Here is a 115,343-nt window from a genome sequence, read left to right as displayed (position 1 = left end):
TCTACCGGTTTCCCCAGGTGGTTAACCAGTGACAGGGTCACATCCAGGGGGTTTCTTACAAAATAAATACCCTGCCGGCTGCAGTTTTCCGGGATCAGCGGCTGGCCGTCGGTCTCCGAAAAGGTAAAGGCGTCATGAATCTTGATAAAGAGTGGCCGCTTACTGGTTTCTGCCAGGTGCGTAAAAGCGATCCGCTGAAAACGCTCGATCTGTCTGAAGTCCAGGTAGTCGGCATTCATATCCAGCACTGCTTCCAAGTGGTTTTTCCCCGAAAAAATACCATCGGTATCCATGCTGTTGATATCCGGCTCTCCCCCGCTGGTCAACGCCGTTAAAAAGGCCCGAAACCAGGTATTTCCTGATTTGGGATAAGACGCCAGCCATACTATCCCGTTCCGGTCTTCTTTATTCATACGCATTTCCGGAGAATTCAGAATGAAGCATCCCGGTGATTATCCCGCTTTCTATGGCATCGGCAAAGGGCCTGAAAGTCGCCACTCCCTTAGGCCGCGAGGCTTTCCAGGCCGGAAGGGTATTGACGATACCGCTCAGTGTTTTGAATTGCAGCACCTGCTTTTTCATGCCCAAAAGCCATTGGGGCCGGTAGATATTGTTTCCGAAGAGCTGCATAAAAAGGGTGGGCCTGATCCGGTCAATCACTACTTCAGTACCCTGCTCTTCCAAGAATACGACCCCGGCTACCTCCACCCGTTCAACAGTAAAACGGTTATGAAAATGAAACCCGTATTTATTCAGCTCAATATCGCTCCGCAGCCGGCGTTTCTCCTGCTCATTCCAAACCGTTTGCTGCTCAATGGTGCTCTCCCATAAGCGCATCATAGGATACGACGCACAGGCATAGCACTTCCCGTTTTCCAGGGTCAAAACGGCGGTATCGTCTGTAAAAACCGGGTAACCCTTCTGTTCCAGCATTACGGCTGTGGTAGATTTCCCGGTGCGTGAAGGGGCTGCAAACAGCAATACCCTGCCCGGCTCAATAAATACCCCTGAAACATGAAAAGGAATGATATCCCGCTGGAACAAGACGGCGGCCATGGCATTGGAGTAGAAAAACAGCAGGACGGTATTCCAGTCCCGGCTAACCGGCTGAATGATAACGGTTTCGCCGTCACGTACATAGTAACGGCCCACTTCAGGTACGGAATAGAGGAATTCACGCTCATTAAATACCGTAAACGGCTTTACTTCCAAAGGCGGATTTTCAAGCTCCCCGGGAACTTCACCTACATGAACCCTTACAGGCCGCAGGGTTTCATCCCAGTGCGTAACAGGCATTAATGCAACCAGTTCCAGGTCAGAGAGCACCGGCAATCCGAATGCCATATACGAGTAGTTCATAGGTTTTCAGGCTTGAGATCCGGAGTGGGTTTTATCTGCCGGATTTCTGCAAAAATAGTTTCCTGCACGAAATAATCCAAACAAAAAAGGGAGCAACCTGTGCTCCCTTTTCTTATTGTTCGTTACTTCTTATTTCAGAATAAATTCGGTTCTTGAACCTGACTTGATACCTGCCGCGTTTACGTAGGCATTGTTAGGATCTTCATCGGCGGCTCCTTCGTAAGAAAGTCTTGACTTGTCAATACATTTTTTGCTCAGGAAGTAGTTGTATACCGCTGCTGATCTTGAAGTAGCCAGCTTCAGGTTTTTAGCATCTGCAGGACCGTCGTTGTAAGTACGGATGGTCAGCTTCGCATCTTTACATCTTTTGATCACGTCACAGATTTTCTGAAGCTGCGCGTTGGAAGCGGCTTTGATCCGGCTGGTTCCGGGATGGAACTCGATGCTTTGTGCAGCATAGCTGAGGATATCCAGCTCATCTTTGGTAATTGAGCAACCGCTGGCTGATTTAAATCCTTTAAGCAGAGGCACACCGTCTCTGTAATCTTCAGGACATCCGCCGTTTGATGCCAGACCTGCCAGGTTAGGACATTTGTCTGCTACATCAGGCACTCCGTCACCGTCTGCGTCAGGGCAACCCGCTGCTGCTGCAGAACCTACTTTGTTCAGGCAGTTATCAGCATTGTCAGCCACACCGTCACCATCAGCATCAGGACAACCGTTCAGTTCGGCTGTTCCGGCAGAGTAAGGACAGGCATCGTCTTTATCGGCAATACCGTCACCGTCAGAGTCAGGACAACCGTTGGCTGTTCCGGCCTGATCAGGACATGCATCATCTTTATCGGCTACACCGTCACCGTCTCTGTCGGCACATCCCTGCAAAGAAGCCAGACCGGCCACATCAGGGCAAAGGTCATCTTTGTCAGCAATACCGTCACCGTCAGAGTCCGGACATCCCTGAAGACCGTGTGAACCGGCTACATCAGGACAAAGGTCAAATTTGTCTATAATACCGTCGCCGTCTCTGTCAGGACATCCCTGGAACTTGGGAAGGCCGATCTCATCGGGACACATATCGCATTTATCTACTACACCGTCACCGTCGCTGTCTTTATCTCCGAACCGGTAAGATGCCAGCACGTTACCCAGGAAATAACCGTCTTTACGGTCCGGGTTAGCAGCCAACGAAAGGCCGTCAAGATAATCGGAAGTAGAGAACCGGTAACCGGCTTCCAGTCCCAGGGTCCAGCGGTTAGACATATTGTATTTTACACCCACACCCACCGGGAAAACCACGCCCAGGCGATTCCCGAATTTATCCATGTGCTCGCGGTCCTGTGCCAGCAGGGAAGCATTTACAGGGAAAGCGGCGCCCCCTTCCTGTGTGATGGTGGGGTTTGAATAAGTTACACCCACTCCGGCAAACAGGTACGGTGACAGGCCGTTTTTAAGGAATCCGTCACAGGTAAACCGCCGCTCTCTGAAAGGATAATATTCTCCTAACAAGGCTGCCTCTACAAAAGGGGATGATTTGAAACGTAATCTTCTGTAATCCCATTGGTCGATCGGGCTGTCTAAATCTCTACCCGCTAAACGGCCAACCAAGATCTGAGGTCTCAAAGAAAAGAAGTCATTCAGGTGTCTTCTGACAAATACTCCTCCCATGAAACTGTTTTGCGAAGCGTATGGCCTGCTGCAGTGCATATCACCGAAGTACTGGTTGATGCCTGCTGTAAGACCAATTTCCCAGGGATATGGCTTACATACCTGACAAGAGTCCTGTGCATTTACGGCGAATGTACCGAAAGCAAAGAAAGCTAGAATTAAAACTCTTAACTTGTTCATTTTGTTAGTAAGTGATATAAATATTGTGAATTAAAATTAATTTAAAATATCGACTTTTCTGCTTTATCCTCTCCTAAGCTCTGCACAAAAGTAGAACAAAAATAGTTTTTATTAAAATTATTTACGCAATTATTGTTCAAATTTATATTTTATTATTTCGCTAAATCGAGTAAAAAGGCATATTCCAGCGCTGTTATTTTCAAAGCGGCAAACCTTCCCGAGGCTCCGCCATGGCCCGAGGTCATGTCGGTATGAAGCAGCAAAAGATGATCATCTTTCTTCAGCTCCCGCAGCCTGGCCACCCATTTGGCCGGCTCCCAATATTGCACCTGGCTGTCGTGCAGACCGGTGGTCACCAGGGTATTCGGGTAGGCTTTGGCCTCCACGTTATCGTAGGGAGAATACGACAGCATGTATTCATAAGACGCCCGGTCTTTCGGGTTGCCCCACTCTTCAAACTCTCCGGTGGTCAGCGGGATAGACTCGTCCAGCATGGTGGTAACCACATCTACAAACGGTACAGCCGCTACCACACCCCGGTACAGCTCGGGTGAATCGTTCATGATTGCCCCCATCAGCAGCCCGCCGGCACTTCCGCCCATTGCAAAAAGCTTGTCTTTTGCTGCATATTGTAATGCTATAAGGGCTTTAGAACAGTCAATAAAGTCATTAAAGGTATTCTTTTTCCGGAACATCCGGCCCTCTTCGTACCAGTATCTTCCCATTTCCAGTCCGCCGCGGATATGCGCAATAGCGTACACAAAACCGCGGTCCAGCAGGCTTAAGCGCCCCGAACTGAAGGCCGCATCCATGGTAGCTCCGTACGATCCGTAGGCGTATTGCAGCAGGGGGGCCGTTCCGTTAAGCGGGGTATCTTTGCGGTACACCAGCGAAACAGGTATACGGGCGCCGTCACGGGCGGTAACAAACAGCCGCTCTGACCGGTAGTTGCTTTTGTCAAAATCGCCCAGCACCTCCTGTTCTTTGAGCAGGATTTTTTCGCGGGTCTGCATATTGTAATCAAAAACAGACCGCGGAGTGGTCAGCGAGGTATACCCGAAACGAAGCAGGTGAGTATCAAACTCAGGGTTTACACTGATAAAAGCCGTATAGGCCGCTTCACCGAAATCCAGGTAATGCTCATCGCCCGTTTCCTGGTGGATGATGCGGAGATGAATCAGGCCTTCTTTCCGTTCCTGTACCACCAGGAAATCTTTAAAGATCTCCAGCCCTTCCAGGAAGACCTCCTCCCGGTGCGGTATAACTACTTTCCATTGGGAAGGGTCATGCGCATCTTCTTCCCTGACTTCCATCAGCTGGAAGTTTTCGGCGCCATCGCGATTGGTACGGATGTAAAAGCGGTCTTCGTAATGCTCTATTGCATATTCATGCCGGTCTCCTCTTTTCAGAAAAGTAACGGGCCGGGCCCGGTTATCGGCGGCATCGATCAGCTGAAATTCACTGGCCACCCCGATGTGCTCAGAGGCTATGGCAACGTATTTCTTCGACTTCATCCGGAAAATGCCCATATAATACTGGTTATCGGTCTCTTCATAGACCAATTCATCTTCCGTGGCAGCCGTACCCAGGCTATGCCGGTATACCTTATTGCCCAGCAGGGTCTGCTGATCACGCAAAACGTAGTAAAACGTGCGGTTATCCGCTGCCCAGGCGTAATTTCCGCCTTCTGTATGCCGGATCTCCTCTCCCAGGATCTCCCCGGTGACCAGGTCTTTGACCCGGAGCGTATAATTTCGCCGGCCTACGGTATCTGTAGCAAAGATCAGCAGCTGGTCGTTATCAGACACCTCCAGTCCGCCTACATGAAAATAATCGGAACCCACGGCCATTTCGTTGCCGTCCAGCAGAATTTCTTCCGTTTCGCTTCCTGTTTTTTTCCGGCAATACACCGGGTATTCTCCGCCGGTAATGAACCGGGTATAGTACAGGTAATTTCCTTCTTTATAAGGAACCGACTCGTCATCTTCCCTGATCCGGCCTTTCATTTCCGAGAATAGCTCCTCGCGCAGGCCTTTTAAGGGAGCCATGACCTTTTCGAGATATGCATTTTCAGCGTTCAGGTAATCGATCACCTCGGGGTTGTCGCGGTCTTTCAGCCAGTAATATTTATCGGTACGGGTATGGCCGTGTGTAGTGATCTCGTGTGGTCGCTGCGCAGCCTTCGGGGCCTGCAGCCCTTTGCCTGAAATGATTTCCGCCATATAGGTTTGTTTAGTTTTTCCGCCAAAGAAATACTTGTACAAAAAACAAAATTCTTATCTTTAGGCACAATTTTTATACAAAGATACAAATTCTAAACCATCGGTATAACATGAAGTTTCCTGTTATCATTCTACTGGCTGCGATCTGCGCATTTACTGTAAAAAATGACGACCTCCGTCTTGTCTTCGAACGTATCAACAGCGATGTTATGCAAAACGGACGCGCCTATGCGTCGCTCGGGGAGGCCACAGAAAGCATCGGGCACCGCCTGACGGGCAGCCCCGGCGGTAAAAAAGCCGAAGAATATGCGCTGAACCTGCTTAAAAGCTACGGTTATACCGATGCCCGCTTCCAGGAGTTTAACGTAGAGGCTTGGGCAAGAGATACCGTGAGCCTCTCCCTGGTACCCGAAAACAGCGACAATTTCGTGGACTATGAGGTTGTGGCGCTGGCCCATTCACCCGTTTCATCGCATATTACCGCTAAGATAGTAGATGTGGGTGACGGGCTGGAAAGCGACTTTGAAGCTGTGAAAGCCGAGGTGAAAGACAAAATAGCCCTTTTCAATATTAATATCCAGGACGAAAAAAACAAGGGGAAAAAGAATCTCCACCGTTCTGAAAAAACAGCGCTTGCCATTCGTTACGGTGCCAAAGGCGTGATCATTGCCAATGCCGTACAGGGCGGTGTTTTACTGACCGGTACCGCCTCTGTTACCGGCGAGCTGATCCCGATCCCTGCCGTTTGCGTATCCGTAGAATCGGGTAAAAGCATGCGCAAATGGATAAAAGACGAGAAAAACATCCTGGCTGTTATTGATATGATGAACTTCAGCCGGCCTATCCGGGCCCGTAACGTGATCGCTTCATTGCCCGGTACTTCCAAAAAATACAGGAATGAAAAAATAATCATCGGCGGGCACCTCGATTCGTGGGACCTGGCTACCGGTGCTATGGATAACGGAGTGGGTTCTTTTTCTATTATGGATATTGCCCGGGTGTTCAAAAGCCTGGATCTGAAAACCAAGCGCCCCATAGAATTTGTCCTTTTTATGGGTGAGGAACAGGGGCTCCTGGGTTCAAAATACATGGTGAAAGAGCTGGAGAGAACCAAAGAGATCCAGAAAGTAGGGCTGATGATGAACCTCGATATGGTGAATAACGTAAGAGGCTTCAGTGCCGGGGGAAATGACCTTCTTAAAAAGCGTATGGAGGAGATCGGGCGGATTATTCAACAGGTAGACAGCAGCTATGCCAATGCAGTCAGCAACGGTGCCGGCCTGCACAGCGACCACCAGCCGTTTATGCTGAACGGTGTTCCTATCTGCTCACCGTCGGGCTCCTTCCCGGTGAAAGCCTACGGCTGCTACCATGCCAACTGCGACCGCTTTGACCTTATCGACAAAGACCAGATCAATAACAACGTGCGTTTTACCGCTATGATGCTGTACGCGCTGGCCAACGGCGATGACCTCCCTGCGAAAAGACGTAACAGCACGGAGACGCGTGATTTCCTGATCAAACATAACCTGAAAAACGAGCTCATTATCGGTAAAGAATGGAAATGGGAGCAATAGTCTTCTGAAAGGGCATCCCTGCGGGGCAATTGATGAAGAGGCTATCCAAAAGTACCCCTGCAGAGAAGGGGCAGATGAATATGGATGGACTTGAAGCTGCTTAAAAAGTAAGCAAAATGCGAAGCGTTGGAACGGAAGATCATACGGTACAGGTGACCGGAGGCGGCTTCCGGAAACGATGCAGCAATTTGTATACTTTTTAAGCAGCTTTTTTTAATTTATGATCCCAACTCTTTTATCCGGAATGTAGACCGGTAATCAAAGCTTTACATAATTTGTCAACATTTTTTTATGATTAAAATCATAACTTATTTATTTTAAATAAAGTAAAAAAATATTTTGACAACTTTTTGAATCTCTATGCTCTTCCTATCGTTATATTTCTGTAACTTCACAAACCTTAAATCACTTACCAATGGATACACCGATACAGGAAACGTATACACAGAAATATACTTCCGAAGAGGCATTTGCTGAAGCATTGAGCTACTTTAAAGGAGATGACCTGGCTGCACGCGTCTGGCTGACCAAGTATGCGCTCAAAGACTCGGAAGGCAATATCTATGAGAAATCTCCGGCCGACATGCACCACCGGATCGCCGGTGAAATAGCCCGGATAGAGGCCCGCTACCCCAACCCGATGCCCTACGAGGAAATATACGACCTGATCAAAGATTTCCGGTACATCATTCCCCAGGGCAGCCCCATGACCGGTATCGGTAATCCCTTCCAGATCGCCTCGCTTTCCAATTGTTTTGTGATTGGAAACGACGGTGACGGCGGTGATTCGTATGGCGGTATCATGAAGATAGACCAGGAGCAGGTACAGCTCATGAAAAGGCGCGGTGGCGTGGGGCACGATCTCTCGCATATCCGGCCGAAGGGCTCCCCGGTAAAAAATTCGGCACTGACCTCTACAGGACTCGTTCCTTTTATGGAACGGTACTCCAATTCTACCCGCGAGGTGGCCCAGGACGGTCGCCGCGGAGCGCTTATGCTATCGGTTTCGATCAACCACCCCGACGCGGAAGATTTTATAGACGCCAAGCTGGAAGCCGGGAAAATCACCGGTGCCAATGTTTCGGTACGTATCGACGACGAGTTTATGCGTGCCGTTAAAAATAACGGCAGGTATATCCAGAAATATCCTACATTCAGTGCCAAACCCCTCAGCTGGAAAGAAATTGAGGCCGGCAGGCTCTGGCGAAAAATTATTCATAACGCCTGGAAATCGGCCGAGCCCGGCATTCTTTTCTGGGATACCATCATCCGGGAATCGCTGCCCGACTGCTATGCCGACTCGGGGTACAGAACGGTTTCTACCAATCCGTGCGGGGAAATCCCCCTGTGCCCTTACGACTCCTGCCGTTTGCTGGCCATCAACCTCTACGCTTACGTAACCGCCCCGTTCACCCCTGAGGCCCGGTTCGATTTCGACCTGTTTAAAAAGCACGTGAACGCGGCCCAACGGATGATGGACGATATCATTGACCTGGAGCTGGAGAAGATTGATGCTATCCTCGACAAAATAGACCAGGATCCGGAAGACAAGGAAATCAAAAGAATAGAAAAAAACCTGTGGCTGAAAATCCGCGACAAAGCCCGGGAGGGCAGAAGAACCGGGGTAGGCATCACCGCTGAAGGCGACATGCTGGCTGCTCTGGGCATCCGCTACGGAAGTGAAGAAGGTATCGCGTTTTCTGTCCGGGTGCAGCAGACGCTGGCGCTTTCGGCCTACCGGGCATCTGTGGAAATGGCTAAAGAACGGGGGGCTTTCCTGATCTTTCGTGCAGACAAAGAAAAGAACAACCCCTTCCTGCTGCGGATAAAAGAGGCTGACCCTGCCCTGTACAATGACCTGCAGGAGTATGGCCGCCGAAATATCGCCCTACTGACCATTGCCCCCACCGGCAGTACGTCAATCATGACCCAGACCACCTCAGGCATTGAGCCGGTCTTTATGCCGGTATACAAAAGACGGAGGAAAGTAAACCCCAACGATAAGAATGTGCGGGTAGATTTTGTAGATGAAGTGGGCGACTCCTGGGAAGAATACGTGGTGTTCCATCATAAGTTCAAAACCTGGATGGAGGTAAACGGCATAGATACTGCAAAAAACTTTTCTGACCGGGAGATCAACGAGCTGATTGAGCAGTCGCCGTACTATAAGGCCACTTCTAACGATGTGGACTGGGTAAACAAGGTAAAAATGCAGGGACAGATCCAGAAATGGGTGGATCACTCTATCTCGGTGACCATTAACATTCCCAATGAAGCCAGCGAAGACCTGGTCAATGAACTGTACGTTACGGCCTGGGAGGCCGGCTGCAAAGGGGTTACGGTGTACCGCGACGGCTCCCGTTCGGGTGTGCTGGTCAGTGCTACTGAAACCAAAAAAGAAGGCAATATGCCCTTCCCTCTCAAGCGCCCGCAGGTGCTGGAGGCCGATGTGGTACGGTTCCAGAACAAAAAAGAAAAGTGGATCGCCTTTATTGGTAAGATCGACGACCGGCCCTATGAAATTTTCACCGGGCTCGCCGATGACGAAGACGGTATCCTGCTTCCCCGCTGGGTCAATGAGGGCTCGATCATTAAGAATCGCGACGAAGAGGGAAATTCCCGTTACGACTTCCGGTTCACCAATCAACGGGGGTACAAAACCACCATTGAGGGGTTATCCCATAAATTTGACCCGGTATTCTGGAATTACGCCAAGCTGATCTCGGGAGTTCTGCGCCACGGAATGCCTACTGAAAAGGTAGTAGAGCTGATCAACTCCCTCCAGCTGGACAGCGAGTCGATCAACACCTGGAAAAACGGGGTGGTACGGGCCCTTAAGAAGTTTATTCCCGACGAGACAGAGGTGAAAGGACAGAAATGCCTGAACTGCAACTCGACCAACCTGATGTACCAGGAAGGCTGCCTGACCTGCAAGGACTGCGGCAGCTCAAAATGCGGGTGAGATCAGCTATTGAACATGAAGAAAAACCCCATGCTTACCTGAACTTTGCAGAGCTTGTTTTTGTTTTATTGTAACACTACAATACCTATAAAATTATGTTATCCACAACTAACGGGGCCGCTGTGTACGGCGTCAGCGCCACACTCATAACGGTTGAAATCAGTGTACTGAAAGGCGGATTCGGGCTGAGCGTAGTAGGCCTGCCTGACAATGCCGTACGTGAAAGCCTTCAGCGTATAGATGCCGCCCTTAAAAACGGCGGTTATGATCAGTCGAGGTACAAAACCATCATCAACCTCGCCCCTGCCGATATCCGTAAAGAAGGCTCTGCTTATGATCTTCCTATTGCCATCTGCCTCCTGTCTTCAGGGGGAAACATGGTTTATGAAAAAGACCTGAAAGAGTATATTATCCTGGGGGAGCTTTCGCTCGACGGAAAACTCCGGCCTATCCGGGGCGTTTTGCCTATAGCTATAGAAGCACGGGCCAAAAAGCTGAAAGGTTTTATCCTACCCAAAGAAAACGCCCTGGAGGCCTCTATTGTTAACAACCTGGACGTTATCGGCGTGGAAACCCTTAGAGAAGCGGTAGAATTTCTTACTGGCGAAAAAGATATTCCTCCAACCGTCACCGATACCCGCGACCTCTTCTTTCATACGGTAAACGACTACGAAGCAGATTTCTCGCATGTACAGGGGCAGGAAAATATCAAACGCGCACTGGAGATAGCGGCCGCCGGAGGGCACAATGCCATCATGATCGGTCCGCCGGGGGCAGGAAAAACCATGCTTGCCAAACGTTTGCCGGGCATTTTACCCCCGCTTACCCTCACCGAAGCTCTCGAGACCACTAAAATTCACTCGGTAGCCGGTAAGCTCGACAAAGTTTCTTCTTTAATTTCAAGGCGCCCTTTCCGGAACCCCCACCATACCATTTCAGATGCAGCGCTGGTAGGCGGCGGGAGCTTCCCCCAGCCCGGAGAAATCTCACTGGCCCATAACGGGGTATTGTTTCTGGATGAGCTGCCGGAATTTAAACGGACCGTTCTGGAGGTCATGCGCCAACCGCTGGAAGAAAGAAAAGTGGTTATTTCGCGAACCCGCCTGGCGGTAGAATACCCGGCCAGCTTCATGTTGATCGCCAGCATGAATCCCTGAGGTTGTGTTGACTATTTTGTGTATTTGAAGAAGGAGGGAGATATGCCAGTGATATTGTAATATCCTCTTTGCCTATCGTAATGAATTCGGTGATTGTCTCAACGATTCCTCTCTTTTGGTCAAAACTCATAATCTCCCACTGATTAAACAGAGTCTTTGCTTCACTTAAAACCGCATCAGATATAGTCAGTTGAATACGCCAATAATCAACTTCAGCTTCAAGCTCTGGAATAGATACATCTAGTTGGTGTACCTGTTCTTCTAAGGGTTTATACAACTCTGCAAAGTGCTCTTTATCTAATTCCCCTTCTAACCGAAGCGGAATCAATGCGTCCATTTGCTTACGAAGTTTTTTACGTTTCTCTTGGGTAGTCTCCAAAAGCTGCTCTTTTTCTTGTAACAACGCCATTCCTTCATTAAGATAGGTCACTGGTTCTACATCATGTAGATAACCTCTGAGATACTCTTGATAGATTTCATCTAAGTCATCTACTGATATGCGATTCTTGCACTTCGTACAGGTATAGTTCCGAGCGCTGCTAATAACATACATTGTTTTGCCACATGAACATTTGACTAATCCAGCAAGCAGGTATCGCGTTTTTTTGCCCGAACGCCTATTTCTCGCGGCTTGCTCATCCAAAATCTGATTGCATTTATCCCATGTTTCGGCATCAATAATTGCCGGACATGATACTGTTATCCAATCCTCTTTTGGCTTTAAAATCCACTGCTTATTATCCCCCAAACTCTTTGTATAGTTCGCCCGTCGCTCTCCTTTGGCTGTTGGGTCTCGAAGCAGTCTATCTACAGTGGTATCAGAGAATTGAGAGCCATTACGGGTACGATGACCCAGGTCATTTAGGATTGTTGAAACTCTTTTCTTTCGTTGATGCTGTATGAATAATTCATACACTAGCTTTCTGATAGGTGCCTCTGTGGGGTCAATTTCCAATCTCCACTTATTCCATTTATAGCCAAAGCTCGCCTGTCCTCCTAACGGTTTACCCGCCTCAGCTCTACCTGGTACTGAATCGGCTACACGACCTGAGATTTCTTCTCTCTCCCATTCTGCCATAGCAGACATGAGGACAAAGAACATTCTTCCCACCGCAGAACTCGTATCAATGCTCTCTGACAAAGAAATTAAATCTGCACCTTCTTCTCTAAAAATTTCGGAAAACTGAAGTAACTCCTTAACATTTCTTGCAAGACGTGCCAGTTTAGAAAAGACTAATCCCGTGATTTTTCCACTACGAATATCTTTTATCATACGCTGGGCCTCCGGGTGTGGCATTACCTCTTTGCCACTTACGGCATCAAGACGGTAAACCGTTACGACCTCCCACCCCCGTGACTGTATATAGAACCGTGCCCTCTGTTCATGGTGTTCTGGGCTTTCACCTTGTACTTGCATATCTGTAGAGACACGTATCCATATCCCTACTTGTTTAACTGTTTCCATACGTAGTATTTAGTTTTGTATTAAAGAATATTTCTATTCTTATCGTACAAAGTATGTGGGGGTGTCCGATAGAGACAAGAAGACAAAGTTTGCTTTACATTCTTATCCCTAAGACAAAAATACATAACTTTATGGTACTCAAACCTATACCCCTTATAGCCATGAAAACTTTTTTACGATACGGAGAATATGCCGTTTTTTATTTTGTTGCCGGAGTACTGCTTTGGGTACCGTATCGATTAGTAACCTGGGGCTTTCTGGAATACGTCAGTGGTATCATCCAATCAGGCACAATTCGTCTTATACTCCTAGCTTTAGTATGCAGTATTATTGTATCTACCATTCTTTGTTTCCTAGCGTTGATAATTAGTACGCTTAATCAATTTCATTCTAAAGGACGTACGTATCTTATCCCGCTTATACTTCTAATCGTTACAATATATGGATATAAGCTGTCGGAGTTTTTTATGGCTTTAAAAGGCAATATTACACCTTCAAAGCTATATACCATTTTTTGTTTAATTATCTGTTCACTCCTCTTTGTTACTCTACGAACATATCGGTTCTTGGACTTTCATGACAACTACATTGATACAAGACTGTGGAGAACACAAAAACGCAGTGATTGAGCTAGCTTCCAACTAAGTTAGTTATCAACAATATAGTTGACAAAGGAGATAAGGTTGTATACACTCATATATGTAAACAAATCCTTATAGGTACTTCGGTGCTTATAAGTAACAAGCCCCCATTTGGGGGTTTTGTTTTTTATGATACAATACCCGACATGACAAATCGTGTCGCTATATTTATAGACAATAGCAATGTTTTGCAATCCATAAAAAAATTGCAAAAGACGGGTCAATACTGGTGGAATTCTTTGTACAGCCCAGAGCACCTTGCGAAAAAACTGGCTGGAAATAGAAACATTGTCTACATTGGATTCTATTGTGCTCCACCACCAGCATATCTTATGACCGGAGATGAAGCAGACAAAAACAGGTACAAATTCGCAATGAAGTACTACAGTTTAATTGAAAAAACTCAGGGGGTTACTGTTCACTATGCAACCGTAAATGGAACAAAAGGAAACCTACAAGAGAAAAATCTTGATACAAAACTAACTGCTGACCTAGTTGGTATGGCTGCGTTAAATAAGTTTGATACGGCAATTTTAGTGTCTAATGATGCTGATTTTGTGAGTGGCATGAAAGTAGTACAAGAACTTAATAAGAAAGTTGAAATTGTCTATTTTAAAGATATGGGTTCTATGGACCTTCGTAAGAATGCTGATGTACCACGAAAAGCAAAGCCGAGTTTCTTTAAAAAAATTGATGGTTTTGACGATTTAGATACGTATATATCCAGAGATTAACTTATACCATTGCACAAAAAGTGTCATCTTTTGCAAGATATAGTTGCAATACAAAACGCAGCGACTAAGCTGCGTTTTTTGTTACTCACTATTAAATTGTAATTGCAGAGAGAAAATATATGCACTCATCACAGCTTCATATATTTTCCGATAGTATTTATGATTGTTATGCTCCCCTTTGCGAAACGTCTGTTGCAGTACCGGAAATTTCTTCACAGTACACTCAATCAACTCATCAGTATTGCGAATTAAGAACTTATTTTTTATTTCAACCTGTGTGATAAGGTCATACTTTGTGATACCATACTTTCGGACAATCTCCTCTAATTTCTGTAAAATCAGAGTGATTTCCTCATTATGATACCTAAGTGGCGGTACCTTAACCATGACGGCATTTATGCGGTTGTTCTTGAAATACTCTCTATACTGGTTAACGATAGCTTGCAATTTTTCATCAGACCATTTGGTCTGATATTTATGAGCTTGCCAATCTATCAGTTTCCCCCGTTGCATAATGCAAACCCCCGTGAGCGTTGTCCCTACACTAATCCCAAGTATAGTCATTTGTGTTATAAATTGATTTAGTGATAATGCTCGTGAAGAGCCTTGCTCTGGTCGTTTTGATGGAATGGCTCGGCAAGGAAGAAACGTGAGCTAATGTCACCAGTAAGTATTCGTGAGGGTATTTTTTCGCACAATGTAAATAGAAATTGAGTGATTTTTCATCATCGAGTGCTTGTGCTAATTCGTGTGCAAGTTGTATTTCGTTTGGTGTGAACAGATAGCTTTTAATTGCTTTCATATCACGTAATTGGTTAACTGATAAATAAAAAATAAACGTTCGTTAGACGTTTATTTTTTTATAGATTTACGAACGAACGTTCCGGAATTTCAAAAAAAGCAAGTACGGTTAAAAAGCATACCCCTTTAAATGAGTATTGAAGCAAACCGTATTAAATCAGTTCACAAAACACTGGATTCCGGATTATAGTGTTTTAGGTACAATTGTCTGTTTTATTTTTTCATACAAGTCTGGATAGAGTTCTGAAGGAGTGGTATTGTACAGAATACAGAGTTTAATCAAGTGCATACCATTTGGCATTTGTTTTCCATGCTCCCACGCTGAGAGCGACGGGTGATTATTGAGACCTAATAGTTTTGCTACGTACTGTTGTTGAAATCCCGCTGTTTTACGGAATGTTCGTAACCTATTTGGAAACGGTCGACTCCCATGTTCCATGTGTATAGGATAGCAACTATAGAAATGAGAAAAAAGAGACAAGATTGTAAAGGAAACTTTATGTTATGGCTACTGTTTCGGAGCCCACTTCTACGTACTAAATAAAAAAGTACCCTAAAGGTACTTTAGTGAAAAATATACATCATAGCCTTTGCAATTAGCCCTGAACAAATAAAAATCACAGCCGCTGTTACAAAATAAAACAAAATCAGTTGAACAATTTGTTTTATATAATAACAGCTACGATACTTACTTTTTATTATTATTTTCATCATGATAAAGATTTACCACAATTTCTTCATGTAAATCTAAGAACCTGTAGTAAACCTTTATCTAGTACATTGTACCCTCATAATATATTGTTGTCAAGAATTTGGCTTAAAACGTATTACTCCACCAGCCCTCACTTTTGTCAAAAAAGCCATTGTGATTATAGATTGCGTACCAGGAGGCACTTCTTTGAAGTTGAATTTTATACTTGTAATAGTTACATCTTCATCATTAATTAATTGAGGAATACCTCCGACAAATTGATGAATTTGAGCAGAATTTTTAATATAACTAAGTTCCAGAGCTCTTATTACATCAATGTCCTCATCAAGCACCTTATACACAATTCTATCTGATGCTCTAATATAACCACCTATTAACAACTTAGATTCTATTTCGCCCCCCTGACCTCTGTAACTACTCATATTTGTATGTATAGCTACGTTCTTAAAGGTAAAATCGTTCATATTTTCTAATAGTACGTGTAGCCATAAAGTATCTCCTTGCCATACTGTTACGGCTTTCTGCTCACAGTCAAATATATAGCAAGGGTGCTTACTGCTAGAAACTGTAACGAATGGCAGTGTTGTGCCGATTTTTAATGATGGTAATTTATATGAAGTTGCTGCAAGCCTCCTAATCAAACTATCCTCATCTTCAATAATTTTAGCATCAATTAAAAATTCTATTCTCTTTTTGATGTGTAATGAATCTCTATTATTCCATATATCTACCAAAAGCTGGCCTTTTAATCTATTTTTCTCTAATTCCAAAGTCGCTTCATGTTGTTTATCTATTTGAAACATAGTAAACAAAAATGCTATGGTTGCACCTACTGCAGAAAGAATTAGAGTGCTATTTTTATTAAGCCATTTTAGAACATGCTTGTAATTAGGCTTTATATCTCCCTTAAAAACTTTCATGATATGGTTCATTTTTCCGAAAGATATATTATTTCACGCTAATTCGTTAAGAATCAGACGTTTTTATAATTTTGACTTACAACAAAACTAAATTATACTGCCATATAAAAATATAATATGGCAAAATGGATACGGAAAGCGCAGGAGTGTGAAGGTACATACCTGTTTAAGGGCAAAATGCTTGTTAGTCGAGAAGTACATGAAACTATTCCTCTGGAAGAAATCTTACAAATATTCTCTGACACTCGAAAAGCCGTTACAGAATTAGGAGGACTTGATTATTTACAAGTTTTTGAAAATGAGAACGGTACCAAATTGTACTTTATTGATTCAGTAAATAAAGAAACGCTTGAATCCGGAGAGTTTGACCCTGATGACTTCAACTATAACAATTGTGTCTTGTGCTATCCGCACGAACGGTAATGTTAGAACTGGCTTAATGCCAGTTTTTATTTTTTACAATTTCCCGCAGACAAATTTCACGAAAAAAAAGAATATAATTTACTCAATATAAGCCACTTGACTTTTTGGCACATCGTGATACAACATAAGCAGATTAATGTTCAATCAAAAATCAATAACGATGAAAAAAATACTGCTTATTATTCTGTCCTTTTCTGTATTTCAGTCGCTTGGGCAATCTGCTGCTGCCAATTTGCAAAGGTACTGCTATGTAGAACACTTAGAGGATGGTACTGGCTCATCTGCCTCATACATTGTAAAACACTCTAAGGGAATTAGAGTAGACCAGTTTGCATCTTATACTTTTCAAAATGATGACTATTCATACCACAAAAAGTATATCCCTTCTTTATATGCAGAGGGAGGACACTTCCCCTTGGAGAATATGGCAAACAATCTCTGGTCACTTATTTCAAGACAGTTGAATGGAGAAGCCGGTGCCTTGCCCGTTAGTCCAAAACTTCAGATGACTGATAGTTTTGGTAACCTCCAGGCGGTGGTAAGTCCGGTAAGTATCTTTCCTACGTATGATGAATACGGAAATAAAAGTTTGATTATGGCTTATTTCGACTTCCGCAAACAAAAGTGGTTTATCTCAAATACTCCCATACAATGGGTATACGAACTCGGAATGATGTATAAGCACACCAAAGTTTTCAGCCGGAGAGCGTAAGTTCTTGCCCCTTAACAATTTAGTTAAGGGGCTTTTTATAGTCGTATGTTAACATTCGTATCCTCACAGGTCTTTATTCTAAACTGACCGCCTATGCTATAGGGGATTGCATTTCTATTATAGTTAGCCGCGTACTCATAAATGTCAGACTTCAAATTATACAATTCTTTAGATTCTCCCGGAGCCAATGACAAATGTTTCTCTGGACGAATATAGCCGGGTAATCCCACCCAGTCGCTTGGCACATATGCAGAAACAACAACAACTGCCATTCTCATGTTAGTTTTATTATGAATCTTTGCATTACCTGTTCTAGCCTCCGCGCAATCATATTCATCGGTACGAGTATATTCCTTGATAGGAGAATCATTAAAAGGTTGTATTACACTACCTCCTATTCCACCTTCTACCTCTCTAAGAGGGCTAATGGCTGACGCAGCTACAAAACCTCTTACCTCTTTGCCATCTTTAGTATGCTTAACTATATGCCACTGTTCACCTTTCTCGAGCATAACAACCATTCCTCCCTTTTCTACATTAGAAACAACTGAGGCATTCGAAGCAGGATAGGACCTGACACCAATATATCTGTGAGCGAAATATACATCCGAAGGGATATCTATAGATTCCCCTGTTTCTAAACTGATGATTTTGCCATTTTTTATCTCCAGTTCAGCAAGCGAAACATTACTTTGTACTTCATACAATACAGGTCTCTTGCCTGGCACTTGACGGATAGACAGTTGTCCAAGCATCATATTTAATGCTTCTGGGTCTGTAACTACTATTTCTTGACCGCTTGCATCTAAAGCCATAGCTGTCAATCCTCCTACTAAAATATTACTACTTGTACCCCTTGCTGCAGCCCCTCTGGCTATACGAGCAGTACTAGAAATAAAAGACCTTGCCGTAGTTTGCACTACTACTCTACCTACTGATACGCGAAGCAGCCCTGCTACGCAGCTACTCAATAAAATGCTAACTGATAAAAACAGGCAATACCTAAAAAGAGTATTCAATTTAATCATAATGGTAAAAATTAAGGTCAATAGTTACGTTTAATCAAATGATACTGTGAATCTTAATCTAAAGTTAGAAATTTTCTTTAGTCAATGCAAAAGTAATTTGATTACACATCATCTTGGATGAGTAAAAAAGCTTTAAACAGCGTAGAACAATTAGCTTTTTTCTTCTTTTACACAAAAAAGCTTTATCACTTCATTAAATGAATCTTGCAACTCTGTTGGTAAAACATCTTTCCACTGATAGAGAAAATGTTCCAATGTGGTTTCATCAGAAACGGTAACCTGATTCAAATACTGCACCGCAGTCCAAAGACTTGTTTGATTGATGAACAAAGGAAAAAGGTGAGCTGCAACTATTACGTTCTTATGCCGTAAGTACCTGCTTTTAGAGAGTTCTGGAAGGTTATCACCTATCCACTTACTAAAGGGCTTCTGAGAGTCAAATTCTTGCAATGGGAATGTGTTATCAGCATACTCCTTTAGAGATTGAGCAAACTCTTGTGTTTCATCATTCGGAGGGAATATTTGCCATCCTATATTCATTTCATGAATGACAAACCATGATGCCAGCTCACAGAGACATTCTTCTACCCATGCAAATGGATGCTGTTTGTTATAACTGTCTGAATCTATTATTAAGTGACATAACTGGTGTGCTAGTTCATAAACATACAGGCTCCAATTCCTATCTTTTGCAGTTAGGTATATGAATGCAAATGCTTTTGTATTGAATATGTCCGGGAAGTCTGTAGGAGGTGTTTTTGAAAAAGAGCTTGTAATATGGACTTGCTTACTTGGTATTTTGGCTCTGTCTAAATGAACATAGAATTCTGAGAGGATACCGTCCAAAATTGCAACAATATCCGAAGCACCTGCACTTCCCCACAAATTAGATTGAACTTTGAAATTACTGTGAGATTGCACAGTTTGCATAAAATACTAATTCTTTAGCGTTAAGTAGTGAAATAAAATCCGTAGGCTACTCGTCAATAACCTCTTCTGTATCCAAATAGGCATTTGCTGCCGCAGATAATTTTTCCTCTGCTTTTTCTATTACAGGTATCGCCTCTTCAATAATCTTATTTGTAAACGTTTTCTGAGAAAAGTCTCTTTCTGAAATGCCTTTCTTTAAATTCTCTAAAAACAGCAACTCTTCAACTAAACCGGTTATATCACTTGATTTCAAATACCTATCTGAAACAAATGCTTTGAGTTCTTTAGCCTCTTTAGGGGTTAGGCTCAACATTTTAGACTTTACCTTTTCCGTTTCCAGAAGTTGTAACTCTGCACGACTTGGGGTATCTATTATACGGTCTATAGATAACTCATCTACGAAAGACAAAAAATCACTATCAAATAACTGTTTGAATTCACTCACTCTTTCTTTCTCTTTTTCTAAATCTATTGCACGCAATTTTTCATTTATATATTCAATAACAGGTTTATGTTCAGCTCTATCAAAACTACCTAATACTGTATTTATGTGATATTTATTATAATTAGAAAACTTTATTCTTTCAAAGAAGATATCTAACCCCTTTTTTGCACGTGTAACTATATCAACATCATTAACTCCAATAATATCCTTAAAAATAGTAAAATACAGTGTAGCGTTTAGGTATGATGGAATATCTTCTAAAACCCCTTCTTCATAATATTTTAGTAATTCATTAAGATTTGTCTTTAATTCAGTATCGCCAAACTCCCATATATCCCTCATCAATGAAGAAAGAATTTCATGCGCTGGATTTATCTGACCCTCAGAAATTTTAAAACTCTCCTCTAAGTTCTTATTAAAGACTTCTTTGTTAATTGTCTTTCCAGCAGTAATTAAAGAGTATAATTCATCATAATATATATATTGCTCAGAAAATCTCTTGTAATACTTATCTCTAAAACCATTAGAAAATGTCATATCAACTTCTTCATGAGCATTTTCCGAAATATCTTTTATCTCTGTAGCTATCCCCTGACTGAAATCAAAGTCTATAACCTCTGAAGTGGGAGTATCCAACCCCTGCTTATCTTCATAAGAAATATTCTTAGGTTTTCTAAACTCTATGGAAATAGATAAAATAAAAATCCAAATATTCTTTAGCTGTTTTCCTTGTAATTCTGTAACTTCTCCACCAGTGATAAGTATTTCAAAAACTATCCTAAAATGGTCAAGTGCAAATTTTAGTGTTCTAATATTTGATAAACTTTCTTTTAAGTCTTTACCTGTCTTTTTGCCGGGATGATTATTAACTGTAAGCGTTTCTAGTAAAAAAATCTTATTTTTATCCAAATAGCGGCTAAAGTCATTTTGGGGATATTCTTTTATTATTTCGTTGAGGATTTCACTAAGGTCTGGTGAAAAATGGATAGTTCGCTCAATAGTTTTTTCTTTGTACTCTATTGCTATCCCTATTTTAGTTTCATTAGTCACTACTAGCACCTTACACCCCTTATTCTCAACTAAGTCATTTATTAACCCCAAAAAATCATCTGGTTTAATCTTCTCACTCATTCTCTCAAAATCATCGAAGCATATAAGCAACTTATTAGAAGGCAAAAATCTAAATAAATTTTCTTCCGCTCCTGCAATCAATTTATTTATATCAACATATTTCTTAAAAAGAGGAATAGCTTCAGCAATGTTTTTACCCACCTTAACCCACGAGGCTGTATTAAATTTCACATTCCCTCCTATTGTATTTGCATACTCAAAGAACACTTTTCGTGCGATACCACTCTTATCTGTTTCCCCATATAAAGAAACCATAATAGGCAGAAAATCAGTTTTACTTTTAATTAAGGGAAACACATATTTTTTCAAATGGTATGTCTTACCACTTCCCCAATTACCGGTAACTAACAGAGCTCCGGATGTTCTCATATTGAGATAATTTATAACTGGCTCTTCTATAGGGCTTTTGATTTTAGTCGAATCTTCTGTTACACTCATATCTTGTCTTGTTTAGGCTGAAAAATCTCATGTGTGAGTTATTTTTAGATTATTCTATCTTATCCCGCTTACCTCCGTTACATCTATTACAAAGGGTTCTAAGATTTTCCAGAGTAGTTTTACCACCATTTGACCAAGGGATTATATGGTCTATTTCAAGCGTAATATTGTGATATTTTGGGATAGAACCACAAATTACACAACTAAATTTATCCCGCTTCAAAATGTCATACCTAAGCCCAAGAGGGATATCCCTTCTATCCTCTGCTTTTATTCCTTTTTTATCATTGCACTTTAATGATTCCTGTATTTCTTCTGATACAGCTATACTTGTATTTTGTACTTCCTCTATGTCCGAATTAACCTTCTGAACAAATGCAATAAGTGCGTTTTTCCAAGACTTCCAACGAATAACATATGATTTAGGCCCAACCACAGAGGGTTTAGTTTTCATCTCTGAAAAAGTTGGTTGTCTTCCATAATATGTCCAAACATTTAAAAGATTCTCAAATCGCTCTTGGTCTGTATATTTTCGACTTGATAAAGGGATTTCTAACCCCGCTTGCTTCATGAGAATATTAAAGCTATTTCTCCCCTTAAAAACAAAACGGGTCATCTCACTATTTGCCTCAAAATCATTTCTCGTAAAAGACTTTGATTTTAGTTTTTTAGAAACCTCTTTCAGTTCTTGAATAATCTCTTCAGGCGAAATCTTCCTATTATCAGTGTGAATGTATTCCTCCTTTATGCCTGCTTTTTTAAGTGCACTAAGCCAGCCTCCAAACCTCCTTCTAATCGTTGATGAGTGGTATTTTGAAACCTCATCAAACTTATTTACAGACAACGGAGGTTCAACGAGTTGGACAACCCTTTTAATTTCTGCCAGCATTGCTTCATCACTGTAGTCTGTAGGTTTGCTGAGTTCAAATTTCATAAGAGTAAGAAGAAGTAAATTCTCTTTATACCAAAATTAAAATAGTATTGTTACACCCGTAGTTTAACACCTTAAAGAAAAACAGTCTCTCCAAAAACTAAGATACCACTTTTCTCTTTTTTATGTATCGGGAATTTATTGCCGGTTCATTTTGATTACTCTTTTTAATTGGTTCCTCAATATAATCGCTTGGTGGATTTTTTAAAATTTGTGAAAACTCTCCACTTGTTATCTTCCTTCTCATGCTAGTAGAAGTATTTAGGGTTAAGTAAATTTATGTTACTATTCTGAGCTAACCACGTTCTTATGATTCAAATAATAGTTACAATTTTGATATATTGTAGATAAATACCTAACTTTTCATCAGTAATTATTAAAGAATAAGCAACTAATTATAAATATCTTATGAAATCAAATACTCAGCAAAATATTGAAAGTGAAATTACTGCCCTGTACGCCACAGTAAATATGATTAATGGTATGGTCAGTAATAGCATTTTAGAAATTCCATATGCAGATAAGGATGTTGTCGTTCGGCCACATGCTGAAGTCCATCAAAAGTTTTTCAATATATTACTAGTCGAGCTTTTATCTGGTCCCCAAAGACCAGTTTTAGGGTTAAATCAACTAAAAGACGAGGATAAAGACCTCGGTTATCTTGCTTATATTCGTGAGGTTTACCACGCTCCACAAATTTATAATATTAATGGTCAAAAACAGCTACAAAAAGCCACTGAGGCTTTTATTTCATGGCTAAATGGAATCAGTGTTGTCGATAATGTTTGGCTTCCTTCTATAGATACAGAGCTAACCTTGGAAATTCGTAGAATTTCCTTTATCAAAATCTGTGGTGATATTTCCAAACATGGGTTTATACGGTTAGATAGAAGAATTAGGGACTTAATAGCCATTTTGGCTAACCATTCTATTACCATATCAGAAGAACAAGCATATTTAATGCTTCCGGAATTCTATGAATGGTTTCATGATGACATCTTTAATTATCACATAAGCAACATTACTGAGTTTTTAAACAACATCACCTGGGCAATTTATGAATACATTGAACCTATACGTGACGGTTCTTTCACTTTGGATGAAAATGCAAACCTGTTAATTATGAATATGTTTGGAGAACTGAAGAGATTTGAACCTCATATTCCTAAATTTACAACTACTCGCTTCCTTAAAATGCGATACTAAGAACCTATTTCATAAAGTCATCTTTGTTTTTGTTATTTAGTAAGTTTTCTATGTTATTAATAGCGGCTGTGATATCATTTTCGTTATTAATCAATTCAGGAATCCAATCTTCCTGAGAGCATGATAGGACGACTCGCCTTTTTAAGCACTCAAATTCTGATTTGAGCTTAATTTTCAAGGCATTTCCGGAAAAAGAAAGTTCGGAAAACAGATTTCTGACAATCTCCTCTTTTTGCTCGGTTTTTACAAATCCGTAAAGCTCTGTAAGGCTTTTTAGGAGTTCGGAAAGTTTTTTGACTTGGTTCAGATTTTCAATCTGTTCAGCCTCTGAAAGCACTCTTTTTGTCTGAAGAGAGAGCAGTTCGTCTTTCAGTCGAGCAACTTCTTCAATGAAAGATTCCGGAGAATATACACCACCTTTCAAAAGAGCAAGCTTGTTGCTTTCTAAATATGAAAGGTCTTCCTGAATCTTTCGTTTCTTTCGGTCTAATTGGTCAGTTTCCTTTTGCTGCTTCTCTTTTGGTTTGGTCAGAGTGCTGTCAACTTGGATATCAATTCTTTTGATTTCTGTTTCAGTGAAATAGAGGGTTTGTAGCTTTTCTTGTATTTTCTCTAGCATAAAAGGTAAATTAAAACTCCTAAATGTGTTTAGGCAGCTAGAATCGCATTTTGAGCGATAATATACAGTACCCTTCTTAAGATAAGGGGTATACACTCTTCTACATTCAGAACATCGAATTACACCCCGAAACGGATAATCGAGTTTTTGGGTGTAGTGTATGCTTGTTTTCTTTGTGGTCAGTTGCTCTTGAACTTTCTCAAATAATTTCTCCGATATTAGGGGTTTGTGACTAATACTCTGAATATATTCTCCTTGTGAATTGAGTATCTTTCCAATATAAAAAGGATTAGATAAAATTCTTCCTACATGACTTTTTTGAAGTGGACTGGAAACCATAGGCATGTCCTTGGGGTCTACAGTCTCATCTAATATTTCAGCCCTTGTCCTTTTTTTGCGAGTAGGTATCGTTGTGAGTGCTTGGTCAGCCGCATAGCGAGCAATATCTGCTATGCTCCATGTACCGGTAGCATATAGCTCAAACATTCTTTTAATGACGGGTGCGCGAACTGGGTCAAATGGTTTATTATCCATAGTACCTGTATTTAAATACCCTATTGGTGCAAGAAAGGTACATATACCTTTATCTCTATTATTCCACGTTGCCAACTTCACCTTTTCGCTTGTTACCCTCGAATGATGCTGAGAGAACATACCATCTATATCCATGTGTAATGCTCCGGAACTGGAGTTATCATACGTAGCATAGACAAAACGGAAATCAACACCTTTGTTCATCAGTTTGCGAATGATGGTATCATCACCTTTATTACGACTGATTCTATCCCAACAAAGACAAATAACTCCTTTGATTAATCCTTGGCTGGCAAACCGTAAAACCTTTTGAAATTTGGGTCTATCAATCCGATACTGCACTACACCATCATCACTCACAATCACATCAAAATCTTCCTTAAACCCGGAGTGCTTTTCTGAGATAATTCCATTGGTGCAAAAGCCAGTAATCGTTAAAGGAGCTATTGCTAAATATTCGCGAGTAGCATACCGTACATTTTCTGCTATCTGATATTCAATTGAATTCTTTTGGTTTTCCGCTTCATCTGTACTTTTCCGGTTATAAATTAAATAGGCATTTCGATATTGTCCGGAAGAGATTTTCGCAAGTATCTCTTTTTCAATTTTATTCTTCTCTTTCATTAGTCTGTTGTGGATTTATCTTACAAATACGACCATCAATTAAATCATATCCTTGCTTGAGCAAATCCTTATATGCACCCCGAAGAACTTGCCCAAGTCCATTTATTAGCATAGTGATTGCTTCGTCTGAAAGCTCATCTTCATTTGAGCTCAATGAGGGACAACACAATGACGGCTCTTTGTTGCTACACAAAGACGTTTGTTGCCCCTCGTTAGGCTCAAACAGAATTACGTCATTTTCATCTTTGTGTAGCTTTGTTACCATACCATATTGAGTATTTAAAAAACAATAGCCTGCTAAGAATGGCGGCGTATTGTCAAACCTTTAATACTCTTTATGGTCTCATCTGTGTTGGTGTTTCGTAAGTCCCATTTTTGTAAAGAAAACCGTGCATTCTTGTCTCTATAAAAACAACTAAAGAGTTCATACACTGAATAGGTGTATGAATTAAAACCCTTCACCCCCATTGCCTATACCAACTGGAGAAACCGAAATCAACTATTCGGTATTAAACCTCAAGACAGATTACAGCACATATACTGTATTGGGAAAACTGGTACCGGAAAGAGTACATTGCTTTGCAATATGGCTCTCGATGACATTCATAAAGGAAATGGTATCTGTGTTATTGACCCTCATGCAGACACTATCGAAAGAATTATGCAAAGTATTCCGGAATACCGGAAACAAGATGTTGTTTTATTTGATGTCAGCAATATAGAATCTCTTCCGGCTTTTAACCCTCTGTTTAATGTACCGCCACATCAAAAACAGCTTGTTGCCTCTGAAATAGTTCTCATTTTTAAAAAGATGTTTGAGGAGAATTGGGGAAATAAATTGGAATACATTTTACGATTTGTCATACTTACGCTCCTTGATTATCCTAATGCTACCCTGCTTGATATTCATGCTCTATTGGTTGATAAAGACTTCCGGAAGAAGGTTCTTCAGCATACTCAAAATCACTATATGCTTTCATTCTGGAATACAGAGTATGCACTCTATACACCCAGTGTCCAAGCAAGCACAATCCTCCCTATCCTAAACAAGATTGGAGTATTCTTGGCAAATGATACCCTTAGAGGTATTTTCGGACAAAGAGAAAGTATCTCTATTGAATACTGTATTAATGAACAAAAGATTTTGCTTTGCAACCTAGCCAAAGGAGTTGTTGGTGAAGACATAGCAAGCATTATCGGAAGTTTCCTCACAACTACTATCCAGGTTACAGCTATGCGAAGGGCTTCACTTCCTCCGGAACAACGTACTCCATTCTATTTCTATCTTGATGAAGCACATTCATTCCTTTCCTCTTCTTTCTCTACTATGCTATCCGAAATCAGGAAGTTTGGCGTTGGCTTGTTCCTCACTCATCAGTTTATGGAGCAATTGGCTCCAGATATTCGAAGCGCCATATTAGGGAATGTTGGTACTATTATTTGTTTTCGACTAGGACTTGATGATGCAAAAGTGATGGAGAAAGAGTTCCACCCTGTCTTTACCTATGATGATTTTATGAATCTACCGAGATTTCATATCTACATAAAACTCCTTATTGATGGGGCTAGTTCGAGGGGGTTTAGTGCCTTTATTCCAAAATAATCTATAAAAATTTAAAACCGAAGCTGGACTTCGGAAGAATTTTCGCTTAATATAAAACTTTTTAGAATTTTCCAAATTATTTTTTATTTAAGAGACGTTATCAGCTTGATGGTTTGATTATTTTCTATAACTTTGCTGTTAGATAAATTTTAATCCTCCCGTTTTTTATTTTCTGTTTTTTTAGGGAGACTATCGTGAAGCGGAAAATCCGCTCTCTGATTTGAAATCTAATCGATTAATTAAGTTTTAATCGATTAATTAAATGTATGAAAGACAAACAGAAAATGCCAGGCTCTTCGAGTAAGAAACCTGGCAAAAAAAGACGATTTGAGCTACGCATATCTGTTGTAGCAGATACTGCTGGCATCCAAATCTTGATTAGCCCGCTTTACTACTTGTTGTTAAGCTCACTTTGGTAAAGCAAACGTTCATGGAGACTCCCACAAAGGGGGTCTCTTTCTTTAAAAGGACATTTCAAAGAATTATAAAGAAAAAGAGCAAATATATTTATTGATTTTCTTATCTGTGATAATACTATAGACGAGTTGTGTTTGTCAATTTTAAATACTCTAAGTATCCACAATACAGTATTTGCTATATTGACTCTCATCGTTCTTTTTATTAATTACCTTTTAACAACCAGAATTAGCTACGAAGCCATCTCAACTATCAGAATTTATATAAAATCTAAATAGCCGGAGGGCTTTATATCCTACAAAATTAATGGTTTATATTAATTTTCAAAAATCTTTTGCAAAAATCTTTTATATTACAACTACATTTTCTTCAACTACATTTACTAGAATTCTTAATTTCTAGTACTAAAATAATATCTCTAACTCTAAAAACTCCAATTAATTTAACCACCACAATCTTGTATAACGTTTCTATAACAATTTATTGTGTAAAACAAATTAAATCATTACATCTTTGTCTCTGTAATTAGAATATTCATTAATTTCTCCTTCTATTTAATCTGCTATTACTTGCTATTCCCATTTCATTAGTGCAATTTTATAAAGAACTTTATAAAAGCCACTTATGAAATCTATCAGCCCTATACTTGCTCATTCATCTTTTTTCTTTGATGACTTGCAGCTCTCAGCCCGCGAGTTCTATGCCAAATTAGAACAAGCAGTACAGTCCTTTGAATATCCTAACCTCTCTTTATACCGAGTACTATTTACAGAAGGCGGCGCATTTTCAGCCCAAAGAGAATACCTCTGTATTCAAAGCAAAGGGTACCTATTCTATATCTGTGCCGCCCCATACGGACGAAGTTTCTTTGTCTCATGGTGGCTTAAAGAACAAACCAATATTCTTTTTATCATCCTCTTAACTATCCCCTTCTTAGGGAGATTGATAGCTCAAAGGACTAGCCAAAAAACGTTTTATCAATTCGATACTGAACTACTATTCAGAGAAAGTATTGAACGAATTATCAAAGCCACCATTGAAGAGCTAAAACACTCAAAAGGACTCCGTAAAAAGTCATTAGATGCTAACAAAAACCATGACTGATAATGGGACTTTCGCAATCACAGGCATTAACAACTCAGTTCTATGACTGGGAAATACGAGGTCGGGGATGGATGGTTACTAAAGAGCCAATTGACCTTGAACCTCCTTTTCATCCGTTCTTTGGGCATAGTGTTGAAACCCCATATATTGATGATGGCAAACATGAGACATTCTTCAGTCGAGCTATACAAAAACTTTTCCCAACAGAGAAACCCAAAGGATATTCATATACCCCACCGGAATACATAGCATTCCCGGCTTTAGAAGACTCTAAGCTAGTTGCATATCGCATTCTCTATTCTAAGCATACGAATATCCGGATAGAGCAAATGGAGCAGTTGTATAAGGTATGCGTACACTGCTCATACCCTATCAGTTTTGAACTGGTGGGAACGGAAAAAGACATCACTTCATACCTCATCTGTGGCAAATCAGATGCTCCATATCTATATAGCCAACTTAAAGCATTCTTTCCTTCATTAGGCATACAACAAGATACGGACTATATTACCCAAATCATTGACTTTACTTCCCTTATCCAAATAACTGATTTTGGACTGGCAGAGGAATTTATGAGACCGCTCGCTATGTCTTCCGGTGGCAATACAGACAGTTATACAAGTCTCTTTGGAGTATTTGAGCAACTGCAAGCCGGGCAACGTATCACGCTACAAATACTTTTCAAGCATGCAGTAAATGACTGGACGGAAAGCATCATAACTTCCGTCTCTGACGAAAACTCTTCAAGCTCATTCTTTATTGATGCTCCGGAAATGCCTCGACTGGCATCCGAAAAGGTCTCCTCTCCCATATTGGGCGTTTGTGTTCGTTTGATTGCTCAGGCAACAAGTGAAGCCGAAGCAAGAGCAATACTGAGTATGGCAGCAGCCTCATATGTCACTGCCTCTCAGTCCCCACATAACCATCTGTTAGAGTTAATCCCGGAGTTGTACCCCCTTGAAAATAGAATGTACGATGTGCTGTATAGAACAACGCATCGTTTTGGCATGCTGTTAAACATAAAGGAGCTTTGTACACTCGCACATTTCCCCACCAGCTCTACAGGAACAAGCAAGCTCATACAGAGCTTGCAGACAACAAAAGCAGCTCCAAGCAGTGTACAAGGACATACGTATGTACTGGGCAAAAATATCCATCATGGGCAAGAAATAACTGTTTCGCTATCACTCGAACAACGCCTCCGGCACACTCATATTATTGGCGTTTCCGGCTCTCGCAAATCCTCATTCATGCTCTCTCTCATCACCCAAGACATTGCTGCCGGTCATGGGTTTGCCGTCTTTGACCCGCACGGAGATTTGATTGAATCTATTTTGCCTTTTGTACCAAAAGAGAGAATTAAAGATGTGGTACTGATTGACCCTAATGACCCGTTTCCTGTTGGGTTAAATATTCTCTCCGCCCACTCAGATATTGAAAGAGAGGTATTAGCAAGTGATTTGGTGGCGGCATTCAAACGGTTTAGTACAAGCTGGGGAGACCAGATGAACAGCATATTCGCAAATACTATCATTGCGTTCTTAGAGAATACTCGTACCGGTACAATTGCTGATGTCAGGCGATTCTTGATTGAAAAAGACTTCCGAGAACAAATACTCCGCACTGTCACCGACCCCGCTATTGTCTATTACTGGCAAAAAGAATTCCCTCTCCTCAAAGGAACCTCCATTGCTTCTATCCTCACCCGTCTTGATACATTCCTCCGTCCAAAGTTGATTCGTCAAATGGTTTCTCAAAAAGAAGGGTTGAATTTTCAAGCCCTGATGGATGAGAATAAAATCATTTTAATGAAGCTATCAGAAGGTATCATTGGAGCGGAAAACAGCTATCTGTTAGGAACATTCATTGTCTCTAAACTGCAGCAAGCCGCAATGGCAAGGCAAGCAATTGCAGAGGATAAACGAAAGCCGTTTTTCATGTACCTGGACGAATTTCAACACTTCATTACACCCTCGCTCTCCTCAATGTTAACTGGGGTTCGCAAGTATAGTGTTGGGTTAGTACTGGCACACCAAAATATGGAACAAATAGCTGGTGTTGATTCAACTCTGGCTGCTGCCACAGCCTCGGCATATACCCGAATTTGTTTCCGATTGGGTGACAATGATGCCAAACGATTAGCCGGGTCGTTTCACTCCTTCGCTCCGGAAGACTTTCTTAACCTCCCAGCAGGTCAAGCTATTGTTAGAGCAGGAAAACGTGAAGATGACTTTTCACTAATTGCTACAACCCTGCTTCCTTCCAAAGAGGCAGGATTTATTTCCGAAATCATACAGTACTCACGTAATACGTATAGCAAAATACTGCCGGTTGAAGTGGTAGCGGTAGAGTCACCAGCCCTCCCGATACAAGAGATTCCTTCTCCCCCACCAACTACCTCAAAACGACCCACTCCACCACCAAAAGCTCCAACGCAGCATAGATATTATCAGCTACTGATTAAAAAGGTTGCCGAAAGCCAAGGGTACAAGGCTTCGCTTGAAATGCCGACTCCTGACGGGAAAGGCAGGGTTGATATTCTGCTTGAAAGAAATGGAGAAAGTATTGCGGTGGAAATTTCTGAAACAACAGATGCTCAGTGGGAAATACATAATATCCAAAAGTGTATCGCAGCAAATTACACAAAAGTCTTTGCGTGTGTAGAAGATATTGGTACCCGTCAAAGATTGAGGCAATTGGTACAAGAAATGCAGCTACGCTCTGATATAGTATCTATTGGCTCTGTTCAGGAACTTATCACCCAATTACAACAAAAGACACCGGATACCGTCATTGAGGAGCGAAAGAAGGGGTATAGGGTCAAAGTGCAGCATAAAGCTATCACACCGGAAGAGGCTCAGATTAAACGAGCAATTATAGAGAGTATCGCAAAGAACACAAAGCCATGATTACTTATCGCCCAAGAGCTTTTCTATAATCTTTTGCAGGCGTTCAATCTCTATATTTTTTGAGGCAATCGTCTCATCCTTTGCGGTGAGGAGTGCTTCATATAGTTCTTTCACTTTCTGAGAAGCATCCTGAGAATCAGAATTATACTCATTTATATATCCTACCTTTGTCCCCCTATTATTTGGTATATGAAACACAACTGGCTGCTGATTCACCAAGTCAGCGGGATTTACATCAAGAACCTTGGCAATTTTATCGAGCATATCAGTTGTAACAGCGATTTTGTTACTTTCATAGAGAGAGTATGTACTTTGAGAAATATTAAGGCTATCGGCGACATTCTCCTGAGAAAGTCCCCTCATTTCACGTATCATTCTAATTTTTGCTCCGTACATGGTATCAAAGGTATAAAGAAAAATTGTATCAGTAATATTTTATTAAACTGGTTAATAGGGATTTTTTCTAACCCCTTACATCTTTGGGTCGAAATTAATTTTTCATAGACACCATCATAGTAATATGATGAATAATGAATACTATACCCAAAAGCTTTTTGTTTTTGGGTATTTTTATTTTCATACAATAACGTAAAATTAGATACACTTATACAAACGTAAATGCATATAAAAAATAAGAAACAGTTTGTATACTTCTCTCTTTCTTTTATTTTTGTCGTAACAACGTTGATTTGAAGTAATTTAAGATACGGATTAGTAGAAACGATGTATTCATAGATATATCTATGAATACCAGCCCAAAGCCACTATGGTTTTGGGCTTTTTTGTTTCCTTATTCTTTATTTTGACCATTATTGCCTAACTATTTTCACTCATATTAATGTGCTTAATAAAGTATTAATTCTACTCATAACACTTTCTCTCTCTTCCATAGATATTTGTTTTCCTAACCATTATCCCTTTATGAAAACAACTATTCTTCTATTTTTCATTATCATCTGTAGCAATTTTGTGTACGCCCAACAATGTAAAACCAAAGTAGAAATTGATGATTTTTCCGGAGAAACTAAACTATACTCTCAGCCTATTGAGATAGTTGCGCGAAATAAATTTGCAGTTATTAAAGGAGAACACCAATCAACTGGATGGTTTTTGCGAATATCATTCGAGAAAGAAAATGGTATTCAGATGCATGTGAGACACGAATCTACACATACCTATAACCCTTCATTAGTAACCGCATTCGACATAAAATTCAATGATGGTTCTGTCATTCGGTTGAGTAACCCCAAAGATATGGGTGTACAAGTGGGTAAGCTGATTGGAAAAAGAGCAAAAGTATACTCTTCCCTGTTCTCTTTAACTGAAGAACAACTCGATGCCTTTGTACTTAATAAGATTGTTAAGTGTCGAGCGGTATTTGCTGATAACTACCTAGACCCTACGTATGAAAAAGAAGTAAAGGATAGCCAAGCAACTCTAGTACAGAAAGAGGCTAAGTGCTTTTTGGAAACCATGGTAAACCAAGAATAATACTACTATGAGAACTCTATTTTATCTATGTTTAGTTGTTACTGCTTCCTCTTGTAATGTATTCTCAGAACCTGCTACTACTGGACTCTCAAAGGACATCACAAATGCCATACCTGAGTGGCTCATTGAACAACTGCAATCAGAGAACATGATTCATGAAGGAAAACGCCCGCCTAATATTGAGGGTAGTTATCTTCTATCCCCTCATACCTTAGTTAAAACATATAATGATGACACTAAAGATATTCGTCCAGGCAATATATTTAATGCGCTCTCATATACATTTCACGGCCAATCCTCAAAAAATCAAAAGATTTCCCTAACATATTATGATGAGGCAGCAGACGAAACAGGGGAAGCAAAAAATGGGTATGTTTCCGGAAATGGCAATTACTTTACCGTTTTTGCAAATAGTACTGGAAAATCTGAAGGTATAAGCTATGGGGCAATATTCATTGTCTCAGGAGAAATCACCCCCACTGGTATTAAAAATTTACGAGAATCCATAACCATCACATATAAACTTCTAGATTTTAATAATAAACTTATGTCTAAAGGAGCCACTAGAATTTTTAAGGATGGTGACGGGTTCTCTGAAAAATATAGCGGCAGATTCAGAATAAATGCTGACAAAGAAAAGATGAATGCCTCTCTCCTGTGTACTATCTGTACAAACAATTCAAATAACTGATATATATCCCTATTCCCATGAAAAAAATACTAGCTCTTTTTATATTCCTCTGCTTTGTTATTTCCTCTATCAACGCTCAAACTATTCGAGCAAAAGGAGGACTGAATGTGAATACCATATCTCTTCGTTCCCCATACGGGAATGAAAGCATAACTGCCCATATCGGCTTCCACTTAGGAGGAACTATAGACATTCCCATATACGAAAAACTTTCCATTGAAAGCGGACTACTCGTATCACAAAAAGGGTTTAGAGAAGTTTATTCTGAAGAAGAATTCCGCTATAGTCCAGTCTATTTAGATATTCCGACAGTCGGTAAATACAAATATGAGTTGAATAATACCTTTTCTGTCTATGGTACATTGGGTATTTATTTAGGATTTGGTATTGGAGGTTTTACTCGAAAAATTGATACTTTCCAGGGAATAAATTCATATAAAAAGCCTATTATTTGGGGAAGTCATTACAACGCTGATTTCAAAGCAGCGGACGCAGGTATTATACTAGGAGGTGGAATTGAATTTAATGTATTTCAAGTTGGTATTTCTCATACTATTGGCGTAGCAAATATCTCACCGTACAGTATGGCTGGATATAACTTAGCTAACAGAGTTTTTTCACTTTCGCTTGGCTATAAACTATCTGAATCTAATTAAAGAACCTTCACTTGTATGAAAAAATCATTCCTCCTCCTCTGTTATCTGTTCTTATCCATCAATATAGTAGCACAATCTGTAAAAGCTGATGTGATTATTAAAAAAGACAACATGAAAATCGAAGCTATTATTCAGGAAATAAACAGCACTACTATTAAATACAAGCGTTTCTCTAATCAAACAGGACCTATTTTTACGATAGAGAAATCCAAAGTAGCCTCAGTTCTCTATGCAAATGGTGAGGTAGAAAGTTTTGAAAACACTTCACCAAATAGAGATATTCAAGTTGCCGAATCCGTTGTACCTGGAAATTCTTTTGAGAAGAGGATACGTCGGGAGAATGATATAGAATTGAAAAAAATGTATGCTCTTGAAAAAAATTACGTTAAAAACAGAAGAGTTCAGGGAAGTATTTGCCTGGGATTAAGTGGAGTCGGACTCATTACGGCTATGATAGCCAATCAAAGCGGTCCTAGTACTAACCCATACTCAGCTATTACTTCTGAAGACGTTTTTCAGCTAGGGGTAATAGGAGCAATTGGCTTTGGAGTAAGCGGTGCATTAACATTTATAAATATGGGGAAACATAAATCCAGAGTGAAGGCAATCGAGCAGGAATTTTTGAGACGAAATATAAAATCCGACTCTTTCTCTTTTAAAATTCAGCCAAGCTATAACCCTTTATTACATGCTCCAACTATAGCATTGCGTGCAAGTTTTTAACGTAACAGTTTGTTAGAAAATGAGGCTCCCTTTTTAGGTAGCCTCATTGTGTAGAACCATATTTACTTTTTCTAACAGTATTCTATTAGGAACCGTTATTCCATTTTCCCACGAACAAATAGTTGAACCATCAACAGAAATCAGCTTTCCCATTTTCTTTTGACTTAACCCATGTGTTAGCCGATATGCTTTGATTCTTGTTCCGATAGTCTCCTTTGAAGTCTCGAAAGGGTTATACCCGAGAAAATCTATTATTCTCGGATAAAAATGAATTTGCGGCTCGCTCCTACCATTTTCCCAACCGGTGATTGAGTCTATACAAATATTGAGTATCTCGGCAACATCACTTTGTAATAGATGTAAATCCATTCTCCGTTTACGAATATGCTCACCCATGGTCTCGGGTTCTTCCGGATACCAGTATGTCCGTGGTTTAGCCACTGTTTTTTCGTATCGCAAAAAAGGCAACGCAACCATGCCCCTGCGGTTATTATAACCACCCGGACAAGCAATGCACCTGTCCGCCGGGAGCCGTTGAAAAATACCTCAATAAAGTATCAGGCCCCCTGCTCGACCGGATCGACCTGCACGTGGAGGTAACTCCCGTCAACTTTGAACAGATCTCCAGCACCCGGAAAAATGAAACCTCTGCCGTGATCCGCGAACGGGTAGTGAACGCCCGGCAGATCCAGGTTGAACGCTACAAAGACCTCCCCTGCGTCCATTGCAACGCTATGATGCCGGCCGAGATGGTCAAAAATATCTGTGAGATAGGTGATGCAGGAAGGCTGCTACTGAAAAGGGCCATGGAAAAGGTAGGGCTATCGGCCCGTGCCTATGACCGTATCCTGAAGGTCTCCCGCACCATTGCCGACCTGGCCGCATCAGAGGAAATCAGGATTGAGCACCTGGCTGAGGCTATTCAGTACAGGAGCCTGGATCGGGAGAACTGGGCAGGATGATTTAACCACATAGATACATAGATCATGGTAACTAAAAAATACCTGGACAGCCTTACCTATGAAATAATCGGTGGAGCTAGGGACAAAAAACCTTTGTCAATGAATATTTCAGGACTCTACCTAGTCAATAAGACTATGTATCTATGTGGTTAAAACAATTCTACATGGTACCGGTAAAACATTTGAATGCAATAATTTAACCACATAGATACATAGATTATGATCACTAAAAAATACCTTGACGACCTCACATATCAAATAATCGGTGGTGCTATTGAAGTTCACAAATTTATGGGAAGAGGTTTGCTGGAGAGCATTTATCATCAATGTTTAAAAGAAGAACTTATGCATAGAAAAATAAATTTTCTCACAGAAATGAACGTCCCGGTGGTGTATAAAGAGAAAACACTTGATATGAATTTCAGGTGCGATTTATTGGTAGAACACAGTATCGTAGTGGAATTGAAATCTGTACACGAAATAGTACCGGCACATGAAGCTCAGCTACTCAGCTATATGAAACTACTGCGATGTCCAAAGGGCATACTTATCAACTTCAACTGCTTTAACCTATTTAAAGAAGGGCAGAGAACCTTTGTCAATGAATATTTCAGAACTCTGCCCGGTCAATAATACTATGTATCTATGTGGTTAAAGAAATTATAACTTTCAGAGATTGACTAAACCCAGAAGGAGGCGACTCAGTAACAAAGCCCGGATCGGGAGAACTGTGCGGGATGATTTAACCACATAGATACATAGATCATGGTAACTAAAAAATACCTGGACAACCTCACCTATGAAATAATCGGTGGAGCTAGGGACAAAAACCTTTGTCAATGAATATTTCAGGACTCTACATGGTCAATAAAACTATGTATCTATGTGGTAAAAACAAGTCTACATGGTGCCGGTAAAACATTTAAATACAATAATTTAACCACATAGATACATAGATTATGATCACTAAAAAATACCTGGACAACCTCACCTATGAAATAATCGGTGGAGCTAGGGACAAAAAACCTTTGTCAATGAATATTTCAGGACTCTACCTGGTCAATAAAACTATGTATCTATGTGGTAAAAACAATTCTACATGGTGCCGGTAGAACATTTAAATGCAATAATTTAACCACATAGATACATAGATTATGATCACTAAAAAATACCTGGACGACCTCACCTATGAAATAATCGGTGGAGCTAGGGACAAAAAACCTTTGTCAATGAATATTTCAGGATTCTACCTAGTCAATAAAACTATTTATCTATGTGGTAAAAACAATTCTACATGGTACCGGTAGAACATTCGAATGCAATAATTTAACCACATAAATACATAGATTATGATCACTAAAAAATACCTGGACAACCTCACCTATGAAATAATCGGTGGAGCTAGGGACAAAAACCTTTGTCAATGAATATTTCAGGACTCTACCTGGTCAATAAAACTATGTATCTATGTGGTTAAACCAAATATAACTTTCCGAAATTAACTGACCTCAAAAGGGAATAAGTCGGTTACAAATTGTAACCAACTAAAAATGCAGTCAGCTGACGGTAAATTTTACAATACCTATGTTGCCGATACCGAATAGCGTATTCCTGCCAAATGGATTCTCCATCACTTATTAAAAAAAAACCGCAAATGCAGGAGCCACCAAAACCCCACAAATTTTTTCATCACCTCACACATTCCACCCCTCACCTTGCCTCCATCCATTTTTTAACTATCTTTGAGAACCCGCTCAAAAAACTGTAACGGTGCAGGAGCGACGGGAAAACAGCTGAATACAAATTGCGTGCAGCATTGGCGCGTTAGGATATAAAAAGCAACAGAAAATGGGTACAAGCACAGGTTTACGGTCTCCCGGCCTACGGTTCCGGCAGGCTATGCAGGAAGAAAATCCCCTCCAGATTGTCGGAGCCATCAATGCCAACCACGCCTTGCTGGCGCAACAGGCCGGCTTTAACGCCATTTATTTGTCGGGAGGCGGTGTGGCGGCCGGCTCACTGGGAATTCCTGACCTGGGGATCACTACCCTGGAAGATGTGCTGATCGATATTCAACGCATTACCAACGTATGCGACCTGCCTTTGCTGGTGGATGTAGACACCGGCTTCGGCCCTTCTGCATTCAACGTGGCTCGTACCGTAAAGTCACTGATCAAGGCAGGTGCTGCGGCCCTGCACATCGAAGACCAGGTGGGTGCAAAACGGTGCGGACACCGCCCGGGAAAGGAAGTGGTGAGCCTGGAAGAAATGACCGACCGGCTGAAGGCCGCTACCGATGCCCGCACGGATGAAAATTTTGTTATCGGGGCCAGAACCGATGCCTTTGCCGGTGAAGGCCTTGAAAAAACGCTGGAAAGGGCCGCTGCCTATAAAGAGGCCGGGGCCGACTTCATTTTTGCCGAGGCCGTGAATGACCTGAGCCTTTACCCGAAATTTGTGGAGGCAACGGGCATCCCCGTACTGGCCAATATTACCGAATTCGGGATGATTAAAATGTATACGGTAGACGAGCTGAAAGCGGCCGGCGTAGGATTGGTCCTGTACCCGCTCTCGGCATTCCGTGCAGCCAACAAAGCGGCGTATACCGTTTACGAGCATATCCGGAAAGACGGTACACAGGCCCATGTAGTAGATATCATGCAAACACGTGAGGAGCTCTATAAAAGCATCGGCTACCACGACTACGAACAAAAACTGGATAACCTCTTTAAAAAGAATAAAGATGTCGGATAACGAAGTAACATTCAAACCCAAGAAAAGCGTAGCGCTTTCAGGGGTGACCGCAGGCAATACGGCGCTTTGCAGTGTCGGCAAAAGCGGCAATGACCTCCATTACCGGGGGTATAACATCCTGGATCTGGCCGAAAAAGCCCGGTTTGAAGAAACGGCTTATCTACTGATCCACGGCGCTCTGCCCACAGCGGCTCAGCTGAGAAGCTATACCGCCAGGCTGAAAGGATTGAGAGGTTTACCGCTGGCCTTAAAAAATGTTTTGAAAAACCTGCCGGCCGCCGCTCACCCCATGGACGTGCTGCGAACGGCCGCTTCGGTGCTCGGCACTTTACTGCCGGAAAAAGACGACCATAGCGCCGCAGGAGCCCGGGATATAGCCGACAAGCTGCTGGCCTCATTCAGCTCGGCCCTGCTGTATTGGTATCATTATTCGCATAACGGGAAAGAAATAGAGGTGGAAACCGACGATGATACCATAGGCGGGCATTTTCTGCACCTCTTGCACGGCCAAAAACCTTCTGACGAGTGGGTAAAAGCCATGCAGATCTCCCTGAACCTGTATGCGGAGCACGAATTCAATGCTTCCACGTTTACAAGCCGGGTCATTGCGGGCACGGGTTCTGATATATATTCATCTGTCACCGGGGCTATTGGTGCCTTGAGAGGCCCCAAGCACGGCGGCGCCAATGAGGTGGCCTTCGATATCCAGAGCCGTTATCATTCGCCCGATGAGGCAGAGCAGGATATCCGCAGACGCCTGGAAAACAAAGAGGTGATCATCGGTTTCGGGCATCCTGTTTATACCATTTCCGACCCGCGGAACGTGGTCATTAAAAAAGTGGCCCGGGAGCTGTCGGAAGAGGCCGGTGATATGCTTCTGTACGATATTGCCGAAAGACTGGAAACCGTTATGTGGGCAGAAAAGAAAATGTTCCCGAACCTCGATTGGTTCTCGGCCGTATCCTATCATCTGATGGGTGTACCTACCCTGATGTTCACGCCGTTATTTGTTGTTTCCAGGGTTACAGGCTGGAGCGCGCATATCATTGAGCAAAGACAGGATGGTAAGATCATCCGTCCCAGCGCTAATTATACCGGGCCGGAAAACAGGGAATTTGTACCTGTAGAAAAGCGATGAATAAATTGACAATGGACAATTGACAATGAAGGAGAATGCTATCAGAGAGAAATCATTTGAATTTGCGTTGAGAATAGTAAAACTCTCCAAGCATCTGATGGATGAAAAAAGAGAATTTGTAATAAGTAAACAGCTGATTCGTTGTGGTACCGCTATCGGTGCATTAGTAAGAGAAGCTGAACAGGCTGAAAGCAAAAAAGACTTTATTCATAAGCTCTCTATCAGCTTAAAAGAAGCAAATGAAGCAGAATATTGGTTGGAACTTTTACACATGTCTGCTTATTTGAGTGAAAAAGAATTCGCTTCAGTCTCATCTGACCTCAAACAACTATTACGATTATTAACTGCCATAATTAAAACTTCAAAAGTCAAATCATAACCCAAATTGTCAATTGTCAACTGTCAATTGTCAATTAAAAAATATCTATAAATGAGTTATATTTCAAATCAACGGCCGCAGCCGGACCAGGTATTAACGGATATTGCCGATTATGTATTAAAGTATGAAATTACGAACGATTTAGCCTGGAAAACGGCTCACTACTGTCTCCTGGATACAATCGGTTGCGGACTGGAGGCATTGACCTATCCTGCCTGCACCAAGCTGCTGGGGCCTGTGGTAAAAGGTACGATTGTTCCCAACGGCGCCAAAGTGCCGGGCACACCCTACCAGCTCGACCCCGTACAGGCCGCCTTCAATATCGGGGCAATCATTCGCTGGCTGGATTTTAATGATACCTGGCTGGCCGCCGAATGGGGTCACCCCTCGGATAACCTGGGCGGTATCCTGGCCACGGCCGACTGGCTTTCGAGAACACACATTGCCGAAGGGAAAGCCCCTTTAAAAATGAAGCAGGTGCTGGAGGCCATGATCATGGCGCACGAGATCCAGGGAGTTATTGCCCTGGAAAATTCGTTTAACAAAGTCGGTCTTGACCACGTATTGCTGGTAAAGCTGGCGTCTACCGCCGTAGTGGGCAAGCTGATCGGCCTGAGCCGCGACGAGCTGGTGAATGCCATTTCATTGGCCTTTGTAGACGGGCAATCGTTACGAACGTATCGTCACGCTCCGAATACCGGCAGCCGTAAGTCGTGGGCAGCCGGTGATGCCACCTCGCGGGCCGTTCGCCTGGCATTGATCGCCCAAACCGGCGAAATGGGTTACCCTTCCGTGCTGACCGCCAGAACCTGGGGCTTTTACGATGTCTCTTTCAAGGGAAATGAATTCCGGTTCCAGCGGGATTACGGCTCTTATGTCATGGAAAACGTGCTGTTCAAGATTTCTTTCCCTGCGGAGTTCCACTCCCAGACCGCCGTAGAAGCCGCCATGACCTTACACCACCGGTTGAAAGAATCGGGAAAAACCGCAGAAGATATCCGGAAAATCACCATCCGTACCCATGAAGCGGCTATCCGTATCATTGACAAGAAAGGCCCGCTGAATAACCCGGCCGACCGCGATCACTGCATCCAGTATATGGTGGCCGTACCGTTGATTTACGGAAGACTGACCGCAGCCGATTACGAAGACAGGATAGCGGCCGATCCCCGGATCGATATCCTTCGCGATACAATGGAATGCGTGGAAGATCCCCGGTTTACAAAAGATTATCATGATCCGGAAAAACGCTCCATTGCCAATGCGCTCACTGTAACGTTAAATGACGGAACGGTTTTAGATGAGGTGATCGTGGAATACCCTATCGGCCATAAGCGGAGAAGAGAAGAGGGCATCCCGGAATTGATAAAGAAATACAAAATCAACCTGGCCCGTATTTTCTCTGAAAAGCAACAGAGAACCGTGCTGGAAAATACCCTGGAATACGACCGGCTGATCCAGCTGGATGTCAACCGGTTTGTAGATATGCTGGCGCTTTGAGCCTTTGCCCTGCAGGAACCGTCTCAAGGCGTGTTCCTGCAGGGCCGGTCCTTATAAGCCCATGGCCATTTCGGGCTCATCGGTGGTCAGGTAATCGATTCCCTGCTTTAACAGGCTTTCCATCACCTCCTGCTTGTTCACCGTCCAGGCATTGGTGCTTAATCCCAGTGATTTCGCTTTTTTCAGCCAGTCGGGGTTTTTCTCAAAAACAGAAAAATGGTAATCCAGGCCGGGTATGCCGGCAGCTTTCAGCACATCCGGTGATTTGTCGCCGGTTAGGTATTGTACCCTGGCTTTTTTATCCAGTGCCACCAGCTTCAGGCTTGCTTCGTAGCTGAAGCTGATGAAAACCGTGTGTTTCAGCAATTTATATTTCTTTACCATTTTCCAGGTCTCCTCTGCTGCTTTCTCTGAGGCTGCAGCGCCTGAAGGGGCCACTTTTATTTCCGCAAAAAGCAACGTGTTGGGGTATTTCTTTGCCAGCTTCAGAAAGCTCTCCAGCAGGGGCAGGTCTTCTCCGTTTTTCAGCTTGGTCTTGTTCAGGTCGGCATAGGTGTGCTCTTCAATGCGCAAGCCGGCGTAATCTGCATCGTGATTGATGACCAGCTTGCCGTCGAGCGTCCTGTTGATATCAAATTCTGATCCGCCACACTTCATTTCAAAAGCATGCTTCAGCGATTCCAGCGAATTCTGAGGGGCGCCCGTGTTTTTCCAGGCTCCGCGGTGGGCCACTACTTTACTCTGAGCCATAGATAAATGGGCAATCATTGCCAGTAAAACTACAGAAATAATACGCATATATTCTTTTTTTAGAGCCTAAAGATAGATTATTGAAACCGGATTATTACCCGTTTTCGTGTAAAATCTATATCAAAAATGCCTGTCTTTCCTACCGGCGCTGCTCCTTTCTGACAGGAGAAGCCGGAAGCAATTCATCACCGGCCCGCACAGAGGGGAGAATTCTCCATCCCGCAATAATTATGAATACCAAGACATACAAAATCAAAGGATTTTACTATTTTTGCTGATTCTCTTTCAAGATCACATTATCATCTAAGAAAATGAAGTTTATTGTTTCAAGTACAGAACTCTTAAGAAACCTTTCCTATATAAGCGGGGTAATTGCGCCCAATCCTATCGTTCCTATTTTAGAGAATTTCCTTTTTGAACTTGACAAAAGTAAGCTCACGGTAACGGCTTCTGATATGCAGACGGTGATGGTAGCTGAACTGGAAGTGACCTCTACCGATTCCGCATCCATTGCCATACCGGCCCGGCTTTTTATGGATACGCTCAAAAGCCTGCCCGAGCAACCCATTACGGTCAATATTAACACCGATACGTTCGGCCTTGAGATCGTTACTTCCACAGGCCGTTTCAAAATTGCCGGAGAAAACCCGCTGGATTTTCCGAAACCTCCCCAGGTTAACCGGAACTTCAATATTGAGCTGAACTCAGATGTGCTGGCTGCAGCCATTAACAATACCATTTTTGCCACCAGCACCGACGACCTGCGCCCGGCCATGACCGGCGTATTTATCGATATTCAGACCGACGGTGCCACATTTGTCGCTACTGACGGTCATCGCCTGATCCGGTACAAAAGATCGGATATCCAGTCGACCACCGAAAACCGCCTGATCCTTCCCCGGAAGGCGCTTAACCTTATCAAGAGCTCATTACCCTCTGAGGTGGTGCCGGTTGTAACGGAGTTCAGCAGCTCCAATGCGTTTTTCAGCTTCGGGAATATCCGGCTGATCTGCCGCCTGATCGATGAGCGTTACCCGGATTACGACAATGTAATACCGAAAGCCAACCCGTATAAGCTGATCGTGGAGCGGGCTACTTTCCTGGCTACCCTGAAAAGGATCTCTATTTTCTCCAACAAGACCACTCACCAGATTCGTCTGAAAATAGAGCCTGCCGAGCTGACCATTTCAGCAGAAGACCTGGACTACTCCAACGAAGCGGTGGAGAAGATCGCCTGTGAGTTTGACGGAGAATTGCTGGAAATCGGGTTTAATGCCAAATTCCTTTCCGAAATGCTCAGCAACCTGTCGTCATCTACTGTAATGATGGAGCTTTCACAACCTAACCGCGCCGGACTGATCGTTCCTACCTCCAAGCAGGAGCACGAAGACATCCTGATGCTGGTAATGCCAGTGATGCTGAATTCGTATTCGTAAGCATCTTCTTACAATAAAGATACTCCAATGCTACGGTTCTCCGTAGCATTTTTTTTGCGATCAATTGCCAATTAATTTACAGCTGTCTTTGTTTCATCATATTATTTATATAAAAAACACTATTTATAAGCTAAAACATTTAACTTTGTTCATATCAATGAAATGTTTATGGCAAATTATTTGAAACCCACAGGAGACGATAAGCACATGCCCGCAGGTTTTTTCCTGCTGCTGATTTTCTCCCTGCTCTGCCTTTTTCTGCCTGCTCAGGCCCAGCATAGCCGGCTGGTGGCCGGGGAAGGAAACGTTTATTTTGAAAACGGGCAACCGGCCCGGCTCAGGGGCATCAGCTTTTCGTGGAGCATCTGGGGCGGGGCAAAGTACTATAACCCGGCCATCGTAGACGAGCTGGCAGATGCCTTTAAATGCAATGTTATCCGGGTGTCTATGGCCGTTGAACCTGCAGACGGTTACCTCCGCGATCCGGAGCTTCAGTGGAACCGGATCACGCCCGTTATAGACCGGGCCCTGGAACGTGGCATTTACGTGATTATGGACTGGCACGATCATCATGCCGACAAAAACGTAAAAGAGGCAATGACTTTTTTTGACCGTTTTTCAGCCAGGTATGCTTCTTCTCCGCTCATCATTTATGAAATATGGAACGAGCCCGAACGCATAGACTGGAAAATCGTTAAAGCCTATGCGGAGCGTCTCATCCCGGTAATCCGGAAAAATGATCCCGGGAACCTCATTGTGGTGGGATCATCTTCCTGGGATCAGGATATTGATATCGTAGCCAAAGACCGGCTGACCGGCTTTGATAACATAGCCTACTCTTTCCATTTCTATGCCAGTGAGCCACATCACCAGGAAAACCTCAGGAACCGGGCCACCACAGCCATTGAAGCAGGCCTGCCCGTATTTGTCACCGAATGGGGTGTAGGTGAAGCCAACGGTGACGGTGCATTTGACCCGGAGAAAAACAAAGCATGGATGACCTGGATGGAAAAGCACCAGCTGAGCTGGGTTAACTGGAACCTGACGGATAAAAAGGAAACTACGGCCCTGCTTAAGCCGGGGGCCCCGGTAAACGGGAGCTGGAAGAAAAGCAATCTCAGCCCCTCAGGCCTCTATGTCAGGCAACACCTCCGGCGGCTTAACCGGTAAGTTACACCCGAAGAGGAAAACATACCCTGGTTTATGGCCGGCATATATTTGTTATTCAGCAAAAAAGTTCTTACTTTACTGTAGAAAATCAATACTATGAAACGTTTACTGACAACTGTACTGGCTTTGGGTATGTCTGTAGCCCAGGCCCAAACGCTCTCTAAGCTATGGCAAACGGATAGCACACTGGCTACCCCGGAAAGTGTACTCTTTGCCGGTAAGCAACTTTACGTCAGCCTGATAGACGGCGGTCCCTGGGAAGCAGACGGAAAAGGCGGCGTAGCCTTGCTCAATACCGATGGCAAGATTACCAATGCCCGGTGGGTAACAGGGTTGAATGCCCCCAAAGGCATGGCCCTGGTGGGGAGTACCCTGTATGTGGCCGATATTAACGAATTGGTATCGGTGGATGCCCGAAGCGGCAAGGTGCTGAAAAAAGACAGGCTGGACGGTGCCGAAGGCCTGAATGATGTAACGGCAGACCCCCAGGGCACCGTTTATGTGTCAGACTCCCGTACCGGGAAAGTGCTGAAGTATAAAAACGGGAAGTCGGAAGTTTACCTGGAAAACCTGGCCGGAGTAAACGGGGTGAAATGGCATAACAACAAGCTGTATGTTACCGGGAATAATGCATTTATCGAATACTCGCCCGAAACCGGAGCCCAAAGAATAATCTGTCAGCTGGAAAACGGGGGCGACGGGGTAGAACCGTACAAAGACGGTTTTTTTGTGACTGCCTGGTCAGGATATGTCTACCATATCGATGCCCGGAATAACCGGAATACCCTGCGCGAAACGCACCAGACCAATAAATTCAGAACGGCAGATATCGGTATTGATCCTGTTAAAGGCATTCTGTACATTCCTACTTTCTTCGGAAATACGGTGGAAGCGTGGAAGATAGGACAATAAAAAAAGGGCTTTCGCCCCTTTTTTATGGATCATTTTATGTCTTACTGAAATCTTGCCCAGGTACCTTGTGCTACCCAGTTATTCCCGGTTTCCACAGCACCTTTGAAGTTTCCGCCGGTGAAGAATGCACCCAGGGTAGACGGGTTAACCGCGCCGGTGGTATTGGTACCGATATACCCGTTCATATACGAAGGCTTATCATCTGCGCTTACAGTAACTGCCGTCTTGAAGAACGCGCTCTGAACCAGGGTACCCAGGGAAGATTTAAACGGATTTGGCCCGTATAGATCTGAGTTGGCAAAGATCAGCTTTCCGTCCAGCGCATTGCTTATGGTTATATCGTGCTCTACGTTCACTCCGTTGTTAAAACCGTAAACCACAAAATTATACAGCTTACCACCGGTACCGGCACGAAGCTTCAGCCCGAGGGTCTTCCCTTTATCTGCATCTGTGGCGGCATCCGGGTTATCATTGGTTTTAGCTTCTCTTGAACCTACCAGGGTAACGTTAGAGATAGTAGGTGATGAAAGCGGCGATAAGCTGTTATTGTCACCGTTGTTATCGGCTTCCATACCCCTGTCGGCTACGTCATTTCCCTGGATACCTACCAAGTACTGGGCATTGCCTGACCATCCGTAGGTCCAGTCGAACAGGTCATCCTGCGCACCGTTCACAAAAGCATATTTCAGGTTAACGGTACCTCCGAAAAACTCGATTCCGTCATCTGCACCCTTGTATACCGCCAGGTATTCAAGCGTGGTGCCGCTGCCTACTCCTTCAAATGTAAAGCCGTTATGCTCTTTGGAGTCGCTTTGCTTTTTACCGGTATACTCCACCCGTATATACTTTAACGTTCCGGAGTTATCATTGGCCACGGTGCCGCCATACACCACACCGGTACCCATTTCTGAAGGGGCTGTACCTCCCTGCGGGTTAATAGGTGCCTTACCGCAAACGATGATCCCGCCCCAGTCTTGCGGAGCCGGGCTGGCCGCATTGGATGTAAACACGATAGGTGCAGTAGCCGTACCTACAGCCTGTATTTTTGAACCCGGTTCTACCAGCAGGTAGGCCGTGTTGGTGTAGTCGGTTTTGGTGTTGGTCACTGCTTTTACGGTAACTCCTTCTTCAATGGTTAATGTGGCGCCGTTGCTCACGTGAACCCCGCCGCGAAGCGTATACGTGTTGCCTTTGGCAAGGATGGTGTTTTTCGTAATATCGCCCACTATTTCTGTACCGTTGGGTAACTCACCTTCTCTGCCCACTGTGTTTTCACCGTTATCATCTTTCTCACAGGCCATGAATGAGATCATTGCCAAAACAGATAATGTCAGTCCTCTCAGATTCTTACGTTTCATAAAATTTAGTTTTAATTAATTCCCGATTAAAATGAATAAGTTAATGTTGCATTCACCGAAACACCCTTCCGGATATTCATGTACTCCAGGTCATTGGTGTCAAATTCCTGGTTGTACACCATTGCGGGGTTCAGCAGGTTATTTAAGCCCAGCTTAAACTCCACACTCCGCGAAAGGGTATGATTGATATTGAAATTCAGGGTATTTACCGGCATTTCGTAGATATCGCCGGTACCCTGAGCCCCGGCAATAAACAGGCGCTTCCCGAAAACATTATAGGTTAAGCTGAAGCTGGTAGCGCTTTTTTCTGACCAGGCGGCCCGGTACATAAGATCAGCATTAACCAGGTAGGGCGAAGCACCGAAGAGCGGTCTCTTGAAGTGAGTAGGGTAAAAAGGTACTCCTTTTTTATCCAGCTTGTCGGGGTCAAAGGTTACCTGCGAATAGAGGTATGAGCCGTTCAGACCCACCGAGAAGTCCCGCAACGCCGTTGTACCCAGCAGGCTGCCGAGGTTCTTGTTCACTTCGGCCTCGATACCGGCTACCACAGCCCGGTCTGAGTTCACATACGAGAACATGGGCTCAGAGCCGTTCAGGCGCACCAGTTCAATAGGGTCTTTCAGGCGTTTGCCGAACAGCGAGAAGGAAATGATCTCGCCCGCGTTCGGGAAGAGGTCATACCGCAGGTCAACGTTATAGTTCGAGCCGTTTTTCAGGTATTGGTTACCCTGGCGCTGGGCCGTACCGGCCGACTCGTTGTACCGGAAAGGCGCCGCTTCGGTAAACAACGGGCGGGAAATGGTCTTACTTCCGGCCAGGATCAGGTTGGAATTGGGGGTAACGGCATATTTTAAGGTTACACTGGGCAGCAGGTCGTTCCCCGTAATGGTGTTATTCCGGTAAGGTGCCGTCACCACGTCGCGGTCCAGCTTGTAGTCGGTGCTCTGGACAGATTTTTCAAAGCGAAGACCGGCAGTCAGGTTCCATTTTTCACTCCACACCAGGTTAGCGCTGACATACGGAGCATAGATCTGCATTTCCGAACGGTAACGGTTCTGCTCATTCGGCACTTCCTTGTACCTCCAGGTAGAGGCATTGCCCTGACCCAGCTTTGACGGAGACAGCACCTCATCAAGCTCGTCAAGGGTGAAGACCGTACGGATGCTTTTCACGTCGGCATCAATCTGGCGGGCATCAAATTTCCGCTTTTTGTACCGCGCGTCAAACCCGAAATGAATCTCGTTAAAGAGGCCGCCCGGCTTTACAAGGGAGTTGAGATGGGTGGCCATATCGTGATCGTTAAGATCAGCAAAAAAACGGTTGATATCGGTAATGCCGTTAGGTGAGAACTGGTAATGGGGCACTTCTCCACCGGCTGATTCCACCATGATCTGGGCCCTGTCCGGAATGCTCCCGTCTGTTTTGGTATACCCGGCTGACCCCGAGAAGGTCCAGATGTCACTCAGCCGGTGATTAACACTCACCTGACCGGTAGCAAGCGTATTCTGGATCAGCGTGTTTCTGCGGCCGTAAATGGGTCCCAGGTCCCAGTTTTCACCGTAGTTATCCTGCACGCCGTCGCGCGAGTCGTTTACATAAAGCCCGGTAACCGACATGTTGGTCCTGGGGCTTGCCTTCAGGTACAGGCTCAAAAGGGCCGAAGTATTGGTCTTGTAGAAGTAATCTTCCGTGGTAAAATCATAAATGGCATCCTGCTGGGCGTTGAACCAGGCCGATTTCCCCGGTTGATAGGTGTATTCGTTGCTGTTGTTCACCGTAAGCAAGTAGCCGAAAGTACGGTTATTGTTCAGCAGGTAGCGGTTTCCCGACGAGAACGAAATCCCCGTATTCACCGGGGCCGTATAAGCATGGGGTGCAAACGGTGCTTTAAAGCCCGGATCCTGGTTTTCGTTGTAGTACGAATCATAGGCTCCGCTATTGGCCACCAGCTCAGGCATGCTGCGCCCGTTCCTGGAGAAGCCCAGCAGGTCTGAAAACCCTCTTTTCCGGCCCAGGAATTCTTTGCCAGTGGAAAGGGAGTTGTAGCCGGCCGACAGGGAAAGCCGGTTAAAGCCTTTTTCAGGGTAATCGCGGGTGACAATGTCAATGGTTCCGCCTGAAAAATCGCCGTAATATACCGGGTTATACGATTTGAGCACTTCTATGTTCTTGACTATAGAAGTAGGGAATATATCCAGCGGGATTAGTTTCACATCCGGGTTGGTAGACGGAATGGGCAGGCCGTTTAATGTAGCATTGTTGTAACGGTCACCCAACCCCCGTACAAAAAGCGATTTATCGCCCACCATAGCCACACCTACCACTTTTTTCAGGCCTTCACCCACGTTGCCGATCCCTTTCAGGTTCAGCTCTTCCGCACCTACTTTCTGAAGCACCAGCGAGGTGAGCTTGCGGTCGTTGATCAGGGCCAGGCTGCTGCCTTTGTCCACACGGGCCGTTACCACCACCTCTTCCAGCAGGCCGAAGTTAGCCTGCAGCGCAATGCTCAGCTCGGTGGTTTTCCCGGTCTCTATTTTTACATCTTCAACTTTCAGTGATTTGTACCCTACGTAAGAAACGGTTAAGGTATGGGTACCGGCGGCCAGCTCGCTCAGCCTGAATTTCCCCTCCACGTCCGTGGCGGCTCCTTTACCGGCGCCTTCTACCCGTATGGTTACGCCGATGAGGGTTTCCTGCGACTGCGCATCAGTAATAATACCCGTGACCGAGCCCGTCTGGGCCTGTGCACAAAGTGCTGTAAGTAAAATAAATAAACAGCATGAAATGTTCTTATACATATTTGATATTCTGAAATTCTCCGCAAAACTAGTCCCGGTGTGTTAACTGAATTTTAAGCGGATCGTTCTGAATATTTTGTTTATGTTAAGAATGAAAGGAATAATTTAACATTGGCTTAATGCATGGAATCTCAGATGCCGTTTATTCTCCGGGAGTGGTTTCCATATGAGCTGCTTTCAGCTGTTTTCGAGCCTGTTTTTTTCAAAAGCCGGCGGATAAAGCTTTGGGATAGCTCCACCTGGAGGATTCGTACCGTCTACATAACAAGGCATATTCATTTTCGAAGGAAAAATACCGCCCGGACGGTATTTCGAGGGTCATCGAATGACCTTAAGTTTGCAGAAAATAAACCCTTAGCCCCTGAAATAAACTATGACTCCCCTGATTCTGCCCCGAATACGGCACCCGGCCCGCATGAAAAATTTGCGTAAAGCCAGCCTGGCCTTCCCCTGAAAGATTATACACGTACTTAAAAAAAACCATTTGTATGAAAATCAGAATTCTATTTATTTTTTTAATGCTGGGGAGCCTGCCTGCGCTCCGGGCGCAGGACAGCCTGGCCGTACCGGGCAGGTTCGGCTTAAGCCTGAACCTGGGCACCCTCCCTGGCCTGGAGCTGAATTATGCATTTAAACCCCGCTTAACTGCCCGGCTGAGCTATAGCTATCTTCAGTATAAGCCCGACTTCCTGCTCACCGTGTCTGAACAAAAGCTGAATATGAACGGCGCTGTGAAAATGTCTGTGCCGGCGCTGTCGCTGGTGTTTACACCTTCCGGCATTTTTAAAATAGTGGGAGGAGCGGCCTATATCACCCGGGGCAAAGCGGATTTGCTTTTCCGTGCCACCGAAAACTATGAAGTAAACGGAGAAATCTATACCCCGGATGAAGTGGGAGAAATCAATTACATCATGGATTATTCAGGTACGGTTGCTCCTTTTGCAGCCCTGGGATTAGGCCGTACGGTGCCCAAAAGGCGCATAGGGGTAGGCGTGGAACTGGGTTCCTTTTTTATGGCCTCACCCAAAATCACCCTTACCGGCACCGAACGCCTGGTGAGCATGTCGGAAGAAGCTTCCACCATAGAAAACAATACCAAAGACTGGAAATACTGGCCCATTGTAAACCTTAAGATCAATGTACGACTGGATTAAACTTTTTATATCAATGAAAAACATTACCATTTATATCGCATCACTGGTTCTTGTGCTGATCACTGGTAGGTGCAAAGAGATCAATCCTTTTGAGGGAGTGAACCTGGTGGTGAGCGAAAGAGAGGTTAGCTCCCCGGTTTTCTTTCAGTTTACAGATGCTAACCCCGAAAGTACAACGATGCCCGAAGGTCTTACCGTAAAGATTACAAGCGATAAGGCAGCGTACATATTAAACAATACCGGTGGAAAAGACTATAAGGTGACCGGCAATACCCTGATCTTAAAACTGGCCAAAGAGCTGGTTCCAACGCAATCAGCCCCGGTGAAGTTTACGGTGGAGGCCACGGCCTCCGGTTATCTTACTGCCCGCGAGACCTATACGCTTATGAGCCCGGGCCCTGTCCGGATAGTGATACCCATGGTGAATATCAAAGAACCACCCCAGGGAATAATTACAGCAGAAGCCAGTGTTCCCGTCTCCGGAGGTAAGATCAGCCTTTTAAACGGAAGCCCTGCCAGGGGCGCAAGGTGGTATGATTCAAACCTCACCCGGGCCGATGCAGAAAGGGGATCGGTAGCATTTAAGCCGGGTACCCAGGTAATGGATGCCAATGGCAATACCATAGCCACCTCCAATGTAAATACACAGATAGGAGTATATGAATACGGCGAGCTTTATGGAGTGGATGCACTGTTAAAATCCGGGAAAACATATGATATAATACGCTTTATACCGGCGGGTGCTATATCCGTAGAAATGTGGGCTCAGGGAAAGGAGGTAAAAAAAATCTCGAAACCCCTGGAAGTAATCATGACGGTATCGCCTGATTTACGGAATCCTTTGACCGGCGAGGCTTTAAAAGAGGGTAACACCCTGCCTGTCTGGAGTCAGGAGCCCTATCCTTCGTATAAATGGAAAGAGGAAGGTACAGCAACCGTGTCTAAAAACAGCCAGGGCGATTGGGTAGCCCGGTTTGAGATTTCTCAGTTAGGGTATTGGCAATGCAGTTACTATATTCCTTATGATGAAAGATGCGAGCTAAATGTGGCCTTAAGAGTGAAGTCAAATTCACTATTCAATACCGGAAATTATGATGCCGAACTATATGATTCGAAAGGTTTGATCTCCAGGAGTAGAAATTTTGAAATTTCAGATGGCGTACATAACTACATAGATGCATGGACACCACCGGGAGAGAAGATAAAGGTGGTGATAAGAGATCTGAAGTCCGGGAAGCCGGTAGGCGAAGCCACTTTTGACGCATGTACTAAAATTACCAGTAACAAACCCCATGAGATCAATATTACAATCCCAGACCCCATAAAACCCTTATACGTAAATTTTGACATGACGGCCATATGCAAAAACAAGAATCTTAAATTGAAACCCAATGTAGATATAACGGTGCAACATACTGAGGGCCAGCATTGGATACATTGGACTGGTTTTTCTTTATTTAATGGGAAATTTGATAGCCTGGCCGTTATGGAAGGTAAGGATTATAACGTTACGGTCTATGCTGACGGAAAATACTATTGGGGGAAATTTAATTTCAAACGAAATGGCCTCACTCAGGTAACTACCACCGAAGAAGGTGCAGATTTCAGTAGCCTGAAAGCATCTGCCAAATATGACGCCGCCAGGGATTTGATTATCTATACCGCAGAATACGCTATTGCCAATTGTAAATAATTCCATCTCCACTCTCTTTATTAAACGAAAGGAGAGCGGCATTTAATTATCTATAGCCATGGAATCTTCATTTTTGTACAATTCTAAAAATACCGCCCAGGCGGTATTTTTTCACCCGTTTCCCCTGCTCATATTTGTACTGTCAATGTCTGGAAGAAATAATGTACATTTATAATTGAATATGAGCAAAATTCGAATCCTGATCGCCGATGACCACCCCCTGGTAGCTGACAGCCTATCACTGCTGATGGGCTCAGTGAGTACTGTGGAAGTGGTGGGCATAGTACGAAACGGTGTTCAGGTGCTGGATTTCCTGGAGAAATACGAAGCCGATGTGGTGCTGGTTGATTACCACATGCCGGTGATGAACGGAGTAGAGCTGCTGGCCCGGCTCAGGGAAAAATACCCCCGGGTAAAGGCCATTATGCTCACCATGAACGAGGAAGCCACCTTTATTAAAGAAAGCATCCAGGCCGGTGTAGACGGTTTCGTGATGAAGAGCGCCGAAAAAGCAGAGCTGATAAAGGCTATCCAGGTAGTGGCCTCCGGTAAAAAATTCTTCGGGGAAAAGGTGATTCGCAAGCTGGTAGAAGTACTTGATAATAATTCGACTACCGGCAGAACCCGTGTGCAGGACATCCAGTCGCTGACCAAACGCGAAATAGAGATCATCCGCCTGATAGCCGAAGACCTGGAAAGTACAGCAATAGCCGCCCGCCTGAACATCAGCCCGGCCACAGTAGATACCCACCGCCGTAACCTGATGAAGAAAATAGGGGTAAGCTCGGCGGTAGGACTGGTGAGGTGGGGACTGAAGAACGGGGTGGTGGATGAGATATAAATGATTTTTGAATGTTTAACCTTAAAATAGAAAAAATGAAAAGTGAAATTTTGGAGCTCTTAAAAAAGTACCCGGGATGCCAGGTTTGGGTAACTCACTTATTGGAAGAACGTGCAAACGGCGATTTAGAGGTATCAGTGGGTAGACACAATTATGTGGTAAAGAAGGGCACGTTTGTAGCCTATGAAAAACTGGAGGTAACGTCCCCCCTTTCAAAAATAGAAAATGATGTTACCTATACCGCGGCTCAAAGAACCTGTCTTATCGTTTTTAGAAAGGCCGCACCAGCAACCGCAAATGCCTGGGATGTGGCTATAACTCAGAAACCATGCCCGGCTACCCAACCCATATTTTCCGGTGATGACACTGATTTAGACTTCACAGTCATATGACGCCGGATCCGAAGAATATTTTAGAGGAAAATAACAGGTTGAAAATAGAAGAACTAATTAAGGAGGATGAAAAGAGGCTCCCCGTAATGAGTAAAGGCGTTCTTGATGAAATATTAGAAGTGATTCAAGAACGCCTTGATATAAAAAGGATAACCCCGGAAAAACCATCTGCCAGTTGTTATGACGTGGCCCAAAAGGTTTCCGAAATAATCAATGACCCACGTTCAAACAAAAGCGGGATGTCTTTTCGGTGTACCAAGATTTTTGCCTACGGACGAAGGGTCATGAAGCCGGACAGAGGACTTGAGTGGGATAATCACGAAGCGGTTTTGGTCAAGGTAAGTCAAAACAAAAAGTGGAATTACGGGAATTACATTGTAACAAAAGTAATTGACCCCTTAATTACAGAGAAGGCCATTTGCATGGATGAGTGGATATGTCGACTCGCATCTTTACACAATGATAGCAAGCCTGATAATACCTACAATGAGCTGGCGCTGTCATTCATGATTTTCCCTTCATTTTTTGCGAGACCAATACACCTGGCCTACTCTGAGCTGTATTCCAACCTGCTATTGTCTGCAAATGCGACTCCAGAGGATATGACTAACCCTTCACCATTTCTGAGAAATGTTAATAAGTAAGGCTAATCTGCCTGATTATCTGCAGTCAGCGGGAATTTACACCCCGGTAAAAACCATACGTGAAATTAAGAGCTTTAGAAATAAGATTTTTTGTATCAATGAGGAATTGCTTATCAAAAATTTTAAATTTAATGACCGGCAGAACCTGTCAGGGTTTAAAAATGAAACCCGGCTCTTAAAAAAACTATCCGGATCACTTATAAGCCCAAAGTTTATTTATGCTGACCGCTACTTCCCCATAGTAATTATGGAGTATGTAAAGGACTACGATAAGGCGTTTACAAGCAGTAACCTGGAGCGTTTCTTACCCTTATGGCAAGCGTCTATAGGAGCCTACCCCCTGGAAAACCCGGGGAAAATCTACCCCTGGATATTTGAGTCGGAAATGCATTCCGGTCAGTTCCCTGATGAGATAGACAGAGATCTTGTTGCAAGAATTAAGACGCTCAAAAGACAATACAGATTCAGTACCTTAGTTCATGGCGATTTAAAATATGATAACATTCTGACTAACGGTGCTTCATTTAAAGTGATTGACTGGGAGTTCAGTACATGGGGTGACGAAGTTTGGGATACGGTTTACTTATCTGCAAGTTTAATTTTAAGTAACTCCGCCCTGACTATTTTTCAGGACACGGTAGAATTTAAAAGTACATCGTGGTTTTTTATACTCAATGAAGAACAGCTCGCTTTTCTGAAGTTTGCTTATGCTTTATTTGAGGAAGGGAAAACCGGCGTATCCCGGTTTATCAGCTTTCTGGGGCTGGCCATTTTACAGCGTCTCCTGGAGAGTAAAATGGGCCGTTCAAAATACGATCATTATGATTACTATCGGGGTATTGCCCGTGACCTTATTCTACGGCCCCGGATATATAAAAAGTTCTTTGTGTGAATACAGTTACAGATTTTCTGAAGACCTATAAGACCACCACCTTCCGGATGCCTGAGGTGGTAAATGCATTTGAGAATGCGTATTCCTTATATTGCAGGCTTAAAAGGACAGAAGAAAAAAGGCCAAACCAACTCATACAGATATTACCTCATTTTAAAGATTATGAAAAGTATGAGATAGGGTATTTCCTGGAGCACAGAAATAAAGATGGATCTGTGATTGCCAGTAAAAATGACTTCAGGAGATTTCTGAAAGCAGGAGACTACCTCCTTACCGCGGAACCAGGAGAGAATAATATGTGCAGCCAGAACGTAACCTTTAAAAGCCTTTCCTATACTTTTGACACCCAATTTTTCCATTTTTGGGGGAATTATTTTTCAGAGCACTTCCCGCAGGAACTGGTGAGGTTTTATTTTAATGTTAAACCTCACTTTGCTGTAAACTGGGTGAATTTTTTCAGAATTCACCTGGGCGAAAATTCATTCTTTTTCCAGGCAAAAATCCATCACTTATCTTCTCAGACTTCCAGGGCTGATAATGCTGTAATTTATATTAACCGAAAAGATATACCCGATTTCCTGGTTATTCTGAAGAAACTGGTTTTGAAGTTTCCGCATTATATGGAGGATATGACCCCCTTTTTTTTGTTGAAGATCGGCCCCGGAATAGGGTTTGGAGAAAACCCGCAAGACCCGTCAGAGAGTTTTGGTTCCTACAGATGTCGCCAGATAATCCACTTAATGGAAGCTAAGCCTGCCTGTCGTGTCTCTGAGATCCTGCTAAGCCTTAAACATAACGGTTTTGATATAGAAAAATTCTATCTGAATCCTTTTTCTCCGCATAGTTACGATTTTTCAGGCCTGGATTGAGAATGCGACACCTACCGTTTTTAACCTTTTTGAAATATTCTGAAGGCCCATCCCTTTCGTGCTTGTTGTAGCTGGAAATGAAGAGCCGTTATCCTCATAATACAGGACAGGCCGCCTCCCTTTTTTCTCAAGATGAATTTTTATCCGGTTTCCATCAGAATGTTTAATGGCATTAGTGCAGAGCTCCATAATGACCAGGTAGATTTCATATTCCGAATTTTTAGGAAAGCGGAATACCGGGTCAATCTGAATCTGAAAATCTATTTTTTCATTCAGGTTAAGCGTTTCTTCCAGCTTTTTGCAGGCATCAATAAGGCTGTTTTCAAGAATTACGTTTGGTAACAGATCGTGTGAAATATTTCTTACTTCAGAGTACCCGTTTTCAATCCCCCCCTTTACTTTTAGCAGGATTTCCTTGTTCCGGCCCTCTATACGCTCAAAGTCCAATGCCATGAAATTCCATCGCAATGCCGTAAAAATACCTCCGAGATTATCGTGTAATACAGAGGCTAACCGTGTACGCTCAATAGTTTTACCTTTTAAAATGGAATCTGCCAGCTCATCGTTCAGCTGCGATAGCTGAATATTAGCGCTGTTAAGTGCATACGTTCTTTCCTGTACCTTCGTTTCCAGGTCGCTGTTTAATACCTCCAGCCTGGTGTTTATATCCTGAATCTCCTCTTTCTGTCTGGTAATCAGTGTATTTTTATGAATAATTTTTCGGTAGAGATAAAAGAGTCCCGAGATAAACAGGAGTAAAAGTGAAACCCCGATAAACAGAAAGATATTTTTCTTCCTTTCAATTTGTAATTTTAGTTCCTGCAGCTGGTTAGCAGCGACCTGTTGTTCAAATTCATACCCGTATTTCGCCGATTGCAGCTTTAGTTCCAGATCCTGCTCATTCAATAACCTCTCCAGCTTCAACAGTTCAGACTGGCTTTGGAAAGCCGCTTCCGTATCATTTAAGGCCAGGTTAGCAGAGGTCAGTAAAGATTGAATTTCGTGCTGAAGTTTTTTATTTTCTATTTTGAGCGCGTGCCTGAGCGATTTTAATAAATAAGTGTGGGCCATCTCCCAGTCTTCCTTATGAATGTAAACTTTGGCATAATTCAGGTCTATCTGGGCATTAATACCTGCATTATTGTAAGCGTATAATACCTCATTGCATTTGTTCAGTTCCTGCAATGCCTGGTCAGGGAGGTCTCTGGCCAGTGAAATTTCGGCCATATTCCCATGAAAATACGCTATTCCTGTTTTCACTCCAAGATCGGAATACAACCTGTAGGACTTATTAAAATAGGTTTCGGCAGAGTCGAGATCATGATTGTAAAAAAACGCAAGGCCCAGGTTATTGTATAAAAGCGCCAGGTCTTGCGGGCGATTTACCTTTTGTATATACACCGCAGCTTTTTTATAGTTTTCGATGGCCTTATCAACCTTGTTCTGTTGTCTGAAATTAATAGCCAGGTTATGATAAATCTCAAACAGGAAGTAATTTGACCTTACTTTTTCTGCATATTTTAAAGCTTCATAAAAGTAAAAGTTACTGTTAAAGTAATTCGATTTAAACGATTCAATCTGAGCCTTTACACAGTTTTTGACAAGTAAGTTCAAATTATCTTCTTCATAGGCAAAACTATTATGGAGCTCTTCCGCCCGCGGAATATTATTCTCTTCGGAAAGAATATGGAGAACTTTTCTGTACATGGCTAATAAAGCCTGCATTTCTCGCTTATCCACACTTTCACCGGGAGCAAGTATTACTAATAAAAAGAAAATACCGTTAACGAAAGGCATCATTGTTACACAGTCAGGACGGTTTAAGGTTCTCCGGTATAAATATAATTCACAAATAGAATAGATTATTCCGAAAAAGTGGTTGAATACGGAGAGTAGGGATTATATATTAATGATTATAATTATGAAACATTTTTTCTCTTTTATGACATTCTTTTTTTTGTCTCTTAATCTTTTAGCTCAATACGGAGGTACTGCCTCCGTGCGAATTGAGAATTCAGATGGGGAGGAAGAGTACATTAATGTAGTACACGACATTCCAAACACATTAGGAATAAGGGGAGAGAGCCGTTCAAAAGTAGAAGAGAGCTTAGAACGCGAAATCAAATCAAAGGTGGGATATAGCGGAAAGATGAAGAGCTCCATTAGTTTTAATGTTTTTGAGGTTGGAGAACGTTCAGGCCGGGCATCTGTAAAAGTAATTAACAAAGATGGGAAAACCCAGTATATCAATGTATCAGAAGCTGGCCGCCCTTTTGGTAAGAATAGAAATGATTTAGCGAAAACCCTATTTGACAACATAAAGTATGAAATGGAGTGCGGTGAGCGATTTTACGGATCTATACAGTACACCCTGAATTGAAAAACGCTAATCTGAAAAACGCTATGAAAAAATCAATATTTCTATTCGCATTTCTGGGGGTACTGTTTGCTAATGATGCAAAGGCACAACTTAAAATGTATAGTTTAACCAAAGTTTGCTATAAAAACTACGATAGAGAAATGAGTGCTTGGACAGATTGGTCTGAATGGTATGAGGCCGGTTATTGGAAAGACTATGCATATAATGTGGTAGCTTTTGACTCCCACGATTGGACATTATCTGTATCTCCCTCAGCGCTTAGAATTACAAAACTAAACCAAGCTTTTTTTAATGATTCTCATTATGGAGAATATTCAGTTGAAATAATATCGGTAGGAGCTTCACAAGAATCTGTATAGAAGTTTTGGAAAGTATGCACTATTACTAAAAAATGGGATCTGCTAAGGCAGCGATTAAATATTGATTCAAAAAATCTAAGTGAATCTATAAGCGGAACCGCCATTGTAAAATCAAACGATTTCACTTGGGGTGAATTAATGTCCGGCAATGCCATTGGGGATATCTATATTGTTTACACTTGGGAAAACGGAGACCAAAACGTTGTAGGATACCGGATAGATAACCGCACTTTTGAAGAAATTGCTGATGCAGCAAAGGCTCGGCAAGCAAGAAGAGAAGAGTCTGATAGACGTAGTGAGGAAAGAAGTAGGCAAAGGCAAGAAGAACTACAAAAAAGCATTCAGGGAATCGGCCAAATTATTCAACAGCGTAAAAGAAATTAAATACTCATAAATTACAGATTAACTATGAAAAGGAAATTTAAACAAGCGTTTTTAGGTATTAGTATCGCATTGTGCCCATTTATTTATTTTGCCTGGTTGTGATGAATTGGGAGAAGTCCTTTCAAACTATGGGAAGACAATAATATTTAATAAATACGAAATCTATGAAAGGTCTGCACACCCAATATTTATGTTTGGGTCTTGAATAAAGACACAAAAAAAAATACGAAAATATATTTTAATGTGACCCTTTGGAAAGACGGAGTAATTAAGAAAAGTGTAGGTATGTGGTATGAATACGATATTATACCAAACCAAGAAGTTAGAGTAGGCGATATTTACCAAGGTTTTTTGTATCCATTAACAACGGCCGAGGCTCGTAGTTGTAGAATAGAATATTCAGATATAGTAGTTCAATATTAGCCTCTACTCTGCCACTACTGTAGTAGTCAGAACAAAATAATATCCAATGGCCTACAAAAACATCAAAATAAAAGACGGCATGGGCGGCAGTCGTAACGGCAAAAGTCGTTGGGAGAAAACCGGGGTGTTGAAGTTGCACAGTAAAACCCTGAGGCGGTGGTTGGACAAGCAGGCGGTGAAGGAGCAGCAGGAGGAGGGGGCTGAGTCCAAGGGGCGGGCGCACCTAGTGGCGGACAACAGCTGCACCCTTACCGACGGACTGCTCCCAGTCGATAGGGTATTGCGCCCCTTCAGGGCTTGGAGCCCTGGTGTGCCACCGTTATCCGCCAGGGGCACCGCCCCTGCTTAGAGTATGATGCCCTTTCAGGGCATAGAGGAGCCACTACTACCTTAGGCCCCACGGCATAGCCTCTGTTTCCCTCAGTTATTCCCCCTCGCCCACCCCAGCCCCGAAGGGGCGTCATCCGTTAACGATGTGGCAAAGCCCATCGAGGAAGAGACGCAGGCATAAGGGACGATCTGCCGGGATATGGCGCAGCCCATCGAGGAGGGGCATCGTAACCCATCGGTGCGAAGCATGGCACCCACATAAACACCACGCCCCGGCTCTTACGAACCGGGGCGCTTATATAAGCTATCCTAACCCACTAAGGATTATGAGTTTTGTTTCTTGATCACTTCATCAGCTATGTTCTGAGGAACAAAATCATAGTGAGAGAAGGTCATGTTAGCCGTAGCTCTACCTGAAGTGATGGTTCTCAGGTCAGTTACATAACCGAACAGTTCTGAAAGTGGAACATCGGCTTTGATTACCTGGGCACCGTTACGGGTATCCATCCCTTTCATCATACCTCTTCTCCTGTTCAGGTCACCGGTGATAGGACCGGTATACTCATCCGGTGAAAGTACTTCTACCGCCATGATCGGCTCAAGAAGTTTAGCGCCGGCCAGCTTACCTGCTTCTTTAAATCCTAAACGGGCTGCCATTTCAAAAGAGAAGGCATCGGAGTCAACATCGTGGAACGAACCGTGGAACAATCTCACTTTGAAGGAGTCTACCGGGTAGCCGGCCAGAGGACCGTTCTTCATGGCTTCGTCAAAACCTTTCTGGATAGAAGGAATGAATTCTCTCGGAATCACACCACCCACAATGTTGTTCACAAACTGAAGACCTGGCTTCACTTCGTTGGTATCTGCTTCCGGATCACGCGGACCGAATTCAAACACGATATCGGCAAATTTACCTTTACCACCGGTTTGTTTCTTATATACCTCGCGGTGCTCGATGGTTTTGGTGAAGGTTTCTTTGTAAGCCACCTGCGGAGCACCCTGGTTAACTTCTACCTTGAACTCACGACGCATCCGGTCGATGATGATTTCGAGGTGAAGCTCTCCCATACCTCTCATGATGGTCTGGCCGGTAGCCTCATCTGTATGTACCTGGAGGGTCGGGTCTTCTTCCACCAGCTTACCGATGGCTTTCGAGAAGTTATCCTGGTCAGCGGCTTTCTTAGGCTCAATGGCGTACCCGATAACCGGATCAGGGAATACCATTGATTCCAGCACCAGCGGGTGCTTCTCATCAGTAAGGGTATCCCCTGTTTTGATATCTTTGAAACCTACTACAGCAGCAATATCCCCGGCGTAAAGCTGGTCAATCTGGTTCTGCTTGTTGGCGTGCATCTGGAAGATCCGTGAAATACGCTCTTTGTTTCCTGAACGGTTGTTCAATACATACGAGCCCGATTCCAGGATACCGCGGTATGACCGTACAAAGCAAAGACGGCCCACGTACGGGTCAGTAGCAATCTTAAATCCAAGGGCTGCAAAAGGAGCAGTCGGATCAGCCGTGATCACCACTTCCTCGTCGGTTTTAGGGTTGGTACCCTTAATCCCTTTCCGGTCAAGCGGAGAAGGAAGCAATGCCATTACCATATCCAGCATGGCCTGAACCCCTTTGTTTTTGAATGAAGAACCACACATCATCGGTACGATCTTCATATCAATCACCGCTGCCCGGAGGGCCGCCAGGATTTCATCTTCAGAAATAGAGTTCGGATCTTCAAAGTATTTTTCCATCAGCGACTCATCGTATTCAGCCACTGCTTCAAGAAGCTTTTCTCTCCATTCAGCCACTTCTTCCAGCATATCGTCAGGAATAGGAACTTCTGTAAAGGTCATTCCTTTATCTTCTTCATTCCATACAATACCCCGGTTGTTGATCAGGTCTACCACGCCTTTGAAGTTTTCTTCAGAGCCGATAGGCAATTGAAGAGGCACGGCGTAAGAACCCAGCATTTCTTTCACCTGGTTAACCACGTTTAAGAAATCAGCTCCTGAACGGTCCATTTTATTAACGAAACCGATACGGGCCACGTTATAGTTATTGGCCAGGCGCCAGTTGGTTTCTGATTGCGGCTCCACACCATCCACGGCTGAGAATAAGAACACCAGACCGTCTAATACTCTCAACGAACGGTTTACCTCCACGGTAAAGTCTACGTGACCTGGAGTATCGATAATGTTTACATGGTAATCATTGTCTCTGTACTTCCAACCCACAGTAACGGCAGCAGAAGTAATAGTAATACCTCTTTCCTGCTCCTGTTCCATCCAGTCGGTAGTAGCTCCACCCTCGTGAGTTTCACCCAGCTTGTGGTTAACCCCTGAATAATAAAGGATACGCTCAGTAGTTGTGGTCTTACCGGCATCAATGTGAGCCGCAATACCAATGTTTCTTGTAAATTTTAAATCGCGAGCCATTTAAATAGATATTAATGTTTTGGAGAACTTTTCTCCGGTATTTTTCGATAGAAACTTTTAATACTCTCTTTCGGGCTGCAAAATTAGATAAAAAATCTCTTTTGTTAAAAGAAATTCCTCATTTATAGTTTTTAGTGCTTCATTCCGGTCGCCGTATACCCGGAACCGCCACCCCCTCAACCTGGAACTTTTCTCACTTTCTCGCCCGCCCTTTCTTCTTTGCCGCTTTGGCTTTCCGCGTAACTGCCCTTTCTTTCTTTTCATGGAACGCACCGCCGAAAGTCGGGTCATCTTTTTTGCGCTGTTTATCGATGGCTTTGAGCATTTCCTGGTTTTCTTCAAACGGGGTTTCTTCTATTTTCACGCCCAGGGGAAGTTCCAGCTCAGGAACCTGCGTACGGATCAGCGCCTCTATTTTGGCAAAGTGGTATTCTTCGTGCTTCAATATAAAGGTCCAGGCCACACCTTCGGCCCGGGCACGACCGGTGCGGCCGATCCGGTGCACGTAGTCTTCGTAGATCAGCGGCACATCAAAGTTGATCACGTGGCTCACGCCCGAGACATCGATTCCACGGGCTGCCACATCTGTAGCCACCAGCACCTGCACTTCACCCGATTTGAAGTCTTCAATGGAATTGATCCGGGTATTTTGCCCTTTATTCGCATGCAGAACCCGGATATTCTTCGCCCCCACCACTTTCCGCTCCAGGAATTTAAATACGTTATCTGCCACGCCTTTCGTGCGGCAGAAAATAATGGCCCGCTGAATGCCTGCATTTTCAAACAAATAGCCCAGCAGGTTGATCTTTGTTTTAAAGTTCGGCAACCGGTATACCGCCTGCTCTACCGTGGTAGCGGCCGTGGCCGACGGCGTGATCTCTACCTTCACCGGCGCCTCCAGGAATTCTTCTGAAAGGGCCTCCACCCGGGGTTGAAAGGTAGCAGAGAAAAGCAGGTTTTTCCGCTTTCTCGGAATCACCTCCAGTATTTTACGGATCTGGGGCATAAAGCCCATGTCCATCATTTTATCGGCCTCATCCAGCACCAGGTATTGCAGGCTTTTCACTCCGATCTCCCCCGCCAGGTACAGGTCCATGAACCGGCCGGGAGTAGCCACAATGATATCGACGCCCTTCTTCAGGTTTTCAATCTGTGTTTTCGGGCCCAGTCCGCCGTAGAGAGCCACCATCCGGAGGTCGGTGTATTTGCCCAGCTCCACCGCCGCCTGGTGAATCTGCATCACCAGCTCACGGGTAGGCGCCAGCACCAGGGCCCGCATATGGCTCCCCTGTGCATATTTGATCTTCATCAGAAGCGGCAGCAGGTAGGCCGCTGTTTTACCGGTACCGGTCTGCGCAATGCCCAGCACATCATGGCCGGCCATCACCAGCGGGATGGCCTTTTCCTGGATAGCGGTAGGCTCGGTGTAACCCTGCTCTTCTACCGCCATAATCAATTGTTTATTAAGTCCTAAATCCTTGAAAGTCTTATCCATGCCGCAAAGTTACGGCATTATTGCGCACGCTCCTAAGCCCCCTCTAGTTTAAATATACCGGCCTTACCGTGTTTACACCCGGTCAAATAGCGTGAAAAAACGGGGGTATTTCCCGTTTTTTCACGGTGTGGAATGTTCTGCCGGCTTCTTAACTTTGTGGCGGAAGAATTTCCCCCTGGCAGGCATTGTTAAGTAAACGATACTAATAGGGTTAATTGGTTTTGTGCCTACCAAATCCACCCGATTTGACAGGTTATGACCATTGGATGTTTCTCCAATGGTCATTTTCAATCTCCGCTGACAGTACCGGCCGTGGGTCCGGATGAAGCATTCAGCCTAATTTATTTTCCGTCTCGCTGGTCACCCAGGTAATTTTGGTGGTCAGGTACATCAATGCCGAAAGGATCAGGAACAGTCCTATTGAGCCTACCAGCAGTGCATAATCTTCCAGCTGCATCAGCACAAAATTAAACCCGAAAAACAGGGTCAGGATACCGGCAAAGATCATGGCCGTAAGCGTACTTTTCGAGATGCTTCTTACAAACCAGGTAATGATACCGTTGGTGGCGATGAAAGCGACAAGGTAAGCCGCATTAAAGCCGATCTGCTCGCTAAACGACAAAAGCAGCGTGTAAAAAATGACCAAAGCCGCCCCGATTAGTCCGTAATGAATAATGTGGAAGGGGGTTCGCCGCAGTATTTCCGTGAATATCAGCGCCAGGAATGCCAGAACAATGACCAATATCCCGTACTTAATGGTGCGGTCGGTTTGCTGGTACAGATCTACCCCGTCAGGGAAGGTTACTTTAACCACCGCCAGGGAAGGCTGAACAACGCCCTTCTGCCCCGAAGTTTCTTCCGGTAGCCCTACCTGCCGGCCGGTCCACTGCTGTGGAATGGCCCGGTCAAGGCTTTGAACAGACCAGTCGGCCCGGAAAAAATTATCTTTCACCGTACGTTCAACCGGGAGGTAGTCGCCGTCAAAGCCCGGGCTTCCCCAGTCTCCCCGGATGGTGATTTCATTTTCTCTTCCCAGCGGCACAATACCGGTAAAATCAGCCCCGCGAACATTCAGCTGGACGACAAACGTACCGAGGGTTGTCTTTGCCTGTGATAAATCTACGGGAGCCGAAATGTCTCCTGCAAACAAAGACATCGATGAAGTGCTGGTTTCGGCTTTTTTTCCGTTCCATACCACTTCAGGAAAGGCGCTCAGTCCTTTAAGATCGGAAATACCCAGGATAAGCCTGGCTTTATCCCAGGCCACCGCTTCGGGTTTTATACCTTCCTTTTCCAGGTTCAGCTGCAGGAAATCGCCTTTCAGTCGGGTAACTGACGTGTATACCACCACCGAATAGATACCTCGCCGCCGCGTTTCCGGCTTCACTTCCTGATCGGCCTGAAGCTTATTGGGCAGCAAATGGAGGTAGCTGGTCTGGTACGTAACCACGGTTTTAACCTGACCCGCCTCGTTGACTTTGCTGATCATCTCCTTTTCATAAGGAATGACCATCACCGGTCCTGATATCTCCTGGCTTTTTCCCCATTTGGAGGTAATCTCCCGGCCCGCTTCCTGTTTCCGGCCGCTACGCTCATAGACCAGGTTCGAGATCATGACCAGGGGAATCAGCAGTATCAGGCCCAACACGGCAATGAACAGGATTTTCAGGAAGCTGATTCCAGCCACAACTCTTTTTTCCGTTTTCATAAAGTAATAAATATTAATTGTTTTAATTTTAGTGCCTGCCAATAGTAATTTTATCAGCCGTTTATCTTTATCATAGCTTTTTTCGTAATCTTACGCGTTAAATACTTTGCGGGAAAGCTCCTTTAACATACCAGACAAGCATTACAACAGGTACCGTGTACAGGGAAACCCATGCCAGTGCTTTACCACCCAAAAGTACTAATTCATACATGGAACGAAGAAAGCTCATCAGCTGACCACTGAGCAGCATGACGATACAAACTATTCCAAATACCAACAGCTGGAATAATAGCAAAGGAATGCTTCCGCATACAAGAAAAAAGAGCCCGATCGTATAATTCAGAGAAGACTCCTTAGGGAATAACGACCATTTATAATCGTACCTCCGTATCAACCACGGCTCCAGCTCGTTTGCCTTTGCATAATTTTCAAAGCCTGCTTTCGTATCAAAAACTACCAGGCGGTTATTGGTTTCATTCAATATAAAGTACCCGGTCCCGGTAGCTGTACTTAAGGTGCCCAGAACGTGCGCTTTGTAAAAATACCATTCTTTCAATTGCTGTAACTCCCCGTACGGATAATGCAGGTAGTTCCCCCTCCCATCTTCGTTATTTCCGATTATATTTTTTCCCGGTGTATATTCCTGCCATATATCATCTATAAATGCACGGGCTTCCGTTACCGTCAGAAGCATACATAAAATGGTTAGCAGGTATGGTCTGAAAAAGCCGGGAGATGCCCGATGGGTTTGTACTGTATATTTCTTTCTCATTTAAAAAAATCAAAAAGTACTCTGTTTTTGAAAGTAAAAAATTAAAAAAATTTAACTGCCGCTGTTAATAAATTTCTCCAGCGCCGCCAGGTGGTCCCGGAAAGCCTTCTGCCCGTTTCCTGTACTCCGGTAGCGTGTATTGGGCTTCCGGTCAATAAACGACTTGATGACCTCGATATACCCGGCTTTTTCCAGCGCCTTCAGGTTAGAGGCCAGGTTGCCGTCAGTGATATCCAGCAGCTCCTTAAGCGCATTGAAGTCATAATCTTCATTGACCACCAGCACACTCATGATCTGCAACCGTATCCGGTTTTCCAGGACTTTGTCGTATAAGGATAAATCCAGCTTCACGCTCCGTATTTTTTTATGATGACCGCTCCGTAAAGTATATGAAGCACGCCGAATCCCAAAGCAAAAAACAGCAGGCCATAGGGCATATATTCGTAGGCCAGCAGCCCCAGGATAACCTGCAAAACTCCGAAAACCCGTAATTCTTTAAACGAAACGCGACTGCCCGAATACAGCGCCAGGCCGTAAAATACCAGGAAACAGGGGGCCAGAACATAGTAATACCCTTTCATTAGCGATATCACCGCTATAGCCCCGCCCGTTAACAGGGGTGCGGCCACAGAAACCAGCAGGATTCTGCTGGCCGGGTTCCAGGCCGACTGCCCGGCCTTTTCCGCCTTCTTTAGAGCCAGGTAAACGCCGGTGGCCACAGAGAGCAGCAACAGCACCACGCCGGTGGCTACCATGGTGCCTACCGGATCAGCCGAATCCATAAACAATATCTCCGCGCGGTCACTCCCACCAAAAACCAGCCAATGGATCTTTAATTTCCAGCCCAGAAAGGCTACGGCCACAAGCGTATACACCCCTGCCAGGATACCCGAAAGGCCGCTGATGGAAATAAATTTGGTGGATTTCTCCATCAATGACCGGATATGGCTCAGGTCTTTCAAGACATCACTTTGATCCATTGCAAAGTACTTTTTTTATCAAAGTTAAGGAGAGTCGATATATTATCCAAATATACCGGCAAAAACAATTTTTAACGCAGCCGGGCCGGCTTCATTTCCGAAAATTTTAACACGCCAATGACCAATATATCCGGCGCCGTGATCGTTATCTTTGAATAGGGCTCTCCGGGGAAAAAGATATCGGTCATGGCATTCAGGCCGTCATCGGCAAACAGCTCTACCGATGTCACATCGGCCACCAGCCGCAGGTTAATCCGGTTCCCCCCGGCCAGCCTCGGAGCCGTATGCACTTTACCGAAACCCGGCTCAAACCCTGTATTGCCCGAGCGGGTACGATCTATATAATACCGGTTTGAAGCCTTGTCGTATCCTACTATAAGCTCCTCACCTTTTGAATTACCCAATGAAATGCTGAAATTCTCTGCCGGCACATCGCGAAGCTCCAGGTCAAACAGGCCGCGGCCCCCGGAAGTCACCGTGTAGCTTTTGTCAACCGTGACCTTATTCAAAACCTCTGCCCGGCCCGACAGGCCCTCCACTTCTTTCACCGGTGTGGAGGTCAGGTACAGGCGGTTGCCCGCAGATTTCAGACCCAGCTCTCTCGGCAGGGTCATGGCGCTCCTGAATTTTTCAGTAGGAACGGCCTGCGCATATTGCCAGTTGCTCATCCAGCCCATCAGGATCGTCCTGTTTCCGGTATTTGAAAATGTCACACCGGCGTAATTGTCGGTGCCCAGGTCGAGCCAGCGAACCAGGGTATCGGCCGGCGAGAATGCATGACCATCAAATTCACCCAGGAAGTACTGGGTACCCGAACCGCCGTTAGGCGCCCCCGGGTTAATGCTGACCAGCAGGGCCCACACTTCTTTCCCCTCATGATCCAGCCGGAGAAGATCGGGGCATTCCCATACTCCGCCGTGTGCCCCCAGGGTCTCGCCGAATTCACTCTCTTTATGCCATTCTTTTAAATCGGAAGAGGAATAAAACGTAATGCGGTCTTTGGTTGCCAGGGTCATGATCCATTTTTTTAAAGGCTCATACCACATCACTTTGGGATCTCTGAAATCTACAATCCCCGGGTTTTTCACTACCGGGTTCCCCGCGTATTTTGTCCAGCTTTTCCCGTTATCCAGGCTGTAGGCAATGCTCTGGGTCTGGTAGTCGGTACGTTTATCCTGCTCGCCTGCCGGATCGTGATTCGTATAAACGGCCACTACCGGAACCTGCCCGTCTTTGCCAAAACCGCTGGTATTGTGAATATCCACCACCGCGCTTCCTGAAAATATATACCCCAGGCTGTCGGGATACAGGGCTATAGGCTCTTCTTTCCAGTTGATCATATCCGGGCTGGTGGCATGCCCCCAGTGCATGGGCCCCCAGTGGGTTGCCTCCGGGTAATGCTGGAAAAAGAGATGGTATACCCCGTCGTGATAGTACATCCCGTTAGGATCGTTCATCCAGTTGGAGCGGGGTGAAAAATGAAAAGCCGGACGGTGCGCCTCGGTAGCCGGGTGGCTGCAGCCGGCCACAGCCATACCGCAGATCACAATGATCGCTTGCTTAAAACAGAATAAACGCATATCTGAAATTAATTTTTACTTTTTTGCTTTCATCCGCTTCTCCGGCGTGGCCTTACTCAGGGCCATTCCACGGCGCCGGGCTTTCACCGGATACACACGGTCTCAACAGTACCCGGAGTAACCTGAGCTTCGTCTTTCTTAGTTTAACTCCCAGGTCATTTCATCGGTCAGGATCTCCGCCCCGTTCTTCGCCCGGGCCTCGATCCGGTTTGTGCCTTTTTGCAGCTCTACATTTTCAGCTACCCGGTGCTTGTCATTCACTCCCTGCTTCAGCACGCAGGGCTTCCCGTTGACCAGCAGCTGAACGTCTTTTACATTTGAAAAAAGCTGTATCCGGGTCACCGGGTTTGTTCTCTGATTGTCCCGCCGGTTGGCCAGGTATACCATGGGTTCCGGGTTCCAGTTGGCCTTGTACCAGTAAAAGGCATCTTTTTTCTGTCGGCGGTCAAACGTCACCAGGCCTTTCAGGTTACGGGCATTGACCCCGCCCCTGTTCCATGCCGGCACGGCAAATTCAAACATACACCACACATACGAGGCTGCTATGATCGGGTTCTTTTCTATGATGGCCCATTGCTGAATATGCGTTTCGGTCTGGTAATTTTCCGGGAACGACTGGCCACGAACCACGTTATCCGGCATCCTGACTTCTTCCCGGCCTATATCCCTGTTTCCGTCTGCACCGTATTCGGAAAGGATAATTTTGTATTCCGGGAAATCTTTCCGGACTGATCTGGCCCAGGGTTCCAGGTCTTCGATCTTCCCGCCGTACCAGCCGAAATAGTGGTTGATTCCCTGGATGTCGGTGTTCAGGTTTTCCTGGCGGTCTACCTGGTTATACCCTGATACCGCCACGGTCATCCGGTCGGGGTCCAGGGTTTTGGCGATATCGTTCAGCTCCCTTGTCAGCACAGGCACCTGCTCGTCGGCCGTTGCAGCGTACACCTCGTTATGCATGCCCCACACGTAGATGGAGGGGTGGTTAAAGTTCTGCTTTACCAGTTCAGTCAGCTGCTGCTTTGCATTGTCGTTCTCATAGTAGGAAACCCGGTTGACAAACGGGATTTCAGCCCATACCAGGAAACCGATGGAGTCGGCCAGGGCGTAAACATCCGGCGATTGCTGGTAATGGGCAAAACGAATGGTGGTAGCACCCATTTCCCTGATCATCTGCAGGTCGCGGCGGTGATCTTCAAAAGACAAGGCAGAGCCTTTACCCCGGAGGTCCTGATGGCGGCATACGCCGTACATCGGGTAGTGCCTGCCGTTCAGGAAGAATCCTTTACCGGGAATAACCTCTACCGTGCGCAGGCCCAGTGGCTGAACCACCTCGTCCAGCACCCGGCTGCCCGAAACCAGCCTGGCCGAAAGCGAATAAAGGTAGGGGTCCCGTACCCCGTCCCAGAGCCGAGGGTTTTTCAGGGTAAGGGTCTCATTCACATACGTTACTCCCTGGGCAGCTATTCTTACGGCTTTCTTCTGCCCGGCCACGGTTCTGCCCGTGTGATCTTTAATTTCAATAAGCAGATCGGCGTTCTGCGCAGTTTTCTCTTTGGTTTCCAGCTTGGCTTTTACCTGTACGCCTGCACCGGCTGCCGACACATTTTCCTGGCGGATGAACAGGCCGGGAGAAGCATTATCGGTCACCACAAACCCGGTTTTCTGGGTGGTGATCAAATGAACGGGCCGGTAAATTCCGCCATACACCGGGAAGAGGAAATGGTTGATGGGAATGACGTCGCGGCGGCTTTTATTGTCAGCAATGACAACAACGGTATTTTCTTTGCCGTACTGAACCGAGTTCGTAATTTCAAATACAAACTGCCCAAAGGCCCCTTTGTGCTCCCCGATATAATTGTTGTTGATGTACACCTTTGCCACCGCCCCTACCCCTTCAAATTTCAGGAACAGGCGCTGCCGGTCTTTCCCGTCCGGATCAACCGAAAACGTTTTCCTGTAAATACCCTTCCCTTCAAAGAAATTCCTGTCTTTCTGCATGTCTTCGCTGTTCCAGGTATGGGGCAGCGTAACGTTTTCCCACACCTCGGGGGCCGTCCACTGGTTCTGGGCGTCGAAGTACTTTGCCCCGTTGTCAAAATCGGCAAAAAAAGTGCTGTTATTCACTTTAAAAAACTGCCAGCCCGTATTAAACGACTCTACCGTACGCGACTGGGCCATTGCATGAACAGCAAGGGCCAGCACCAGCAGAACGGTGCTCCCGGACTGCAGCAAAAGAGATCTGAGAAAGATATAGCAGGGTATTGAACGGGTGCTCATGATAAAAATCGGTTTCCTTGAAAAGGTAAATTTAATCATTTGCGGCAGAAGACAAGCATTTACAGGATAATGTGAAACGGCCATACCGTTAAACACCTGGTAATAAGCTTGCATATACTACCGCTCATTAGAACGGCCGGGTTGCCCCTTTTACCGCACCGGGGGTAAAAAAGCCAGGCTTTGTACACAAGCAAGATATTACTTTTTTAAGTTTCGTTCACCTGCCTTTTACCGGTTATACCGGGGTCAAACTTCTTGCTTCAGCAGGACAAATTCATTCCAAAAACAGGCGTCAATGCCGGCCCGTTGCGGTCGGATATCGTTTCAGGCCGTATTTGCCCGGCTAAAGAACATCCGGGAAAATGGGCGCTCATTGCCCGGATCTGCACCTGCCGGATACTCTGTTTTTTGTACTTTCCCAATAATCTGTTGCAATTCTAAGTCAATCCTTAAATTTTTCTGCTTTTTTCTTTGATAATCCTCCCTGCATATATAGACTTGTAGAGTGCAAATTACAAAATCAGCGAATATTCGCTGATAGCGAAAACAACAAAAAAGTGGCAGAAGAACTGAACAGATACAGCAAAACACTCACGCAGGAAGTCAGCAACCCTGCGGCCCAGGCCATGCTTTATGCAATAGGCCTGAAAGAAGAAGACATGCGCAAGCCGCAGATCGGTATTGCCAGCACGGGGTACGAAGGAAACCCCTGTAACATTCACCTGAACGGGCTGTCGGTGCACGTCAAGAAAGGTATCCAGGCCAACGATATGGTGGGGCTGATCTTTCACACCATCGGTGTGTCTGACGGCATGACCAACGGGAACGACGGCATGAGCTATTCGCTTCCCAGCCGCGACATCATTGCCGACTCGATTGAAAACGTGGTTTCGGCCCAGTGGTATGACGGCGTGATCACCGTGGTAGGCTGCGATAAAAACATGCCGGGTGCCGTTATGGCCATGGCCCGCCTGAACCGCCCCGCCATCATGGTATACGGCGGTACGGTACGCTCAGGCGCGTACAAAGGCCGGAAATTAGATATCGTATCGGCTTTTGAGGCCTACGGCAAGAAGATCAATAACGCCATTTCTGACGAAGATTACCTGGGGGTTATCCAGAATTCCATCCCCGGGCAGGGCGCCTGCGGCGGTATGTATACGGCCAATACCATGGCGTCGTCCCTGGAGGCCCTGGGACTTACCCTTCCGGACACCTCGTCTTACCCGGCTACCCACGAGGGCAAAATAGCCGAGTGCCTGGCCATAGGGGCCGCCATGAAAAATCTCCTGGAGAAGAATATCTGCCCTAGAGATATTATCACCCGGAAGTCAATAGAAAACGCGCTCACCATTGTGATGGCCCTGGGCGGCTCTACCAACGCCGTGCTGCATTACCTGGCCATTGCCCATGCCGCTGACGTGCCGCTGACCTATAAAGACATCCAGGATATCTCCGACAGAACACCGCTGATCGCCGATTTCCGGCCTTCGGGCAAGTATTATATGGACGAGGTGCTGGCCATTGGCGGGGTACCGGCCATCATGAAATACCTGCTGAAGAAGGGTTATATTCACGGTGACTGCCTGACCATCTCCGGTAAAACAGTGGCTGAAAACCTGGAGAACGTGCCAGATCTTGACTTTGAAACCCAGGACATGGTACACTCGCTTGAAAACCCGATCAAGAAAACCGGCCATATCCAGATCCTGTACGGGAACCTGGCCGAGCGGGGTGGCGTGGCCAAGATCACGGGTAAGGAAGGACTGAAATTTGAAGGCCTGGCCAAGGTATGTGACAAAGAAGAAGAAATGCTGGAGGCCATTGCCAAAGGCGAGATCAGGGAAGGCCAGGTGATCGTGATCCGTTACGAAGGCCCGAGAGGTGGCCCCGGCATGCCTGAAATGCTGAAGCCTACTTCAGCGGTGATGGGAGCCGGGCTGGGCGATAAAGTGGCCCTGATCACTGACGGGCGCTTCTCCGGCGGTACCCACGGTTTTGTGGTCGGTCATATTGCGCCCGAAGCGTACGAAGGCGGCACCATTGCCCTGGTGAAAGACGGCGATAAGATCACCATTGATGCCGAAACCCGGGAGCTGACCCTCCACGTTTCTGACGAAGAGCTGGCCGAACGCCGCAAAAGCTGGAAGCCGCTGACCCCGCCTTTCATTGAAAAAGGGGTACTGAGAAAATATTACAAGAATGTATCTGCAGCTGATGAAGGCTGTGTAACCGATAAGTAAATAATAGCCATAAGCTTTCAGCTTTCAGCCTGTAAACGGGCTGGCTGATAGCTGAAGGCTGATAGCTGAATAAAAATATGAAAACAAGCGAAGAAACAGAAATCCTGGAAGCTGTGGAAACGGCTAAATTTCTTTCCGGCGGACAAGCCCTGATGGAGTCATTCCTTCAGGAAGGGGTAGACCTGATTTTCGGATACCCGGGCGGAGCCATCATGCCTATCTACGATGCGCTCTACGACTACACCGACAGGATCAACCATGTCCTGGTACGACACGAACAGGGAGCCGGCCATGCCGCGGAAGGCTATGCCCGGACCAGTGGAAAAGTAGGGGTCTGCATGGTGACTTCCGGACCGGGAGCTACCAACCTGGTAACCCCCATAGCCGATGCCATCATTGACTGTACTCCGCTTGTAGCCATTACAGGCCAGGTATTTTCCGGTTTGCTGGGCACCGATGCCTTCCAGGAAACCGACGTGATCGGTGTAACCATGCCTATCTGCAAATGGAATTACCAGGTGACCGATCCCGATGAGATCCCGGAAGTGATGGCCAAGGCCTTCTTCATTGCCAGCTCAGGCAAGCCCGGGCCGGTGCTCATTGACATCACCAAAGATGCCCAGGTAAACGCCATGACCCGGCCTTTTACCTATAAAAAAATAGAAAAGCTGATTTCGTACAGCCCGCGGGTTACGCCCAAGGCCGACCAGCTCGAAAAAGCGGCTGAGCTCATCAATAAAGCAAAAAAACCGTATATCCTGTTCGGACACGGCGTGCTGATCTCCCAGGCAATGGAAGAGCTCAAAGCCTTCGTGGAAAAGACTGACATCCCCTGTGCCAGCACGCTGCTGGGCATTTCGGGTATCCCGGTTGACCACCCGAACTACATGGGCTGGCTGGGCATGCACGGCATGTACGCCCCCAATGTGATGACCGATAAGTGCGATGTGGTCATTGCCATCGGCATGCGTTTTGACGACCGGGTAACCGGTGATGCCAGCCTCTTTGTAAAACAGGCCAAAATTGTTCATATCGAGATTGACCCGGCCGAGATCAATAAGATCAAATATGCCGATGCCCCGGTAGTGGGTGATGCAAAAGAAACCTTAAAGCTGCTGTTGCCCCTGGTAAAAGAAAGAGATTTTTCAGCCTGGAAAAATGAATTCAGGAAGCTGGAGGCACCGGAAAAAGAGCTGGTTACCGACCGCGACCTGCAGGCAACAGGCCAGATCAAAATGGCTGAAGTAGTGAAAATGGTTTCGGAAAAAACCAAAGGTGAAGCCTGTATCGTGGTAGACGTAGGCCAGCACCAGATGGTTTCAGCGCGGTATTACGACTACAAGAAACCGCATTCGTATATCGCTTCGGGAGGCCTGGGTACCATGGGCTTTGCCATTCCGGCAGCCCTGGGTGCCAAGTTCGGTGCTCCTGACCGGCAGGTAGTGGCGTTTATCGGCGACGGTTGCTTCCAGATGACCATCCAGGAGCTGGGCACCATTGCCCAGTCGGGTCTGCCGGTGAAGCTGATCATCCTGAACAACAACTTCCTGGGAATGGTACGCCAGTGGCAGCAGCTTTTCTTTGAGAGAAGATACTCGTTTGTGGAGCTGCAAAACCCTGATTTTATCACCATCTCCAAAGGTTTCGGGCTCGAAGCCAACCGCGTTACCGAGCGGGAGTACCTGAGCACGGCATTAGACGAGATGCTGGCTTCTGACAAAGCCTTTGTGCTGGAAGTGGTCGTGGAAAAAGAAGAAAATGTATTCCCCATGGTTCCGGCAGGTACCAGTGTATCTGAAATCCGGCTAAAATAAAAAAATTATGACGCAATATACGATATGTGTTTACGGTGAAAATGCAGTAGGCCTTTTGAACAAAATCACCATTATTTTCACCCGCAGGCGGATCAACATCGACTCCCTGACCGTGTCAGAAACGGTCAGAAAAGGAGTATCCCGGTTTACTATCGTGATCAAGCACGAAAAACGGGAAGAAGTGGAAAAGCTGGTACGCCAGATCCGGAAAGTAGTGGAAGTGATGGCGGTTTTCGGCTACCTGAACCACGATATTGTTTACAACGAGATCGCCCTGTTTAAAGTGCCTACGCCGGCCAATGCCAAGCCTATTGACATAGACACGATCAACAAGGTTTACAAGGCCTGGGTGGTGTACTGGGAGCTGGATTACGTGGTGATTGAAAAAACCGGTACCGAAGAAGAGATATTCGAGTTCTTCCGGTACCTGAAACCGCACGGTATAACCGAGTTTGTCCGCTCGGGTCGCGTGGCAGTGGGTAAAACCCCGCAGGGGCTGGTGGAGTATCTTCCGGAAGAAATGGAATGGGAATACGCAGTATAAAATCATTTAAGAATTAATAAACGAAAAATCAAAAAATGGCAAAATTAAATTTTGGCGGTGTAGAAGAAGAAGTAGTAACCCGCGAGGAGTTTCCGTTGGAAAAAGCAAGAGAAGTGCTGGCCGGAGAAACCATCGCCGTGATCGGATACGGCGTTCAGGGACCCGGACAGGCGCTGAACATGAGAGATAACGGGCTTAACGTAATTGTTGGTCAGCGTAAAGGGAAAACCTACGACAAGGCGGTTGCTGACGGCTGGGTGCCCGGCGAAACGCTTTTCGAGATCGAAGAAGCCCTTTCCAAAGGCACCATTATCTGTTACCTGCTTTCTGACGCCGCTCAGATCGAACTTTGGCCTACCGTTAAGAAATACCTGACCGCCGGTAAGTCGCTCTACTTCTCGCACGGATTCGGTATTACCTACAAAGAGAAAACCGGTATCGTGCCTCCGGCCGATGTAGATGTTTTCCTGGCGGCTCCCAAAGGCTCAGGTACTTCCCTGCGCAGGCTGTTTGTAGAGGGTAAAGGACTGAACTCTTCTTTCGCCATTTACCAGGATGCATCAGGCAAGGCAAGAGAAAAATGTATTGCCATGGCTATCGGTGTAGGTTCAGGTTACCTGTTTGAAACCGATTTCTACAAAGAGGTAACTTCTGACCTGACCGGTGAAAGAGGTACCCTTATGGGTGCTATCCAGGGGATCTTTGCTGCCCAGTACGAAGTGTTGAGAGCAAACGGTCACTCGCCTTCTGAAGCCTTCAACGAAACCGTGGAAGAGCTGACCCAGTCGCTGATGCCGCTGGTAGCTGAAAACGGTATGGACTGGATGTACGCCAACTGTTCTACTACCGCTCAGCGTGGTGCGCTTGACTGGTGGAAGCCTTTCCGTGATGCCACTAAACCTGTTTTTGAAAAATTATACAACAGCGTTAAATCGCAGAATGAGGCCGCTATTTCTATTGAGCGTAACTCGCAGTCTGACTACCGGGAAAAACTGGAAAAAGAACTGGCTGAGCTTCGTGATTCGGAAATGTGGCAGGCCGGTAAGACCGTACGCGGATTAAGACCTGAAAACAATTAATCCTGGTTCACAGTTGACAGAAAATCCCCGATATTTTTTATTTCGGGGATTTTTTTCTACGAATTTCTCGTAGATTTGTCGCATGAAAAAAATAGGATTTCTTTTCCTTTTAGTACCCTGCTGGGCCTGGGCCCAGGTAAAAGGAACAGTGGTATCTGAAACCACCCGTCAGCCTGTACCCTTTGCCAGCGTATTCATCAACAACTCTACGATAGGCACCACCACCGATGAGAACGGCCGTTTCAGTCTCTCCCGCCTGACGGCCGGAAAGCACGAGCTGGTGGTATCGGTACTCGGATTTGAAAAGCTGGCAACGGTGATCACCGTGCCGATGGAGCAGCCGCTGAACATCCGCCTGCGCGAAAAAAGCACGGCTCTTGACCAGGTCACCGTGAAGGCATTTGATAAAGACGGCTGGGAAACCTGGGGATCGCTCTTTATTGAAAGCTTTATTGGCACTACTGCCAATGCCGGGCGTACGGATTTAAAGAACCCGAAAGACCTGCGGTTCAGGCACAACAAGCAGGACAACACCCTTGAAGTATTTGCCGTAGCTCCTTTAAAGATACAGAATAAGTCGCTCGGCTACAATATGGAATACCACCTCGAGCTGTTCCGCATTGATTTCAACAGCCATACCAACCTGTACGCCGGCTACCCGTTCTTTAAAGAAAACAAAAAAATCTCAAAAAGAAATATCAAAAACCGGGAGGAAACCTATGACGCCTCCCTGCTAAAGTTTATGCGCAGCCTGTATTACAACACCGTACAGGCTGACGGTTACAGCATCCGGAAAATGGTGGAGCTGCCCAACCTGGAGAAACAACGCATCAAAGCCCTGCGCGATAAGTATACGATCAAAGAGCAGGATGCTTCCGGCCGGTTGATCAGCGTTTCCGGGCCGGCTTATCCGCAGGAGATCTATACCGCCGACTCCCTCTCCTATTTCCGGAAAATACTGGGCCAGCCCGATTCAAAGTTCAGCCTTTACAAAGACACCATTCCCACCCGGCAGCTGGTGCTGACAGACGTCGCAGGCACCAAAAAGCTATACTTCAGAGATTTTCTTTACGTGGTCAATACCCTGCATAAGGAAGACCCGCGCTACATCAGCTACAAAAATGAAAAGCGGGTGCCGGCGCCGCAGACGTCTTTCCTGCGCATGCTTGATGACATCAGCATAGAAATAGAGCCGAACGGGAATTATTTCCCTCCCCTGAATCTTTTCAGCGGCGATTACTGGGGCTGGTCAAATAAAATTGCCGACCTGCTGCCCCTGGATTATAAGCCCAGGTCATCTACCCCGTAAATCTCGAAATTGCTGAAGTCGATCCCGGTAAAGGCACCTGGGTAAAAGTCGCGGCTTAATGAGGGTACAACCGGCTCTTCTTCTTCTCCGAGCCGCGTCAGCAACGAAACCGGCGGCGGCGTTAAGTACTGGATACAAGACGTGGAGTCGCCCCTGAACTTAACAAAGTAGTATTTTTTTACCGGGAAATGGCCGGTTACCTTAAAATTGCACATGTTGACATGGGAGGGCATACCGCCCCAGTCGCCCGCATCAGTAGGATCAAATTCCAGCTGCTTCATCTCACCCGAAACCCCCTCCCTCAGGCGGTTCTCTTCCGTTAAAACAGCATCGAAAAGCGTACGGGCCGGCTTAAAGGAATAAATTCCCTCTTTTTCCAGGAATTCCTTCTTCTCCGAATTAATATAAAACGCCCGGGCAAAGTCTTCCCTGTACCCGCCCTCGTATACATTGTAGGCCTCTGTTATCTGTTCCAGCTGCTGAAATTTAAGCCCTGTCTGCCCTTTGTAAAACCCGCTGCAGAAAAGCGCAACCAGAAATACGGTAACCAGGGCACCCAGCCATTTAACGCTGCTAAACCGGCGCATCAGCGTAACAAAAAACAACAGGATGATCAAGGCACCGTAGATTTTATACCGCGACTCCAGCACACTCACATACCCCTGCATCCAGTAATTGTACCTCAGCCCCACGATCAGGGCCAGCGAGATTGTGCAAAAGAGAAACAACAGCTTTTCAAAATCAAGCTTCCGGTTCCACGGGAGAAACAGGCGGTAAAAGGTATACCCGAAAATACCGGCCGTTACGGCGGCAATCACTGCCCAGGTATAGGGATTGCTGATCAGGTTAAAGATGCCTCCCATAGATAAAAAGTAAGCATATACCAGCTGCAGGTTATACTTCACAATATTTTCAAAGACATTCAGCGACTTGCCTTCCCCGCTTCCTGCCACAATCAGCCCCAGCTGGATAAGCAGGAGCAACGCAGTCACCATACCCGCCTTCCGGTTCTCCTTGTTGACCAGGAAGCAGGCTACCACCAGCACATTGGCCACAATGCCGTTAATGCTGCCCAGCGGGGTGATCACAAAGATCAGGAAGAACAGGACACGGAGCAATACTCCCAGCCTGCCGTAATTGGCGGCAGCGTAGAAAAGAAATACCGAAAACGAAAACGAGAGCAGCTGGTAGGCTCCCACATCGTTCCGGAAATACATTTCATAATGCACCAGGTTCAGCACCAGCAGGCTGGCCCATGCCACCGGCAGGTATTCTTTTCTTGTATAAAAATGCACTACCAGGCAGGTAAAAAATACAGCCAGGAACAGATTACACAACAGCAACATATGGCCGAAGTCCTGGTGGCCGTCAACACCACACTGGAACAAAACAATCAGGCGCATCAGTACCGGGTGGCTTTCATTCTCCGGCAGGATAATGGCAGCAAATTTATCGGGTGCGTTCAGGTAGTAATACAGGTAGCTGACAAAAACCCTGTAGTCATCTTTTAACGGGAAATTCCGGGCAATTTTTCCCAACTGCAGCAGATGAGTGAAAACAGGTACCAGTCCCAGTATAAGTATACCCGGAATTTTAATTTTCTTCATGGGTAATTACTTCGCCAGTTCCTGGATTTTCTGATGGATCATCACCTGGTTGGAGGCTATTTTTGAAAATCCTCTTACGTCATCGCCTGACCAGGCGTTGTTCATTTCACCGTAGCTGCCAAACACATCTGACATGAGGTCATAGGCGGAACGTATGCCCAGCACCGTGAAATTATACGGGGCCAGCTTCACTCTTACCGTACCGGTTACCGTCTCCTGGCTGCTGGTGAAAAAGGCTTCGATATCGCGCAGAACAGGCTCATTGAAGTGGCCTTCATGCAGCAGCATACCGTACCACTCGGCCAGGTTCTGTTTCCAGTACTGCTGCCACTTGGTGAGCACATGCTTTTCAAGCAGGTGGTGCGCCTTGATAATGATCAGGGGTGCGGGGGCTTCAAAGCCCACCCGTCCTTTAATGCCAATGATGGTGTCACCCACGTGGGTATCACGCCCGATAGCATACGGTGATGCCAGCTCATGTACCCGGCGGATGGCGTCTACCGGGTTCCTGAATTTCCGGTTGTTGACCGCTTTCAGCTCGCCCTTCACAAAATCAAGGGTGATTTCAGACGGTTTTTTCTTCGTGAGCTGCGTAGGGTATGCTTCTTCCGGAAGGGAATCCCAGGAGTTAAGAGTCTCTTTTCCGCCCACTGAGGTTCCCCACAGGCCCTGGTTGATGGAGTAGGTAGATTTGTGCCACTCACGCTCCACCCCTTTCTTTTTCAGGTAATCAATCTCGGCCTCCCTGGATAACCGAAGATCGCGGATCGGTGTAATGATCTCCGCATCGGGAACAATGATCCGGAACGCCATATCGAAACGCACCTGGTCGTTACCGGCGCCGGTGCTTCCGTGAGCAATGGCGTTCGCACCTATCGACCGGGCGTATTCAGCTACCGCCACGGCCTGGAATATCCGCTCTGCGCTGACCGAAAGCGGGTAAGTATTATTCTTCAGTACATTTCCGAAGATAAGAAAACGGATACATTCTTTATAGTATTTATCGGCTACGCGTGCCGTGTAGTGGGTTTTTACGCCCAGATCATAGGCTTTTTTTTCAATATCTGCTATCTCCGCATCCGTGAATCCGCCGGTATCTACCAGCACGGAGTGCACCTCCATGCCTTTGTCTTCATTTAAGTATTTTACACAAAAAGAGGTGTCCAAACCACCACTGAAAGCCAGTACTACCTTTTTCATCTGATCAAATTTTTCGCAAATGTAGACTTAAACTCGCTATAAAGTATAACAAAAGGCAGCATTATTTCCCGTATTTGGCGATATGTTCCCTGATCCGGGTTACCCGGTTGGCCGGGCTGGGGTGTGTGCTGTTAAAATCGTCTCTATCCATATCTCCGCCCGATGCCTCCGCCAGTATTTCCATCACCTCCACCATCGCCTGGGGGTTATATCCCGCATTGATCATATAATGTACGCCAAACTCATCCGATTCCAGCTCATCGTCCCGCCCGTATTTCATCAGCTTCATATTGGCTACATACGAAGCGATCTGGCCGGCTCCCAGGTCGCCTGCAGAGGCTGTAGCTGCCCCGGCCAGTCCCTGGTAAAATTCGGTTTTGGCCATTTGCTCTGACGAGTGCCGGTGGATCACATGCCCGATCTCGTGCCCGAGCACCCCGGCCAGCTGGTCTTCCGACTTCAGCCGGCTCAGCAGTCCCACGGTAATAAACACCTGTCCGCCCGGCAGGGCAAATGCATTGACGGTCTGGCCGTCACGCAAAACATAAAAATTGAATTTGTACGGATTGGTGATGCCCCTGGCCGCCAGCTCTTCGTTAAAAACCCGTACCAGCTTGTTGCCTACCGCACTCACCTGGTTCTGCACCTGCTGATCGGGGTACAGGCCCCCGTATTCCTGTGCCATCCGGGGAGCCGACTGGAGACCCAGGGCCACCTCTTCTTCTGTTGAAAGGCTAACCTTCTGGTGCTCACCCGTTAACGGGTTTTCCTGCGATTTACCCATATAGCTGAAATAGGCTATTGCGGCCATTACCAGACCAATGATCAGCCGGAACTTCAAACCATTTCCCCTTTGCATAACCTTTGCGATTTCGAATAATTTCCAAAGTAGGAAATAAATTTATGGAAATGCAATAAAAGAACCGATATTCTCCCATTTCGTCAGAAGGCCTCAATTTTTCCTGAAATATAATTTTTGATTTTCATCCAAACTCTCTATTTTTAGTTTCCAAGTGATCCGGGGCGGATCTTAAACCTTAAATTTTTACCTAATGACAGATGATGAACTCAGGAAGAGCGAACCTCTCCTGATGGATGACCCTACGCGTTTTGTAATATTCCCCATCAAGCACGATGATATATGGGAGTTCTATAAAAAAGCAGAGGCTTCCTTCTGGACAGCGGAAGAGCTTGACCTGTCACAGGACCATAAAGACTGGGCCTCCCTGAACGACGGGGAAAGGCATTTTATATCCCATGTACTGGCTTTCTTCGCCGCTTCTGACGGGATTGTCAACGAAAACCTGGCTGTAGGCTTCCTCTCCAATGTGCAGTATGCCGAAGCCAAATGTTTCTACGGTTTCCAGATCATGATTGAAAACATTCATGCAGAAACCTACTCCCTGCTGATTGATACCTATATCAAGGATACGGTTGAAAGGCAACGCATGCTTAACGCCATTGAGACAATCGATTGCGTAAAGAAGAAAGCGGAATGGGCTATCCGGTGGATCGAGCAGGGTTCGTTTATCGAGCGCCTCATTGCATTTGCCGCCGTAGAGGGCATTTTCTTCTCCGGGTCGTTCTGCTCTATTTTCTGGCTGAAGAAACGCGGGCTGATGCCGGGACTTACCTTCTCTAATGAGCTGATCTCACGCGATGAAGGCCTTCACCGCGACTTCGCCTGCCTGCTGTATACCCAACATATTGTCAACAAGCTGCCCGAAGAGCAGGTATATACCATCATTAAAGATGCCGTTGAGATTGAGAAGGAGTTCGTGTCAGACGCCCTCCCGGTGTCGCTGATCGGCATGAATGCTCCCCAAATGTGCCAGTACATTGAGTTTGTGGCAGATCACCTGCTGGAATCGCTTAACCTTCAGAAGGTATACAATGCCACCAACCCGTTTGACTTCATGGACCTGATCTCGCTGCAGGGGAAAACCAATTTCTTCGAAAAACGGGTAGGAGAATACCAGAAGGCCGGCGTTACTGCCGACAAAGAGAAAATGAATTTCTCACTGGACGAAGATTTTTAATTCCGTTAAGCCCCGAAGGAGCGCAATACCATAACGTAACCTTGAAGGGGCGTAATATAATTATCACCCCTTCAGGGTTTACAACCCGGGGCCGAAGGCCCGATCCATTACCGATCTATCCACCCAAACAACACCACACCAATGGGACAATCACTCGTAAAAAACTACATCCACATCGTATTCAGCACCAAATACCGTGCACCGCTGATCCATCCGCCTGTAGAGGAAGAGCTACATGCCTACCTGGGCGGGATCTGTAACCGGCTCGGATGCCCGGTTATAAAAGTGGGCGGCTACACCGACCACATCCATATTCTCTGCATGCTGTCTAAAAAAATAGCCCTGATGAAACTCCTGGAAGAATTAAAGTCGCATTCATCCAAATGGATTAAAACCAGGGGGCCGGAGTATAAAAACTTCTATTGGCAGGATGGTTACGGGGCATTTTCGGTGAATCCGTCCCAGGTAGATATTGTGATCCGGTATATCGCTAATCAGCACAAGCACCACAGCAAAAAAGATTTTAAGAGCGAATATCGCGTATTCCTTAAAAAATACAACGTAGAGTATGATGAGCGATATGTCTGGGAATAACGCAACCGTACCCCTAAGCCCCGAAGGGGCGCTATACATCAACATAGCCCTGAAGGGGCGCTATACATCAGCGATACGTTATCGACGGGCGCAGCCCCTCGATGCCCCTCCCCTGAATATCCCGCCCCTTCAGGGCTCCCGGGCGGCCCCGGCGTTCCCTGCATCAAAAACGAACGGGGCTGCGCCCCTGGCTGGGGTGTGGTGCCCTTTCAGGGCAAAGAACATACCTCTTAGTCAACTATCACTTACAATTAGCTATAATGTATTCGGCCTTATAGGTAATCAGGTCTGAGCCCGCATCATAACCCGTTGTGCCCGCCAGGCCGTTGCCATCTGCAATTACCACACTGCCGTCACGCTTAAAGGTAACTTTTCCTGAATAGATCTTCCCTTCATAGAAAGCATTCAGAGAATATTCCACCCCTTCTACAACATAAATTCTTGCTTTCCCGTCCTGAAGATAAACATTGGTATAGCTGAGCGTGGCCGGGTTGTACAATCCAAACCAGCCGCTTGGCTTCAGCCGCAGGTTCTCGCCTTTACATATCGCTGCCAGGTCAATATCCACCGCCACCGTTTTAACCGGGTCAGGAATGGTAATATTTACAGGTATCACTTCCGTACAGGCGTCAAAAGTAGTTTGTGCAACGGTCTTTCCTGAAACTTTTTCTCTCACTTCCAGCCTGAGCTTATCGCCCGCACTGAGGTTACCGTTTCCCTGAATGATATTGGTTTGGTTACCGTTGGCCACATTAAAGTTGCCGTACCCCGAACCCATGAAATTACCCTGTGCGTCAAATAAAAACCCGGTATAGTTCCCCAGGTCTGCCTCTACATTGGAGCTGACCTTAAACACAGCATACTGGTTGCTGCACCTGTTATTGGCCAAAACCGCATAATTGATGCTCCAGTAGCTCAGGTGCGATATCTCAAACCGGCCTGCCAGCTGGCCTTTCTCGTTTTTATATACAACAGCCTCTCCCTCTTCTTTCCATTGACCGGTAGCTGTTTCAAAGCTCCATACAGGTATACTGCTGCCTTCCTTTATGGCCTCGCCGGTCTGTGGATTTTTAACATGAGGGTCTATCGCCATGCTTACCTCAACCGGCTTCGAGAATTTTTTCACTTCTTTGCCGCCTGCCGTCATGTTAATGGCGGCAATACCTGCCGTTACAAAACGTACACTGCGGCTTTCTCCCGACTTCAGCTGTACGCTTGCCGGGGTAAGTCCGCCCGGAAAAGCAGCAAGCGATTGAATTTCTTCCGTGTCAAACATCAATACTTCTGCACTTACATTGGCAGCGCTGATGGTATTGCCTGCGGCATCCATTATTTTGGTATCGCTCTTAAAGCCTACAGAACCTACCTCCGTGCCGTTGTCCAGGAGCGTGATTTTACCCGATGATACCGGAACGGTCGCCTGGACAGCCGTTACCCCTTCAGGCGGGTTTTTAACATGAACCATCGGCACTACAAACCGGGCAGGATCAGAACCGGTCAGCGAAAAAGTCTGGCTGGTGGTCAGGTAACCCGGAGCCGCCACCTCTATCGTAAAAGTTACCGGAGCAGACGGAGAAGCTGTAACTTCTTTCGCCAGTATCAGGGTCAGAACATTGCCCGCCACCTTATAGTTTTTTCCGCCGGCATCATCCAATATAGCAGCTGCCTTATCGCCCGTAATCTTCACGGTAACCTTGTCGGGCTGCGTGCTGCTTCCCGGATTGGCATCTGTAAACTGCAGTAAAACAGGCGAGTTGACCGCTCCGCCACTGACCACCAGGTCTACTCCCTCAAAAGGGTTGATCTCCTTACACCGGCCGGTAACCAGTAAAAAAAACAATGCTGCGATATAAATTTTGATATTCTTCATTCGTCTTATAAGTAAATAAAGTGAGTATTTTAATCCAGTCTGACATTAACCTTAAAATTCACAACAGGCCAGTATTTCCAGTCTTTCGTGTTGTTTTCTATCTTAGCGGCCTCTTCTGACATACCCACCAGCCGCTCGGTGCCCGTTAGGGTAATTTTGGGCGAGGTCATAAAAAACGAACCCAGCTCTACACCCACCCCTATGCGCCTTTTGGGCACTGTACGGCCCAATCCTATGGCTGCAAAAGGAGCAATCGTACTCGAATAATCCATCACGTAATTGATTTCGCCCACCTCAGCCGGAGTATAGATATTCCCGTTTACTTCATAGTCTTCAACGGGGCTGAACACCAGGTCGGCCTTGCTTTGTGTTAAATAAGCGACTCCGCCCACCAGCTTAAATAGTCCTGATTTTGAAGGCGTAAATACGAGAGATAATGCCGGAGCCGATATTTTGACGTCACCGTTCATGTTCAGTCTCTGCTCAGAAACAGTAATTTCTGTATCGGGCTTATACTGCAGGAAACTGTAGCTTAACCGCGCTGTCAGACGGGGCTTGAACCGGTAATTCAACTCAAGGCCGGGCAGGGTGCCGAGGTTCAGGCTCAACCCGAACCGGCTCTGTACAGCCACACTATCCTGGGCCCTGAGCGTATGCAGGGCTGCCAGCATAAAAACAATTAACAGGAGTTTATTTTTCATAAAAACGGGTTTCGGAGAAGTCCTCCTTTAATGATGGCTACTTTTTAAAATGGGTTTTGCATTAATCGGGTAATAGCTGCAACAGCAGCAATAAGCAGAATATCAGGTTTTCATGGCAATTATTTCAGGAACTACAAATATATACAGAACAGGTCAGGTAAACAAACCGGATCCCTCTTATCGTTATAAATAAGACCTCAGAACGGCAATCCTACGGCAAAGTTCCAGATGATGTTTTCGCGGCGCCAGTCTTTGCTCTTCAGGTTGATCTGGTCAAACACCCAACGTTCCGGCTCATCGAGCCAGGGTTTCCGGAAAGGCGTGGCCACGTCGATCCGGAAAATAAATATGCTGAAGTCGAACCGGAAGCCGATTCCGCCACCGACAGCCATTTCTTTCAGGAAGCTTTTGGAGAAGACCGCTCCCTCATCGTAGATATACGGGTCTTTATACATCCACACGTTTCCGGCGTCCACAAATAACGCAGTGCTCAGCAGCGAGCTTAGCTTGTACCGGAGCTCCGTATTGAATTCTATCTTAATATCACCGGTATTGGTGGCCAGGAACTTGCTGGCCGTAGACTGCCCTTCCAGGCTATAGGTGCCCGGCCCGACACCCCGGGCGCGAAAAGCACGCAACGAGTTGTTACCTCCAACAAAAAACTGGTTCACAAAAGGCAGGAAGTACGAATCTCCAAAAGGGATACCCACACCTACTATACCCCGGTTGGCCCAGGATACATCGCGGCTGAAGTCATACCTGTACCGCACTTCATTTTCCACTCTGACAAACTTGCTGTACCGCTCCCCGAATATTTTGCCCTTATTCTCCCTGCCGCTGTTTACCCCGTCATACAAAGAAAGCAGCGCACCCGCCACATCCAGCCCGCCCCGGTAGCTCAGTGTTCCTTTTTTGCGGCGGGCCGGGCTGACCACAATTTCATACCCTGACCCTATGATCAGGTTATTGTCCAGGATAGTTATTAACTCAGGGTAGTTAAATATTTCATCCACAAAGGCCGATGTAAGATTGGACGATTTGACAAACGTAAATTTAAACGGCTTAAAGGCATGCTCGATTCCTTTTCCGCGGGTCCAGGCATAGCCCCATTCCGCGTTGGCCGAATTCAGATCATACAGGCCCCGCTTGATAAAGTTCTCGTACGAAACCCTCAGCAGTGTTTTGGGAAGCACGTTGCTGACCTCCGGGTCGATCCGGATAAACGGGGCAATAAACCGCGGAAATTCCAGCGAGGTCCAGGCACCTGTCCGGTAGTTTTCATTGTACTCCGTATTTTCCCGCTTGCCTCCCAGCTGAAATTCAAAGTTACCGTTAACTCCTATCTCAAATTTCTCTGCTCCGCGGAAAGTATTGCTGTTTTTCCAGCTCAGGCTCACCTGCGTACCGGCCAGCCCGCTGGAGCGTGACAACGCGTTGGCTTCCACATTAATCGTTTTCCGTTTATTGGTCTGCAGGTTATAGTATACGTCAATGAGCGTGGAGTCGAGCCGGTTCACTACCTGGAACTGGCTTTGTATGGAACGGAAATTCCGAAGGCTCAGCAGCCGGTTGCTGGTCACGCTCACGGCATCGTTGTTGTACAGCATCCCCGGCCGGAAAGCGATGGCGTCAAGGAAGATGTTTTCTTTGTATTTCTTACCGGGATCATCCAGCACCAGTCCGCGGAAAAAGTCAAACGATGAGCTGCTTTCGTCCAGTTGCTCTACCCGCGTAGGCTTATCAATGTTTACATAGATATTGTTGATCTGGTATCTTTTCCGGGCCTGTGCCGGGATATCCTCCCGGGGAGCTACCTTTGCGATCAGGTGCGTGGCACGCTGGGCAGAGTCAAGGAGAATATTGATATATTCCGGCCGAAAATAATAGTAGCCTATATTCCGCATAGACGTGTACATTTTCTGCCGTTCGTCGCGTATCCTTTCCAGGTTAAAATAGCGGGGCAGCCTGAAGTGCTGTGAAAAGCTCAGGAAGTCCTCGTAAAACTCTCCTTCTGCCGGCGGATCAATCAGCACCGAGTCAATGCGAAACCGCTGGTTGGGCTCTACCCGGTACCGCGCAAAGCCCAATACCTTTTTCTCTTCCAGCTCACCGGTAACCCTGCCGTTAAAATACCCGTACGAATGCAGCAGGGAGGTCAGGTTGGTCACGTTCTGGTTTACCATAAAGGCATCCACAAATACGGGCTCTTCTCCCAACCGTTTCCGGAACCACTCTTTCAGGCCGGTTTCTTTCTTTTTCTTTCCCAGGAAATAATTGAACGCCACTTTATAGGGGTACCCGAAAAGCATGGTATTCGGAACGGGCCGGGTGGCGTCTTCCAGGAGGGTTTTAAATTCAGGCACCTCACCTCCCGCCAGGCTGTCGTGCCGGATTACCGAAACCGATGCCCCCCCGTACAGTCGCTTCTGCGGCGGGATTTTGTCAGCCACCTTACACGAGTAGATGGCCTGGCTCATCAGTATCAGTATCAGTAATCGTTTCATGTATATTCCTGCTTTCAGCCTATTTTTTTCGTTTCATCAGTTCTTTCCAGCTGTCGTAATCGATAGCGATAATAAAGCCCAGGCCGGTCTCAATCACCGATCCTTCAATGGCGCTCTGGTTGCGGTTTTTCCGGAAAACTTTCAGCCGGTACCGGCCATCGGTGGTGATCAGCCAGTTGGCTTCCACGTTATCGAATATCTCATCCGACTGCAGCTCTTTGTTTTCCAGCTCAAAGTTTTTCCCCACCGAAAAGATCAGCCGGTCATTGGCCAGCCGCTTGCTTACGCCCAGGTTCAGGTTGGTGCTCCGGTCGCTTCCGTCCTGGGTAACTCCGCCCGAAGACTGAAGCCCTACGTTCAGATCCACCCCTTTGATCAACCCTGAAGCATACCGCTCCAGCTGGGAAGAGATGATCTGGCTGACGTTACGCCGGGCCAGGTCTTCGTAGCCTGCCCCGCCCGATGAGGTAAAGCTGTCCAGGATCTGTGCCGCCGAGAAATTGCCCGCTACCAGCAGCATGATGGCATTTTGCTTCAGCATTTCGCGGTTGGCGCTGGTCACAGCCCCTTCCGTGCCGCTTTTTTTCTCGCCCCGGTCGTTAACAATGGTCCAGCCCAGCTCCTGCAGCTTCGACGATACGCTGCTTACCTCTGTTTCTTTGGCCACAATCTGGAAGCCAACTTCTGACAGGCTCATCACCTCGCCCTTCAGTACCAGGTCTACCCGGATATCCGCAAAAAGCTTCTCGGCTGTCTTACCATCTTCCAGGCCGGGATAGGTGTTAACGTCTTTCCGGCCCGGTACTTTGTATTCTGCCGTAATATCCATTATTCCCTTCAGGGGGTCACCGGCAAATGAGATGCTGCTTTTACTGCTTTCCGTAATTTCAAAACGCTTTTTGATGGTCTGGAAAGTCAGCTCATAGCTTCCCCTGACAATGCTCATTTCGCCAATGATGAACAGGTCGCCGGCATTGTCAAACCCGAGGTTCAAACGGGCATTGCCCGAGGCCGTGAGCATGTCGCCGGTAATGGGGTTCATGAGCATATTGATGGTGGATTTATCATCGATCACCACGTTGATGTTTACGGCATTGGCCAGTGAAAGGGTGCTTTCGGTTTTCCGCCTGACCGACTTCTCCTGGTTCCGGAAATCTACAAAAGTCACTACGGCATTCAGGTCTTCGCCTACACTCTCATCCGGCAAAAGCAGGGTGAGATTGGTTTTTTCTTTAGCCGTGATATCACCGGTAAGGCGGAACTCGCTGTTGGTTCCCCGTACATTCAGCTTGCTGTCGAGGTATGCTGTACCGTAAAAGAGCTCGCTCTGCCCGCGCTCTGAGCTGGCAATCAGGAAATTGCTGGTAGTAATGTCCAGGTCGTACCTGAAATCGGGCATCCCGGAAAGGTCTACCGCCCCGTTGATCACCATGTCGCGGTCATTGGCGTCTTTGATCAGCAGTTTTTCAAAAAGAATTTTCGACCGGTTAATTTTCAGGTTCTGGTTGTTGATTCGGAGCAGGGCCGCCGTTTCTTTGATCCGGAGCGCGGTGCTATCCAGTGCCACCGACCCGTCAATCTGCGGCTTCGTGGAAGAGCCCTTGATGTTCACATCGCCTTTTACACTGCCCTTCATATCATAAGCTACTTCTTTCAGGAAAGGTTCGAGTGCTTTGATATCGAGGCCGCCGATGTCCAGCTTAAAATCGAGCGATTCTTCTTTTTGTGTAAAATAAGCGCCCTTGAGCTCAAAGTCGTTGTTCAGCCCGCTCAGGGTAGCGTAAACGGTTATTTCTTTCAGGTTGTCGCTCTCTGCTTTGGCCCGCAGGTCGCCCAGGGCTACCTGGTTAAAATGAAAGTCGTCAATATCTGCTTCCCCGGTAAAGGCCAGGTTGTCATCACCCATGTAATTCACCAGCTGGAGATCGAGATCCAGGTAACCGGAGGTCAGGGTAGAGTCCTGCAGGATAGCCCGGGAAAGGAAGTTCAGGTCCAGCTTTTCTGCAAATACCGTTAACGGTGCATTCGGCTCTTCGTTAATGCTGTTGATCCGCAGCACCTGGTCCCCGGAAGAAAACACCACGTTATTCACGTACAACCCGGCCGGGGAATAGTCGATGTAGCCGTAAGGGTTGCCGCCCCATTCTTCATAAAAGAGCATGCTGCCGGTCTCGTCAAAACTGATCCTCACCTTTGAGCCGTCGCTTTCCAGGAAGCCCGCCAGGGAATGGATCTGCCGGTCAACACTATCTTTCACGGAAAGGTCAAACGAGGCCACATTTTCTTCCAGCTTTCCGTGCAGGTCGGCCTTCCTGAGCCGGAACGACGGGGTAGACACCTGGTCAGAAAGCAGCCCGTATTGTATGCGGGTACCGTTACCCGTAAAATCAAAGGTGGTATTGATCACCTGGATCGAGTCGTACAGCAGGTAGGGCACCGCAATATGGCCTGAAAAAGGAATTTCCCCCTCACTTTTCAGGCCGGAATTGATGGTCACGGGCTTAAAGTTCTTCAGCGAGGGCACAAACGCCGTAAAGACAGGATCATAGCTGATGGTTCCGTTGATATCAAAGTAATAATCCAGGGTGTCGCTGGCCGGCTGGAAGTCAGGCAGCTTAAAGTATTTGTTCACCTCGGTCATCAGGATGCTCTGCAGCTTGTCGTACTCAAAGTTACCCGACAGCGACAGGTTCATGAACCGGGTGGTCAGGTCCAGCTTTTTCAGTGTCTCACCGTACTCGGTCAGCACGGTCAGGTCGCCTATAGGGTAAGCCACCGAGTCTTTCAGAACGGTAATGTTCCGCCCCTTGAAGTCGATATACGGTTTTTTCAGGTCGGCCACCAGCTGATTAATATCAAAATCACCTTTCAGCGCCAGGTTTTCTTTCGTTACACCCAGGGCCTTCAGGTCTAGCCGGTCAATCCGTGTGTTCCCCGTTACGGTGATCACCTCGTTACGCATATCCACCACCACATCCAGCTTCAGCTGCGCCCTGGGGTCATTCACCGAGCCCGTAGTGGTCACCCGCTTGTTTTCCAGGTTTCCGTTAAGGGCGATATTCCGGTATACCTCTCCGCCATAACCTGCTTCATCAATGACACCGTCAAATTTTAAGGAGGGATTATCAAAGCCCCGGCCGTCAAAAGTAACGGCTCCCTTCAGGTTGCCTACATCGGCATTGCGGATCAGCCGGCCTGCCGCAAAGTCTTCCACGGTCAGTGTACCGGCGTAAACCGGCACCCTGGAAAGGTCTTTCAGGCTGCCTGTCAGCCGCGCCCCACCCTGGCTGGAGTTGAGAAACAGCTCGGCGGCCAGATCTTCCATATTCCCCTTGACCGAACCGTTCAGTACCAGGGTTTCCGGCAGCTCAATGCTATCCGGCAGCTTCCCGCCCGTAAACTTTGCCAGGTCCTGGCGGGTGGTAGAGAGGTCTCTTACCTGCAGATCCATCCCGAACACCTCCCGGTTATAGAGCATCCCGTTCAGGCTTAGGCGGGTGTTGGCAGTAGCGGTCAAGTAAATATTCTCCAGCTTCATTTCTTCCACTGTTCCGCTGACCCGCCCCCGGCCGGTAATCCGGTCGTTCCGGATCGATCCCAGCGTTTGCGCCAGGCTTTGCTTAAAGAAGAAAGCCTCGGATGGGGCCAGCTTCAGGTCGGCAATAACCGCATCAAAGCTACTCCGGGCATAATGGGCCGTATCAAGATCAGCCCTGGCTGTAGCCTTCAGCCCAGAAGCCGCCGTGGCGATATCCACATCTTCCAGCAGCAATGTATTTCCTTTCAGGGAAGCCTGTACGTTCAGCTTCCGGAGCTCCAGCCCGCTTTTCTCCCGGAAGCTCAGGGCGGTGATCTTCCCTGCCATCACGCTGTCCTGCATCAGCAGATCTTCAGCCGAAAGTTTCAGATCGTTCAATGCCAGGTCGCCGAAGTTGATCTCCCCGGCCACCGATGGCTGCGCTTTTTTATCTTTGAAGGTAAGCTGTTCAAAGTCAGCCCCCAGCCGGGCAATGTCAAATTCCATTTCCGGGAGGTCAAACCCGCGAAGGTCAGCTGCAATGGCCGCCCGGTGCCCGGAGGTATACTGCGCACCCAGGTCCAGGTCCCAGTTGATGTCTTGCGCCGTCAGCGCTTTCAGGCGCACATCAGGCAGAGGCCCGGAGGCCGTGGTATCTTCAGGCGCAGTGCCCAGCTTCCCGCTCACATAAAGCGAGCTGATCCTGGTATCTTTCAGGTCATAAACGGCCTTGCCGGGGTCCAGGCGGTTAAAGCCCGACACCAGCCCGCCCAGCTTCACCCGGAACAGATGGCCGGCGTCGGCATCTTCATACTTCACCCGCAGGTTTTTCACGTCAATTCCGCTGAGCGTAATTTTCATGGGCACGGAGGTGGTATCTGCCGGCGCCGGTGGAGCATCTGAAGAAAAGGCGTTAAGGATATAATCAAAATTGAACGTGCCGTTCTCCCGGCTGATATTCGCTACCGTGTTTTCCAGCTCTACCTGTTCAATCAGGAGCTCGTTTTTGAAAAGGCGGAAAAGCGCCACATCAAGATAGGCCTTTTTCGAGTACAACAGGGTATCTTTTTTCTGATCCACGATCAGCAGGTCATCCAGGTGCACCCAATCGGGGATAGAAAAGCTGAGCCTGCCGTGTACGGGTGTTCCGATCTGCCTGGACAGGCGGTTAAAGATAAGATTACTGAGCCGTTTCTGACCGGGAGCCGAATTAAAGTAGACCATTAATGCCAAAAGCACACCCAACACAGCAATAAAAACTATTGCCAGTATTTTCAGAGATTTACTGAGGATTTTTCTGGTCATGCTACGGCTTTAGAGCACAAAATTACTAAGTATAGAACGAAGATAATACTAAAAATGGGGTTTCACCAGGCGGAATTTATATTTCACGCCGGAATTTTATGTCCTTTTGCGTAAATTTTCAGGGGAGAGTGCTATTTTTTTTATCCCGTTTGAATAAACAGAATAGGGATCATTCTTGCCCGGTACAAAGACAAATTGCTGATAGAGTATGCCACTTATGAAAGTAATAGCCAGCTTTTTGTACAGAAATACCCGCTTTATCTACCTGACAAGGAAGAATTAAGAAAAATTCTTTCTGATACACTGCTCGGTGAATAGACAAGTGGTAGTGTTTCAGCATGAAAAGAGAGGCCCGGTAACCTCTCTTTTCATTTCTTTTATTTGCCCACCGGCATACTCAGCCCCACCGAGAAGCCGAAATTGCTGGTTTTGGAGTCGACCCGCAGAATCCCGATGTCGCCAATGGCATTGGTGAAGCTGTGGCGGTAGGTTGCTTCCACAAAGCCTTTTACCTTACCCCGCACAGGCATTTCATACCCCAGGCCGACCACGCCACCGAAGTCCACGTCTTTGTAGTTCAGATTCAGGTCATATTTGAGATCCATCAGGCCCAGCAGGCTGTTGCTCATGCTGCTTCCCACCTTAAAGCCTACCGATGGCCCTGCTATTACGTAAGCGCTTCCGGTAGCCGCCGTTGAAAATTTATATTGCAGTAAAAGAGGCACATCAAGATAATCGATGTTCAGCCGGGCATTGGTCAGTCCGCCGATAATCGACCCTATCGTTCCGCCGCCCAGGTTCAGGCGGTCTATCTTCCCGCCCCTGCGGTTATACGCCACTTCCGGCCGGAAGGTAAAGTTCTGATCCAGCGGAATCTCCGCAAAAAGAGCTGCTCCACCCGTGGCCATGTATTTAAAATCCTGTCCTAGTGCCTCTACTGCTGTAAAATTAGGAATATTGGTCAGGTTCAGGCTTCCTTTTACACCCAGGCGGATATCCTGGGCAGTAGCCAGATGGAAAGACAATACAACCAATACAGCGGTCTTGAAGAATATTTTCATTGAATAATCATTTATGGTTTGTAGGAATTAGACCCCGGAATCCGGTCGAAGTCTCGTTTATTTTCGTTAAAAGTTTGTTAATTAAAATCCTTACTCTTTTTCCGGGCTTCTTCTACCCGGTTTTCCAATAACCGGAACTCCGTGTCATTCATCACTATGCGTGCCCGCACTAAGGCATCTTCGGCGTAATCTGTCATTGAGATATCCAGGGCTTTATCGATATAAGCCGACAGCAGCACCGGTGAATCGGGCAAAAAGTCCAGAGCATACAATAAGGTGTTGTACGCTTCCAGCGCCCGGTTGTTTTTACTGAGCAGGTCAGCCACCTTTACCAGGAACCACGGGTTCAGCGGCGCTTTGTTCTGCAATTCTTCCCGGTTGGCCAGGGTCAGCCCGCGGCCCAGCTCTTCGGCCTGCGCTTTCAGCTTTTCATCTATCTGTGCCTGAAGACCGGCCCCTGAGAGCAGTTGAACCGATGCCGTGTCGCCCGCCTTCTCCAGCCTTTTCAGGGCTTCCCCGTAAGCCCCTTCCCGCATCAGCCATAGCCCCAGGTTCTGGTTATACAAAGGAGCCAGCTTAGAGGGCGATCCGGCCAGCGAAACCAGCTGCCGGAGCCCTTCCGTTTTGGTCTCACGGTAGTATTGCTGGTTAGCAGAAGCCCAGCTCAGCTGCTCATAAAGTTGTTCATTATTCCCGTTTTCCCGGAATGTGTGCAGAGAGCCCGAAGAGATCCCGGTCTGGTTCCGCGTATAGGCATTGCTCATGGCATTCAGCAGGTATGCCGCCCGGCCCATATCAAGGGCTGAATCAGGCGCCACACGAAAATCGCTGAATACGGTTTCAGTACCCGTCAGCCGCTCAATCGCCGCCCGGTTGGCCCGGAAACTGTACCCCTCCGGCCGGCCGGCCAGGGCCAGCATTTCGGTGAGCTTCCCGGCTTTGCCGTTCTCAATCCAGAAAGCCAGGAAATTGGTATTCTCCGGTCCGCAGTTTTTACAGAGCTGCAGCGCCTTATCGAGGTTCAGCAGCACGCTGTCGGTCATTCCTGCTTTGGCCTGCAAACGGGCCAGGTTGGTATACAGCCGGTGGTCATCCGGGAACTGCCCGATGCCTTCTTTCAGCACAAAGACAGCGTCAAAAAACATCTCCTGCCGCTCCAGGCTCCTGCTTTTCCCGATAAGCGATATCACGTTAGGGGTTTTCGTTCCGGCCTGCTGGTAAAACCAGGTAGCACTGAGGGGATCTCCGGCCTGCTCGGCCATAGAGGCCAGCGACAGGTTTGAACGCAGGTTGTTCAGATCGTAATTCGACCCGCTTTTGTAGTAGGCTTCAGCCGATTTCCAGTCGCCCTCTTCCCTGTAAAAATCACCGATGGCGTTGCTGATCCCCGCCCGCAGCTGGAAGTAAGAATACCGGTTTTTCAGGGAGAAAAGAAAAAAAACCAGAAAAACGGCAGCTGTACGTGCCAGGAGCAGGCTACTGAAAGGCGGCTTATAGATCACTTTGTGAAACGGGAGGCCCGCTTTGATCATGGGCCAGAAATTGAGCCCCACATGCACAAAGAAGCAGAGGCCTGCCGACAAAAACGTTATACTGATATAATCTTCGAGCAGCTCGGTCAGCGGGGTATTGGCCGTAGCATAAGCCAGGCCGACCAGGGCGGTGGTGATGAGCGCCAGGCCCAGGTAAAGCCAGGCCCCTACCCCCTGGAAGCTGAACCAGCCCCGCTGATCTAACAGCTTTCTGAACCCCCACAAACCCAAAACAAGGCTGGAGAGATAGAGCCATAACGGTGGCACCACAAAGCTGCTTTTATCAATACGGCGGGCGTTTTCAAGGTAGATCAGCACGGCATTGACCAGGAAAACCGCCGTTACCACCAGCACCTGGGGCAGGCTGCTTTTCCCTTTTTCACTGTTTTGCGATACCAGCGCGTACAGCGCCGCCAGGATCTCATGAGAGATCAGGAAAATAAAAATAAATGCTATAACCAGGCCCGCTGTCACCCCGAAAGCCGCCATGGATAAAAAGGGCTCATTAATGACGGAAAACCATTTTACGCCCGCTGTAAAAACCAGCCAGACCGCCAGCCAGAGAAGGCTTGTTTTCAGGGCATTCAGCCGGCGGGCATACAGGTTGGTAAGAAAGTAGGCCACCCCGCTGAGCGAGAAGGCCACCAGGAAAGGCCAGTTTTTGCTGACCAGGAAAATGCTTTCCAGCCGCAGCGACGCCAGCACTCCGCCCAGGAGCAACGCCCCGGCCAGGAACCAGGCCCCCCTGAGCCGCGAAAGCCCCGCCAGGATCAGCGACACACCCACCAGTATGCCTCCTAAAAAGAGGAAGTACGCCAGGGTATTCACCTTCAGAAGCGAAGGAGCGTACGACTCTGTCACATACCACAGCGGCGTGGTAGCCGAAAAAGAAAACTTATCAAAATAAAGTGCCGGGGTCTGTACCGCCTTTTCCTTCAGCTCCGTGATCACATCCCACGAGAATACGGTTCCGGTTCCGCGTATCCACGCCCATACAGCATAACCTGAGAGCGCCGCCGTCAGGAACATCGCCAGGAAAAACGGGATCTTTTCCCGCTTTGTCCATCTTCTCCAGAAAAACCGATCTTCTTTCATCAAATCTGTTACTATATTTGCCGTATAAAACGCCGGGACTAACTTAATATATCAATATGACAATACATAAAGAGGGTACAGGTACACTTCTGGTGACTATTCTGACACTGGCCATTATTAACGGGGCCGCTTACTTCTTTGCCCCCGAAAGCACCTTGCTCCATACCCTGCTATGGATAGCCAGTGCCGTATTATTCCTGATCGTATTGCAATTTTTTCGCAAACCTACGAGAAAAACCCCAATAAACCCACAGCATATCATTGCCCCGGCCGACGGCAAAGTGGTTGTGATTGAAGAGGTGACCGAAACCGAATATTTCAATGACCGGCGGATACAGGTATCTATCTTTATGTCGCCCTTCAATGTACATATTAACTTTAACCCGATCTCCGGTATTGTTTCCTACTTCAAATACCATCCCGGCAGGTACCTGGTGGCCTGGCACCCCAAGAGCAGCACCGAAAACGAAAGAACCACCATTGTTACCCGCCACGAAAACGGCACGGAAGTGCTGTTCCGGCAAATAGCCGGTGCCCTGGCCCGGAGAATCTGCTGGTATGTAGACAAAGGTTCGAAGGTTACGCAGGGCAGCGAGTTCGGCTTTATTAAATTCGGATCGCGGATCGATATTTTTCTTCCGCTTACGGCAAAGATCAGGGTGAATCTCGACGACCGGCCGGTAGGGGGAGAAACCGTGATTGCCGAGCTGTAATTATGCTGCTCCGCTGCTACAATAACACCTGTGTGGAGGCCGGGCTCGATGAAGCAGGCCGGGGATGCCTGGCCGGGCCTGTAGTAGCCTCCGCCGTTATTCTGCCGCCCGATTACGAAAACGAATTACTCAACGACTCCAAGCAGCTCACCCGTGACGAACGAAACCTGCTCCGGAAAGAAATTGAAGAGGTAGCCGTAGCCTGGGCCGTGGCCCTGGCCAATAACGAGGAAATAGACCGGATCAATATCCTGCAGGCCAGCTTCCTGGCCATGCACCGGGCCATTGACGCCGTTTTACCCCGCTGCCGGCCTGAACACCTGCTGATAGACGGCAACCGCTTCACGCCTTACCCCATGATTCCCCATACCTGCGTGGTCAAAGGCGACTCCCGCTATATGTCTATCGCAGCGGCATCGGTGCTGGCCAAGACCCACCGCGACGAGCTCATGGGAAACCTGGCCCTGGAATACCCGCATTACCGCTGGGAAGAAAACGCCGGCTACCCCACCATTTTCCACCGCAAGGCAATACTGGAGCACGGGTATACGCCGTATCACAGGATGACCTTTCGGGTAAGAGTATGATTTGAGTTAAAAGTGAAAAGACTACCATAACTTTTCACTTTTCACTTTTAACTTATTCAAAACGTACTATCGTGCACCACCACCTTCGTCCAGGAATGCGAAAAGTTCTTAATGGCTTCCAGGTGGATAGGGTGATTTTCATATACACCCACATCTTTCAGTGAATCAAAGGTAACAATAAGATTATAGGAGAAAGAGTTATCTACCACAGGCCGGGGATTGGTGGCGGCCGGCTTGCCGTAGCTCAATGATTTTACCCCCGGAATACGCTTCAGCTCCTCAAAGAAATAGACAAAATTCTCATCTTCCTCTTCCGTGAGGTCGTCTCTCAGCCAGAAAAGTACGTAATGTACTATTCCTTTGAGCTCGGGCACTTCACTTTCTTTCCCGCAGGCCTGAAGGGCACCCAGGCCACCTCCTGCCAGGGCCAGTCCTCCTACAAAGTTTCTTCTTTTCATATCCTGAAAATGGTTTTTAGGGTGGAAATATAGGAAATTTTATACAATCCCGGCCAATTATCCTTATTTTTAGGCGTCTGTTCCCGTACAGGCATCTTATCTTTAAACCTATTTAATGTCAATACAGGATGATCCGTAATTCTTTTCTTCTCCTATTCCTTTGTTTCCAGGTCTCTGCCCAGATCACCGCTCCCCAAAAAGAATGGAAGCAGCTTTTCAATCACAAGGACCTGAAAGACTGGGATATTAAGATCAGGGGCTATGCGCTGAACGACAATTTTGCCAATACGTTTTCGGTCAAAGACAAAAAGCTGGTGGTGAACTACGACGGCTATGACCAATTTGACCAGAAGTACGGTCACATCTTCTATAAAACCCCGTATTCCTACTATGTGATCCGGGTTGAGTACCGTTTTGTGGGCGACCAGGCAAACGGAGGCGAAGGCTGGGCTCTTCGTAACAGCGGTATTATGGTGCACGGACAGCCCGCCAATACCATGCTGAAAGACCAGGATTTTCCCATCTCTATTGAAGTGCAGCTGCTGGGCGGCACAGACGGCGAACGAACCACCTGTAACCTCTGCACACCGGGAACAAACGTGGTTTTTGACGGGAAGCTCGACACCCGCCATTGCATTAACTCCACCTCCAAAACCTATTACGGCGACCAGTGGGTGACGGCCGAAGTGGAAGTATTCGGCGACTCGCTGATCCGGCATTATGTTAACGGGGAAAAAGTACTGGAATATACGCAGCCGCAGATCGGCGGCGGAAACGTTTCGCCTTTTGATCCGGCCGTAAAGAAAGACGGCCTGCTGCTTAAAGAAGGTACCATCTCCCTGCAAAGTGAGAGCCACCCGGTAGAATTCCGGAAAGTGGAATTACTCAACCTGAAGGGCTGCATGGATCCGAAAGCCAAAAATTACCGGTCATATTTTATCAAAGAAGACAATACCCTCTGTAAATATTAACGAGGCCTGTATTTCTTACGGTTCTGCCGGAAGGCCGATGTTCTCATTCAGCCATCTGAGTGGCTCGTTAAAGGTTTTGAATAAGGGCTACTATACCTGCGGTGATTCCACCAAAAAAATCACCCCGTATATGTTCAAAAGTTAGGTATTTTTCTGTAGCAGGGGGCATCTTTTACGGTTCAATGTTTTAATACTTTGCGAATTTCACAAGTTACACAATTTTTCGGACTCTTTCCTTCGCCCGTCTCTTCCCCGATAAAAAAAATGTGTATATTTACCCGGAAGACCTTAAATAAAATGAAAGTTATAGCGGCCATTGACCAGGGAACAACCAGTACCCGGTGTATATTTTTCAATAAGAAAGGAGAGATCGTATCGATGGCTCAGAAAGAGCATCGCCAGATTTTTCCCCAACCGGGCTGGGTGGAACATGACCCTGTAGAGATTGCCAAAAACACGCTGGAAGTAATAGCGCAGGCCCGGATCAGCAAAAACATAAGCCTGGGCAGCATTGCAGCCTGCGGCATTACCAACCAGCGTGAAACTACGGTTATCTGGAATAAAAGAACCGGGAAACCCTATTACAACGCTCTCGTATGGCAGGATACCCGGGTAGCGGCACAGGCAGAAGAGCTGGAAAAAAGCATAGGTTCGGAATATTTCAGGGGAAAAACCGGCCTGCCTGTTTCTACCTATTTCAGCAGCCTGAAGATTGCCTGGCTTCTGGATAACGTACCGGGCCTGAGAGAAGATGCCACGCAGGGACTGGCCCTTTTCGGCAATATGGATACGTTCACCGTCTGGCACCTGACCGGTGGCGCCCTGCATATCACAGATGTCACCAATGCCTCCCGTACCCAGCTGATGAACCTCGAAACCCTGAGCTGGGACCGCGACATCCTCGAAAAGCTGAATATCCCTGAAAGCATCCTGCCGGCCATACGGTCAAGTTCTGAGCATTATACCACCATAACGGCCGAGCCGCTGGCAGGCGTACCGCTGGCGGGTATCCTGGGTGACCAGCAGGCCGCCCTCGTAGGACAAACCTGCTTTGCCCCCGGCGAGGCAAAAAACACCTACGGCACGGGGTGCTTTATGCTGCTGAATACCGGCGGGAAGATCGTACCCTCGAAACACGGGCTCCTCACTACCGTAGCCTACCGGTTCGGAGAGCAGCCGGCCTGCTATGCCCTGGAGGGCTCGGTAGCCGTAACCGGCTCGCTGGTGCAGTGGCTGCGCGATAACCTGGGCATGATCCGGGACAGCAAAGACATTGAAAGCCTGGCCCATACCGTAAAAGATAACGGCGGTGCCTATTTTGTACCCGCTTTTTCAGGGTTATATGCCCCCTACTGGGAATCTTCGGCCCGCGGGGTTATTGCCGGGCTGACCCGCTTTATCAGCAAAGGCCATATTGCACGAGCCGTGCTTGAAGCCACCGCCTACCAGACCCTCGATGTGCTTCAGGCCATGGAAAAAGATGCCGGCATCACCCTCACCTCGCTGAAAGTAGACGGCGGCATGGTGGTAAATGAGCTTCTGATGCAGTTCCAGGCCGATATGCTGCAGGTGCCGGTGATCCGGCCGGTGATGATAGAAACCACCGCCCTGGGAGCTGCCTACGCCGCCGGACTGGCTACCGGCTTCTGGGAAACAACCGGTGAACTCAAAGAAAACTGGGGCAAAGACCGGGAATGGCAACCCGACATTCCGCAGGAAACCCGTCAGAAATATATCCGGGGATGGCAGAAGGCCATTGAACGGTCAAGGAACTGGGAGGATTAGTTCCGGGTTCCGGGTGGAGAGTTCCGAGTTCCGGGTGGAGAGTTCTGAGTAGAGAGTAGTGGACAGGGCTCGTCATACCCGGAACTAAAAACTGCCCGCAAAGAATATTACTGGTCAAGAAACGCTTATCTTTACCGGGCTAAAAATACCGCCCTTGAAAAATTCTTCCAAAGGACTGCTGTTCATCCTAATCACCGTACTTATCGATGTCATCGGGATCGGCCTGATTATCCCGATTATGCCGGCACTCTACCAGGAGCTGACCGGCGGAACAGTAAGTGAGTCGTCTACGTGGTCGGCTTACCTGGTTTTTGCATACTCACTCATGCAATTTATCTTCTCCCCCATCATCGGCGGGCTGAGCGATAAATACGGAAGGCGGCCGGTGCTGCTTCTCTCCCTGTTCGGCTTCGGGATAAACTATATTTTCCTGGCGTTGTCGCCTACCATCGGGTGGCTGTTCATCGGGCGGATAATTGCCGGCATAACCGGGGCCAGCTTTTCAACGGCCAACGCTTACATTGCCGATATTACCCCGTATGAGAAACGGGCCCAGAGCTTCGGGCTGGTGGGCGCCATGTTCGGGCTGGGCTTCATCATTGGCCCTGCGCTGGGCGGCGTATTGGGCGAAATGGGTACCCGCGTACCGTTTTATGTGGCAGCCGGCCTTTCGCTGGCCAACTGGCTTTACGGCTATTTCATCCTGCCCGAATCACTTGCCCCTGAAAAAAGAAGAGAATTTAATATCCGGCGGGCCAACCCCGTGGGCAGTGTGATCAACCTGCGGAAAAACCCGTTTGTGTTCTCCCTTACCACGGCGCTGTTCCTGGTGTATATATCCGGGTTTGCCACACAGGGTACCTGGTCTTTCTACACCATTGAAAAATTCGGCTGGAGTGAAGCCGAGATCGGTCTTTCCCTGGCTTTCCTCGGCCTGCTGGCAGCAGCGGTACAGGGAGGCCTGATCCGGTATACCATTCCCCGGATCGGGCCTGAAAAATCGTTGTTCCTCGGACTGACCATGAATAGCCTGGGCCTGCTGGGCTTCGGACTGGCCACCCAAAGCTGGATGCTCTATGCGGTGATGGTCTTCAATGCGCTCAGCGGACTGGCCAGCCCGGCCTTCCAGGGCATCATCTCCAGCCACGTTCCGCCCAATGAGCAGGGCGAGCTCCAGGGCGGACTGACCAGCCTCATGAGCATTGCCGCCATTATCGGCCAGCCACTGATGCTGGGGCTGTTCCGTACATTCACCCGCGAAAACGCCCCTCTCTATTTTCCGGGCATGCCTTTCCTGGCCGGATGCCTCTGCAGTACTATCAGCATTATCCTGGCTTACCGGATAATCTATAAGAAAAACATTCCGAAAGTTGCACAGAACAATTAATATTACTACATTTGCACCCCGATCTACAGGTATAGTTTAAAGGTAGAACTGCGGTCTCCAAAACCGTCGGTCTGGGTTCGAGTCCTAGTACCTGTGCAAAACGAAGGCATTCATTGCCTTAAACAAGGTTATTATATGAATAAGGTTGTTCAGTTCTTCAAAGACTCCTGGCATGAAATCGCAAACGAGGTTACATGGCCTACGTGGAGTTCGCTTCAGTCAAGCGCTACGTTAGTGCTTGTGGCGTCTATTATCTTCGCCCTGGTGGTTGGAGGTATTGACTTCCTGATCACCAATGCGCTGGAGTTTTTGCTAGAATCTATCTGATTTATCATCTATGAGTGATTTCAACTGGTATGTGGTCAGAGCTGTTTCGCAGCAGGAAAAAAAGATAAAAAACTATATCGAGAATGAGGCCGTAAGAAGAAAGCTTACCGACTTCATTCCGGAAGTACTTATCCCCACAGAAAAAATAATCGAAGTACGGAACGGGAAAAAACGGGTAAGAGAGAAAAACTTCTTCCCCGGCTATATTCTCGTAAATGCCGACCTCAATAACGGTGAGGTGCTTCACCTTATCAAAAGTATCCCCGGTGTGATCGGGTTCCTGGGTAAAAACGGCGGCGCCTCTATTGAGCCCGAACCGTTGAGACAATCGGAAGTGAACCGTATCCTGGGTGTGCAGGAAACATCGCAGGAAGAATCGGTAGATTCGGGAATGTCGTTTGTGGCCGGCGAAACCGTTAAGGTAATCGACGGACCGTTCAACGGCTTTGAAGGAACCGTGGAAGAAATCTACGATGAGAAGAAAAAACTCAGCGTAAGTGTAAAGATCTTCGGAAGAAGCACCCCGGTAGAGCTGGGATACCTGCAGGTAGAGAAACTACAATAATCTTTTATAATACAATCAGAAGAGCTGCCGGAGCAATCAGGCAGCTTTTTTTCTATCAAAAGACTCTCCCTCCGGGAGATAAATCCTTTGCGGTTAAAAACACAAACGCTGCGTGGACACCCGAAGCTACCAAACGGTTCTCCCTGCAGGAGATATATGCTTCACGGGTAAGCTTTACCCCGATCGGGTGAGTAAACATACCCATCACCCCATACTCGCCCACCCGGAGCCCGGTACGCATACCCCCCCAAACCACTACCACTTCTAACCACCGCAACGAACCGCTTTTCACTTTTCACTCTCCCCTTCACTTTCCCCGCTTTCCCCAAAAAAAAATCCCCGCCCGTATGTAACTTTTTACTTTTTTAAAAGTTCTTATAACAGGATGCAACGTTGAGCATACGTTCTGCATCTTTTAACAAAAGCTATTACAAACACTGTTTTTATCCATTCAAAAATGAATTCCGACCATTCAAACAGAAATGCTTTTCTCGTATGGAGTGAGGAATTAATTTTGAAAACGAAAAAGCAATAAAATTTACTTAAAATTATGAAAAAGCTATTTAAAACATTCGCCGTACTGGCGGTTAGCAGCACTTTGGCCTTCGCCAACGTAAACCCTACTTCATTCAAAGTTGGCATGTACAATGTACAGAATACCCACATGTTAAAGGTATTCGTCAACAAAGAATCGTCCAATGCCCTGCTCCTGGAAATCTGTGATGCCAAAGGCCGTGTAATCCAATCGGAGCAGGTAGGAAAAAACAAGCACAATATGGGGCTCAATCTTAACCTGTCAGAGCTTGAGTCGGGAGATTATACCATCCGGTTATCCGACAAGACCTCTACTTTCACCAAAGAAATCAGGCTTGAGAAAGAGCAAAAAGAAGAGTTAAAAATTGTTATTTAGTTAGAATTCAGACATGGGCCGGCCTTTGGCCGGCCCCTTGTTTTATAAAGCCGCATATTTCTTCCGGATCCACAGGTAACGACCAGCCCCGAATACCAGCAGTACCGCCAGGGGCAATACAATATTCAATAGCTGGATCATCGTACGCTTATCCCTTATCTTTAGTACATCCAGGGGCCGCATGCCCACCGTTTTGGTCCGTGACAGCAGGATCCCCTCACCGTCAGTCAGGTAGTTTAACGCATTCAGAAGAAAGTCTTCATTGCCGTACATGTGCTTAAAATACTTGTCAAACCCCAGCGGGTAAAACGTTCCTTTGGCAGTATTGACCTCGTTCAGAATCACATTGCCATCAGCTACCACCAGTATTTTGGCGGGGGCCGATTCCCGGATGAGCGAATCGCCTGCTGCCGCGATGCGGTTCCGGTACAGCGACCTGAACTTCCCTTCTGCCAGGTAGCCCACGGCTTTAATTCCCTCGTTATACTCTCCCTCCTCCGTATCTTTCCGCGCTTCGTTATACGTGATAAACGCCGGGGCATTCAGCACCCGCGTATGCGGAGAGGTCAGCAGCAAGGGCGTCTTCTTCAACCCGTCGCCGGCGTTTACGGTATCTATCGTGGAGGCATATTTGGTCAGCACCATCCCGATATTTTTGGTGATCAGGCTGTTGCCGAAGTTATTGATCAGGGGATAGTACCGGTAAACCACCGGCTGAATGTTGGGTTCATCTCCCGTATACCCCACCACCACCGGGATAACGGCCGCATTGAGCCCGTCTTTCACTATATTCTTATTAACCCGCAGACCGTAGTTAAACAGCAGGTCGTCAAGGTTCACATCCAGCGGCTGTGCGTAGGTTCCTTCCAGCCCTACCGAATCTACCTTCAGCCCGTCTACAAAAAACAGCACACTCCCTCCCTTCATGACAAACTGGTCTATCTTAAACCGGGTGCTGTCGTCTAAGGGCTTATCCGGTGCCGGAACAATGAGGGCATCCAGCCCGTCGAAGTTTCGCGAGGCCCGGGCATCAATGATAAACAGGTTGTACCGGTCTTTTATCGATTCGATCATGCCCCCGAATTCCAGCGGGCTGTGCGAGGTAAACTCCGGTAGCAGCCCGATATTCTTTTTGTCGGTAGCGGTGAGCTTCTGAATAGACGACGCCAGCTCATATTCCACGTTTTCATACGAACGGTTCAGCTTTTCTTCCGGGCTTACAGAAGTGATCTGGTTGGATTTCAGGAGGAGCACCACATCTTCTTTTCCGCCGGCCTTCACCACCGCGTACGGGAAAACCGCGATCTCCGATTTGCGCCCGCCTTTCTGATCAAACACACTGGTAGGCAGGATGCCTTTTTTCTCAAAATCAGCAAAACGCGTTTTTTTCTCTTCATTGCTTCCCTTTTCGGGGTCGACATACCGCACGGAAATGTTCTTCCCGGCATAATACCTGAACTCGCCGAGTGTTTCCTTTACGGCTCTCCTTAACCGTTCAAATCCGCCGGGAAGGTTATTCCCTTCCAGGTAAACGGTTACCTCAACCGGCGTTCCCAGTCCCTCCAACAGGCTTTTGGTAGCTTCTGCCACCGAATACCGCTTGTCTTCGGTGAGGTCCCACCGGAAATATACATAATAACTCAGGAGGTTAAGCAGGAGGATCCCCCCGATGATGATGGCCCTTTTACCCATGGTCAATTGCTAAATGATTTACAAAAATACGATAAAATACGCTTATTCCTTTTCCGGAACTTCCGGCAGGAAAGGCACGTTTCAAACTTAAAGTGTTATTTTTGCACAAACATTCCATTTGTAATGATTCAGAGAATCCAATCCGTATTTTTATTGATCACTGCCATGGCACTGGCGGTATTCCTGGGCACCAACTCGTATGTCCGGACGCTTTCTGCTTCCGATTCGATCATTGTGAACCCGTACCATGTTATGCATAAAACCGGCACCCTGGGTACCGAAAAACCTATATTTTACGTGGCGGTTATGGCCTGCATTTCTATCCTGGTAGCCGTTATTGCCCTTTTCCAGTACCGGAACCGCCTGCGGCAGATCCTGTTTGTGGCCTTTAATGCCCTGATGATGGGCGCCACCCTGGCGGTAACCGTTTACCACATTGTAAAAGATGCCAAGCAGGCAGGCACCGGCGGTGAAGAAACGTACGAGGTAGGCATTTTTGCCCTGATTGTGGCATTGATCAGCAATTATATCGCCAATTACTTTATCAAAAAAGACGAAAAGCTGGTTCGTTCGGCTGACCGCATGAGATAGTATGAGGATCGTATTCATGGGTACCCCTGACTTTGCCGTGGCTACCCTGCAAAGGCTGGTAGAGCATAATTTTGAGGTGGTGGCCGTAGTCACGGCACCCGATAAGCCTGTGGGCAGGGGGCTTAAAATGAGCGCATCGCCGGTGAGGAAATATGCGGAATCCCGGAATATCCCCGTGCTCCAGCCTGAAAAGCTAAAGAATAAGGCCTTCCTGGAAGAGCTGGCAGCCTTTAAGGCCGATCTCCAGGTAGTAGTGGCCTTCCGCATGCTGCCCGAGGCCGTATGGGCCATGCCCCCCAAAGGCACCATCAACCTGCACGGCTCGCTGCTTCCCCAATACCGGGGTGCCGCCCCCATTAACTGGGCGGTGATCAACGGTGAAAAAATGACCGGTGTAACCACTTTTTTTATCGAGAAGGAAATCGACACCGGGAAAATCATCTTTACCGATACCCTGGAAATCGGGGAAAACGATACGGCAGGTGACCTCCACGACAAAATGATGTGGACCGGTGCCGACCTCGTGGTCAAAACCGTGAAGGCCATTGAAGCCGGCAGCTACCCTGAGCAGCCCCAGGATTTCAGCGGCGAATTAAAAGCCGCCCCTAAAATCTTTAAGGAAACCACGGAGATTGACTGGTCGAAAGATGCGGCCGCTCTCCATAATTTTGTACGCGGGCTCAGCCCTTACCCGGCTGCCTGGACCTTACTGGCCGATAAGCAGCTAAAGATTTTTGAAACCCGGCCGCTGGATGCTCTACCCGGAAACCTGGAACGGGTACAAAATGGGGGATACCCGCTTTACACCGATCACAAAAAAAACCTGGTGGCCCAAACCGGTAACGGCTTCCTCAGCATCCTGTCTCTTCAACTGGAAGGCAAGAAACGAATGATGACGGAGGAGTTTCTGCGGGGATACAGGTTTGATTCGTGAGCTTTTTTGAACCTTATAGGAACAGTGTTACCCTCTAAGGCTTTAAAAACTCGTTCAACCTTTTGGTCGGTTTCCAATTGCCTGCGTTCAAAACTGTCCATCCGCTGCAATAAGCCACTGTGAGAGGATATCATTTTTCGCATTGTTACGAAAGCATCCATGATTTGAATACTTACTTTTATGGCTACATGGCTACGTAAAACGGCCGACAACATGGCTACACCTTGTTCATTAAAGGCATAAGGTAAATATTTAATGTTTTGTCCACGTTTATCGTTCAAGATCACAAATTGTGATCTTGAACCTGAGGTTACAATTGGTGCTTCCCGGCTTTTAAACCGGTCACATTTGGTTACAAGTTCGCTGATTTCTTCCTCTGTTAATTGGAAGCGAAAATTTTCAGGGAAACGTTCTATGTTTCTTTTTACCGCCTGATTTAAAACTCTTACTTCCACCTGGTACATTTCTGCCAGATCCCGGTCTAGCATGACCTGCATACCCCTGATCGTAAAAATGCGGTCTTCGATGTATGCCTGTGTTATGGATAGTTCCTGACTCATTTGTTGTGCCTGATTTTAAAGTTATGCAAAGTAAAACTACGAAAACTTTACATTCTCTTTCAAAGTAGGAGTAAAAAATGCAAGAAATTCACTCTCATTAAGTTGGCATTGCTTTCACCGATACCCTGCATTTGATCTTTTCCTTTTTTTCACTTTTAGTTTTTCACTTTTCACTTTTCACTTACCCCCCTCTCCCTTTATCTTTACACAAAAAAACAACGATGCTCCTCAGCGATATCCTTTACAATGTCTCTCTGAAGTCTGTTTCGGGAAAAACAGATGCGGAAATCTCCAAAATCGAATTTGATTCCCGGAAAATAGAACCGGGAACCCTTTTTGTGGCTATTCCCGGAACGCAATCTGACGGGCACCGGTTTATCGGCAAAGCCATTGAATCAGGAGCATCGGCCATTCTTTGCGAGGTTTTACCCGATGAGCCCGCAGCCGATATCACCTACGTGCAGGTAGAGAATTCGGCTAAGGCCATGGGCATAGCTGCCGGGAATTTCTACGGCAACCCTTCACGGAGATTAAGCCTGGTGGGGGTCACCGGAACCAACGGCAAGACCTCGGTAGCCACCCTGCTTTTCAGCCTGTTCAGGCGACTGGGCTACAAATGCGGGCTGCTTTCCACGGTACAAAACCAGGTGGAAGAAGAGGTCATTCCTTCTACCCATACCACCCCTGATTCGGTCAGGATCAACGAGCTGCTGCACCTGATGCACACCAAGGGCTGCGCTTTTGTATTTATGGAGGTAAGCTCTCATGCCGTGGTGCAGGAAAGGATAGCCGGCCTTCATTTTTCGGGCGGGATCTTCACCAACATCACCCAGGATCACCTCGATTTCCATCATACGTTTGACGAGTACATCAAAGCCAAGAAAGGCTTCTTTGATGCCCTGCCCGCCTCCGCATTTGCCCTGACCAACGTAGATGACCGTAACGGGAAAGTCATGCTTCAGAATACGAAAGCAGAAAAACATTCCTACTCGCTTAAAAACATCGCTGATTTTAAAGGGAAGGTGCTCGACTGCGGACTTTTCGGCCTTCAGATGGACATCAACGGACAGGAGGTATGGTTCAAGCTGATCGGGAAATTCAACGCCTATAACCTGCTGGCCGTATACGGTGCAGCCGTGCTACTCGACGAAAACCCGGAGAATATCCTGACCGAGCTCTCCCAGCTAACCCCGCCTCCCGGCCGGTTTGAGCAGGTGATCTCGCCGGAACACATTGTAGGGATCGTAGATTATGCCCATACGCCTGACGCCCTGAAAAACGTACTGGAAACCATTAGCGCCCTGCGCCAGGGCCACGAGCGCATTATTACGGTAGTGGGCTGCGGCGGAAACCGCGACAAAGGCAAACGCCCCCAGATGGCCGCTATAGCGTGCGACCTCTCAGATACCGTTATTCTCACTTCTGACAACCCCCGTAACGAAGAGCCGGAAGATATCCTGGCCGATATGCAGGCCGGTGTACCCATCACAAAACGCCGGAAGGTAGAACAGATCACCGACCGCCGCGAGGCTATCCGGCATGCCGTTTCACTGGCAGGGCCGGAAGACATTGTACTGATTGCCGGAAAAGGCCACGAGACGTACCAGGACGTGAAAGGCGTAAAAAGCCATTTTGACGACCGGGAGGAGCTGCGCGTCGCATTTGGTGCTTAACCAGCTGCATTTCTTAAAGAACCGGAGCGCAGCATCTCAGGGGACAGGCGTCATTTTACTCTGCCTGCCGGGTTCATCGGCGCGGACACCCTGAGCGCCGGGACCCTTTTGGTTTTGGGTAGAAACAAATGCAAAGACGGAAAGACTGAGCACACCGCTCAGCAGCCAGAAAACATCTGTGGCCCACACCTGGGTAAGCGGGGTTTTCCAGAGCCAGTCGCCGGTAGTCAACCCGTTCACCAACGGAACAAGAAGCGAGAAAAAGCCTCCTGATGCCAAGCCGAAACGGGTAACGGAATTTTCTGATTTCAGCAGCAGCACAACCGTTAACGCCATCAGTAGCCAGGAAACAAAGAATACCGTATTGACCCAAAAAGCATGATCCTCTATGCCGGGCACCAGCAGCTCTGCTGAAAATAAGATAGCCGTAGCCGGGAATAAGGTAAAGCAAACAGCCAGAAATACCTGTGTGACCCTGTGGTGAAATTTTTTCCGGGAAGCACTGTACCGGCTATTGTTGCGGGCCTCTTTCCAGATAAGAATACCGCTCACAAAAACAAAACAGGAGAAAAGAGCCATGACAAAATACAGCGCCTTCACAAATAACCCGCCGAAAGACGCAAAGTGCAGGTTCGTGATCGACTCGATCACACGGTAGGTAAATTTATTGTTTTCAGGAAGCGAATGAAAAACCTCCCGGCCATCTTTTAGCCGGTAACCGGCATAGGCATTCGAGAAGAACACTTCCGGATTTTTACTGACCATGCGGAAGGTTATGCCCGCGTCTTCCTTCAACAGGTGATTGGCCTGTATACCCATCAGCCTGTAATCCTGTCCGTAGCGGGCCTCCCATTCACGAAAAACCTGCTCTATATGAGGGGTATAATCAGCGGCTGCGGCCTGATCGCTGTATTCGATATTGTACATGGGGTAAGCCAGCCGGAAAACATTTTCAGGGGCCCCTCCGTACAGCAGTAGCACCGTGGGCATCAGCACAAGTATCAGGAGCAGGTAAAAAGCCCCGGTTACGGCATACATCAGCTGGTAAGGTAAGCCCAGCAGGCCGAATACCGTGTGGCTGTTGGTCCAGATCTGCTTCCAGGTTCTGGTAAACCCATAGGCCCAGAATTTGGTCAGCATGTTTTTCCAGTGTACCAGTACGCCGGTAAGAACCGCAAACAGGAAGAACAGCGATACGAAACCGGCAATCCACCGGCCGGCATACGGAATCTGGTCAAAAAAATGGAGCTTGTACAGGGTTTCTCCCACTGTACTTCGCGGCTTTTCCATTATCTCAAAGCTGACAGGGTCCATTTTGCCGGTATAGTGGATCTCGGGGGCACCTTCTTTTTCAGGTTGGATATGGGCGAAGATCTGAACTACGGGACTTTCATCCGTAGGCATGGAAATAAATGTCTCATCGTTGATATCAAACGCTGTTTCGGCGCTTTTCAGGGCATGTATAGCCCGGGCCAATGTAAACTCCCGGATATCGGCTTTCCTTGCCCCGGGATTTTCCCAAAGGTAAAACTCCGATTTAAACAGGGTAAACGCCCCGGCAAAAAAGATGACAAATAATGCCACCGCCAGCACGATCCCGCTTACGGTGTGCAAATGAAAGAATATATTGTACGGCCGGTTGGCAAATCCTTTTAACTTCATGGCCACATGTTCTTTAAAATCCAGAATGCGCTGCCGAAAATCACTGTCAGTGCAAGGAATAAACCCAGGGCATTCCATGCATTTCTGGCCAGGAATACGACTATCATCAGCCCGCCCCAAACCAGGAAAAAGGAAAAACTGGAAAGAATAATGACCACATCGCGGGTGGCAGGGAATACGGCCAGGAACAAATGGAATGAAGCAGACAGGAGGTACCCGCCTAACAGGGCGGTTACAATTTTTACCGCCCGCTGCCCTTTGGTGGTCAGGTATTTGCTGTTAGCCGGCATAGTCTATCCATAAAAAAATTAATAAAACACCCAGGCTTACCCAAGTATACTTCCGGGGGAGATTCAATACAAAAATCAAAAGGCAAAAGGCGGCAGGAATAATCACCGAGGCCATAAAAATACCCATCCCGATACCGTATTGCCGCATGCAAAGCCCGGTGGCCAGGAGCAGCAGGATACCTCCGGCCCCCGCCGGTATACGCCCTTTCAGTTTCGCGTATGCCGAAGGAAAATACTTCGACCTGCTGTAATACGCCAGTCCACCCAGCATGGATAGGAGTAATCCCGTCATAAAAATCGCCTTCATTTTGTTGCAAATATTAATTTTAATTAGATTAATTCAAAATAATTTATTCCTATATTGCATTTCAGAAGAAATTCAGACCTGTGCCGGGATAACCCGCATTATACCCCTACCCCACAGTTCACACGGCCGGATAAGAAAGCAGTATACACGGAGCGAACAAAACATCATTTTTCAAACACAGATTTGAATTATTCCGTAAATACATATAGGAAATGAATAATTATTTTTATTTAGACTAATTATAATTAATAATTTTACGGTCTAAATAGTAACAAACCGTTATGAAGAAAATTATATTTTATTTCCTTATTCTTCCCTTCTTTGCACACCCGGGCCACGCCCAGCAGGTGGATACCGTTAAAACTTACACACTGGAAGAGGTAAAGATCCAGGCGAAAAGCATCCTGAACAAAACCAGCACCCATGCCAACAAGATGCCGGTAGGTTACCTGGAAACCCCGCAGGTGTACAACAGCGTATCAAGAGTGGTGCTGGAAAAGCAGATCGCCACCACCATTGAAGACGCCATGCATAACATTCCGGGCGTGACCAAGCTATGGGATGCTACGGGGCGTACCGACGGCGGCTCTTTCTTTACCAGCCGGGGTTTCCAGACCTCCACCAAAGCCCGTAACGGGGTGGCCAACGTAGCCTCCACCAACCTGGACATGGCGAACATTGAGCGTATTGAGGTGATCAAAGGTCCTTCTGCCACCCTTTTCGGAAGTGTGATCACTTCATACGGCGGGGTCATCAACCGGATCACCAAAAAGCCGCTTTTTGTGGACAAGTCTTTGGTGAGTATCGCAGCAGGCACGCAGGGCTTCTACCGGGGATCGCTGGATATCAACAAAAAGCTGAGCAATACCGTGGCAGCCCGCCTGAATGCCGCCTGGCAGAACCAGGACTCCTGGCAGGACATCGGAACACAGAAGGCCTACCTGGTGGCACCCTCTTTTACTTACCGGCCGAATGAAAGGCTCCAGCTGGACCTGGAAGGCGAGTTCCTGGGTTCAAACGGTAATTCGAACGGGGGAAGCCATATCTTTTTCCTTACCCCTACATTCATTAATACGAACATCGCCGGTTTCCTGACCGCATTGGGGGTTCCGCAGCAAAACGTGGACTTCCTGATGGTCCAGGCTCCCAAAACCTTCAAAGAGGCCTACGGCACCGACAGGATTGACGAATTTAAAGTAAGCTACGACCGGTCTTACCTGAGCGATGACATTAAATTCAGATCCAATACGGCCTCCGTCTTCGGGAACGCGTCTTACCGGATCAACGATCACTGGACGTCTGAAACAGCGATCACCTTCAGCAATACAACGAACAACGGATACATGGGGTACCAATACCTGCTCCCCAATTACTTGATCAGCTTTGCACAAACCATAGTTACCGGTAACCCGAGCTTTGGTACTCCGGGACACGATTACCTGGCACGAATGGTGTGGAGCCCCACGGGCAATGCCTCAAATTTTGAGATCCAGCAAAACTTTATATCCGATTATACGTTCGAAAATCGCATGAGAAACCGGGCCGTAGCCGGGCTGGATTATTCCAATTTTGTATCGAACATTACCTACAACCGTTTTTACGGTTCGCTGGCCGGCATTCCTTACCCTGACCTGTTTGACATCGTTCCTTCACACGGAGAAGTACCCACCTATGAAGCCTTTAACCTGGCCAATGTGGAGAAAGCGTACCAGACCAACCCCTCAGGAACACTGGATTACCGGTATACCAATAACGTTTACAGCGCTTACGTTAACGATATCTTCAATATCAACGAATACATTATCCTGAATGCCGGGCTGCGGCTGGATCATTTCTCGTACAGCAACCCCTCGCCGGATGTTGCGGGCTATAACCAGACCAAGCTGGCCCCGAAATTCGGTGCTATTGTTTCTCCGCTAAAAGACAAGCTGGCCTTTTTTGCCAACTACCAGAACGGTTTCACCAATAAAAACGGGAAAGATGCTACAGGAAAAGCGTTTATCCCGGAAGAAGCCAACCAGTGGGAGGCCGGCCTGAAATACAATTTGTGGAATGACAAGGTGACCGGCAGCATCAGCTACTATGATATCCTGGTAAAAAATATTGTACGCTCAGACGTGAATAACCCGCTGTACAATATCCAG

At 46.5% G+C, this 115,343-nt stretch carries 95 protein-coding genes, 1 tRNA gene and 2 pseudogenes (2 of these 98 cut by a window edge); 53 read left to right on the top strand and 45 right to left on the bottom strand.

What is annotated here, in order from left to right; genetic code table 11:
* From AB2U10_RS11390 to AB2U10_RS11375, 4 genes are all read right to left on the bottom strand, one after another.
* On the bottom strand, positions 1-413 hold the 5' end (the start) of the coding sequence (locus AB2U10_RS11390; RefSeq protein WP_367914580.1) for a sulfotransferase domain-containing protein. Its footprint begins 439 nt before the window's first position; the window shows 413 of its 852 coding nt (coding positions 1-413); its start codon is at positions 411-413; its stop codon lies off the left edge, out of view.
* Positions 406-1,359 carry a hypothetical protein gene (locus AB2U10_RS11385; RefSeq protein WP_367914581.1) on the bottom strand — a complete coding sequence of 318 codons (954 nt, stop codon included), beginning with the start codon at positions 1,357-1,359 and terminating at the stop codon, positions 406-408. The genes AB2U10_RS11390 and AB2U10_RS11385 overlap by 8 nt, the downstream gene beginning before the upstream one ends.
* Before the next feature lie 129 nt (positions 1,360-1,488).
* Positions 1,489-3,204: a DUF6089 family protein gene (locus tag AB2U10_RS11380; protein WP_367914582.1), complete on the bottom strand. Its 1,716-nt coding sequence runs from the start codon at positions 3,202-3,204 to the stop codon at positions 1,489-1,491.
* Between the two features lie 152 nt (positions 3,205-3,356).
* Complete coding sequence (locus AB2U10_RS11375) at positions 3,357-5,426, bottom strand: S9 family peptidase (protein WP_367914583.1); 2,070 nt, start codon at positions 5,424-5,426, stop codon at positions 3,357-3,359.
* A gap of 110 nt (positions 5,427-5,536) precedes the next feature.
* On the opposite strand from AB2U10_RS11375, the gene AB2U10_RS11370 reads away from it, so the two are divergent.
* The 3 genes and pseudogenes from AB2U10_RS11370 to AB2U10_RS11360 all read left to right on the top strand — a co-directional run.
* The gene (locus AB2U10_RS11370) at positions 5,537-7,003 is read left to right on the top strand and encodes a M28 family peptidase (RefSeq protein WP_367914584.1); all 1,467 of its coding nucleotides are present in this window, start codon (positions 5,537-5,539) and stop codon (positions 7,001-7,003) included.
* Positions 7,004-7,418: 415 nt separating this feature from the next.
* Positions 7,419-9,965, top strand: a complete 2,547-nt coding sequence (locus AB2U10_RS11365) for an adenosylcobalamin-dependent ribonucleoside-diphosphate reductase (RefSeq protein WP_367914585.1) — start codon at positions 7,419-7,421, stop codon at positions 9,963-9,965.
* Between the two features lie 95 nt (positions 9,966-10,060).
* Positions 10,061-11,119: pseudogene (locus AB2U10_RS11360) on the top strand (YifB family Mg chelatase-like AAA ATPase); the annotation flags it as partial.
* Here AB2U10_RS11360 and AB2U10_RS11355 read toward each other — a convergent pair.
* Positions 11,094-12,587, bottom strand: a complete 1,494-nt coding sequence (locus AB2U10_RS11355) for a recombinase family protein (RefSeq protein WP_367914586.1) — start codon at positions 12,585-12,587, stop codon at positions 11,094-11,096. The pseudogene AB2U10_RS11360 and the gene AB2U10_RS11355 overlap by 26 nt on opposite strands.
* 787 nt (positions 12,588-13,374) lie before the next feature.
* Between AB2U10_RS11355 and AB2U10_RS11350 the strand changes: the two genes are divergently transcribed.
* Positions 13,375-13,962 (top strand): NYN domain-containing protein, encoded by a 588-nt coding sequence (locus AB2U10_RS11350; RefSeq protein WP_367914587.1) that lies wholly within the window; start codon positions 13,375-13,377, stop codon positions 13,960-13,962.
* Positions 13,963-14,043: 81 nt separating this feature from the next.
* Here AB2U10_RS11350 and AB2U10_RS11345 read toward each other — a convergent pair whose 3' ends face one another.
* The 4 genes from AB2U10_RS11345 to AB2U10_RS11330 all read right to left on the bottom strand — a co-directional run bounded on the left by AB2U10_RS11345 (position 14,044) and on the right by AB2U10_RS11330 (position 16,395).
* Complete coding sequence (locus tag AB2U10_RS11345; RefSeq protein WP_367914588.1) at positions 14,044-14,526, bottom strand: hypothetical protein; 483 nt, start codon at positions 14,524-14,526, stop codon at positions 14,044-14,046.
* Positions 14,507-14,764 carry a hypothetical protein gene (locus AB2U10_RS11340; RefSeq protein ID WP_367914589.1) on the bottom strand — a complete coding sequence of 86 codons (258 nt, stop codon included), beginning with the start codon at positions 14,762-14,764 and terminating at the stop codon, positions 14,507-14,509. The genes AB2U10_RS11345 and AB2U10_RS11340 overlap by 20 nt, the downstream gene beginning before the upstream one ends.
* 183 nt (positions 14,765-14,947) lie before the next feature.
* A complete protein-coding gene (locus AB2U10_RS11335; protein WP_367914590.1) occupies positions 14,948-15,202 on the bottom strand; it encodes a helix-turn-helix domain-containing protein in 255 nt (84 codons plus the stop codon).
* A 365-nt stretch (positions 15,203-15,567) separates the two neighbouring features.
* A complete protein-coding gene (locus AB2U10_RS11330) occupies positions 15,568-16,395 on the bottom strand; it encodes a hypothetical protein (RefSeq protein WP_367914591.1) in 828 nt (275 codons plus the stop codon).
* Positions 16,396-16,512: 117 nt separating this feature from the next.
* Here AB2U10_RS11330 and AB2U10_RS11325 point away from each other — a divergent pair, with 117 nt between their 5' ends.
* Positions 16,513-16,818 carry a hypothetical protein gene (locus AB2U10_RS11325; RefSeq protein ID WP_367914592.1) on the top strand — a complete coding sequence of 102 codons (306 nt, stop codon included), beginning with the start codon at positions 16,513-16,515 and terminating at the stop codon, positions 16,816-16,818.
* Positions 16,819-16,978: 160 nt separating this feature from the next.
* On the top strand, positions 16,979-17,530 hold the full coding sequence (locus tag AB2U10_RS11320) for a hypothetical protein (protein WP_367914593.1): 552 nt from the start codon (positions 16,979-16,981) through the stop codon (positions 17,528-17,530).
* Between the two features lie 35 nt (positions 17,531-17,565).
* On the opposite strand, the gene AB2U10_RS11315 is transcribed toward AB2U10_RS11320, so the two are convergent.
* The 4 genes from AB2U10_RS11315 to AB2U10_RS11300 all read right to left on the bottom strand — a co-directional run bounded on the left by AB2U10_RS11315 (position 17,566) and on the right by AB2U10_RS11300 (position 22,436).
* Positions 17,566-18,558: a hypothetical protein gene (locus tag AB2U10_RS11315; RefSeq protein WP_367914594.1), complete on the bottom strand. Its 993-nt coding sequence runs from the start codon at positions 18,556-18,558 to the stop codon at positions 17,566-17,568.
* A gap of 150 nt (positions 18,559-18,708) precedes the next feature.
* Positions 18,709-19,488, bottom strand: a complete 780-nt coding sequence (locus AB2U10_RS11310; RefSeq protein WP_367914595.1) for a hypothetical protein — start codon at positions 19,486-19,488, stop codon at positions 18,709-18,711.
* 46 nt (positions 19,489-19,534) lie between these two features.
* Positions 19,535-21,502, bottom strand: a complete 1,968-nt coding sequence (locus AB2U10_RS11305; RefSeq protein WP_367914596.1) for a P-loop NTPase fold protein — start codon at positions 21,500-21,502, stop codon at positions 19,535-19,537.
* A gap of 49 nt (positions 21,503-21,551) precedes the next feature.
* Positions 21,552-22,436 carry a homing endonuclease associated repeat-containing protein gene (locus AB2U10_RS11300; protein ID WP_367914597.1) on the bottom strand — a complete coding sequence of 295 codons (885 nt, stop codon included), beginning with the start codon at positions 22,434-22,436 and terminating at the stop codon, positions 21,552-21,554.
* Between the two features lie 405 nt (positions 22,437-22,841).
* Between AB2U10_RS11300 and AB2U10_RS11295 the strand changes: the two genes are divergently transcribed.
* The gene (locus AB2U10_RS11295; protein ID WP_367914598.1) at positions 22,842-23,639 is read left to right on the top strand and encodes a hypothetical protein; all 798 of its coding nucleotides are present in this window, start codon (positions 22,842-22,844) and stop codon (positions 23,637-23,639) included.
* 4 nt (positions 23,640-23,643) lie between these two features.
* On the opposite strand, the gene AB2U10_RS11290 is transcribed toward AB2U10_RS11295, so the two are convergent.
* On the bottom strand, positions 23,644-25,416 hold the full coding sequence (locus tag AB2U10_RS11290) for a recombinase family protein (RefSeq protein WP_367914599.1): 1,773 nt from the start codon (positions 25,414-25,416) through the stop codon (positions 23,644-23,646).
* Positions 25,400-25,681, bottom strand: coding sequence for a hypothetical protein (locus AB2U10_RS11285; protein WP_367914600.1), 282 nt, complete (start codon positions 25,679-25,681; stop codon positions 25,400-25,402). The genes AB2U10_RS11290 and AB2U10_RS11285 overlap by 17 nt, the downstream gene beginning before the upstream one ends.
* A 174-nt stretch (positions 25,682-25,855) precedes the next feature.
* On the opposite strand from AB2U10_RS11285, the gene AB2U10_RS11280 reads away from it, so the two are divergent.
* From AB2U10_RS11280 to AB2U10_RS11270, 3 genes are all read left to right on the top strand, one after another.
* Positions 25,856-27,019, top strand: a complete 1,164-nt coding sequence (locus tag AB2U10_RS11280) for a type IV secretory system conjugative DNA transfer family protein (RefSeq protein ID WP_367914601.1) — start codon at positions 25,856-25,858, stop codon at positions 27,017-27,019.
* A gap of 1,041 nt (positions 27,020-28,060) precedes the next feature.
* Positions 28,061-28,540, top strand: a complete 480-nt coding sequence (locus tag AB2U10_RS11275) for a hypothetical protein (protein WP_367914602.1) — start codon at positions 28,061-28,063, stop codon at positions 28,538-28,540.
* A gap of 2 nt (positions 28,541-28,542) precedes the next feature.
* Positions 28,543-31,449 carry a type IV secretory system conjugative DNA transfer family protein gene (locus AB2U10_RS11270; RefSeq protein WP_367914603.1) on the top strand — a complete coding sequence of 969 codons (2,907 nt, stop codon included), beginning with the start codon at positions 28,543-28,545 and terminating at the stop codon, positions 31,447-31,449.
* Here the strand turns inward: AB2U10_RS11270 and AB2U10_RS11265 are convergent, their stop codons facing one another.
* Complete coding sequence (locus tag AB2U10_RS11265) at positions 31,450-31,845, bottom strand: helix-turn-helix domain-containing protein (RefSeq protein ID WP_367914604.1); 396 nt, start codon at positions 31,843-31,845, stop codon at positions 31,450-31,452.
* 525 nt (positions 31,846-32,370) lie between these two features.
* On the opposite strand from AB2U10_RS11265, the gene AB2U10_RS11260 reads away from it, so the two are divergent.
* From AB2U10_RS11260 to AB2U10_RS11245, 4 genes are read left to right on the top strand one after another with little or no spacing between them, the layout of a single operon-like run.
* Positions 32,371-32,940 carry a hypothetical protein gene (locus AB2U10_RS11260; RefSeq protein WP_367914605.1) on the top strand — a complete coding sequence of 190 codons (570 nt, stop codon included), beginning with the start codon at positions 32,371-32,373 and terminating at the stop codon, positions 32,938-32,940.
* 7 nt (positions 32,941-32,947) lie between these two features.
* Complete coding sequence (locus tag AB2U10_RS11255; RefSeq protein WP_367914606.1) at positions 32,948-33,631, top strand: hypothetical protein; 684 nt, start codon at positions 32,948-32,950, stop codon at positions 33,629-33,631.
* Between the two features lie 17 nt (positions 33,632-33,648).
* Positions 33,649-34,287 carry a porin family protein gene (locus tag AB2U10_RS11250; protein ID WP_367914607.1) on the top strand — a complete coding sequence of 213 codons (639 nt, stop codon included), beginning with the start codon at positions 33,649-33,651 and terminating at the stop codon, positions 34,285-34,287.
* A gap of 15 nt (positions 34,288-34,302) precedes the next feature.
* Complete coding sequence (locus AB2U10_RS11245; RefSeq protein ID WP_367914608.1) at positions 34,303-35,010, top strand: hypothetical protein; 708 nt, start codon at positions 34,303-34,305, stop codon at positions 35,008-35,010.
* Between the two features lie 33 nt (positions 35,011-35,043).
* On the opposite strand, the gene AB2U10_RS11240 is transcribed toward AB2U10_RS11245, so the two are convergent.
* Positions 35,044-35,406: a helix-turn-helix domain-containing protein gene (locus tag AB2U10_RS11240; RefSeq protein ID WP_493820515.1), complete on the bottom strand. Its 363-nt coding sequence runs from the start codon at positions 35,404-35,406 to the stop codon at positions 35,044-35,046.
* 77 nt (positions 35,407-35,483) lie between these two features.
* Here AB2U10_RS11240 and AB2U10_RS11235 point away from each other — a divergent pair.
* The 6 genes and pseudogenes from AB2U10_RS11235 to AB2U10_RS11210 form a co-directional block, all read left to right on the top strand.
* Positions 35,484-35,972: pseudogene (locus tag AB2U10_RS11235) on the top strand (magnesium chelatase subunit ChlI family protein); the annotation flags it as partial.
* Between the two features lie 219 nt (positions 35,973-36,191).
* Complete coding sequence (locus AB2U10_RS11230) at positions 36,192-36,605, top strand: GxxExxY protein (protein WP_367914609.1); 414 nt, start codon at positions 36,192-36,194, stop codon at positions 36,603-36,605.
* A 1,215-nt stretch (positions 36,606-37,820) separates the two neighbouring features.
* Entirely contained in the window at positions 37,821-38,726 is a 906-nt protein-coding gene (gene prpB / locus AB2U10_RS11225; RefSeq protein WP_367914610.1) for a methylisocitrate lyase, read from the top strand.
* Positions 38,716-39,864, top strand: coding sequence for a bifunctional 2-methylcitrate synthase/citrate synthase (gene prpC / locus AB2U10_RS11220; protein ID WP_367914611.1), 1,149 nt, complete (start codon positions 38,716-38,718; stop codon positions 39,862-39,864). The genes prpB and prpC overlap by 11 nt, the downstream gene beginning before the upstream one ends.
* A 25-nt stretch (positions 39,865-39,889) precedes the next feature.
* The gene (locus AB2U10_RS11215; RefSeq protein WP_367914612.1) at positions 39,890-40,243 is read left to right on the top strand and encodes a four helix bundle protein; all 354 of its coding nucleotides are present in this window, start codon (positions 39,890-39,892) and stop codon (positions 40,241-40,243) included.
* A gap of 51 nt (positions 40,244-40,294) precedes the next feature.
* Positions 40,295-41,743, top strand: a complete 1,449-nt coding sequence (locus tag AB2U10_RS11210; RefSeq protein WP_367914613.1) for a bifunctional 2-methylcitrate dehydratase/aconitate hydratase — start codon at positions 40,295-40,297, stop codon at positions 41,741-41,743.
* A gap of 51 nt (positions 41,744-41,794) precedes the next feature.
* Here AB2U10_RS11210 and AB2U10_RS11205 read toward each other — a convergent pair whose 3' ends face one another.
* The gene (locus tag AB2U10_RS11205) at positions 41,795-42,541 is read right to left on the bottom strand and encodes a glycerophosphodiester phosphodiesterase (RefSeq protein ID WP_367914614.1); all 747 of its coding nucleotides are present in this window, start codon (positions 42,539-42,541) and stop codon (positions 41,795-41,797) included.
* Between the two features lie 263 nt (positions 42,542-42,804).
* Between AB2U10_RS11205 and dnaN the strand changes: the two genes are divergently transcribed.
* The 3 genes from dnaN (at position 42,805) to AB2U10_RS11190 (ending at position 46,011) form a co-directional block, all read left to right on the top strand.
* Entirely contained in the window at positions 42,805-43,929 is a 1,125-nt protein-coding gene (dnaN, locus tag AB2U10_RS11200) for a DNA polymerase III subunit beta (RefSeq protein ID WP_367914615.1), read from the top strand.
* Positions 43,930-44,097: 168 nt separating this feature from the next.
* Positions 44,098-45,099, top strand: a complete 1,002-nt coding sequence (locus AB2U10_RS11195; protein WP_367914616.1) for a glycoside hydrolase family 5 protein — start codon at positions 44,098-44,100, stop codon at positions 45,097-45,099.
* A 96-nt stretch (positions 45,100-45,195) separates the two neighbouring features.
* A complete protein-coding gene (locus AB2U10_RS11190) occupies positions 45,196-46,011 on the top strand; it encodes an SMP-30/gluconolactonase/LRE family protein (protein ID WP_367914617.1) in 816 nt (271 codons plus the stop codon).
* Between the two features lie 41 nt (positions 46,012-46,052).
* On the opposite strand, the gene AB2U10_RS11185 is transcribed toward AB2U10_RS11190, so the two are convergent.
* Both AB2U10_RS11185 and AB2U10_RS11180 read right to left on the bottom strand, forming a co-directional pair.
* Positions 46,053-47,369, bottom strand: a complete 1,317-nt coding sequence (locus tag AB2U10_RS11185) for a beta-helix domain-containing protein (protein WP_367914618.1) — start codon at positions 47,367-47,369, stop codon at positions 46,053-46,055.
* A gap of 26 nt (positions 47,370-47,395) precedes the next feature.
* A complete protein-coding gene (locus AB2U10_RS11180) occupies positions 47,396-50,167 on the bottom strand; it encodes a TonB-dependent receptor (protein ID WP_367914619.1) in 2,772 nt (923 codons plus the stop codon).
* Positions 50,168-50,655: 488 nt separating this feature from the next.
* Between AB2U10_RS11180 and AB2U10_RS11175 the strand changes: the two genes are divergently transcribed.
* The 7 genes from AB2U10_RS11175 (at position 50,656) to AB2U10_RS11145 (ending at position 56,652) form a co-directional block, all read left to right on the top strand.
* The gene (locus tag AB2U10_RS11175; RefSeq protein ID WP_367914620.1) at positions 50,656-51,321 is read left to right on the top strand and encodes a hypothetical protein; all 666 of its coding nucleotides are present in this window, start codon (positions 50,656-50,658) and stop codon (positions 51,319-51,321) included.
* A 13-nt stretch (positions 51,322-51,334) separates the two neighbouring features.
* Positions 51,335-53,014 (top strand): hypothetical protein, encoded by a 1,680-nt coding sequence (locus AB2U10_RS11170; protein ID WP_367914621.1) that lies wholly within the window; start codon positions 51,335-51,337, stop codon positions 53,012-53,014.
* A gap of 181 nt (positions 53,015-53,195) precedes the next feature.
* Entirely contained in the window at positions 53,196-53,855 is a 660-nt protein-coding gene (locus AB2U10_RS11165; RefSeq protein WP_367914622.1) for a response regulator, read from the top strand.
* Between the two features lie 11 nt (positions 53,856-53,866).
* The gene (locus AB2U10_RS11160) at positions 53,867-54,247 is read left to right on the top strand and encodes a hypothetical protein (protein WP_367914623.1); all 381 of its coding nucleotides are present in this window, start codon (positions 53,867-53,869) and stop codon (positions 54,245-54,247) included.
* Complete coding sequence (locus AB2U10_RS11155) at positions 54,244-54,891, top strand: protein-glutamine glutaminase family protein (protein WP_367914624.1); 648 nt, start codon at positions 54,244-54,246, stop codon at positions 54,889-54,891. Before AB2U10_RS11160 ends, AB2U10_RS11155 begins: the two co-directional genes overlap by 4 nt.
* A 247-nt stretch (positions 54,892-55,138) precedes the next feature.
* A complete protein-coding gene (locus tag AB2U10_RS11150; RefSeq protein WP_367914625.1) occupies positions 55,139-55,783 on the top strand; it encodes a phosphotransferase family protein in 645 nt (214 codons plus the stop codon).
* A complete protein-coding gene (locus tag AB2U10_RS11145) occupies positions 55,780-56,652 on the top strand; it encodes a T3SS effector HopA1 family protein (protein WP_367914626.1) in 873 nt (290 codons plus the stop codon). The genes AB2U10_RS11150 and AB2U10_RS11145 overlap by 4 nt, the downstream gene beginning before the upstream one ends.
* Here AB2U10_RS11145 and AB2U10_RS11140 read toward each other — a convergent pair.
* Positions 56,638-58,359 (bottom strand): tetratricopeptide repeat-containing sensor histidine kinase, encoded by a 1,722-nt coding sequence (locus AB2U10_RS11140; RefSeq protein ID WP_367914627.1) that lies wholly within the window; start codon positions 58,357-58,359, stop codon positions 56,638-56,640. The genes AB2U10_RS11145 and AB2U10_RS11140 overlap by 15 nt on opposite strands.
* Positions 58,360-58,573: 214 nt before the next feature.
* Between AB2U10_RS11140 and AB2U10_RS11135 the strand changes: the two genes are divergently transcribed.
* The 3 genes from AB2U10_RS11135 (at position 58,574) to AB2U10_RS11125 (ending at position 59,775) form a co-directional block, all read left to right on the top strand.
* Positions 58,574-59,032, top strand: a complete 459-nt coding sequence (locus tag AB2U10_RS11135) for a hypothetical protein (protein WP_367914628.1) — start codon at positions 58,574-58,576, stop codon at positions 59,030-59,032.
* Positions 59,033-59,055: 23 nt separating this feature from the next.
* A complete protein-coding gene (locus tag AB2U10_RS11130) occupies positions 59,056-59,391 on the top strand; it encodes a hypothetical protein (RefSeq protein ID WP_367914629.1) in 336 nt (111 codons plus the stop codon).
* A 138-nt stretch (positions 59,392-59,529) separates the two neighbouring features.
* Entirely contained in the window at positions 59,530-59,775 is a 246-nt protein-coding gene (locus tag AB2U10_RS11125) for a hypothetical protein (RefSeq protein ID WP_367914630.1), read from the top strand.
* A 1,077-nt stretch (positions 59,776-60,852) separates the two neighbouring features.
* Here AB2U10_RS11125 and fusA read toward each other — a convergent pair.
* The 8 genes from fusA to AB2U10_RS11085 form a co-directional block, all read right to left on the bottom strand.
* Entirely contained in the window at positions 60,853-62,961 is a 2,109-nt protein-coding gene (gene fusA, locus AB2U10_RS11120) for an elongation factor G (protein WP_367914631.1), read from the bottom strand.
* 193 nt (positions 62,962-63,154) lie between these two features.
* Positions 63,155-64,411 carry a DEAD/DEAH box helicase gene (locus AB2U10_RS11115; protein WP_493820503.1) on the bottom strand — a complete coding sequence of 419 codons (1,257 nt, stop codon included), beginning with the start codon at positions 64,409-64,411 and terminating at the stop codon, positions 63,155-63,157.
* Between the two features lie 376 nt (positions 64,412-64,787).
* A complete protein-coding gene (gene creD / locus AB2U10_RS11110) occupies positions 64,788-66,164 on the bottom strand; it encodes a cell envelope integrity protein CreD (protein ID WP_367914633.1) in 1,377 nt (458 codons plus the stop codon).
* A gap of 97 nt (positions 66,165-66,261) precedes the next feature.
* On the bottom strand, positions 66,262-66,858 hold the full coding sequence (locus tag AB2U10_RS11105; RefSeq protein WP_367914634.1) for a hypothetical protein: 597 nt from the start codon (positions 66,856-66,858) through the stop codon (positions 66,262-66,264).
* Positions 66,859-66,987: 129 nt separating this feature from the next.
* Complete coding sequence (locus AB2U10_RS11100; RefSeq protein ID WP_367914635.1) at positions 66,988-67,287, bottom strand: winged helix-turn-helix domain-containing protein; 300 nt, start codon at positions 67,285-67,287, stop codon at positions 66,988-66,990.
* A complete protein-coding gene (locus AB2U10_RS11095; protein ID WP_367914636.1) occupies positions 67,284-67,916 on the bottom strand; it encodes a hypothetical protein in 633 nt (210 codons plus the stop codon). Before AB2U10_RS11095 ends, AB2U10_RS11100 begins: the two co-directional genes overlap by 4 nt.
* 71 nt (positions 67,917-67,987) lie before the next feature.
* Positions 67,988-69,496 carry a glycoside hydrolase family 32 protein gene (locus AB2U10_RS11090; RefSeq protein ID WP_367914637.1) on the bottom strand — a complete coding sequence of 503 codons (1,509 nt, stop codon included), beginning with the start codon at positions 69,494-69,496 and terminating at the stop codon, positions 67,988-67,990.
* A 138-nt stretch (positions 69,497-69,634) separates the two neighbouring features.
* Entirely contained in the window at positions 69,635-71,773 is a 2,139-nt protein-coding gene (locus AB2U10_RS11085; RefSeq protein ID WP_367914638.1) for a glycoside hydrolase family 2 protein, read from the bottom strand.
* Between the two features lie 557 nt (positions 71,774-72,330).
* Between AB2U10_RS11085 and ilvD the strand changes: the two genes are divergently transcribed.
* The 5 genes from ilvD (at position 72,331) to AB2U10_RS11060 (ending at position 78,762) form a co-directional block, all read left to right on the top strand.
* Complete coding sequence (ilvD, locus tag AB2U10_RS11080) at positions 72,331-74,016, top strand: dihydroxy-acid dehydratase (protein ID WP_367914639.1); 1,686 nt, start codon at positions 72,331-72,333, stop codon at positions 74,014-74,016.
* Positions 74,017-74,093: 77 nt separating this feature from the next.
* A complete protein-coding gene (ilvB, locus tag AB2U10_RS11075; protein WP_367914640.1) occupies positions 74,094-75,830 on the top strand; it encodes a biosynthetic-type acetolactate synthase large subunit in 1,737 nt (578 codons plus the stop codon).
* Between the two features lie 7 nt (positions 75,831-75,837).
* Positions 75,838-76,374: an acetolactate synthase small subunit gene (ilvN, locus tag AB2U10_RS11070; protein WP_367914641.1), complete on the top strand. Its 537-nt coding sequence runs from the start codon at positions 75,838-75,840 to the stop codon at positions 76,372-76,374.
* Positions 76,375-76,409: 35 nt separating this feature from the next.
* Complete coding sequence (gene ilvC, locus AB2U10_RS11065; RefSeq protein WP_367914642.1) at positions 76,410-77,453, top strand: ketol-acid reductoisomerase; 1,044 nt, start codon at positions 76,410-76,412, stop codon at positions 77,451-77,453.
* An 82-nt stretch (positions 77,454-77,535) separates the two neighbouring features.
* Positions 77,536-78,762 (top strand): carboxypeptidase-like regulatory domain-containing protein, encoded by a 1,227-nt coding sequence (locus AB2U10_RS11060; protein ID WP_367914643.1) that lies wholly within the window; start codon positions 77,536-77,538, stop codon positions 78,760-78,762.
* On the opposite strand, the gene AB2U10_RS11055 is transcribed toward AB2U10_RS11060, so the two are convergent.
* The 3 genes from AB2U10_RS11055 to AB2U10_RS11045 all read right to left on the bottom strand — a co-directional run bounded on the left by AB2U10_RS11055 (position 78,735) and on the right by AB2U10_RS11045 (position 82,428).
* Positions 78,735-80,369, bottom strand: a complete 1,635-nt coding sequence (locus tag AB2U10_RS11055) for a hypothetical protein (RefSeq protein WP_367914644.1) — start codon at positions 80,367-80,369, stop codon at positions 78,735-78,737. The genes AB2U10_RS11060 and AB2U10_RS11055 overlap by 28 nt on opposite strands.
* A gap of 6 nt (positions 80,370-80,375) precedes the next feature.
* Positions 80,376-81,569 carry an argininosuccinate synthase gene (gene argG / locus AB2U10_RS11050; RefSeq protein ID WP_367914645.1) on the bottom strand — a complete coding sequence of 398 codons (1,194 nt, stop codon included), beginning with the start codon at positions 81,567-81,569 and terminating at the stop codon, positions 80,376-80,378.
* A 61-nt stretch (positions 81,570-81,630) separates the two neighbouring features.
* A complete protein-coding gene (locus AB2U10_RS11045; protein WP_367914646.1) occupies positions 81,631-82,428 on the bottom strand; it encodes a M48 family metalloprotease in 798 nt (265 codons plus the stop codon).
* A gap of 193 nt (positions 82,429-82,621) precedes the next feature.
* Here AB2U10_RS11045 and AB2U10_RS11040 point away from each other — a divergent pair, with 193 nt between their 5' ends.
* Together AB2U10_RS11040 and tnpA are read left to right on the top strand one after the other, a co-directional pair.
* Positions 82,622-83,608 (top strand): ribonucleotide-diphosphate reductase subunit beta, encoded by a 987-nt coding sequence (locus AB2U10_RS11040; protein WP_367914647.1) that lies wholly within the window; start codon positions 82,622-82,624, stop codon positions 83,606-83,608.
* Between the two features lie 141 nt (positions 83,609-83,749).
* Positions 83,750-84,202, top strand: a complete 453-nt coding sequence (tnpA, locus tag AB2U10_RS11035; protein ID WP_367914648.1) for an IS200/IS605 family transposase — start codon at positions 83,750-83,752, stop codon at positions 84,200-84,202.
* 241 nt (positions 84,203-84,443) lie between these two features.
* Here the strand turns inward: tnpA and AB2U10_RS11030 are convergent, their stop codons facing one another.
* The 6 genes from AB2U10_RS11030 to AB2U10_RS11005 all read right to left on the bottom strand — a co-directional run bounded on the left by AB2U10_RS11030 (position 84,444) and on the right by AB2U10_RS11005 (position 97,790).
* Positions 84,444-86,072, bottom strand: a complete 1,629-nt coding sequence (locus AB2U10_RS11030) for an astroprincin family protein (protein ID WP_367914649.1) — start codon at positions 86,070-86,072, stop codon at positions 84,444-84,446.
* A gap of 29 nt (positions 86,073-86,101) precedes the next feature.
* Entirely contained in the window at positions 86,102-86,773 is a 672-nt protein-coding gene (locus AB2U10_RS11025; RefSeq protein ID WP_367914650.1) for a hypothetical protein, read from the bottom strand.
* Positions 86,774-86,970: 197 nt separating this feature from the next.
* Positions 86,971-89,277: a translocation and assembly module lipoprotein TamL gene (tamL, locus tag AB2U10_RS11020; RefSeq protein ID WP_367914651.1), complete on the bottom strand. Its 2,307-nt coding sequence runs from the start codon at positions 89,275-89,277 to the stop codon at positions 86,971-86,973.
* A 19-nt stretch (positions 89,278-89,296) separates the two neighbouring features.
* Positions 89,297-94,099, bottom strand: coding sequence for a translocation/assembly module TamB domain-containing protein (locus AB2U10_RS11015; protein ID WP_367914652.1), 4,803 nt, complete (start codon positions 94,097-94,099; stop codon positions 89,297-89,299).
* A 377-nt stretch (positions 94,100-94,476) separates the two neighbouring features.
* Positions 94,477-95,160: a porin family protein gene (locus AB2U10_RS11010; protein WP_367914653.1), complete on the bottom strand. Its 684-nt coding sequence runs from the start codon at positions 95,158-95,160 to the stop codon at positions 94,477-94,479.
* 77 nt (positions 95,161-95,237) lie between these two features.
* Positions 95,238-97,790: a hypothetical protein gene (locus tag AB2U10_RS11005; RefSeq protein ID WP_367914654.1), complete on the bottom strand. Its 2,553-nt coding sequence runs from the start codon at positions 97,788-97,790 to the stop codon at positions 95,238-95,240.
* Between the two features lie 53 nt (positions 97,791-97,843).
* Here AB2U10_RS11005 and AB2U10_RS11000 point away from each other — a divergent pair, with 53 nt between their 5' ends.
* Complete coding sequence (locus AB2U10_RS11000) at positions 97,844-98,500, top strand: phosphatidylserine decarboxylase family protein (protein ID WP_367914655.1); 657 nt, start codon at positions 97,844-97,846, stop codon at positions 98,498-98,500.
* 2 nt (positions 98,501-98,502) lie between these two features.
* Positions 98,503-99,087 carry a ribonuclease HII gene (gene rnhB, locus AB2U10_RS10995; RefSeq protein ID WP_367914656.1) on the top strand — a complete coding sequence of 195 codons (585 nt, stop codon included), beginning with the start codon at positions 98,503-98,505 and terminating at the stop codon, positions 99,085-99,087.
* A gap of 56 nt (positions 99,088-99,143) precedes the next feature.
* Here rnhB and AB2U10_RS10990 read toward each other — a convergent pair whose 3' ends face one another.
* Positions 99,144-99,545 (bottom strand): Dabb family protein, encoded by a 402-nt coding sequence (locus tag AB2U10_RS10990; protein ID WP_367914657.1) that lies wholly within the window; start codon positions 99,543-99,545, stop codon positions 99,144-99,146.
* Between the two features lie 128 nt (positions 99,546-99,673).
* Between AB2U10_RS10990 and AB2U10_RS10985 the strand changes: the two genes are divergently transcribed.
* The 6 genes from AB2U10_RS10985 to nusG all read left to right on the top strand — a co-directional run bounded on the left by AB2U10_RS10985 (position 99,674) and on the right by nusG (position 104,580).
* Positions 99,674-100,516: a 3-keto-disaccharide hydrolase gene (locus AB2U10_RS10985; RefSeq protein WP_367914658.1), complete on the top strand. Its 843-nt coding sequence runs from the start codon at positions 99,674-99,676 to the stop codon at positions 100,514-100,516.
* A gap of 297 nt (positions 100,517-100,813) precedes the next feature.
* The gene (gene glpK / locus AB2U10_RS10980) at positions 100,814-102,301 is read left to right on the top strand and encodes a glycerol kinase GlpK (RefSeq protein WP_367914659.1); all 1,488 of its coding nucleotides are present in this window, start codon (positions 100,814-100,816) and stop codon (positions 102,299-102,301) included.
* Between the two features lie 154 nt (positions 102,302-102,455).
* Complete coding sequence (locus AB2U10_RS10975) at positions 102,456-103,688, top strand: TCR/Tet family MFS transporter (protein WP_367914660.1); 1,233 nt, start codon at positions 102,456-102,458, stop codon at positions 103,686-103,688.
* A gap of 25 nt (positions 103,689-103,713) precedes the next feature.
* Positions 103,714-103,784 (top strand) — tRNA-Trp (locus tag AB2U10_RS10970).
* A gap of 39 nt (positions 103,785-103,823) precedes the next feature.
* Positions 103,824-104,015, top strand: coding sequence for a preprotein translocase subunit SecE (secE, locus tag AB2U10_RS10965; protein WP_367914661.1), 192 nt, complete (start codon positions 103,824-103,826; stop codon positions 104,013-104,015).
* 10 nt (positions 104,016-104,025) lie between these two features.
* A complete protein-coding gene (nusG, locus tag AB2U10_RS10960; protein WP_367914662.1) occupies positions 104,026-104,580 on the top strand; it encodes a transcription termination/antitermination protein NusG in 555 nt (184 codons plus the stop codon).
* Positions 104,581-104,635: 55 nt separating this feature from the next.
* Here the strand turns inward: nusG and AB2U10_RS10955 are convergent, their stop codons facing one another.
* Positions 104,636-104,857, bottom strand: a complete 222-nt coding sequence (locus AB2U10_RS10955) for a hypothetical protein (protein ID WP_367914663.1) — start codon at positions 104,855-104,857, stop codon at positions 104,636-104,638.
* Positions 104,858-105,130: 273 nt separating this feature from the next.
* Between AB2U10_RS10955 and AB2U10_RS10950 the strand changes: the two genes are divergently transcribed.
* Positions 105,131-105,490, top strand: coding sequence for a T9SS type A sorting domain-containing protein (locus AB2U10_RS10950; RefSeq protein WP_367914664.1), 360 nt, complete (start codon positions 105,131-105,133; stop codon positions 105,488-105,490).
* 42 nt (positions 105,491-105,532) lie between these two features.
* Here AB2U10_RS10950 and gldG read toward each other — a convergent pair whose 3' ends face one another.
* Positions 105,533-107,182 carry a gliding motility-associated ABC transporter substrate-binding protein GldG gene (gene gldG, locus AB2U10_RS10945; protein WP_367914716.1) on the bottom strand — a complete coding sequence of 550 codons (1,650 nt, stop codon included), beginning with the start codon at positions 107,180-107,182 and terminating at the stop codon, positions 105,533-105,535.
* 123 nt (positions 107,183-107,305) lie between these two features.
* Here gldG and AB2U10_RS10940 point away from each other — a divergent pair, with 123 nt between their 5' ends.
* Both AB2U10_RS10940 and fmt read left to right on the top strand, forming a co-directional pair.
* On the top strand, positions 107,306-107,773 hold the full coding sequence (locus tag AB2U10_RS10940) for a DUF4293 domain-containing protein (RefSeq protein WP_367914665.1): 468 nt from the start codon (positions 107,306-107,308) through the stop codon (positions 107,771-107,773).
* A gap of 1 nt (position 107,774) precedes the next feature.
* A complete protein-coding gene (gene fmt, locus AB2U10_RS10935) occupies positions 107,775-108,707 on the top strand; it encodes a methionyl-tRNA formyltransferase (protein WP_367914666.1) in 933 nt (310 codons plus the stop codon).
* Here fmt and AB2U10_RS10930 read toward each other — a convergent pair.
* Positions 108,641-109,267: an ORF6N domain-containing protein gene (locus AB2U10_RS10930; RefSeq protein ID WP_367914667.1), complete on the bottom strand. Its 627-nt coding sequence runs from the start codon at positions 109,265-109,267 to the stop codon at positions 108,641-108,643. The two genes, fmt and AB2U10_RS10930, sit on opposite strands and share 67 nt — an antisense overlap.
* 221 nt (positions 109,268-109,488) lie before the next feature.
* Between AB2U10_RS10930 and AB2U10_RS10925 the strand changes: the two genes are divergently transcribed.
* Positions 109,489-110,940: a UDP-N-acetylmuramoyl-L-alanyl-D-glutamate--2,6-diaminopimelate ligase gene (locus AB2U10_RS10925; RefSeq protein WP_367914668.1), complete on the top strand. Its 1,452-nt coding sequence runs from the start codon at positions 109,489-109,491 to the stop codon at positions 110,938-110,940.
* Positions 110,941-110,976: 36 nt separating this feature from the next.
* Here the strand turns inward: AB2U10_RS10925 and AB2U10_RS10920 are convergent, their stop codons facing one another.
* The 3 genes from AB2U10_RS10920 to AB2U10_RS10910 are packed head-to-tail and all read right to left on the bottom strand — an operon-like array spanning position 110,977 to position 113,184.
* Positions 110,977-112,602, bottom strand: a complete 1,626-nt coding sequence (locus AB2U10_RS10920) for a PepSY-associated TM helix domain-containing protein (RefSeq protein WP_367914669.1) — start codon at positions 112,600-112,602, stop codon at positions 110,977-110,979.
* A complete protein-coding gene (locus tag AB2U10_RS10915) occupies positions 112,599-112,892 on the bottom strand; it encodes a hypothetical protein (RefSeq protein ID WP_367914670.1) in 294 nt (97 codons plus the stop codon). The genes AB2U10_RS10920 and AB2U10_RS10915 overlap by 4 nt, the downstream gene beginning before the upstream one ends.
* The gene (locus AB2U10_RS10910; RefSeq protein WP_367914671.1) at positions 112,882-113,184 is read right to left on the bottom strand and encodes a hypothetical protein; all 303 of its coding nucleotides are present in this window, start codon (positions 113,182-113,184) and stop codon (positions 112,882-112,884) included. The genes AB2U10_RS10915 and AB2U10_RS10910 overlap by 11 nt, the downstream gene beginning before the upstream one ends.
* 296 nt (positions 113,185-113,480) lie before the next feature.
* Between AB2U10_RS10910 and AB2U10_RS10905 the strand changes: the two genes are divergently transcribed.
* Positions 113,481-115,343 carry the 5' portion of a TonB-dependent siderophore receptor gene (locus AB2U10_RS10905; protein ID WP_367914672.1) on the top strand. The gene runs 453 nt beyond the window's last position, so only the first 1,863 of its 2,316 coding nucleotides appear in the window; the start codon lies at positions 113,481-113,483; its stop codon lies beyond the right edge, outside the window.

Origin of the sequence: Leadbetterella sp. DM7, assembly GCF_040829825.2 — a bacterium.
Lineage (GTDB): Bacteria > Bacteroidota > Bacteroidia > Cytophagales > Spirosomataceae > Leadbetterella.
Note: the sequence above shows the minus strand (reverse complement) of the source record. Positions and strands in the feature narration are given on the sequence as shown.

What these genes read in the sequence shown, in the direction of transcription:
- AB2U10_RS11385 (WP_367914581.1), bottom strand. Translation starts at nt 1,359, where the DNA reads ATGAACTACTCGTATATGGCATTCGGATTGCCGGTGCTCTCTGACCTG.
- AB2U10_RS11380 (WP_367914582.1), bottom strand. Translation starts at nt 3,204, where the DNA reads ATGAACAAGTTAAGAGTTTTAATTCTAGCTTTCTTTGCTTTCGGTACA.
- AB2U10_RS11375 (WP_367914583.1), bottom strand. Translation starts at nt 5,426, where the DNA reads ATGGCGGAAATCATTTCAGGCAAAGGGCTGCAGGCCCCGAAGGCTGCG.
- AB2U10_RS11370 (WP_367914584.1), top strand. Translation starts at nt 5,537, where the DNA reads ATGAAGTTTCCTGTTATCATTCTACTGGCTGCGATCTGCGCATTTACT.
- AB2U10_RS11365 (WP_367914585.1), top strand. Translation starts at nt 7,419, where the DNA reads ATGGATACACCGATACAGGAAACGTATACACAGAAATATACTTCCGAA.
- AB2U10_RS11355 (WP_367914586.1), bottom strand. Translation starts at nt 12,587, where the DNA reads ATGGAAACAGTTAAACAAGTAGGGATATGGATACGTGTCTCTACAGAT.
- AB2U10_RS11350 (WP_367914587.1), top strand. Translation starts at nt 13,375, where the DNA reads ATGACAAATCGTGTCGCTATATTTATAGACAATAGCAATGTTTTGCAA.
- AB2U10_RS11345 (WP_367914588.1), bottom strand. Translation starts at nt 14,526, where the DNA reads ATGACTATACTTGGGATTAGTGTAGGGACAACGCTCACGGGGGTTTGC.
- AB2U10_RS11340 (WP_367914589.1), bottom strand. Translation starts at nt 14,764, where the DNA reads ATGAAAGCAATTAAAAGCTATCTGTTCACACCAAACGAAATACAACTT.
- AB2U10_RS11335 (WP_367914590.1), bottom strand. Translation starts at nt 15,202, where the DNA reads ATGGAACATGGGAGTCGACCGTTTCCAAATAGGTTACGAACATTCCGT.
- AB2U10_RS11330 (WP_367914591.1), bottom strand. Translation starts at nt 16,395, where the DNA reads ATGAAAGTTTTTAAGGGAGATATAAAGCCTAATTACAAGCATGTTCTA.
- AB2U10_RS11325 (WP_367914592.1), top strand. Translation starts at nt 16,513, where the DNA reads ATGGCAAAATGGATACGGAAAGCGCAGGAGTGTGAAGGTACATACCTG.
- AB2U10_RS11320 (WP_367914593.1), top strand. Translation starts at nt 16,979, where the DNA reads ATGAAAAAAATACTGCTTATTATTCTGTCCTTTTCTGTATTTCAGTCG.
- AB2U10_RS11315 (WP_367914594.1), bottom strand. Translation starts at nt 18,558, where the DNA reads ATGATTAAATTGAATACTCTTTTTAGGTATTGCCTGTTTTTATCAGTT.
- AB2U10_RS11310 (WP_367914595.1), bottom strand. Translation starts at nt 19,488, where the DNA reads ATGCAAACTGTGCAATCTCACAGTAATTTCAAAGTTCAATCTAATTTG.
- AB2U10_RS11305 (WP_367914596.1), bottom strand. Translation starts at nt 21,502, where the DNA reads ATGAGTGTAACAGAAGATTCGACTAAAATCAAAAGCCCTATAGAAGAG.
- AB2U10_RS11300 (WP_367914597.1), bottom strand. Translation starts at nt 22,436, where the DNA reads ATGAAATTTGAACTCAGCAAACCTACAGACTACAGTGATGAAGCAATG.
- AB2U10_RS11295 (WP_367914598.1), top strand. Translation starts at nt 22,842, where the DNA reads ATGAAATCAAATACTCAGCAAAATATTGAAAGTGAAATTACTGCCCTG.
- AB2U10_RS11290 (WP_367914599.1), bottom strand. Translation starts at nt 25,416, where the DNA reads ATGAAAGAGAAGAATAAAATTGAAAAAGAGATACTTGCGAAAATCTCT.
- AB2U10_RS11285 (WP_367914600.1), bottom strand. Translation starts at nt 25,681, where the DNA reads ATGGTAACAAAGCTACACAAAGATGAAAATGACGTAATTCTGTTTGAG.
- AB2U10_RS11275 (WP_367914602.1), top strand. Translation starts at nt 28,061, where the DNA reads ATGAAATCTATCAGCCCTATACTTGCTCATTCATCTTTTTTCTTTGAT.
- AB2U10_RS11270 (WP_367914603.1), top strand. Translation starts at nt 28,543, where the DNA reads ATGGGACTTTCGCAATCACAGGCATTAACAACTCAGTTCTATGACTGG.
- AB2U10_RS11265 (WP_367914604.1), bottom strand. Translation starts at nt 31,845, where the DNA reads ATGTACGGAGCAAAAATTAGAATGATACGTGAAATGAGGGGACTTTCT.
- AB2U10_RS11260 (WP_367914605.1), top strand. Translation starts at nt 32,371, where the DNA reads ATGAAAACAACTATTCTTCTATTTTTCATTATCATCTGTAGCAATTTT.
- AB2U10_RS11255 (WP_367914606.1), top strand. Translation starts at nt 32,948, where the DNA reads ATGAGAACTCTATTTTATCTATGTTTAGTTGTTACTGCTTCCTCTTGT.
- AB2U10_RS11250 (WP_367914607.1), top strand. Translation starts at nt 33,649, where the DNA reads ATGAAAAAAATACTAGCTCTTTTTATATTCCTCTGCTTTGTTATTTCC.
- AB2U10_RS11245 (WP_367914608.1), top strand. Translation starts at nt 34,303, where the DNA reads ATGAAAAAATCATTCCTCCTCCTCTGTTATCTGTTCTTATCCATCAAT.
- AB2U10_RS11240 (WP_493820515.1), bottom strand. Translation starts at nt 35,406, where the DNA reads ATGGGTGAGCATATTCGTAAACGGAGAATGGATTTACATCTATTACAA.
- AB2U10_RS11230 (WP_367914609.1), top strand. Translation starts at nt 36,192, where the DNA reads ATGATCACTAAAAAATACCTTGACGACCTCACATATCAAATAATCGGT.
- prpB (WP_367914610.1), top strand. Translation starts at nt 37,821, where the DNA reads ATGGGTACAAGCACAGGTTTACGGTCTCCCGGCCTACGGTTCCGGCAG.
- prpC (WP_367914611.1), top strand. Translation starts at nt 38,716, where the DNA reads ATGTCGGATAACGAAGTAACATTCAAACCCAAGAAAAGCGTAGCGCTT.
- AB2U10_RS11215 (WP_367914612.1), top strand. Translation starts at nt 39,890, where the DNA reads ATGAAGGAGAATGCTATCAGAGAGAAATCATTTGAATTTGCGTTGAGA.
- AB2U10_RS11210 (WP_367914613.1), top strand. Translation starts at nt 40,295, where the DNA reads ATGAGTTATATTTCAAATCAACGGCCGCAGCCGGACCAGGTATTAACG.
- AB2U10_RS11205 (WP_367914614.1), bottom strand. Translation starts at nt 42,541, where the DNA reads ATGCGTATTATTTCTGTAGTTTTACTGGCAATGATTGCCCATTTATCT.
- dnaN (WP_367914615.1), top strand. Translation starts at nt 42,805, where the DNA reads ATGAAGTTTATTGTTTCAAGTACAGAACTCTTAAGAAACCTTTCCTAT.
- AB2U10_RS11195 (WP_367914616.1), top strand. Translation starts at nt 44,098, where the DNA reads ATGGCAAATTATTTGAAACCCACAGGAGACGATAAGCACATGCCCGCA.
- AB2U10_RS11190 (WP_367914617.1), top strand. Translation starts at nt 45,196, where the DNA reads ATGAAACGTTTACTGACAACTGTACTGGCTTTGGGTATGTCTGTAGCC.
- AB2U10_RS11185 (WP_367914618.1), bottom strand. Translation starts at nt 47,369, where the DNA reads ATGAAACGTAAGAATCTGAGAGGACTGACATTATCTGTTTTGGCAATG.
- AB2U10_RS11180 (WP_367914619.1), bottom strand. Translation starts at nt 50,167, where the DNA reads ATGTATAAGAACATTTCATGCTGTTTATTTATTTTACTTACAGCACTT.
- AB2U10_RS11175 (WP_367914620.1), top strand. Translation starts at nt 50,656, where the DNA reads ATGAAAATCAGAATTCTATTTATTTTTTTAATGCTGGGGAGCCTGCCT.
- AB2U10_RS11170 (WP_367914621.1), top strand. Translation starts at nt 51,335, where the DNA reads ATGAAAAACATTACCATTTATATCGCATCACTGGTTCTTGTGCTGATC.
- AB2U10_RS11165 (WP_367914622.1), top strand. Translation starts at nt 53,196, where the DNA reads ATGAGCAAAATTCGAATCCTGATCGCCGATGACCACCCCCTGGTAGCT.
- AB2U10_RS11160 (WP_367914623.1), top strand. Translation starts at nt 53,867, where the DNA reads ATGTTTAACCTTAAAATAGAAAAAATGAAAAGTGAAATTTTGGAGCTC.
- AB2U10_RS11155 (WP_367914624.1), top strand. Translation starts at nt 54,244, where the DNA reads ATGACGCCGGATCCGAAGAATATTTTAGAGGAAAATAACAGGTTGAAA.
- AB2U10_RS11150 (WP_367914625.1), top strand. Translation starts at nt 55,139, where the DNA reads ATGGAGTATGTAAAGGACTACGATAAGGCGTTTACAAGCAGTAACCTG.
- AB2U10_RS11140 (WP_367914627.1), bottom strand. Translation starts at nt 58,359, where the DNA reads ATGTACAGAAAAGTTCTCCATATTCTTTCCGAAGAGAATAATATTCCG.
- AB2U10_RS11135 (WP_367914628.1), top strand. Translation starts at nt 58,574, where the DNA reads ATGAAACATTTTTTCTCTTTTATGACATTCTTTTTTTTGTCTCTTAAT.
- AB2U10_RS11130 (WP_367914629.1), top strand. Translation starts at nt 59,056, where the DNA reads ATGAAAAAATCAATATTTCTATTCGCATTTCTGGGGGTACTGTTTGCT.
- AB2U10_RS11125 (WP_367914630.1), top strand. Translation starts at nt 59,530, where the DNA reads ATGTCCGGCAATGCCATTGGGGATATCTATATTGTTTACACTTGGGAA.
- fusA (WP_367914631.1), bottom strand. Translation starts at nt 62,961, where the DNA reads ATGGCTCGCGATTTAAAATTTACAAGAAACATTGGTATTGCGGCTCAC.
- AB2U10_RS11115 (WP_493820503.1), bottom strand. Translation starts at nt 64,411, where the DNA reads ATGGCGGTAGAAGAGCAGGGTTACACCGAGCCTACCGCTATCCAGGAA.
- creD (WP_367914633.1), bottom strand. Translation starts at nt 66,164, where the DNA reads ATGAAAACGGAAAAAAGAGTTGTGGCTGGAATCAGCTTCCTGAAAATC.
- AB2U10_RS11105 (WP_367914634.1), bottom strand. Translation starts at nt 66,858, where the DNA reads ATGCTTCTGACGGTAACGGAAGCCCGTGCATTTATAGATGATATATGG.
- AB2U10_RS11095 (WP_367914636.1), bottom strand. Translation starts at nt 67,916, where the DNA reads ATGGATCAAAGTGATGTCTTGAAAGACCTGAGCCATATCCGGTCATTG.
- AB2U10_RS11090 (WP_367914637.1), bottom strand. Translation starts at nt 69,496, where the DNA reads ATGCGTTTATTCTGTTTTAAGCAAGCGATCATTGTGATCTGCGGTATG.
- AB2U10_RS11085 (WP_367914638.1), bottom strand. Translation starts at nt 71,773, where the DNA reads ATGAGCACCCGTTCAATACCCTGCTATATCTTTCTCAGATCTCTTTTG.
- ilvB (WP_367914640.1), top strand. Translation starts at nt 74,094, where the DNA reads ATGAAAACAAGCGAAGAAACAGAAATCCTGGAAGCTGTGGAAACGGCT.
- ilvN (WP_367914641.1), top strand. Translation starts at nt 75,838, where the DNA reads ATGACGCAATATACGATATGTGTTTACGGTGAAAATGCAGTAGGCCTT.
- ilvC (WP_367914642.1), top strand. Translation starts at nt 76,410, where the DNA reads ATGGCAAAATTAAATTTTGGCGGTGTAGAAGAAGAAGTAGTAACCCGC.
- AB2U10_RS11060 (WP_367914643.1), top strand. Translation starts at nt 77,536, where the DNA reads ATGAAAAAAATAGGATTTCTTTTCCTTTTAGTACCCTGCTGGGCCTGG.
- AB2U10_RS11055 (WP_367914644.1), bottom strand. Translation starts at nt 80,369, where the DNA reads ATGAAGAAAATTAAAATTCCGGGTATACTTATACTGGGACTGGTACCT.
- argG (WP_367914645.1), bottom strand. Translation starts at nt 81,569, where the DNA reads ATGAAAAAGGTAGTACTGGCTTTCAGTGGTGGTTTGGACACCTCTTTT.
- AB2U10_RS11045 (WP_367914646.1), bottom strand. Translation starts at nt 82,428, where the DNA reads ATGCAAAGGGGAAATGGTTTGAAGTTCCGGCTGATCATTGGTCTGGTA.
- AB2U10_RS11040 (WP_367914647.1), top strand. Translation starts at nt 82,622, where the DNA reads ATGACAGATGATGAACTCAGGAAGAGCGAACCTCTCCTGATGGATGAC.
- tnpA (WP_367914648.1), top strand. Translation starts at nt 83,750, where the DNA reads ATGGGACAATCACTCGTAAAAAACTACATCCACATCGTATTCAGCACC.
- AB2U10_RS11030 (WP_367914649.1), bottom strand. Translation starts at nt 86,072, where the DNA reads ATGAAGAATATCAAAATTTATATCGCAGCATTGTTTTTTTTACTGGTT.
- AB2U10_RS11025 (WP_367914650.1), bottom strand. Translation starts at nt 86,773, where the DNA reads ATGAAAAATAAACTCCTGTTAATTGTTTTTATGCTGGCAGCCCTGCAT.
- tamL (WP_367914651.1), bottom strand. Translation starts at nt 89,277, where the DNA reads ATGAAACGATTACTGATACTGATACTGATGAGCCAGGCCATCTACTCG.
- AB2U10_RS11015 (WP_367914652.1), bottom strand. Translation starts at nt 94,099, where the DNA reads ATGACCAGAAAAATCCTCAGTAAATCTCTGAAAATACTGGCAATAGTT.
- AB2U10_RS11010 (WP_367914653.1), bottom strand. Translation starts at nt 95,160, where the DNA reads ATGAAAATATTCTTCAAGACCGCTGTATTGGTTGTATTGTCTTTCCAT.
- AB2U10_RS11000 (WP_367914655.1), top strand. Translation starts at nt 97,844, where the DNA reads ATGACAATACATAAAGAGGGTACAGGTACACTTCTGGTGACTATTCTG.
- rnhB (WP_367914656.1), top strand. Translation starts at nt 98,503, where the DNA reads ATGCTGCTCCGCTGCTACAATAACACCTGTGTGGAGGCCGGGCTCGAT.
- AB2U10_RS10990 (WP_367914657.1), bottom strand. Translation starts at nt 99,545, where the DNA reads ATGAAAAGAAGAAACTTTGTAGGAGGACTGGCCCTGGCAGGAGGTGGC.
- AB2U10_RS10985 (WP_367914658.1), top strand. Translation starts at nt 99,674, where the DNA reads ATGATCCGTAATTCTTTTCTTCTCCTATTCCTTTGTTTCCAGGTCTCT.
- glpK (WP_367914659.1), top strand. Translation starts at nt 100,814, where the DNA reads ATGAAAGTTATAGCGGCCATTGACCAGGGAACAACCAGTACCCGGTGT.
- secE (WP_367914661.1), top strand. Translation starts at nt 103,824, where the DNA reads ATGAATAAGGTTGTTCAGTTCTTCAAAGACTCCTGGCATGAAATCGCA.
- nusG (WP_367914662.1), top strand. Translation starts at nt 104,026, where the DNA reads ATGAGTGATTTCAACTGGTATGTGGTCAGAGCTGTTTCGCAGCAGGAA.
- AB2U10_RS10950 (WP_367914664.1), top strand. Translation starts at nt 105,131, where the DNA reads ATGAAAAAGCTATTTAAAACATTCGCCGTACTGGCGGTTAGCAGCACT.
- gldG (WP_367914716.1), bottom strand. Translation starts at nt 107,182, where the DNA reads ATGGGTAAAAGGGCCATCATCATCGGGGGGATCCTCCTGCTTAACCTC.
- AB2U10_RS10940 (WP_367914665.1), top strand. Translation starts at nt 107,306, where the DNA reads ATGATTCAGAGAATCCAATCCGTATTTTTATTGATCACTGCCATGGCA.
- fmt (WP_367914666.1), top strand. Translation starts at nt 107,775, where the DNA reads ATGAGGATCGTATTCATGGGTACCCCTGACTTTGCCGTGGCTACCCTG.
- AB2U10_RS10930 (WP_367914667.1), bottom strand. Translation starts at nt 109,267, where the DNA reads ATGAGTCAGGAACTATCCATAACACAGGCATACATCGAAGACCGCATT.
- AB2U10_RS10925 (WP_367914668.1), top strand. Translation starts at nt 109,489, where the DNA reads ATGCTCCTCAGCGATATCCTTTACAATGTCTCTCTGAAGTCTGTTTCG.
- AB2U10_RS10920 (WP_367914669.1), bottom strand. Translation starts at nt 112,602, where the DNA reads ATGAAGTTAAAAGGATTTGCCAACCGGCCGTACAATATATTCTTTCAT.
- AB2U10_RS10915 (WP_367914670.1), bottom strand. Translation starts at nt 112,892, where the DNA reads ATGCCGGCTAACAGCAAATACCTGACCACCAAAGGGCAGCGGGCGGTA.
- AB2U10_RS10910 (WP_367914671.1), bottom strand. Translation starts at nt 113,184, where the DNA reads ATGACGGGATTACTCCTATCCATGCTGGGTGGACTGGCGTATTACAGC.